The 84,907-nt window shown below is 40.7% G+C and carries 83 protein-coding genes, 1 pseudogene and 1 other annotated feature (1 of these 85 only partly in view); of the genes and pseudogenes, 75 read left to right on the top strand and 9 right to left on the bottom strand.

The window, feature by feature from the left end; translation table 11 throughout:
• Nucleotides 1-208 precede the first annotated feature (208 nt).
• Nucleotides 209-1,264 carry a sporulation integral membrane protein YtvI gene (ytvI, locus tag CSV79_RS01285; RefSeq protein WP_099687216.1) on the bottom strand — a complete coding sequence of 352 codons (1,056 nt, stop codon included), beginning with the start codon at nt 1,262-1,264 and terminating at the stop codon, nt 209-211.
• Nucleotides 1,265-1,370: 106 nt separating this feature from the next.
• The gene (locus CSV79_RS01280; protein ID WP_099687215.1) at nt 1,371-1,730 is read right to left on the bottom strand and encodes a YugN family protein; all 360 of its coding nucleotides are present in this window, start codon (nt 1,728-1,730) and stop codon (nt 1,371-1,373) included.
• A gap of 270 nt (nt 1,731-2,000) precedes the next feature.
• On the opposite strand from CSV79_RS01280, the gene CSV79_RS01275 reads away from it, so the two are divergent.
• Nucleotides 2,001-3,017, top strand: coding sequence for a CAP domain-containing protein (locus CSV79_RS01275; protein ID WP_158232440.1), 1,017 nt, complete (start codon nt 2,001-2,003; stop codon nt 3,015-3,017).
• On the opposite strand, the gene CSV79_RS01270 is transcribed toward CSV79_RS01275, so the two are convergent.
• The gene (locus CSV79_RS01270; RefSeq protein ID WP_233201332.1) at nt 3,014-3,769 is read right to left on the bottom strand and encodes an amino acid kinase family protein; all 756 of its coding nucleotides are present in this window, start codon (nt 3,767-3,769) and stop codon (nt 3,014-3,016) included. The genes CSV79_RS01275 and CSV79_RS01270 overlap by 4 nt on opposite strands.
• Before the next feature lie 86 nt (nt 3,770-3,855).
• Here CSV79_RS01270 and CSV79_RS01265 point away from each other — a divergent pair, with 86 nt between their 5' ends.
• Together CSV79_RS01265 and CSV79_RS01260 are read left to right on the top strand one after the other, a co-directional pair.
• Nucleotides 3,856-5,274, top strand: coding sequence for a Mur ligase family protein (locus CSV79_RS01265; RefSeq protein WP_158232439.1), 1,419 nt, complete (start codon nt 3,856-3,858; stop codon nt 5,272-5,274).
• 59 nt (nt 5,275-5,333) lie between these two features.
• Complete coding sequence (locus CSV79_RS01260) at nt 5,334-5,777, top strand: YlbF/YmcA family competence regulator (protein WP_099687212.1); 444 nt, start codon at nt 5,334-5,336, stop codon at nt 5,775-5,777.
• A gap of 34 nt (nt 5,778-5,811) precedes the next feature.
• Here the strand turns inward: CSV79_RS01260 and CSV79_RS01255 are convergent, their stop codons facing one another.
• Nucleotides 5,812-6,690, bottom strand: a complete 879-nt coding sequence (locus CSV79_RS01255; RefSeq protein WP_099687211.1) for a glycerophosphodiester phosphodiesterase — start codon at nt 6,688-6,690, stop codon at nt 5,812-5,814.
• Nucleotides 6,691-6,942: 252 nt separating this feature from the next.
• On the opposite strand from CSV79_RS01255, the gene CSV79_RS01250 reads away from it, so the two are divergent.
• Nucleotides 6,943-7,215: a YlbG family protein gene (locus tag CSV79_RS01250; protein ID WP_099687210.1), complete on the top strand. Its 273-nt coding sequence runs from the start codon at nt 6,943-6,945 to the stop codon at nt 7,213-7,215.
• A gap of 14 nt (nt 7,216-7,229) precedes the next feature.
• Here CSV79_RS01250 and CSV79_RS01245 read toward each other — a convergent pair whose 3' ends face one another.
• On the bottom strand, nt 7,230-7,625 hold the full coding sequence (locus CSV79_RS01245) for a DUF7147 family protein (RefSeq protein ID WP_099687209.1): 396 nt from the start codon (nt 7,623-7,625) through the stop codon (nt 7,230-7,232).
• A 70-nt stretch (nt 7,626-7,695) separates the two neighbouring features.
• Between CSV79_RS01245 and CSV79_RS01240 the strand changes: the two genes are divergently transcribed.
• The 3 genes from CSV79_RS01240 to coaD are packed head-to-tail and all read left to right on the top strand — an operon-like array spanning nt 7,696 to nt 10,176.
• The gene (locus tag CSV79_RS01240) at nt 7,696-9,138 is read left to right on the top strand and encodes a hypothetical protein (protein ID WP_099687208.1); all 1,443 of its coding nucleotides are present in this window, start codon (nt 7,696-7,698) and stop codon (nt 9,136-9,138) included.
• Nucleotides 9,135-9,692, top strand: a complete 558-nt coding sequence (gene rsmD / locus CSV79_RS01235) for a 16S rRNA (guanine(966)-N(2))-methyltransferase RsmD (protein WP_099687207.1) — start codon at nt 9,135-9,137, stop codon at nt 9,690-9,692. Before CSV79_RS01240 ends, rsmD begins: the two co-directional genes overlap by 4 nt.
• A 1-nt stretch (nt 9,693) precedes the next feature.
• Nucleotides 9,694-10,176, top strand: coding sequence for a pantetheine-phosphate adenylyltransferase (coaD, locus tag CSV79_RS01230; RefSeq protein ID WP_099687206.1), 483 nt, complete (start codon nt 9,694-9,696; stop codon nt 10,174-10,176).
• 87 nt (nt 10,177-10,263) lie between these two features.
• Here coaD and CSV79_RS01225 read toward each other — a convergent pair whose 3' ends face one another.
• Nucleotides 10,264-11,148: a hypothetical protein gene (locus tag CSV79_RS01225; protein ID WP_099687205.1), complete on the bottom strand. Its 885-nt coding sequence runs from the start codon at nt 11,146-11,148 to the stop codon at nt 10,264-10,266.
• A gap of 128 nt (nt 11,149-11,276) precedes the next feature.
• Here CSV79_RS01225 and CSV79_RS01220 point away from each other — a divergent pair, with 128 nt between their 5' ends.
• Nucleotides 11,277-12,323, top strand: coding sequence for a SepM family pheromone-processing serine protease (locus tag CSV79_RS01220; RefSeq protein WP_199171849.1), 1,047 nt, complete (start codon nt 11,277-11,279; stop codon nt 12,321-12,323).
• A 1-nt stretch (nt 12,324) separates the two neighbouring features.
• On the opposite strand, the gene CSV79_RS01215 is transcribed toward CSV79_RS01220, so the two are convergent.
• The gene (locus CSV79_RS01215) at nt 12,325-13,524 is read right to left on the bottom strand and encodes a nucleotidyltransferase (RefSeq protein ID WP_099687204.1); all 1,200 of its coding nucleotides are present in this window, start codon (nt 13,522-13,524) and stop codon (nt 12,325-12,327) included.
• A gap of 126 nt (nt 13,525-13,650) precedes the next feature.
• Here CSV79_RS01215 and CSV79_RS01210 point away from each other — a divergent pair, with 126 nt between their 5' ends.
• From CSV79_RS01210 to pyrE, 44 genes are all read left to right on the top strand, one after another.
• Complete coding sequence (locus tag CSV79_RS01210) at nt 13,651-14,181, top strand: YceD family protein (RefSeq protein WP_099687203.1); 531 nt, start codon at nt 13,651-13,653, stop codon at nt 14,179-14,181.
• A gap of 24 nt (nt 14,182-14,205) precedes the next feature.
• Complete coding sequence (gene rpmF / locus CSV79_RS01205) at nt 14,206-14,379, top strand: 50S ribosomal protein L32 (protein ID WP_099687202.1); 174 nt, start codon at nt 14,206-14,208, stop codon at nt 14,377-14,379.
• A gap of 106 nt (nt 14,380-14,485) precedes the next feature.
• Nucleotides 14,486-15,247 carry an enoyl-CoA hydratase/isomerase family protein gene (locus CSV79_RS01200; RefSeq protein WP_099687201.1) on the top strand — a complete coding sequence of 254 codons (762 nt, stop codon included), beginning with the start codon at nt 14,486-14,488 and terminating at the stop codon, nt 15,245-15,247.
• A 136-nt stretch (nt 15,248-15,383) separates the two neighbouring features.
• Entirely contained in the window at nt 15,384-15,599 is a 216-nt protein-coding gene (locus CSV79_RS01195) for an acetyl-CoA carboxylase biotin carboxyl carrier protein subunit (RefSeq protein WP_099687200.1), read from the top strand.
• Nucleotides 15,600-15,665: 66 nt separating this feature from the next.
• A complete protein-coding gene (locus tag CSV79_RS01190; protein ID WP_369824898.1) occupies nt 15,666-17,168 on the top strand; it encodes an acyl-CoA carboxylase subunit beta in 1,503 nt (500 codons plus the stop codon).
• 53 nt (nt 17,169-17,221) lie between these two features.
• Nucleotides 17,222-18,121: a ketopantoate reductase family protein gene (locus tag CSV79_RS01185; RefSeq protein WP_099687198.1), complete on the top strand. Its 900-nt coding sequence runs from the start codon at nt 17,222-17,224 to the stop codon at nt 18,119-18,121.
• Nucleotides 18,118-18,489 carry a DUF3397 family protein gene (locus CSV79_RS01180; RefSeq protein ID WP_099687197.1) on the top strand — a complete coding sequence of 124 codons (372 nt, stop codon included), beginning with the start codon at nt 18,118-18,120 and terminating at the stop codon, nt 18,487-18,489. The genes CSV79_RS01185 and CSV79_RS01180 overlap by 4 nt, the downstream gene beginning before the upstream one ends.
• A gap of 96 nt (nt 18,490-18,585) precedes the next feature.
• A complete protein-coding gene (gene bshC, locus CSV79_RS01175) occupies nt 18,586-20,202 on the top strand; it encodes a bacillithiol biosynthesis cysteine-adding enzyme BshC (protein ID WP_099687196.1) in 1,617 nt (538 codons plus the stop codon).
• Between the two features lie 486 nt (nt 20,203-20,688).
• Nucleotides 20,689-21,120 (top strand): division/cell wall cluster transcriptional repressor MraZ, encoded by a 432-nt coding sequence (gene mraZ, locus CSV79_RS01170; protein WP_099687229.1) that lies wholly within the window; start codon nt 20,689-20,691, stop codon nt 21,118-21,120.
• A 17-nt stretch (nt 21,121-21,137) separates the two neighbouring features.
• A complete protein-coding gene (rsmH, locus tag CSV79_RS01165) occupies nt 21,138-22,070 on the top strand; it encodes a 16S rRNA (cytosine(1402)-N(4))-methyltransferase RsmH (RefSeq protein ID WP_099687195.1) in 933 nt (310 codons plus the stop codon).
• Between the two features lie 17 nt (nt 22,071-22,087).
• Nucleotides 22,088-22,456 (top strand): cell division protein FtsL, encoded by a 369-nt coding sequence (gene ftsL, locus CSV79_RS01160; protein ID WP_099687194.1) that lies wholly within the window; start codon nt 22,088-22,090, stop codon nt 22,454-22,456.
• Between the two features lie 32 nt (nt 22,457-22,488).
• Nucleotides 22,489-24,678 (top strand): penicillin-binding protein, encoded by a 2,190-nt coding sequence (locus tag CSV79_RS01155; protein ID WP_233201331.1) that lies wholly within the window; start codon nt 22,489-22,491, stop codon nt 24,676-24,678.
• A gap of 74 nt (nt 24,679-24,752) precedes the next feature.
• The gene (locus CSV79_RS01150; RefSeq protein ID WP_099687228.1) at nt 24,753-26,648 is read left to right on the top strand and encodes a penicillin-binding transpeptidase domain-containing protein; all 1,896 of its coding nucleotides are present in this window, start codon (nt 24,753-24,755) and stop codon (nt 26,646-26,648) included.
• A gap of 52 nt (nt 26,649-26,700) precedes the next feature.
• On the top strand, nt 26,701-27,672 hold the full coding sequence (mraY, locus tag CSV79_RS01145; RefSeq protein ID WP_099687192.1) for a phospho-N-acetylmuramoyl-pentapeptide-transferase: 972 nt from the start codon (nt 26,701-26,703) through the stop codon (nt 27,670-27,672).
• Nucleotides 27,673-29,022: a UDP-N-acetylmuramoyl-L-alanine--D-glutamate ligase gene (gene murD / locus CSV79_RS01140; RefSeq protein ID WP_099687191.1), complete on the top strand. Its 1,350-nt coding sequence runs from the start codon at nt 27,673-27,675 to the stop codon at nt 29,020-29,022.
• Nucleotides 29,023-29,079: 57 nt separating this feature from the next.
• Nucleotides 29,080-30,168 carry a putative lipid II flippase FtsW gene (gene ftsW / locus CSV79_RS01135; protein WP_099687190.1) on the top strand — a complete coding sequence of 363 codons (1,089 nt, stop codon included), beginning with the start codon at nt 29,080-29,082 and terminating at the stop codon, nt 30,166-30,168.
• Nucleotides 30,169-30,181: 13 nt separating this feature from the next.
• Complete coding sequence (locus tag CSV79_RS01130) at nt 30,182-31,042, top strand: cell division protein FtsQ/DivIB (RefSeq protein WP_158232438.1); 861 nt, start codon at nt 30,182-30,184, stop codon at nt 31,040-31,042.
• Nucleotides 31,017-31,742 (top strand): DUF881 domain-containing protein, encoded by a 726-nt coding sequence (locus CSV79_RS01125; protein ID WP_233201330.1) that lies wholly within the window; start codon nt 31,017-31,019, stop codon nt 31,740-31,742. Before CSV79_RS01130 ends, CSV79_RS01125 begins: the two co-directional genes overlap by 26 nt.
• Nucleotides 31,743-31,773: 31 nt before the next feature.
• Nucleotides 31,774-32,493, top strand: coding sequence for a DUF881 domain-containing protein (locus CSV79_RS01120; protein ID WP_099687188.1), 720 nt, complete (start codon nt 31,774-31,776; stop codon nt 32,491-32,493).
• Nucleotides 32,494-32,497: 4 nt separating this feature from the next.
• Nucleotides 32,498-32,863, top strand: coding sequence for a small basic family protein (locus CSV79_RS01115; protein ID WP_099687187.1), 366 nt, complete (start codon nt 32,498-32,500; stop codon nt 32,861-32,863).
• Nucleotides 32,864-32,964: 101 nt separating this feature from the next.
• Entirely contained in the window at nt 32,965-34,251 is a 1,287-nt protein-coding gene (ftsA, locus tag CSV79_RS01110; RefSeq protein ID WP_099687186.1) for a cell division protein FtsA, read from the top strand.
• A gap of 48 nt (nt 34,252-34,299) precedes the next feature.
• Nucleotides 34,300-35,466: a cell division protein FtsZ gene (ftsZ, locus tag CSV79_RS01105; protein WP_099687185.1), complete on the top strand. Its 1,167-nt coding sequence runs from the start codon at nt 34,300-34,302 to the stop codon at nt 35,464-35,466.
• A gap of 339 nt (nt 35,467-35,805) precedes the next feature.
• Nucleotides 35,806-36,654, top strand: coding sequence for a sigma-E processing peptidase SpoIIGA (locus tag CSV79_RS01100; protein ID WP_099687184.1), 849 nt, complete (start codon nt 35,806-35,808; stop codon nt 36,652-36,654).
• On the top strand, nt 36,648-37,358 hold the full coding sequence (gene sigE / locus CSV79_RS01095) for an RNA polymerase sporulation sigma factor SigE (RefSeq protein ID WP_099687183.1): 711 nt from the start codon (nt 36,648-36,650) through the stop codon (nt 37,356-37,358). The genes CSV79_RS01100 and sigE overlap by 7 nt, the downstream gene beginning before the upstream one ends.
• Nucleotides 37,359-37,461: 103 nt before the next feature.
• Entirely contained in the window at nt 37,462-38,250 is a 789-nt protein-coding gene (gene sigG / locus CSV79_RS01090) for an RNA polymerase sporulation sigma factor SigG (protein ID WP_099687182.1), read from the top strand.
• 102 nt (nt 38,251-38,352) lie between these two features.
• Nucleotides 38,353-38,598 carry a PRC-barrel domain-containing protein gene (locus CSV79_RS01085; RefSeq protein ID WP_158232437.1) on the top strand — a complete coding sequence of 82 codons (246 nt, stop codon included), beginning with the start codon at nt 38,353-38,355 and terminating at the stop codon, nt 38,596-38,598.
• A 48-nt stretch (nt 38,599-38,646) separates the two neighbouring features.
• Nucleotides 38,647-39,357 carry a YggS family pyridoxal phosphate-dependent enzyme gene (locus CSV79_RS01080; protein WP_099687180.1) on the top strand — a complete coding sequence of 237 codons (711 nt, stop codon included), beginning with the start codon at nt 38,647-38,649 and terminating at the stop codon, nt 39,355-39,357.
• Nucleotides 39,354-39,821: a cell division protein SepF gene (locus CSV79_RS01075; RefSeq protein WP_099687179.1), complete on the top strand. Its 468-nt coding sequence runs from the start codon at nt 39,354-39,356 to the stop codon at nt 39,819-39,821. The genes CSV79_RS01080 and CSV79_RS01075 overlap by 4 nt, the downstream gene beginning before the upstream one ends.
• A 74-nt stretch (nt 39,822-39,895) precedes the next feature.
• Nucleotides 39,896-40,180 (top strand): YggT family protein, encoded by a 285-nt coding sequence (locus CSV79_RS01070; protein WP_199171846.1) that lies wholly within the window; start codon nt 39,896-39,898, stop codon nt 40,178-40,180.
• Nucleotides 40,181-40,255: 75 nt separating this feature from the next.
• Entirely contained in the window at nt 40,256-41,032 is a 777-nt protein-coding gene (locus CSV79_RS01065; RefSeq protein WP_099687178.1) for a YlmH family RNA-binding protein, read from the top strand.
• Nucleotides 41,033-41,134: 102 nt separating this feature from the next.
• On the top strand, nt 41,135-41,719 hold the full coding sequence (locus tag CSV79_RS01060; protein WP_099687177.1) for a DivIVA domain-containing protein: 585 nt from the start codon (nt 41,135-41,137) through the stop codon (nt 41,717-41,719).
• A 38-nt stretch (nt 41,720-41,757) separates the two neighbouring features.
• Nucleotides 41,758-41,974 (top strand) — a binding site (T-box leader).
• A 73-nt stretch (nt 41,975-42,047) separates the two neighbouring features.
• Nucleotides 42,048-44,807, top strand: coding sequence for an isoleucine--tRNA ligase (ileS, locus tag CSV79_RS01055; protein WP_099687176.1), 2,760 nt, complete (start codon nt 42,048-42,050; stop codon nt 44,805-44,807).
• A gap of 138 nt (nt 44,808-44,945) precedes the next feature.
• A complete protein-coding gene (gene lspA / locus CSV79_RS01050; protein ID WP_099687175.1) occupies nt 44,946-45,422 on the top strand; it encodes a signal peptidase II in 477 nt (158 codons plus the stop codon).
• A complete protein-coding gene (locus CSV79_RS01045) occupies nt 45,422-46,330 on the top strand; it encodes an RluA family pseudouridine synthase (protein WP_099687174.1) in 909 nt (302 codons plus the stop codon). The genes lspA and CSV79_RS01045 overlap by 1 nt, the downstream gene beginning before the upstream one ends.
• A 222-nt stretch (nt 46,331-46,552) precedes the next feature.
• Complete coding sequence (pyrR, locus tag CSV79_RS01040) at nt 46,553-47,101, top strand: bifunctional pyr operon transcriptional regulator/uracil phosphoribosyltransferase PyrR (protein ID WP_099687173.1); 549 nt, start codon at nt 46,553-46,555, stop codon at nt 47,099-47,101.
• Nucleotides 47,102-47,122: 21 nt separating this feature from the next.
• Nucleotides 47,123-48,412: a uracil-xanthine permease family protein gene (locus tag CSV79_RS01035; protein WP_099687172.1), complete on the top strand. Its 1,290-nt coding sequence runs from the start codon at nt 47,123-47,125 to the stop codon at nt 48,410-48,412.
• A gap of 51 nt (nt 48,413-48,463) precedes the next feature.
• Nucleotides 48,464-49,342, top strand: coding sequence for an aspartate carbamoyltransferase catalytic subunit (locus CSV79_RS01030; RefSeq protein WP_099687171.1), 879 nt, complete (start codon nt 48,464-48,466; stop codon nt 49,340-49,342).
• A 1-nt stretch (nt 49,343) separates the two neighbouring features.
• Complete coding sequence (locus CSV79_RS01025; protein WP_099687170.1) at nt 49,344-50,621, top strand: dihydroorotase; 1,278 nt, start codon at nt 49,344-49,346, stop codon at nt 50,619-50,621.
• Nucleotides 50,621-51,721: a carbamoyl phosphate synthase small subunit gene (locus tag CSV79_RS01020; protein WP_099687169.1), complete on the top strand. Its 1,101-nt coding sequence runs from the start codon at nt 50,621-50,623 to the stop codon at nt 51,719-51,721. The genes CSV79_RS01025 and CSV79_RS01020 overlap by 1 nt, the downstream gene beginning before the upstream one ends.
• On the top strand, nt 51,714-54,911 hold the full coding sequence (carB, locus tag CSV79_RS01015; protein ID WP_099687168.1) for a carbamoyl-phosphate synthase large subunit: 3,198 nt from the start codon (nt 51,714-51,716) through the stop codon (nt 54,909-54,911). Before CSV79_RS01020 ends, carB begins: the two co-directional genes overlap by 8 nt.
• The gene (locus CSV79_RS01010; protein ID WP_099687167.1) at nt 54,908-55,687 is read left to right on the top strand and encodes a dihydroorotate dehydrogenase electron transfer subunit; all 780 of its coding nucleotides are present in this window, start codon (nt 54,908-54,910) and stop codon (nt 55,685-55,687) included. Before carB ends, CSV79_RS01010 begins: the two co-directional genes overlap by 4 nt.
• Nucleotides 55,684-56,598, top strand: coding sequence for a dihydroorotate dehydrogenase (locus CSV79_RS01005; protein ID WP_099687166.1), 915 nt, complete (start codon nt 55,684-55,686; stop codon nt 56,596-56,598). The genes CSV79_RS01010 and CSV79_RS01005 overlap by 4 nt, the downstream gene beginning before the upstream one ends.
• Nucleotides 56,595-57,308 (top strand): orotidine-5'-phosphate decarboxylase, encoded by a 714-nt coding sequence (gene pyrF / locus CSV79_RS01000; protein WP_099687165.1) that lies wholly within the window; start codon nt 56,595-56,597, stop codon nt 57,306-57,308. Before CSV79_RS01005 ends, pyrF begins: the two co-directional genes overlap by 4 nt.
• Nucleotides 57,305-57,934 (top strand): orotate phosphoribosyltransferase, encoded by a 630-nt coding sequence (pyrE, locus tag CSV79_RS00995; protein ID WP_099687164.1) that lies wholly within the window; start codon nt 57,305-57,307, stop codon nt 57,932-57,934. The genes pyrF and pyrE overlap by 4 nt, the downstream gene beginning before the upstream one ends.
• 374 nt (nt 57,935-58,308) lie before the next feature.
• On the opposite strand, the gene CSV79_RS00990 is transcribed toward pyrE, so the two are convergent.
• Nucleotides 58,309-59,997, bottom strand: coding sequence for an Rqc2 family fibronectin-binding protein (locus tag CSV79_RS00990; protein WP_099687163.1), 1,689 nt, complete (start codon nt 59,995-59,997; stop codon nt 58,309-58,311).
• A gap of 169 nt (nt 59,998-60,166) precedes the next feature.
• On the opposite strand from CSV79_RS00990, the gene gmk reads away from it, so the two are divergent.
• From gmk to spoVM, 13 genes are all read left to right on the top strand, one after another.
• Nucleotides 60,167-60,784 (top strand): guanylate kinase, encoded by a 618-nt coding sequence (gmk, locus tag CSV79_RS00985; protein ID WP_099687162.1) that lies wholly within the window; start codon nt 60,167-60,169, stop codon nt 60,782-60,784.
• 3 nt (nt 60,785-60,787) lie between these two features.
• A complete protein-coding gene (gene rpoZ / locus CSV79_RS00980) occupies nt 60,788-61,012 on the top strand; it encodes a DNA-directed RNA polymerase subunit omega (protein WP_099687161.1) in 225 nt (74 codons plus the stop codon).
• Between the two features lie 81 nt (nt 61,013-61,093).
• A complete protein-coding gene (gene coaBC / locus CSV79_RS00975; RefSeq protein ID WP_099687160.1) occupies nt 61,094-62,311 on the top strand; it encodes a bifunctional phosphopantothenoylcysteine decarboxylase/phosphopantothenate--cysteine ligase CoaBC in 1,218 nt (405 codons plus the stop codon).
• Nucleotides 62,301-64,709: a primosomal protein N' gene (priA, locus tag CSV79_RS00970; RefSeq protein WP_099687159.1), complete on the top strand. Its 2,409-nt coding sequence runs from the start codon at nt 62,301-62,303 to the stop codon at nt 64,707-64,709. Before coaBC ends, priA begins: the two co-directional genes overlap by 11 nt.
• A 33-nt stretch (nt 64,710-64,742) precedes the next feature.
• Complete coding sequence (gene def, locus CSV79_RS00965) at nt 64,743-65,231, top strand: peptide deformylase (RefSeq protein ID WP_099687158.1); 489 nt, start codon at nt 64,743-64,745, stop codon at nt 65,229-65,231.
• Nucleotides 65,228-66,166, top strand: a complete 939-nt coding sequence (gene fmt, locus CSV79_RS00960) for a methionyl-tRNA formyltransferase (protein WP_099687157.1) — start codon at nt 65,228-65,230, stop codon at nt 66,164-66,166. Before def ends, fmt begins: the two co-directional genes overlap by 4 nt.
• A complete protein-coding gene (rsmB, locus tag CSV79_RS00955; protein WP_099687156.1) occupies nt 66,163-67,503 on the top strand; it encodes a 16S rRNA (cytosine(967)-C(5))-methyltransferase RsmB in 1,341 nt (446 codons plus the stop codon). The genes fmt and rsmB overlap by 4 nt, the downstream gene beginning before the upstream one ends.
• 28 nt (nt 67,504-67,531) lie before the next feature.
• On the top strand, nt 67,532-68,287 hold the full coding sequence (locus tag CSV79_RS00950) for a Stp1/IreP family PP2C-type Ser/Thr phosphatase (RefSeq protein ID WP_158232436.1): 756 nt from the start codon (nt 67,532-67,534) through the stop codon (nt 68,285-68,287).
• Nucleotides 68,284-70,296, top strand: a complete 2,013-nt coding sequence (pknB, locus tag CSV79_RS00945) for a Stk1 family PASTA domain-containing Ser/Thr kinase (protein ID WP_099687154.1) — start codon at nt 68,284-68,286, stop codon at nt 70,294-70,296. Before CSV79_RS00950 ends, pknB begins: the two co-directional genes overlap by 4 nt.
• A gap of 12 nt (nt 70,297-70,308) precedes the next feature.
• Nucleotides 70,309-71,190: a ribosome small subunit-dependent GTPase A gene (gene rsgA / locus CSV79_RS00940; RefSeq protein ID WP_099687153.1), complete on the top strand. Its 882-nt coding sequence runs from the start codon at nt 70,309-70,311 to the stop codon at nt 71,188-71,190.
• A 2-nt stretch (nt 71,191-71,192) separates the two neighbouring features.
• Entirely contained in the window at nt 71,193-71,861 is a 669-nt protein-coding gene (rpe, locus tag CSV79_RS00935) for a ribulose-phosphate 3-epimerase (RefSeq protein WP_099687152.1), read from the top strand.
• Nucleotides 71,858-72,511: a thiamine diphosphokinase gene (locus CSV79_RS00930; RefSeq protein ID WP_099687151.1), complete on the top strand. Its 654-nt coding sequence runs from the start codon at nt 71,858-71,860 to the stop codon at nt 72,509-72,511. Before rpe ends, CSV79_RS00930 begins: the two co-directional genes overlap by 4 nt.
• 13 nt (nt 72,512-72,524) lie before the next feature.
• Complete coding sequence (gene spoVM / locus CSV79_RS00925) at nt 72,525-72,686, top strand: stage V sporulation protein SpoVM (RefSeq protein WP_099687150.1); 162 nt, start codon at nt 72,525-72,527, stop codon at nt 72,684-72,686.
• Between the two features lie 347 nt (nt 72,687-73,033).
• Here spoVM and rpmB read toward each other — a convergent pair whose 3' ends face one another.
• Nucleotides 73,034-73,222 carry a 50S ribosomal protein L28 gene (gene rpmB, locus CSV79_RS00920; RefSeq protein WP_009765550.1) on the bottom strand — a complete coding sequence of 63 codons (189 nt, stop codon included), beginning with the start codon at nt 73,220-73,222 and terminating at the stop codon, nt 73,034-73,036.
• 174 nt (nt 73,223-73,396) lie between these two features.
• On the opposite strand from rpmB, the pseudogene CSV79_RS00915 reads away from it, so the two are divergent.
• From CSV79_RS00915 to smc, 10 genes and pseudogenes are all read left to right on the top strand, one after another.
• Nucleotides 73,397-73,659, top strand: a pseudogene (locus tag CSV79_RS00915) (Asp23/Gls24 family envelope stress response protein); the annotation flags it as partial.
• An 18-nt stretch (nt 73,660-73,677) separates the two neighbouring features.
• Entirely contained in the window at nt 73,678-75,330 is a 1,653-nt protein-coding gene (locus CSV79_RS00910) for a DAK2 domain-containing protein (RefSeq protein ID WP_099687149.1), read from the top strand.
• A gap of 246 nt (nt 75,331-75,576) precedes the next feature.
• The gene (gene recG / locus CSV79_RS00905; RefSeq protein ID WP_099687148.1) at nt 75,577-77,616 is read left to right on the top strand and encodes an ATP-dependent DNA helicase RecG; all 2,040 of its coding nucleotides are present in this window, start codon (nt 75,577-75,579) and stop codon (nt 77,614-77,616) included.
• A gap of 109 nt (nt 77,617-77,725) precedes the next feature.
• Nucleotides 77,726-78,298, top strand: a complete 573-nt coding sequence (gene fapR / locus CSV79_RS00900) for a transcription factor FapR (RefSeq protein WP_099687147.1) — start codon at nt 77,726-77,728, stop codon at nt 78,296-78,298.
• A 5-nt stretch (nt 78,299-78,303) separates the two neighbouring features.
• Nucleotides 78,304-79,296 (top strand): phosphate acyltransferase PlsX, encoded by a 993-nt coding sequence (plsX, locus tag CSV79_RS00895; RefSeq protein ID WP_099687146.1) that lies wholly within the window; start codon nt 78,304-78,306, stop codon nt 79,294-79,296.
• Complete coding sequence (fabD, locus tag CSV79_RS00890; RefSeq protein ID WP_099687145.1) at nt 79,293-80,237, top strand: ACP S-malonyltransferase; 945 nt, start codon at nt 79,293-79,295, stop codon at nt 80,235-80,237. The genes plsX and fabD overlap by 4 nt, the downstream gene beginning before the upstream one ends.
• On the top strand, nt 80,237-80,983 hold the full coding sequence (gene fabG / locus CSV79_RS00885) for a 3-oxoacyl-[acyl-carrier-protein] reductase (RefSeq protein WP_099687144.1): 747 nt from the start codon (nt 80,237-80,239) through the stop codon (nt 80,981-80,983). Before fabD ends, fabG begins: the two co-directional genes overlap by 1 nt.
• A gap of 110 nt (nt 80,984-81,093) precedes the next feature.
• Nucleotides 81,094-81,333: an acyl carrier protein gene (locus tag CSV79_RS00880; protein ID WP_029052326.1), complete on the top strand. Its 240-nt coding sequence runs from the start codon at nt 81,094-81,096 to the stop codon at nt 81,331-81,333.
• Between the two features lie 107 nt (nt 81,334-81,440).
• On the top strand, nt 81,441-82,208 hold the full coding sequence (gene rnc, locus CSV79_RS00875; RefSeq protein ID WP_099687143.1) for a ribonuclease III: 768 nt from the start codon (nt 81,441-81,443) through the stop codon (nt 82,206-82,208).
• A gap of 2 nt (nt 82,209-82,210) precedes the next feature.
• Nucleotides 82,211-84,907: the 5' portion of a chromosome segregation protein SMC gene (smc, locus tag CSV79_RS00870; protein ID WP_099687142.1), read on the top strand. It continues 858 nt past the right edge of the window; the window shows 2,697 of its 3,555 coding nt (coding positions 1-2,697); it begins with the start codon at nt 82,211-82,213; its stop codon lies beyond the right edge, outside the window.

Below are 84,907 nucleotides of genomic sequence, written 5' to 3'. Positions count from 1 at the left end.
TGTTAAAATTCATATGCACGTATCACCTTTCACTTTTACTTGTTTCTAGACAATTCAAGTATAAAAGAAATCGGTGATCACGTGTATTTTTTTATGCAAATTGTACGCATACCCCAACAAATATTATAGAACCCGTTTTCAAAGCGATATTAGGCTTTTAAATACCGAAAGGGTAAATCACATATTAGTGTGATTTACCCTTTTATAATTATATTTTGAAATCTAATTTGATAATGCCTGCCTCTCTTGCTGTGTTGAAGAGAATCACTAACATAGGGCCGATGAAAAAGCCAAGGACACCGAATAGTTTCAGTCCGATAAACATTGCAATCAATGTAGGTAACGGTGACAATCCAATTTGAGAACCCATTACTTTAGGCTCGATTGTTCGTCTAATGATTAATAGGATAATTGCCAAAATCGCAAGTTTTGTACCCATTGCTAAGTCACCGGAAACGTACTGGTAGATTGACCAAGGCGCTAAAATAATGATGGAACCTAGAATAGGAATGATGTCGATAATCCAGATGACTAAAGCCATAACTACCGCGTATTTAGGAAGGATTATAAGTAAACCGATAAATGAAACGACAAGAATAATCAAACTTACTAGAAACTGGGCTTTGATAAACCCTAAAATAACACTGTTTAATTTGCTAACCATATAGTGTACTTTTTGTGCTGTTGCTTCAGTCAGGTGACGATAAAACATCAATTTTAAGTTCGGTAATTCAAGCATAAACAAGAAGAGAGCCATCATAAACACGATAAAGCTTACGAGGAAGTTAGGTATATCGGATATTAAAGCTAAAATCCTATCGTAACTAAGAAGAGTAATTAAAGAAATACGAATCGATTCTATAATTTCATTAAATTCTTTCTCAAGCATTGTGATAATATCTTCTGGCATCCCTACTGTATATTGAAAAAGTTTACTTTGTGTATTGATCCATACGCTTGAAAGTGAATTCAAATAAGTAGGTATTTCCTTTGTGAAGTGAACAATTTTTCCGATAAGAGTAGTAACTGTGTAGAAAAAAAGAAAGAGAACCACACCGACGAAGACGATGAAATTCACAATTACAGAAACTTTTCTTTTCCAATTAAACTTCTTCTCTACTGATTTCACCAATGGATCTAAAGCGAGGGCTGTTATGAACGCTAAAATAATCGGAATCGATACAGGTAAAATAAAAAATGCAATCAATAATAAAACGATGATTGTTAGTGTAACTAATAAATTTCGTTTTGTAATAAATTTCAAAAGTTATCGTCCTCCACGTAGATACTTCACTTAGTATAACCAAATTAGTGGAGTAATAGAAGGAAAAAGCCGAAGAACAATAAGCTCTTCAGCTTTTTCACATAAATTACAAACTATATTGCTTTAACTCGTCATAAACTGCTTTAGCTGTTAACTCGCAGTCCTTAACTAAGCTAGCTGGGAAGTCTTCATCTTCTCCATACTCAACACCAAATGGATAATAGTACTTACCAAGCACAGGCTGCTTTAAGCGAACCGTTGCTTTTCTACCATCAATATCGCCCTCAACTAACTCTCCAAAAATACGTAAGTAATATGTACCTTCACGGATCACATACTTCTTATCAAAAGTTACACGCTCGTAATCCCATTGTCCATCAAGTCCAAGATTATTCTTAAGCATAACTTCTTCCATAACTTTTAGATCTGCTACAAGGCCCTTAATGCCTGTATTTTCAACATACATTCGTAAATCCCCCTTCATGTTCGTCCAGACAAATACTTATACCATTATATCATAAAACAAATCAATTTTAGTTGCAATGACAACATTGTGTCAACGCTTTCTTATGCTATGTAATAAAGGTGACTACAGTTCGCGTATTCTGTACAATAATAGAAAGAATGATTCTAGTAACAAGGAATCGAAGTATAGAAAGGAGAGGGAGAGTACATGTGGAGAGTTGGTTGGAAGATCCTTCTTCTGTTAGCTATTGTCATGGGGGTATTCTATTTTATGAATGATAATGTAAGTGAAAATGAACCACTTGAATCACCTGTTCACCACGGTTCTCCTATTGCAGTACCTGAAAAGGATCAATCTATAGGTGGCAAAGGTATGCCGAGACCAGAAGAAGGAATATCTATTTATGTTGGTCAAAAAGTGCAAAAGCTAGAGGAGGATTTCGGTAAACCATCACGTATAGAACATTCAAGTTTTCAATATGAATGGTGGGTGTATACAAAAGAACCACGTTTGATGGCAGGTGTTTTAAAAGGTAAAGTAAATCAGATTTATACAGCGGATGAGCAATTGGATGTTTCGCCATTTAGGATACGTCAGGATGTGGAAGAAATTCATCGATTTACCCCGATCGAGTCAGAGATTGATGTGGCTATCAACGAAAATATTTATACGTTTTCATTAAACAGCGAAGATATTAATAATCGGATGCTTATACCGTATCAGAACTTATATGTTCAGTTATATATCGATCAAGTGGATGGTCAGTTAGAAGGGGTTCGTTTTATTAGCCCGAGTACACTTGTGAAACACCAGCCGTATGATATGACCTACTTAGGAGAAATGATTGAAGCACCAAAGCCGTCATCAACCGTTCAAACAGAAGTCGACCGGTCCATGGAAAGACAAACTTTTGAGCTGACTAATCAGTTACGAGAAGAGCATAACGTACCCCTATTAAAAAATGATGAAAAATTGGCTACGCTGTCATGGGAGCATAGCCAAGAAATGATTTTTCAGAAGTACAGTTCACATACGCCACAATCGACAGAACTCTTTGCAGAGCGTTTGAAAATAGCAGGAATACCTAACACGAAAGCGGCTGAAAATACAGCTTTTAATTATATTGATGCAATTGAAACGGTTCATGGCTGGCTAAATTCACCAAAGCATAGAGACGTTCTATTGAATCCATCCTTTACGCATATGGGTGTCGGTGTTTATAATAAATACTACACACAGTCTTTCGTTACGCAGAATAAGACGATAGACATGATAGAAGAAGACTAAGGGAGGATCCACGTACCCTCCTCGTCAGACGCGATGCCTCGTATATGAAGAGGTATCGCATTTTTTTTTGCATGAATCGCAGCTTTTTTCTGTATGATTGGTCGTCCGCAATCTAGCAATGGTAAAAACTCATCAAATGTTAATCGGTCAAATCGTTTATATAAAGAGGTTTTGTGAGGATCAGCAGACATGACTGCAGGAACATCTTTATAAAATTCAACATGACTAGCTTGTAGGGCATCGGCTAAAGCGATGGCTGTCAAATCACTGCCACCTCTGCCTAATGTCATAAACTGACCTAACTTATTCATCCCTTGGAAGCCGGGCACGATTAGGCAAGAATGACTTTTCAGTGTTTCTAATAAATGAGAGGTATTGATTTTTTCAATCGTTGCATTACAAAAATCACCGGTTGTACGAATGCCTGTATTTTGTCCATAGATGATTGTGTTATCTATACCTGCATTAATTAATTCGGCAGACAATACGGCAGATGAAATCAACTCACCGCATGCAGCAGCTAAATCTCTTGCCTCCCCAGAGTTTGCGAAAGCATCCGTAACTTTAAGCAATTGATCGGTCGAATAGGCATCCTGACCTCTACCCATTGCAGACACAACAACGACAACCGAACGATATTTCGACAAAGCTTGCTTAATATGTTGAATGCACTTCGCCCGTTGTTGCTGATTCTGCATTGCAATCCCACCAAACTTTTGGATAATCATAGAATCCCAACTTTCTCGTGACATTCTTCTTACACCCTTCATAAGATACTTTATGCTTCGTTTCATTATATTCTGTGGTGTATAAAATGTTCGGGAAGGGGCGAGATACCTTGCTTTTATCAGAACTAATGAAAGATTGGCCATGTACAGTGTTGCAAGGCTCGATTCGACAAACAATCAATGGAATCACTGAATCGTCAACGACAGTGCAGAAGGGATATGTATTTGTCGCTAGGAAAGGTAGAGTGCAAGATGGCATGCAGTTTATTGAGGAAGCGCTCGAAAAAGGAGCGAATACAATTGTTACTGATCGAGTTCATATAGACCTTTCGTGTATACCTGAAGAAATTACAGTATTAGTGATACCGGATAGTTCGCTATTCATTTCTTACGCAAGTGCAATGATGTCAGGTAATCCAGCAGAAGAATTAACAATCATCGCTGTTACCGGAACCAATGGTAAGACTACGGTTAGTCATTTTATTGGTCAGATGCTCCGTGCAGCCGGTAAAAGCGTTGCTGTCATAGGAACGACAGGGATCTTTGTTGATGGCAAATTCCTTGCGTCAACAGAAGACTCGATGACGACGATGCCTGCAGAAAAATTGCATCCACTTTTACGTGATTGTGTTGATCGACACGTTACGCATGTTGTTCTTGAAGCTTCATCATTAGGTTTATATGCTAATCGCTTAGCACATTGTCCGATAACAATCGGTATTTTATTGAATATCGGGATTGATCATTATGAAGAACATGGCGGAAAACAACAGTATATTAATGCGAAAAAGCAGTTATTCTCATTAGCAAAAAAGATGATTGTCAATGAAGATGATTTGCTTTGCTATGAGATTAGCAAGGAGATGAACGTTCCGCCGATGTATTTTGGTAGTGATCATGTCAACGGGGAGCAAGGAGAGTTAGTAATTCATGTGCCTGGTAAACATAATAACTTGAATGCCAGAGCAGCTTGTTGTGCATTATTGCTACTCGATTATCCGTTCTGCGAAATCCAGAAATATGTCTCAGCACTACGTTTACCTACGGGGAGAATGGAAAAGTATTCCCAGGATGGCATCGACGTTTACGTGGATTATGCGCATACACCTGATGCTTTACAAGTGGTTTTGGAAGCGTTGCGTGAGGAAGGAAAGAATGTATGGAGCGTGTTCGGTTGTGGGGGAGATCGTGATCATGAGAAAAGACCACAAATGGGTGCCATAGCAGCACATTATAGTTCATATGTCATTTTGACGTCTGATAATCCGCGATCGGAAGAACCAGCGCAAATTATTTTGGACATCTTATCAGGCACAACAGGATTTGCAACTCCTATTGATGTGATAATTAATCGAAGATATGCGATTCGGTACGCGATTCGGAAGGCACAATATGGGGATATCGTTTTAGTTGCTGGAAAAGGTCATGAGCAGACCCAACATATTGGAGAAAAGATACTTCCGTTTTGTGATATGGAAGAAGTAAAACGTGCTTTTCTCGATCGAAACCATCTTGACGAAAAATCTTAATGAATAGGCGAATGACATGTTTTTTGGTATGATGGTACAGATAGGAGGTGCGGCAATTTATGATGATGACAGATGAATGGATGCGTGTCATTGATATGGCGGAAGAACTTTCCGATATGCTGCTGCGTTCTGAGGTTGTGAAAATCTATCGTGACGCTTACGACCGTGTGTATTCAGATGCTGATCTACGGAAAGAAATCTTAACGTTTACTAAAATGAAAGAACAATATGAAGACGTCCAACGTTTTGGACGTTACCATCCTGATTATAAGGTGATTATGAAGGAGATCCGTCTTCAAAAAAGAGCCTTAGATTTGCGAGAAGAAGTTGCCGCTCTACGTCTGGCAGAAAACGATGTTCAAGCGTTATTAGATGATATCGGCAGAATCATCGGACTGTCCGTTTCCGATGCGGTAAAAGTACCTGCTGGCGACGGTGTATTTACAAATAGTTCATGTGGTGGCGGATGCGGCTCAGGCGGCAGCTGCTCTTGCTCGGCATAAATCCCATAACAAAAACCCTGCAAAAATGCAGGGTTTAGTTTTGGTTACAATAAGTCAAAACCTCGTCAGGTGTACTCGTGATAAATCCGTCAATATCTAGCTTAGCTAACTTCTGCATAGTAGATGTATCTGATACTTCATAAAACACATGTATATTTAGTTGTTTCAGAAAATTGACGAAACCTTCCGAAGCGAACGGAAATACACCGAACTTTTCCGGTAAACAGAATAAATCAGCTGTTGGTTTATATAAATGACCAAAACCGCTACTATATGCAACATATGCTTTTTTGATTTCCTCGCTACCGGCGCCAAGTGCAACAGAATTTTGCGCATACAAATTAAAACGATCAATTTGTTCATCATATAAACTAGTCACAACTACTCTCTCCGCTGCATCCAGCTCTTTCAGCAAACGCCACATTTTCGAAGGAATTAAGCTTCCTTCATATGTATCAGGCGAATCACTTATAGAAATGATAATGAGCAACTGAGGAAACTTTTCCAATAGTTCACGTAAAGAAATGATTTGTGAAGAACAATCAGCTGTAGATTCATGCGATTGATCAGCGTCCATATCATATTCATCTTTTATTTCGGCAAGCGTGTAGTCTGCAATCTCAATAGAATATAATAGATCTGTGCACGGTACTAATAGAATTTCTTCATCTTTTGTAAGCTGTACATCTACTGCAAATCCATGCACACCTAAATCGGCGACATTTGTATAGGATGATAGCAAATGAACGGAAGAGTCATCAGCAATATGTACATCTGCTACTACAGCTAATTCAGAAAATTGCAGCGCTTTCTTTTCAGCCCGCGGCTCTGATTTTACAACCACTTTGGACGCTGCCCATGCAGCAACACTAGCAGCTCCCACTGTTAAAGCAACTTTTGTTTTCCTGCCCACTTTAATAACCTCCTCAGTAGCTGTTCTTACCCCACTGTCTTTTTCTCACTCCGTTTAATAAGAAGTGAATATAAATATCTAACTTAGTGTAACCTATTCATAGAAAGGTACGCAATCCTTGATGAATGATATTCGTCCGACAAAGAATGACGTTTCTAGCATATGATAATATAATACGAACATTCGATATGCAAGGTTGCAGGACTTTTCTTACATATGGTATTGTATGGAGTAAGAAAGAGGGGGAGAATTATGATTGATCGGCAAGGTGTAATTGTCTATCTCCATCATTTAAAACAAGCAAAATCACTGCGCAAATTTGGGCATGTTCATTATATTTCCAAGAGAATGAAATATGTTGTCTTGTATTGTAATATGGATGAATTAGAAGGGACTATCAGTAAATTAGAGCGTTTATCTGCTGTGAAAAAAGTATTACCTTCTGAGCGTCCTTTTGTTAGTACGGTGTATGAAAATGCTAAGCCAGACAAAGCGAAAGAGTACGATTACAAAACAGGTTTATAATCGTAACTCTTCAATTAGTGAAGTGGCGGCAATAAGTGATTTAACCGTAAAATGCCAATAATATACTGATAATATAATTCCTTCTCAGCAAATTGAGAAGAATGTTTCACTTCCACACGGACGGGTTGGATGTTTAGCGATTGCGCATGTTCCATAAATAAGTCATAACGTTTGGACGGTTTCTTCGCTGTTAGTTTAATACCTTCCCTACAAACATAAATAGGCATAAAGTTGCTATCCGCTGTAGCGGGTGTAAACGATACGGCTAGTGAAAGCTTTTCATTTTCGCCATCTTTGAATGCTAAAATATAAGACTTAAAAATTCTGTGGGTGTTTGTAGACATTAATTCGAACAGCTCATAAATGTCACTATAACCTTCCCCGAGTTCAATAAAACGTTGTTGAATCATAATCAAGGCTTCCTTTCAAGCAATTAGTAATAGTTCTTATCCATCATACCATGTGATGAGGTGTTGTACTTTGAAAGTTATAGTGAGGATTTTATTTCTATTGGCGGCAGTTAATGGTGGACTCGTTTATTTGCACTATAGTCAATCCATAAATGCAAATGATGAAAATGCGCAACCAGATAATTATCGTCAAGAAATTGAAGTCATCAATCGCGCAGATGGATTGTACATCCGTCATCACTTTTATAATTTATCTGAGGGGAGATATGAAATTATTTGGCCTAAAGGAAGCGTGGATCAAGGGTGCCTGACGGAAGAATCTGTGTCTTGTTCTCGATTGAATGAATCAGGTATCGCTTTTGACGAAGGAGAACGTAATCGGCAGTCTATAGCGTATAAGTTGCCAAAGAAAGAGCCGTTAACAGGGCGCAAATTATTTAAAAAGCCATTTGTCTTATTAAAAGATGCTAAGCCTTTAACTACTGTATTTCATATGACAGACGAACAAAATATTGGTGGAATGTGGGTGAACGGCTTAGAGCGGGTTGGAGTGGCGGATAAAGAGCGAATTTCGTATCGTCTTTATCGCGGTGTCGGTTTCGTCAATGAATTGTACTGGCAGCCACAAGCGATTCCGATTGCGTATTCATCCAATAAATTAACGGTCTACGGTGAAGGTATAAGGAAAGAGCAGATTGAACAAATGGAGGACATTCTTGAAGGTGTCGGTGGTGATCATATAAGTGTTGTTCTATCGCCACGTAATCAGCCTTTGTATACGCAACGCTTTATTGTGGAGAAGACGGAGCAAATGAATCAGGTGCTAAGGCAAGTCGCTAGAATGAGTGTGCAATCACGCTTTCGTCTTCTGGCGGACGAGCCATCTATGAACAGTATGCTGGCATCGCTCCTCTCTGACCAAGCAGTAGGGACGAAAGCAGAACAAGGCGTCTACAATCGTCTGAAAGAAGCGCTCTCAGAAGAGCAATATGAAACATTCCGTCAAAAAATCCATAATGAGATCGGACGTAAACTCTCTGCAGAGAAAATGGATAATCTTTTGTTAGGTATAACAGGTTTCGAATCGCGGTATTTTCAGAAAACGATGCATGAACGACGTTATAGCTATCCATTTTTATTATTGGATGCAAGGAGATTAGTAGTAGACGGCGATATAGTACCGAAGGCGAAGGCAGTTATACAGGATGGCAAAAGCTATTATCCGGCAGATGTATTGTTGACTAGAATGGGTTACCAAATTTCATCGAATGAACAATCGATCTATATTGAAAGTCCAAAACGTAAGTATCGGTTTTCCAAAATCCAACCATTTTATGTAATGAATGAACGGAAATTCGACTATAAAGAAAAGCCGTATAGGACGATCGATCAAACATTATTTTTTGAAGAAAATTGGTTTAAACGTATTTTCTTTGTGCTAATCGAGAAGTCCGACGAATCCATTGCAATCGAACAAATTGAACAGCTGATAAAGGAGATGGAAAAACAGTGAGAGTCATTTCTGGTACCAGAAAAGGTACGCCGCTTAAGTCTTTACCCGGAACTTCTACGAGACCTACATCGGATAAAGTAAAAGAATCTGTATTCAATAGAATCGGCCCATACTTTGATGGTGGAACGGTCGTCGAATTATTTGGAGGTAGTGGATCCATCGCAATCGAAGCGCTATCAAGAGGGATGGACCAAGCGATAGTATTTGAGAAAAATGCAAAAGCTTGTGCTATCATTAAATCTAATGTTGAAAAATGTCGACTCGATGATCAAATACATATTGAAAGAAAAGATGCCCGACAAGCTGTCGCGGTTCTACAGCAAAAAAATGTTACGATTGATTTATTATTCGTGGACCCGCCGTACGCAGCTGTAGAATATTATGATGTGATTTACGATCTTGTGAAACAAGGTTTATTGTCTGAAGTTGCGACAATTGTGTGTGAACATGAAAAAAAGGTTGTGTTACCAGAGGCGTATGAAACATATAGCCGGATAAACTCAGCGATATACGGAAATTCAGCTGTTACTATTTATGAGAAAAGAGGCTATTGATATGGCAAAAATCGCAATCGTTCCAGGAAGTTTTGATCCGGTGACAAATGGTCATTTGGATATTATACAAAGAGCGGCAAAGACCTTTCCGCAAGTACATGTGGCGGTAATGAATAATTCATCGAAAAAGCCTTTGTTTTCGGTGGAAGAGCGAATTGCACTTATACATAAAATTACATCACAATACAGTAACGTAACAATTGATTCATCGTCAGGCTTGCTAATTGACTATGCACATAAGATTAAGGCCACTGTTATCGTTCGTGGCTTACGAGCCATTTCGGATTTTGAGTATGAAATGCAAATTACGTCGATGAACCGAGTACTCGACGAAAGTATTGAAACATTTTTTGTTATGACAAAGAGTCAATATTCATTCTTAAGTTCAAGTATAGTTAAAGAGGTCGCTCGATATGGCGGAGATGTCTCGTCTCTCGTGCCTCCACATGTAAACGATGCCTTGATGAAGAAGTTTGATATGTAATAAAATCTGTAAAGTAAGTAATACTATGTAGTGGTTATGATGGACTGTTCATCATAACCACTTTTTTATCCAGAAAAAGAAATAAATTTAATACATCCATAGAAACAGTAAAGGCACGAGAACTATGTTCCAAGCTCTTCCGGCAATGTATGGTAGGATGCTTATGCTCGCACCCTTTGCGAGCGTCATGACTTGCATGTGGATGCTCAGACCGTTGATTGAGATGATGGTTGCAATTAGTAATGGATAAATCGCAGTGCCGCTGAAATATTCCGTAGCTGCTTGGACACCAGATGTCATTTCGAAGACAGCTAATAATAAGGTCTTCGTAATTTCCATATCGACAGGGAAAATAGCAGAAACTACATGGGAAAGGACATTTCCCAAAGAAGAGAAGAAAATTACAGTCGTCGCAACTAATAAAATGACAGATGAACTGTCTTTAATTGAACTTAAGAGCGGAGAGGTTTTTGAACTATGTGAAATTGATTGTTGTGGCGGTTGTATAGAATGTCCTCTCAAAATAATTAGGGATAACAAGAAGAACACTACATTCGCCAAATGAATAGCGATAAGCAGTTTCCATCCATTTGCTACACTACCTAACAATTCATTCCCTACAAATCCGATGATGAACATAGGTCCTGGTGCATGACAAGCTGCAAGCAATAGGCTACTTTCTCTCGGAGATAGTTCGCCGCTTTTCTTCATTTCACTAACCGTGACGGCTCCCACTGGAAAACCCCCAAACGAACCGAGAACATACGCTTTTATGTACCTACTCCATTGGCTTTTCTGATGACGATTCGTTGGCATTTTTAATAGCCATTGCGTCAAAATGATATAAGGCAACAAATAAGGTAATAAAGCATGGAGAAATAATTGGGCGCCAGAAACGGCTCCTTCATGCGCAACATCAGGCTGGATGATAAATAATATAATTAATGCCCAAATGACCGTCACATTAATCATAGGTCTATGTGGCGGATAGGAAAATGGCTATGCATCCGTCGCTCTCCTTCCTATTTTTTGAACTCCAATGGAATCTACCGTAATATATATGTTGTATTCGTACAGGCTATTAATGGAGGTGTGCTTTTATGAAAATGCGGAAATGGGGTATATTGGCGATTGTCCTAGTGTTGGTAGCGGTTCTCGGACTTTATCCGTTAGATATGTATATTTCGCGTCCGGGTGGTGCATACGATTTAGCGCCGCTTGTTGAAGTTGAGGGAGGAGACGAGAACAATCAAGGGACATTCAGTTTAATGACGATCGCTATTGGAAAAGCAACACCTATCACATACGCCTATTCCAACTTTACGGATAAAATGAAATTATTACCTGCCACGAAGGTTCGGAGGCATGGCGAGAGTGATGAGGAATATGCTGTACGTCAAAAGAAATTGATGACTGACTCGAAAATGCATGCAATTTCAGTAGCGTTTAACAAAACGAATTTACCAATCGAAAAGATTTTTAAAGGGGTATTTGTAGTGGGGGTATTAGCGGATGGCGCGGCTGCTGGGAAGTTACAAGTAGGTGATGTCATTCAAACAATCGATCAAAAACAGCTGGCATCAACCCAAGAATTCATTGATGAAATTGGGACGAAGCCAGCAGGACGAGAGGTCGATCTACAAGTGAAGCGCGGTAAACAAGTGATTCATATCCCTTTGCAACTCAAAGAACTTCCCGGAACTGATCATCGTGTAGGATTAGGTATTCAATTTGAAGAACAAATTACGTTGCAGACGGAACCGAAAGTAGATATTCATACAGAAGACATTGGTGGTCCGTCAGCGGGCCTCATGTTTACGCTGGAGCTGATGAATCGGTTGTTAGACGAAGATTTAACGAAAGGGTATAACATCGCAGGAACGGGCGAAATACTAGAGGATGGATCGGTTGGTCGTATTGGTGGAATTGACTTCAAAGTAATAGCCGCTGATCGTCAGGACATTGAAGTATTCTTTGCCCCTAACGACGAATTGCCTGCTGAAGTAAAGAAGAAAAACCCGCATCTAGTATCAAATTATGAAGAAGCAAAAGCGACTGCAGTGAAAATAGGCACGAGCATGAAAGTTGTACCAGTCAAAACAGTCGATGATGCTTTGCGCTATTTAAAACAGTTGCCAGAAAAATGAGTTACCGCATAATAGGTGGCATGCGGTAATCTAGACCTGGTGCTGGTGCGGACTGGATGCCGCATAGATAAATATCTGTGCTTTTATTATCTGTTCGTAACGATAGATCAGATAACGAGGCAACTCTGCTAACAAGTGGTAACGGCAATTGTTTTTTTACGCTACGTAAATACGTTCTTCCTGATTGTGACATACCGAGTAGACGAATATAAGAAGGGCTGTTAATCTCCTCACGAGTAGATTTATTGTAGCCGGTTAATATATGGACAAGCATACGCTGGATTCTTGTCCATGTGTAACGCTTAGATTTAACAGCTTGCATGAAGCCGTGAAAAGTCGCTTGTTCTTTAGCTGCTTTATACAATGAGAACTCAATACCTTCAGTTACGTCAGCAATTTCCGCTAGACGTTGTGGTTCTTCGCGAAGAATAGTGTAACGCAAAAGGGGATAGAGTAGATCCCAGCTCTGAAAACCATGTCGAGTCGTCCAGTCCTTCAGTAATTGAAAAGAGGACTCCGGCATAAATGGCTCTACGTCTGACGTTGAATGACTTTGTAATAGCTGATTCCGAATACTTGTTGCGCTTGCTATAGAATCCACGGGTAGTGAAGAATCATGATAATGACTACCTGTTCGCTCAATTGTCACAGGAATCATTGATGAATGAATTTCACGTGCCGCCTGCATATAATGAAAACCTAAAATATTATTTGGTTCCGATAAATTAGCCAATGGTAAAGTGGTATGCTGCGAGATCGCTTCATAGCCTGCACGCAATGCCCGCGGATAGCTAAGTCCTTCCTTCATCGCATCTTGTATCATTTGTTCATACACCTGTGATTGTGAATGAATCAAATCTAGGCTATTGGTAAAAGGTGCAATGGACCCTTCCTCACTGCCAAAGCAAAAATAGTCACACTGAAGTGCATCAAGAAGCTCTATCGCTCCTTTTGCAAATTGTGGCGCATGGGCAGTGGCAAAAGCATAGGGCAATTCAACGACTAGATCAGCCCCGTTCGCGAGAGCCATTTCAGCTCGTGTCCATTTATCGACAATAGCGGGTTCTCCTCTTTGCAAGAATTGTCCGCTCATGACGGCGATTATTATATCAGCGTTTGTTTGCGTTTTCGCTTGTTGTAAATGAAATAAGTGTCCATTATGGAATGGATTATATTCGACTACAATTCCGGTAGCTAGCAATGAAATCCTCCTTTGTACTTGCGTATAATGAATTATAACGTTAAGCTTATTGAAGTGACAAGAAAATATCTTGACATCCTTTATTTTAAATACTATAATCAACATTGTTGTCTTGAGGTGATAGACATGAAATGGTCCATTCATCAATTACGGAAACATAGGCAAGGCCCGCTACTGCTTGACGAAGTAGTTAATTTAGATTCCGTTAAAAAACGGCATGAAGAAATTAGGGCAATTCAGCCTGTTCGAGTAAGTGGAACATGTTCAATTGGTGAAAAAAAGTTAACATGCCAGCTTCGGCTAGAAGGTTCAATGACTCTGCCTTGTGCACGTACGTGGGAAGACGTCGCTTATCCTTTCTCTATAGAATCAATTGAGCAATTCAGTTGGGACGAAGAGACACTTCAATTAGATGATGAAATTCATCCAGTTGAAGGGGAAATAATCGATTTTACGCCTGTATTGGAAGAACTTATATTACTTGAAATCCCGTTACAAGTATTTTGCGAATTAGCAGATGACATGCAACAGGTAGAAGGTAAAGGGTGGTCCTATACAACTGATGAAGAGTTGGAAGCGCAACGGCTAGAAGCAGAAGTAACAGTGGATCCTCGCTTAGCGGGATTGGCTAATTTTTTTGAATCCGATAAAGAGTAAACACTTATAAGGAGGTGCCCCCCAATGGCAGTACCAAAGAGAAGAACTTCTAAAACGAAGAAAAATATGCGTCGAACTCATTTGAAACTTGAAGCGCCAGGTATGACTACTTGCGACAACTGTGGCGAAATGAAATTGGCACACCACGTTTGCAAATCATGCGGACACTACAAAGGAAAAGACGTTGTAGGCGAATAATTTAGATTTAGCTCAGCGTTTAGAAGACTACCTTGAGGCCATGGCTCAAGGTAGTCTTTTTTGTTTTGAGTAAAAATGGTATGCTACATAAAAAGGGGGAGTTTTTGTGTCTTATACGATCGTGATTGATCAATCGATTGCCTACTTTACAATCGAGCGACCTGCTATGCGTAATGCGGTAAACTATGAAATCATGGAAGGTTTGGAAGCGTTTCTAGAACAAATCCAAGATGATCCGCAGATTTCGTTTGCAGTCATCACAGGTGAAGGGGAGTTAGCATTTTGTTCTGGTGGAGATTTGAGTGACTTCCACGGATTCCGGACAGCGGAAGATGCGTGGCCGATGTTGAGTAGAGGAGCGAGTATTCTTTATAGAATTGCTACTTTACCGATGCCAACTATTGCTTTAGTAAACGGTACAGCTGTAGGTGGGGGCTGTGAGTTAGCTACTGCTTGTGATTATCGTTTAGTGGCAACACATGCAAAAGCAGGCTTCATTCAAGGGACGTTGGCGATTACATCGGGGTGGGGTGGTGCTACATTATTATTCGAGAAGAATGCACCGCATGATCAACTTCTTCAGTTAACTAGCAGAGCGAGCGTTCATTCAGCAATGGAGTTGAAAGATCTTGGTTGGGCTACTGATGTCTATGATGGGGATGCTCAATTAGCGCTAGATGAATTTTTAGCACCAATGCTTAAAATTCATCGCAATGTACATCGTGCCTATAAATCTATCGCGACGAGAAAGTGGAAAGCACATGATCTCGAGCAAGCAATGCAAGAAGAAGCGCGTGTTTGTTCCGTACTATGGGAAAGTGATGCCCATCATGAAGCGGTACAACGGTTTTTAACTAAAGCAAAGTAAAGTTTAGGCCCCGAATAGCATATACTATCGGGGTCTACTATGTATTTCGGTTGTAAACGGTTTCGCAAATAAGCTACACTTACTGTAATAACATTTTTATCAAAAGTAGGGCCATTACAATTTGAGGAGTGATTGTATGCAAGAAGTTAAAGCAGCGATGGCAGGTACTATTTTTTCGATAGACGTGAAAGTGGGGGACTTGGTTACAAAGGGGCAGGTCGTGATCATCTTAGAGTCAATGAAAATGGAAATCCCATTGGAAGCTGAAGTGGATGGTACGGTTACAGCGATCAATGGCCAAGAAGGTGATTTTGTAAACGAGGAAGATGTATTGGTTACAATCCAGTCGTAACGAAAGGTGGAGAGTTTCTTGACAAACAATACTACAAATACAGCATATAATAAAAAATTAGAAGAGATCACTGCGCGCGTCTTGGCGGGCGGTGCTGAAAAATATCATCGGAAATTAGAAGAACAAGGGAAGTTGTTCGTCAGAGAACGTCTACGCTTGCTGTTTGACGAGGGACAGTATGTCGAGGACGGTAAGTTCGCCAATTGTGAAGCAGACGATCTTCCTGCAGATGGTGTTGTAACGGCTACGGGTAGAGTTGGGGGTCAGACAGTATGTGTCATGGCTAATGATTCAACGGTCAAAGCGGGCTCTTGGGGTGCGCGGACAGTTGAAAAAATTATCCGTATTCAAGAAACGGCGGAAAAGCTACGGGTTCCTATACTATACTTAGTAGATTCTGCGGGTGCGCGTATAACAGATCAATTAGAAATGTTCCCGAATCGCCGAGGGGCAGGCCGTATTTTCCATAATCAAGTTCGATTATCGGGAATGATCCCGCAAGTATGTATTTTATTCGGACCGTCAGCTGCGGGTGGGGCGTATATTCCTGCATTTTGCGACATTGTGATTATGGTTGAAGGAAATGCGTCAATGTATTTAGGGTCACCAAGAATGGCTGAAAAAGTTATAGGAGAAAAAGTGACGCTTGAGGAAATGGGCGGCGCTCGTATGCATTGTACAGTCAGTGGTTGTGGAGATGTTCTAGTAGAGAATGAAGAGCAAGCAATCGTTGAAGCGCGTCGCTATTTATCTTACTTCCCAGCGAATCACGAAACGCTGAGTAAGCCTACGAAAGCTCAGGACGCTAAAGAAGGTCGCTCATTGGAAGAAATTATCCCGGAGAATCAAAACGCACCGTTTGATATGTATGAAGCGATCGAACAATTGGTTGATGAAAATAGCTTGTTTGAAATAAAAAAACTATTTGCAGCAGAAGTCATCACAACACTTGCTCGTATTGATGGTCGACCAGTCGGTATTATTGCGAATCAACCAAAAGTAAAAGGTGGCGTTCTATTCGTTGATTCAGCGGATAAAGTGACGAAGTTTATCACTCTTTGTGATGCATTTTCCATTCCGTTGTTATTTTTAGCGGACGTACCTGGATTCATGATTGGAACGACAGTAGAACGACAAGGAATCATTCGCCATGGTGCGAAACTGATTATGGCGATGAGCTCTGCTACGGTCCCAAAAGTTTCTGTAATCGTCCGTAAGGCATATGGGGCGGGGTTATACGCGATGGCGGGACCTGCATTTGAACCGGATGTCTGTATCGCTCTTCCGACGGCTCAAATCGCTGTCATGGGTCCTGAAGCGGCTGTCAATGCGGTCTACTCTAATAAAATAGAAGCGATTACCGATCCTAAAGAGAAAATAGCGTTTATTAAAGAAAAACATGAAGAGTATAAACAGGAAATTGATATTTACAAAATGGCATCTGAGTTAATCATTGATGAAATTGTGGCACCACATAATCTTCGTAGTGTACTAGCTACTAGATTCGCATACTATGAAACGAAAGAAATCAAGAAAACTTCGAGAAAACATCCCGTCTATCCTGTATAATAGAATCAATCAAGAGACGCCTTTGATGGGTCTCTTTTTTAAGGAGGAAAATTATGCAGTTTGTAGTTGTAGGTGGGGGCGCGATAGGCTTGCTGATTGGTTCTTATCTAGCAGAACATCAAGCGGATGTAATATTTTGGGTGCGGCGGGAAAAACAAGTTAGGCAATTACGAAGTCGCTTGACAAGACAAGGTGATACGGTTCCTGAACATAATGTCCATGTACAGGCAGTCGTCAATCCGGAAGAATTACCGACTGATGCACTATGGATCATTGCAGTGAAATATGATGCTTTACATAAGGTTTTACAAACGATTAGCGCATTGCCAAAACAACCAGACTTACTATTTATTCAAAATGGTATCGGTCATTTATCGATTATTGATCAATACAGACTTGGTCATGTATCATTTGCTACGGTTGAACACGGTGCGCAGCGTGTAAATGAACACACCGTCCGTCATAATGGAGTCGGTCCAATCATCATTGCTACGAATGAAAAAATAGCACCGACAATCGAATGGTTACAAGCAATCGAATCGGACAAATTCCCGATTCAGACACAAGGCGACGCGGAAAAACTTCTTCTAAGAAAAGTGCTGATTAATTGCGCAATCAATCCACTGACGGCAATATTACAAGTGAGGAATGGACAATTGCTTGATAATCCCCCAATTCATATGTTGTTCTGTCAGTTATGTGAGGAGTTGCTTCGCAATTTTCCGGAAGTTGAAGATGTTCTTGTTTATGATGATATTGCGGAGGTTTGCCGTAAGACATCGTTTAATCAATCTTCCATGTTGGTAGATCGATTAAAAGGGAATACGATGGAAATCGAAACAATCATCACTGCAGTATTGCGAAAAATCAATCAAAGGGGAGGGCATGCTCCAGTTTTGCAACTGCTTGAGAATATGTTACTAGGTATAAATGGGGGTGAAAATAGCGAATGATGGTGACGATACTTAGCGGATTATTATTATTTCCGTTTCTAATTTTAATTTTATTATTGATCATTGCAAAAAAAATCCGTATTAAAAAGTCTAAACGATTTGGCTGGGCGGTAGATGTAACTACTCCTTTTTTCGTGATTACCGTCTTAATTCTACTTCGTGCCATTTGGGATCAGTGGTTTGTATTTTATATAGTAGCTTTATTTTGTATAGTAGCCATTATTCTAGCAACTATTGAACGTTCTAAAGCGAAAGAATTCCGCATCATTCTTGTATTACGGAAGGCGTGGAGAGCGTATTTTCTACTTATGGCATGCGCTTATTTCTTATTAATCCTAATCGGTATCACGCTGCAGATCATACGGTAACTTCGAGCAATCTGAAGCCTTGTAAGCGTATCAATTCAACCTGTCTAAATGAGATGATATACTTGCGGTAGTATTCGACATAAAGGAGTTTGTTAGATGGAACTTGACATAATTGAATTGTCTAGAAAGAATAGATTAATGCAAGCCTATACACATGATCCGCATTTTTTTCATAGCTTTTTTGATTATGAAGTGACAACTGCAGGGTACGAAAAACGAGCGGAAGAACTGGCAATGCGTATATTTCAAAGGGAAGAAGTGTCCTCTGTTATCGAACGATATATGCAACCATTCGGAATCTCTGAACTAGCTGCGCAGCATATAAAAGAACTTTCTTCCGATGCTTTAGTTGTCATAGGTGGACAGCAGGCAGGTGTTTTAACTGGTCCTTTATATTCCGTTCATAAAGCGATTTCTGTCATTTTATTAGCTCGTCAACAAAGAGATTTGCTTGGCAAACCTGTGGTTCCGGTGTTTTGGATTGCTGGAGAAGATCACGATATTAATGAAATCAATCATACATATACCGCGGAACATGGAAAAGCAATGAAACGCCAATATAAGCAACCGATCGTTTTGAAAACGATGGCTTCAGATGCGGTCTATGACCAAAAAGAAATGGCTGCTTATATTCGGCAGATTTTCAAAAGTTATGGTGAGACACCTTACACGCAAAAGTTATTGCGTGGTGTGTTGCAATCCGCTGAAGAACAGCAAACGTATACGGGTTTCTTCACGTCACTCATCAATCAGTTATTTGCAAAACATGGCTTGCTGTTAATAGATGCTGCATATAAGCCGTTACGTCAATTAGAATCAGCGTATTTCTCGCAGATGATTGAGAATGCTCCAACTATGGCGTTAAGTATTTATACTACAGAACAACAATTGCATTCGATGGGATATAATAAGCCCATTGAATCTGAAGAACAAGATGCTAATCTGTTTTATGTACACGATACGGGTAGAGTGTTGTTAAAAAGAAGTGGCGGTAAGTTTGTCAATGAACAGTCCGGGTTGTCGTTTACAGAGCAAGAAATGCACAAGATTGCAGTCGAACAACCGTGGCTGTTAAGTAATAACGTTGCAACAAGACCTATCATGCAAGACTTAGTATTTCCTGTACTAGCATTCGTCGGTGGCCCAGGCGAAATCGCGTATTGGTCATTATTAAGACAGGCTTTTCACATTATGGGGATTAAGATGCCCGTAATCGTACCTAGATTATCGATTACGCTAATGACAAGGCAAGCGCAAGAAGCAATGAAGCGCACCGAGTTAACGATTAATCAAGTGTTTGCTCACCGAGTACCCGAGTTTCAAGAAAAATGGTTGAATGAGCAACGGGATGAAATGTTTACTCAAATGCTAACAGAAACCAAAAAACAACTCGAAGCACAGTATGCAAAAATTCAAAGGCACTTGGAGTCAACAGATCCCGCCATGTTGCCATTGCTAGAAAAAAATCTTCAGTTCCATACAAGTCAATTTGACTATTTGAAAAAAAAGAAAGAGCAATCGACTTTATTGAAGAACCATGTTCAAAATACGAGATACAATACGCTAAATGAACAACTGTTTCCAAACGGATCCTTACAGGAACGCCTATATTCACCGTACTTCTTCATCAACCAATTTGGTGAAGACTTCATCGACGAATTACTAAAACAACCTTACAGCTTCGACGGATCACATCAGTTGGTTTATTTGTAGGCGTAGAAGATTCAATTTTATCATTTGAACTTTAAAAGTAAAGGGCAGTCAATGAATCACTTGGATGCTACAATGTGTACTCAAACTACTTATAGTCTACTTTTAGGATTGAATCGAAAGAAGAGGCACGCCCTCAGAAAAAGTGTCCCCTTCTGAAGCGTAAATCCCGAACTGCTCACGAAGTATCTTTTTTTATATTTTTATTCACCGAACTCCCACTAATCCAAGTGGGAGTTTTTTGATGGTTTAAGTTAAAAAATGTCTTTTAGTGATACGAAAGACATCTTTCTGCGTAAGACTTTTTAAATACGTTAAAAAAGTCTGAAAAACGTTTGGTATCATGAATAAATTAAGCGGAATTGCTCGAAATTATAGAGAAAGAAGTACTATTGACACATTTTGAGAAATAAGCAAAGAAAAATGGTCTAGTGGGTGGAGGAAAGTGGGGGGATGTGGTACATTATTTCATACAGTGGGGTGAATGATATGTTCATGGGTGAGTATCAACATTCAATTGATATGAAGGGCCGGCTCATTGTTCCTTCAAAATTTCGGGAACTATTGGCAGATGGCTTTATTTTGACCCGTGGATTGGATAATTGTTTATTTGGATACCCGCTGAATGAATGGCAAAAGCTTGAAGAGAAATTGAAAGCGTTGCCGGTCACAAAACGAGATTCAAGAGCATTCACTCGATTTTTTTTCTCAGGAGCTACGGAAGCGAATCTCGATAAGCAGGGGAGAGTAAATATTCCTGCTAATTTGCTTGAGTTCGCGAAGATTGAGAAGGATTGTATCATTATTGGTGTATCTAGCCGTATTGAGATTTGGTCTGCGGAACTTTGGGCAGCATACTACGAGGAATCAGAGGAATCGTTTAATGACATTGCAGAAAACCTTATTGATTTTGATTTTTGAAAGCAGGCGATGTAATTTTGTTTAACCATACAACAGTTTTATTGCATGAGGCCGTTACAGGCTTAGATGTAAAAGAAGATGGCATTTACGTAGACTGCACACTTGGTGGAGCCGGTCATAGTGAAGAAATCGTCAAACTTCTTTCGTCCAATGGAAAATTAATCTGCTTTGATCAAGACATGACAGCTATTGAAGCGGCGCAGAACAAACTAGAAAAGTACGCGGCACAAGTATATTTTGTTCACGCGAACTTTAAACAATTGAAAAGTGAATTAGTGAAGTTAGGTATTACAGAAGTGGACGGCATCCTATATGATCTAGGAGTTTCTTCACCGCAATTGGATACACCAGAAAGAGGTTTTAGTTATAACCATGACGCTCCACTTGATATGCGGATGGATACAACAGCGCCATTAACGGCATATGAAGTAGTTAACGATTGGTCATACGCTGATCTTGTGAGAATTTTCTTCCGTTATGGTGAAGAGAAGTTTTCTAAACAGATTGCTCGAAAAATTGAGCAAGCACGCGAGGAACAGCCTATACGTACGACAGGGGAGTTAGTAGAACTCATCAAGATGGGTATTCCAGCGGCTGCAAGGAGAACCGGTGGCCATCCAGCGAAGCGTATCTTCCAAGCAATTCGTATTGCAGTGAATGATGAACTCGGTGCAGCCGAGCAATCATTAACGGATGCGATTACTTTACTGCGTGCAAAAGGCAGAATCAGTGTTATCACTTTCCACTCGTTAGAAGATCGCTTATGTAAGACGATTTTTAAAGAAGCGACGTCGATGCCGGAGTTACCACCAAACTTACCAATCATACCTGAAGGAATGGAACCAGATTTAAAACTTATTACGAGAAAACCAATCATTCCATCCGATGCAGAAATAGAGCATAATAAACGAGCTAGATCAGCAAAACTACGGATTGTTGAGAAAAAGTAGAAAAGGGGATGCCAATCATGGGATTAGAACAACGTAAACTATACACTTCATTTACACCAGAGATCGTTCAACCGACTGAAACAGAGCAACCAGCCGTTCGTCGTATAAAAAAACGTTTTTCCAAAGGTGAAAAGATATTGTTCACTTTATTTGTAGCATTTACAATTGGATCTTCTACTATACTTTTACAGACGCATTCTGAATTAAACGCTGTAAATAAAGAAGTACAATTGATGAATTTTGAAATCGAAGAAACTACAAAACAAAATACGGAATTGTCTATCCAAGTGAGTGATAAATCAACACACGAGCGCATTTGGAAAAAAGCACAACAGAGTGGCCTGAATCTTAACGAAAGTAATGTCAAGGTCGTGCCTGGACGATGAAGAAGTTTCGCTTTCAGTGGGGAGCCTTTCTAATGTTTGTAGTATTCGGAGGGCTCTTTTTTGTATTATTCGGCAGAATTCTTTTTATTCAGCTGACAGGCCAAGTGGATGGAAAAGAACTTGCGAAAATTGCTGCTAGTCAATACGAAAAGAAAGCGGAGTTGTATGCGAATCGTGGGGCAATTGTCGATCGTAATGATCAAGCGATAGCATCAGACACGTTGAGCTACCACTTAGTCGCTGTATTGAATGAAAAAGCTAGTAAAAATAGCAAGAAAAAATATCATGTTGTGGATTATAAAGCTACTGCAAAGGTATTGGCAAAGTATATCCCACTACAAGAAAAAGAAATTTACGATAAAATGAAAAATGCTAAACCGGGTACATGGCAAATCGAATTTGGTCGTGCGGGTAAAGATTTAAGCCGTGAGACGGTATTGAAAATGAATGAAGAACTCGATAGTAAAAAATTATCGGGTATTTTGTTTGTAGAAGGTAAGAAACGTTTTTATCCGAATGGCCGCTTTGCATCATATTTAGTTGGATTTGCTCAAAAGGTAGAAACGGAAGATAACAAAATCGTAACAAAAGGTAAGATGGGGCTTGAAAAGACGTATGACGAGCAATTGAAAGGCGTTAACGGCAAGGTAAACTATTTATCCGATGGGTGGGGATATATACTGCCGACTGCGAGTAAGCAAGTGGTAGCGCCTAAAGATGGTCACACTATCAAATTGACCATTGATAAAACGATTGAAAACTTTGTTGAAGAAGCGATGGATCGAGTAGAGGAAGAGTACGAACCGGCAAAAATGCTAGTGCTTGTATCTAATCCGAAGACTGGTGAAATTTTAGCTATGAGTCAACGACCAACATTCGATCCGATGACTAGAGAAGGGTTGACAGAGAACTGGTTAAATGATGCGGTGGAACAAACGATTGAACCAGGTTCACCGATGAAAATGTTCACACTTGCTGCTGCGATGGAAGAAGACAAATGGGATCCAAATGCATATTTTAAATCTGGATCTTATAAAATTTATGATCAGACGATTCGAGATGTCAATCAAGTCGGGTGGGGAACAATCACCTTTCTCGAAGGAATACAACGTTCGTCTAACGTAGCCATGGCTTATTTACTAGAAAGAATAGGCGACCGAAAGTTTATTGAATACATTCATGATTTTGGCTTCGGAAAAACTGTAGGTATTGATTTGCCGAAGGAAGCGAGTGGTGTTGTCTTAGATAATTATGCAGCTGAACGATTAACTACATCATACGGTCAAGGTTCTACCGTGACACCGTTACAAATGATTCAAGCAGCATCAGCAATTGCAAACAATGGTGTCATGATGAAGCCTTATGTTATTGATCAAATAATAGATCCAAATACAAATAAAGTATTAGAAAATCATGAACCAGAAGAAAGCGGAAAACCTATCTCGGAAGAAACAGCGAAAAAAGTACGTGAAATCTTAGCTACTACTGTGACTTCAAAACATGGTACCGCACAAAAATATTATCTTCCCAATTATGAAGTAGGAGGGAAAACAGGTACAGCAGAAATTCCGAAAAAAGTAGGCAAGGGTTATATGTCCGGTTTCGGAAATTATTTATACTCATTCCTAGGAATGGCACCAATTGATGATCCACAATTATTGATCTATGTAACGGTTCAACAACCGAAATTAAAAGCAGGTGAGGTAGGTTCAGATCCTGTTTCAAAAGTTTTTAATCCGATTATGGAAAACAGTTTAAAGTATTTAAATATCGCGCCTGCCGATGAAGCAGAGGCGCCCGTAGTGATTATTGGAGACTATGTCGGCGAAGATGCAGAAACGGTTACGGAAATGATTAAACAAGATGGTCTTGAGTCTGTCATCATCGGTGAAGGTGGGCTTGTCACTGAACAACTCCCTGTAGCGGATGCCAAACTTGTTGAAAATGCAATCGTACTATTGAAAACGGAAGGTGAAACGACGCTTCCTGACTTCAAAGGTTGGTCTAAAAAAATGGTGCTAACATTTAAACACCTTTCGAAGCTTGATATTCGTATCAATGGAGAAGGATATGTCACAGGGCAAAGTGTAACTGAAGGAACAAAGGTAAGTGCAACGGATCCAATCGTTATTGAGATGCGTACACCGGAAGAACAATACAATGAGCAGAAATCTAGAGCGCAACAACTAGAAGAGGATGAAGTGCAAATTATTGGCGGCTAATGAATAGGGTGCATAGTGAATACATACCTTAGTAGAAAAACAAAGGTAGTGAGTCATTGCGGTCTTTCATTGATATGCAGTCGAAGAAGCGTTTACGAGCAACTTTCATCATATTCTTCATCAGTATGTTGCTCGTTGTCGGCAAATTATTCCATGTGCAAATCATTAAACATGAGTGGTTAAAAGAAAAAGCGAAAGAAAATTGGGATCGTGAAATTCCTTTTGGGGCTATGCGTGGTGATATTATGGATCGTAACGGCCAGTTAGTAGTCGGGAATAAATTAGCACCTACGCTTTATTTCATGCCATCTCAAAACCCAGACATATCAAGTTCGATACCTGCTATTGCTAAAATTCTTAACATTTCTCCAGAACTATTGGAAGAAAAAATGAAGAAAAAAGAATACATGGTGAAACTGGCACCTGAAGCCAAAAATATCACGAAAGAACAAGCAGATGAAATTACGAAACTACAAGTAGCAGGTCTTTATGTAGGCGTTGATTTTGTCAGGAATTATCCATATGATGAATTGCTAGCGCGATTGATTGGCTTTACTGGATATGATGGAAAAGGGCTAGCTGGTATTGAGTATGCATATGACGAGATTCTAAGTGGTGTAGGTGATAAAATCAGATTGTTTACAGATGCAAAAGGAATTCCTTTGCCTCATGTTGAAGATGGTTTTGAACATGGAAAGGAAGGGTCTTCCCTTCTGTTAACAATCGATTTAAAGATGCAGCAAATCGTGGAACGTGAACTCATCCAAGCGATGGAGAAGTACGACGCTAAGCAAGCGCTAGCTATTATTATGAATCCGAAAACTGGAGAGTTACTATCACTCGCATCTGTACCAGGTTTTGATCCGAAAGATTACCAATCGGCGGACTCTACAATTTATAATAGGAACTTACCTGTTTGGATGACTTATGAACCGGGCTCTACGTTCAAAATTGTCACATTAGCTGCTAGTTTGGAAGAGAAAGTCATAAACTTAGAGAATGAAGGCTTTTATGATCCAGGCTATACAATGGTCGCAAATGCACGTTTGCGTTGTTGGAAGCGTGAAGGACATAAAGATCAAACCTTCCTTGAAGTGGTGGAGAATTCTTGTAACCCAGGTTTTATAACGATGGGTCAGCGCTTAGGTAGTGAAAAGTTGGATCGTTATATTCGTTCCTTTGGTTTTGGTGCTTCGACTGAATCAGGTATCGCAGGTGAAGCAAAAGGGATTTTGTTTACAAAAGAAGCTTTCGGACCTGTAGAGCAAGCGACTACTGCGTTTGGTCAAGGAATTTCAGTTACACCCATTCAACAAGTTCAAGCGGTAGCTGCTGCCATCAATGGAGGCAATCTTTACAAACCGTATATCGTAAAAGAGATAAAAGATTCCGAAGGTAAGACGCTGCAACAATTCAAACCAGAATTAAAAAGACGAGTCATCAGTGAAGAGACATCTAAACAAGTACGACATGCGTTAGAATCCGTAGTGGCCAATGGGTCGGGGCGAAACGCATTTTCGGATGGATTGCGAATTGGTGGGAAAACAGGAACTGCTCAAAAGGTTGTTGATGGGCGCTATAAAGACGGTGATTATATCGTATCATTTATTGGGTTCGCACCAGCCGATGAACCTGAATTATTAGTCTATGTAGCAGTGGATAGTCCGAAAAACTCTATTCAATTTGGTGGTGTCATTGCAGCACCTATTGTTGGACGAATTATTGAAGAAACAGCTTCCATTGCAAAAATCGAAAGAAGAAAAGAACAACTTGAGAAGGAATATAGATGGGGCGATGCGATTACATTTCGTTCGCCAGATTTACTCGGCATGAGCGAAAAGGAATTACTCGCTCAAAATTACACGTTCAACATGCAGTGGCATGGTAAAGGTAAAAAAGTCATTCGTCAATTGCCTGCCCCACATACATTAATGACCGTGGAAGATACCATTCACCTGTATTCTGAATAGCACCCACAGTGCATTTGCTGTGAAGGAATTGAAAGTAGAAGGAGAACATATCATGACACTCGGTACGACAGTCACCACAATCGCTGTAGCATTCTTTGTTTCAGCGATTGTCGGGGTGATCATCATCCCATTACTTAGAAGGTTGAAATTTGGTCAAAGTATAAGAGAAGAAGGCCCGGAAGCGCATAAGAAAAAAGCGGGTACTCCTACAATGGGCGGGCTGATCTTCCTTATATCCATATTGGTTTCAACACTTACCTTATCTTACATAAATGATACGCTGACAACCCATACGATTGTACTATTAATCGTTCTACTAGGATTTGGTTTCATTGGCTTTTTAGATGATTTTATAATCATCATTGCAAAACGTAACTTAGGATTAACTTCATTGCAGAAACTAATAGGGCAAATCATCATCGCCATTGTTGCTTTCTTTTTACTAAAGTTAGGTCCATTTGAAACAGTGGTTACTATACCATTTACAGATCTAGGTATGGATCTCGGCGTATTTTATGTGGCATTCTTAATATTTTGGCTCGTAGGCTTTTCAAATGCGGTCAATTTAACAGATGGATTGGATGGACTGGTTGGCGGCACTTCGACAATTGCCTTTGCAACGTTTGGTGTTTTCGCTTTAATCTATGAGCAAAATGATATTGCACTGTTTGCATTTGTTGTAGCTGGTTCGATGCTTGGATTTTTATTATTTAATATCAAACCAGCTAAAGTGTTCATGGGAGATACTGGCTCACTAGCGCTTGGTGGAGCGCTAGCTATGTTATCGGTGTTGATCAAACAAGAGTTGTTATTGCTTGTGATCGGTATTATCTTTGTAGTTGAAACACTTTCTGTCATTATTCAAGTTATCAGTTTTAAACTTACGGGAAAGCGTGTCTTTAAAATGAGTCCGATTCATCATCATTTCGAATTATCAGGTTGGTCAGAATGGAAAGTCGTTATCGTATTTTGGGGAGTTGCCTTATTGGCTGCCCTTGTACCGGTCTTTTTGGAGGTCATGTAAATGAAGAATACAGAGCAATTTATAGGGAAGCGAATACTCGTAGTTGGTTTAGCAAAAAGTGGAGTTGCCGCAGCGGGACTACTTCATCGTCTAGGTGCGGAAGTAGTGGTCAATGATGCGAAACCTATTGAAGGCAATGAAGAAGCTGCAACGCTTCAGGTGCTAGGCATTGAAGTGATTGGCGGAGGTCATCCAAGCGATTTGTTAGAACGTGGATTTGACGTTATAGTTAAAAATCCAGGAATTCCTTATAGTAATCCATTGATCATGCAAGCGGTAGAACGGGAGCTTCGTATTTGGACGGAAGTTGAACTGGCGTGGCTAATTAGCGAAGCGCCGATTATTGCCATTACAGGTTCAAATGGTAAAACAACTACGACTACACTGCTATATCACATGCTGAATATAGGTAAGAAAAAACCTTTGATTGCGGGTAATATAGGAACAGTCGCTTGTACAGTAGCCGAAAAAGCAATGTCCGACGAAGTCATAGTGCTTGAAGCGTCGTCGTTTCAATTAGCGGGGACGGAGAACTTTAAACCGAAGATTGCTATTTTCACGAATCTATACGAAGCACATCTTGATTATCATGGAACTACTAATGAGTATTTAGATGCTAAATTACAAGTAGCTCGCAATCAATCAGCAGAAGATTATTTGATTTATAATAATGATCAAGAAGTCGTTAAAACGTCTGTGGCCACTATGAATTCTCGAAAAGTCCCTTTTTCGGTAAACGGCAAAATGGTTGAGGGGATTTCAGCAGACGAAGAGTGGATTTACTGGTTAGGAGAACCATTCATTTCGACGAGGAAGATTAAATTGCCAGGTCGTCATAACTTGGAGAATATATTGGCGGCAACTGCTGCTGCTATTCTTAAGGGATGTGAAAAGACTGCTATTGAAAATGTCTTGAGTTCATTTACAGGTGTGCGACATCGAATGCAATTTGTGCGAGAGTTTAATGGACGCACCATCTATAATGATTCGAAAGCTACGAATACATTAGCTACCAAAAGTGCAATAACTTCATTCAAACAACCGATTATTCTTATTGCAGGTGGGTTAGAACGCGGGCACTCATTCGAAGAGTTGCGACCGTATATGAAAAATATACGAACCGTCGTAGCGATTGGAGAGACTGCCGAGCGTTTTGCCGAGTTTGCTGAATCATGTGGAGTTGCACAATCATTGCTGGCCACTACGATGGAGGATGCCGTGAAAGTAGCGTATGAGTCAAGTAGCGAAGATGATGTGATCTTATTATCACCAAGTTGTGCGAGTTGGGATCAATATCCAAGTTTTGAAATCCGTGGAGATCAATTTATTCATGCAGTAATGAAATTGTAAATAGTTTGTAAAACTTGAAGCGTATAATGGGGAAATGACTGATTAATTTACGGAAGGATGCGAACGCTGGAAAGAACATATCGTGCGGTCTTTTTGATATCTGCGTTGCTGTTGTCGCTGGTTGGATTGGTTTTTGTTCAATCAGCAGGATCTTATTGGGGTGAAGTTCATTATCAGAGTTCATCTCCCTTCATTGTCAAGCAAGCGGTTTATATGGTTATTTCATTGACGATAGCGTATGTGCTTTACAGAAGCCCCCTAACGTCTCATCCAACATTCTGGACGTATTGTTATATTGGTTCTATTTTGATGTTGGTGGCGGTATTGATACCGGGAATTGGGGTTGTTCGAAATGGTTCCCAAAGCTGGATCGCGCTTGGTCCAATTAGTTTGCAACCGGCCGAGTTCGTAAAGGTAGCATTACTTGGGAAATTGGCGAGTGGTATGAAAAGGGATAAGAAAAAGTCATGGCAATGGCAACATTTTATATTGATATTATTGCCAGCAGCACTAATTATGTTGCAACCAGATTTAGGTTCAGCCGTCATCATGATAGTTTCTGCTTTTGTCATTCTTTTTTTGGCGGGTTATCCGTTGTCATTCTTTATCTTTCTTTTTGTCTCGGGCCTCATAGCATTTATCGGTTTGATCTTGGCTGCACCTTACCGTTTGGATCGTATTAAGTCCTATATTGATCCTTGGAATGATCCGCTAGGTACAGGATTCCAAAGTATTCAATCTTTATTTGCTATCGCGCCCGGTGGATTATTCGGACATGGTCTTGGGAATAGTAGACAAAAGTTTTTGTATTTACCTGAGCCACAAAATGATTTTATTTTTTCTATCATTGCTGAAGAAATTGGTTTTATCGGTGCGGCAGCGATTGTTTTACTATTTGTATTGTTGTTAGCATCGGCTTTTGGAATTGCCATTCGTTTAACGAATTGGAATTCATTTTTGATTGTTTCAGGTATGATCTCCATGATTATATTTCAAACATTTTTAAATATGGGTGTTGTGTCAGGTTTGTTACCCGTGACTGGTGTTACGTTGCCATTCATTAGTTATGGTGGTTCCTCGTTACTGACCACGTGGTTAGCGGTTGGAACTATTTTACATTTCTCGAAAGGGAAAAAGACGGGATAGGAGGAGAACGCAGGTGGATAAAGTGATTGATATTGAAGATCGGATTCCGTCCTTGCGCAAGAAACGAAAAAGAAAAGCGAATAAAAAGTTTCTTTTGCTTGTAGCAATCTTCTTGCTCGTTCTTCTTGCGTTGCTGTACTTCCAATCGCCATTAAGTGACGTTCACGACATTTCTATTAATCATACGACCTTGAATGATAGTGAGTCTTATAAAAATCAGAGTGGATTATACACCGGACAATCATTTTGGAGTTTTCGTACAAGAGATATCGAAAAGAATTTATTAAAAATCACTGGTGTGAAAGAAGTGTCGGTAAGTAGGGAGTATTGGAACGATGTGTCGATTAAGGTTACAGAATGGAAGCCGGTTGCGTATATAGAGAATAAAACGCAATTTGACTTGTTGTTAGAAAATGGAGAACGGATGGAAACAAAAGATCCAGAAGCGCTTTTACACGCTCCTATACTTTCTGGATTTACAGAGTCTGCTGTTATTGAACGAATGATTCAGCAACTTCAAGAAATGGACAACTCTGTATTCCAGTTAATATCAGAGCTTCGTTATAAAGGCGACGATAAAATAGAAGCGTTTATGAATGATGGTTATGAAGTACATGCTGCAATCCTTAGCTTTGCAGATAAAATGTCGTATTATCCAGACATCATCGCTCAATTGCCGAAAGAAGAAAAAGGCATATTGGATATAGAAATCGGCGTGTACTTCAAAACGTATACAGACTATTATAAAGAACCTGAACAACAGCTCCTAAAGGAAGACGGACCAGTAGGGAAACCTGTAGAGGTTGAAGAAAGACCGATAGAAATCGAAGTGGGACAGGAGGGAGAAAGTGAACAAGAATCGGAAGGCAACTAGAGAAAAACGCGGTAAGCAATTACTATTTTCGGTCGTCTTTCTTGTCCTCGGTTTCATGTTAGCGTTTTCCTATCGGACAGTTGGTAGTCATATGCAAGAACTAGATGAAGTGCAAACCGATTTATTTTTACAAGAAGAGCAGTATCGGGGAGACTTAATCACACAACAAGAACGCAATAAAGAGTTAACGAACGAATTGCTTGAAAAACAGCGGAAGATTCAAGAGTTTGAGGAGAACTTTTCTAACCAAGAAGAAAATCATGCTGTTCTTGTAGAAAAAGCGCGAGATTTGCGATTGTTGCTTGGTGTGATGCCAGCTACTGGAGCAGGAGTGAAAGTGACACTCGAAGACGCTGACTACGATCCATCTGTCCAAAACCCAAATGATTATATCGTCCATGAAAGTCATGTGTTGCGCGTCATCAATGAATTGAAAATTGCGGGTGCTCAAGGCCTTTCGATCAATGGACAGCGTATCAATTCGAATTCATACATAAAGTGTACAGGCCCTGTAATTATGATCGACGGTAGAACCTTTCCAGCACCTTTTATAATAGAAGCAGTAGGTGACCCGAATGTATTGGTCCCTGCTATGCAATTAAAAGGTAGCGTGATTGACGGATTGGTACGAGATAATATTGTCGTAACGTTGGAAGAAATGAAAGAAATAAAATTATCGGCGATTCGTGACGAAGTTTGATGAATAGTTTGATGAATAGAGGGGGGGTAGTGTGAAAGAAAAAATAAACTGGAAGTTCACATTGATTCTATGTATAGTTGGTTTTGTATTAGCTTTACAATATAATTCTTTAAATACAGAACCAGCTCGTGATACACGTGATCTGTGGGCTATCCGAAAAGAATTGTCTAAAGAAAAGAAAATCCACTCTGAATTATTAGAGGAAATTCGTGAAGTTGACCAAACGCTTTCATCCTATACAGCGTTGACGAATGAAAGCACGGAAGAGGTTTTACAGCATACGCTGGACAAGTTATATACACAAGCGGGCTTTATGCCGACCACGGGTCCAGGATTTGTAATTGAAGTTGCTCCCTCGCCAGAGAGTATCGCGTTCGGTTACGAACTGAAGCCAGTTTCTACAGAGCTATTGTCTTGGTTTATCAATGTGGTCAATCAGCATCAAGGGAATGAGTTAGAGATTGACGGTAAACGTTTTACGACACTCAGTTGGATACGTGATATTAACGGGAAGCTAACAGTGAGTGGAGAAGTTGTTTCTACACCTCCTTTTAAAATTAAAATTGTGTCCGCTACACTTGAAGACAGTGTAAAGTTGTATAATCATTTGTTGTCAACAACGATACAAGATGAATTTTATCTGGATGACTTCATTTTGACCATTAGTAAACCGACCGAGAATGTTGCATTACAAGGCTGGACGGGTGGTTTTGAAAATCGATATTTAAAAGAACAAACAAAGGAGCAATGACAATATGTGGCTACCCTTACTTGGGCTACTCCTTGGCATTTCACTAGGTTTGCTCTCGGATATACAGATACCGCAAGAATATAATAACTACTTAACTGTTGCGATTCTTGCTGCATTTGATACACTATTTGGTGGAATCAGAGCCTATCTTCAACAAGTATATGATGATCGCATATTTGTCTCAGGATTTTTCTTTAATATCCTTCTAGCTGCAGCACTTGCGTTCTTAGGTGTACATTTAGGCGTTGATCTATATTTAGCTGCAGTCTTCGCATTTGGTGTGAGATTGTTCCAAAATATTGCGGTAATCCGTCGAATTTTACTTGCGAAACGGACCTCAAACAACAAAAAAACTAATGCAAATACGTAATATTTACAATTTAATAGAAGAGGGTGTTGAAAATATTTAGACAAAGCGTGCATAATACAATAGAATGGAAGTTACTAGTTTAATTAAGGAGGTGTCAATAATTGAGTCAGTCAACTAAGTATGTATCACTAGATATAGGGTCATCCACAATTAAAGTGTTAATTGGAGAGATGGATAATAACTCCTTGCATGTAATTGGTGTAGGGAATGTGCAATCGGCAGGTATTCGTAAAGGAACAATTATTGATATTGATGCCACCGTTCAATCGATTCGCAAAGCGATCGAACAGGCTGAGCGAATGACAGGTTTGAAAATTGAGGAGGTAGTACTCGGCATCCCTGCAAATGGTGTGCAGTTCCAAAATGTTAAAGGTGTAGTCGCTGTAAACTCAGAAAATCGAGAAATTACGGATGACGATTTGGAAAGAGTCATGAAGTCTTCACAAGTGATGAATGTGCCGCAAGAAAGAGAATTTGTCAATTTAGTGCCTAAGCAATTTATTGTAGATGATTATGACGAAATCACAGACCCTCGTGGTATGATGGGTGTAAGATTGGAAATGGATGCAACGTTAATTACGACATCTAAAACTCAACTACATAACATTTTACGATGTGTAGAAAAGGCAGGACTTCAAATTCGCGAAATTTATTTGCAACCATTGGCTGCAGGTACATTCGCATTATCTGAAGATGAAATGTATCATGGCACGGCATTTATTGATATCGGCGGTGGTTCTACTACAGTTTCCGTGTTCGCGGAAAATCGTCTAATCAATACATCTGTACTACCAGTTGGTGGAGATCATATCACGAAGGATTTATCTATCGTATTGAAGACTCCAACTGAACAAGCAAGAATGATTAAACATCAACACGGACATGCCTATTATGAGGAAGCTTCGGATGAAGAGTTGTTTGAAGTGCCTGTAGTCGGGTCAGATGCGAAAGACCAATATAGTCAACGCTTTATCTCTGACATCATCGGTTCACGTTTGGAAGAGTTATTTGAACTGATTTTAGAAGACCTATATGCGGCTGGTATCCGTGATTTACCTGGTGGGATTGTCATTACAGGTGGAACTGCTAAGCTTGACGGGATGTTACAATTAGCTCGTGAAGTGTTCAAGACAAGAGTTCGACTATACACGCCAGAATATATAGGTGTCAGAGAGCCGATGTACTCCACTGCGGTCGGCTTGATTCGTTATGCATACATGGAAGACGTGTTCTTCGGATATGAAGAAGGACAAGCAAGTCTGCCGCAATCAAATGAATCAACTTATGAAGTTTCTGAACCAGCGCCTAAAGCTGTAAAACCTAAAAAAGAAAAAGGCGAAGGATTCATGAAAAAAGCTAAGAAAATGTTCGACAATTTCTTCGAATAAAAGTACTTACCACATGGCAATTGTAGCTAAATTAGAGGAGGAAAACCAATGCTTGAATTTGATATGAACATAGATTCACTAGCAGTTATTAAAGTAATTGGAGTAGGTGGCGGTGGAAACAACGCTGTAAACCGTATGATCGAACATGGAGTGCAAGGTGTTGAATTTATTGCGGTAAACACAGATGCTCAAGCATTGCAGCTTTCATCAGCTGAAGTGAAATTGCAGATTGGTGAAAAATTAACTAGAGGATTAGGCGCTGGCGCAAATCCTGAAGTTGGTAAAAAAGCAGCAGAAGAAAGTAAAGAACAAATTGAAGAAGCGTTACGCGGGGCAGATATGGTCTTCGTTACAGCTGGAATGGGTGGAGGAACAGGTACGGGTGCAGCACCTGTCATCGCTCAAATCGCTAAAGATATTGGCGCGTTAACAGTAGGTGTTGTAACACGTCCATTCACTTTCGAAGGTAGAAAAAGATCAACATCAGCAGCCGGTGGTATCGCAGCGATGAAAGAAGCTATTGATACGCTAATCGTCATTCCAAATGACAAATTACTTGAAATCGTTGACAAAAATACACCAATGCTTGAAGCCTTTAGAGAAGCTGACAATGTATTGCGTCAAGGTGTTCAAGGTATCTCCGATTTGATCGCAGTACCTGGTTTGATCAACTTGGACTTTGCAGACGTTAAGACAATCATGTACAACAAAGGTTCTGCATTGATGGGAATCGGTATGTCGACTGGAGAAAACAGAGCAGCAGAAGCAGCGAAAAAAGCGATATCAAGTCCATTGCTTGAAACGTCAATCGACGGAGCAAAAGGTGTCTTGATGAACATAACAGGCGGTTCAAACCTCAGCTTGTTTGAAGTACAAGAAGCAGCTGACATCGTAGCAACAGCATCTGACGAAAACGTTAACATGATCTTCGGTTCAGTGATTAACGATGACTTGAAAGATGAAATCATCGTTACAGTCATCGCCACTGGATTCACCGAAGAGCAACTAGCACCAGGCAGACCAAGCAGGGGCCCTGGTGTTGCAGGTAATGTACGTCAACGTGAAAGCAGACCGATACAACAACAAGCACCAGCACAAAGCAGATACGAAGAGCCACGTTACGAGCAACCGGAACCAAGACAACCACAAACTTATCAACACGATGAGCAACTTGATATCCCAACGTTCTTGCGTAATCGTCAACGTCGTAAATAAGAATCAAACTAAAGCTTTCCAGTAAGAGATCAACATCTCTTACTGGAAAGCTTTTTTATTTCATTTAGAGTGAGAGTAAAATCTGATCGGGATCGAGGTTAAAAGGAAATGGGGTAGTATCACGTTTCTTTGTGATCTAGTCGGACGCGATCAGATGAGCCTGCAGTGAGCCAACTTACCTAAGTACGTGCGCACCTAACGCCCCTCGGAAAGCGTAAATCTTGTACTACCCACTGTGTTCCTATTTCAAACTTTGTCGAAGGTATTGCGTTAAACCGTGCAAAGGTTGACAGGTTTTTCAGGACAGCCGTGATAATCTGTTCGTAAGGAGGCCGGCATATGTATGGAGAACTGATGATAGGAATCAATATGCTCTTTAATTACGCCATCCTGTCATTCACTAATAAAGTAGGAAATCATCAATCGAGCAGAAGGAGGTTGTGGGGCGCTTCATTTATCGGAGCCTTCTTTGTTACGTTGTTCCCATACTCGATGCTAGCCATCATCTTTACTTTTTTAGGAATGACGTATATAGCCTTTGGACAAACAATCGCGAATTGGAAAAGCTCTATTCTGGCTGTGTTAATAGCCTCCTTTTTTGCAGGAGGAATGCTAACGCTTGTTTACACAAATGTATCAATTGTCAAAAGTAACGTATTTTTATTATTCGCTATTGGTCTCACCTATCTCTCGCTTTACGTAGTAAAGGTGAAATGGTTGGATACGCGTACAATGTCGAAGTTAATCAGTTACACATTGGAATCTGTGGTGAAGATTTGGGGACGATCAATCCCGATAAAGGTATTTATTGATACGGGTAATCACTGTGTAGAACCACTGTCTGGTGCTGCGGTTCATTTCGTTGGATTAGAAGCAGTGAAAGAGCAGTTACCGAGCGATTTTGTAGCAGCTTTAGAAAATTGGAAATCAGGAAATTCGCCTAATTTATCGCAATTTCCTACACCGTATCAAAAAGATTTGCGCCTCATTCGATTGCAAACCGTGCAAGGTGCGTCATGGGCTGTTGGAATAAAGTTTGAAAGTTGGTTGGTTGACGAACAGTCGTTACCTGTTGGATATATCGTCTTGACGAAAGAACAGCATAATTATCCGCAAGGTGCTTCGGCTATTTTGCAAGTGAGTGCAATGGAAGTCATGAAAGAAGAGAGGAGAACGGCTACATGTTAACTGAAATGAAAAAATGGGTTTCTTATTTAGCGAGTTTCTTCAGAAGAAAAAACGGGACATTTTATATTGGTGGACATGAATCTCTTCCAAGACCTCTGGATAAAGAACAAGAAGCGATCACGATTCAAGCGTTAATGAATGGTGATCCCGATGCTCGCGACACACTAATTGAAAAGAATTTACGGTTAGTTGTTTACATCGCTAGACGCTTTGACAATACGAATACGAATATCGAGGATTTAATCAGCATCGGTACAATTGGATTAATCAAAGCGATAGAAACGTTTAAAGCGGATAAGAATATTAAGCTAGCTACGTACGCTTCACGTTGTATTGAAAACGAAATTCTGATGCATTTACGTAAAACTAGCCGTATGCGTTCCGAGATTTCATTTGACGAACCATTGAACTCAGATGCAGATGGTAATGAGTTGCTTCTATCTGATATTTTAGGGACAGATGAAGATATTATTACAGATGATGTAGAAAAGAAATTAGAAAGACAATATATGATTGATGCCATTTCGGGATTGGATGAAAGAGAGCGCTACATTATGGAGCAACGCTTTGGTTTGATGGGAACGGTTGAAATGACGCAGAAAGAAGTAGCGGATCTGCTAGGTATTTCACAGTCGTATATATCCAGATTAGAAAAGAAAATAATCTCAGATCTCCGTGATCGATTGAACCAACCAATTTCATAAATTTATTTAGCGGCAGAAATTGGCGATTTATGAAACCGCATATTCTAAAGAGTTGAGGACAAACTACGTTTACACTCACCTATAGAATGCGGAGGAAAAGCCAATGGTACGTTCCAGAGTAGAAATTTGTGGAGTCAATACGTCCGAGCTGCCATTATTGACGAGCGAAGTGATGAAGGAAACTTTCATCCGTTTGCAAAGCGGCGACGAATTTGCCAGAGATGAATTGGTGTTTGCGAATTTGCGTCTTGTACTAAGTTTAGTTCAGCGTTTTAACTATCGTGGTGAACAAGCTGACGATTTATTCCAAGTAGGTTGCATAGGTTTGTTGAAAGCTATAGACAATTTTGATTTGAAACATAATGTTCGATTTTCCACCTATGCTGTACCGATGATTATCGGAGAAATCAAACGCCACCTGCGAGATCATCATGCTGTTCGTGTATCCAGGTCATTACGTGATATCGCTTATAAAGCAATCCGAGCTAAAGAACAATATGTCAATGAACATCAACGCGAGCCGCGCATCTCGGACTTAGAAAAACTGACTGGCATCCCAGAGGAAGATATTCTTTTTGCACTGGATGCGATACAAGACCCTATGTCGCTTCATGAACCGATGAATAGCGATGGAGGAGACCCAATCTACATGATGGACCAACTACACGATCAACGTGTCTCTGAAGACCGCTGGATGAACTACGTATCCATCAAAGAAAGTGTGGAAGAATTAAATGAACGTCAGCAACTGATCGTCTCTAAACGATTTTATCTAGGGCAGACTCAAACGGAAATCGCCAAAGAACTAGGTATATCCCAAGCCCAAATTTCCAGAATCGAAAAACATGCTATGGAAAAAATTCGTTTAGGAATCGAGCAAAAGAATAATTAGGTGTATTGTAAGCTACCACTACACAAAACCGTGTTCGTGGTAGCTTTTTTTGCGTTCTCAATAAAACACCCTCTGCATAGTATGAAAGAAGGAGGGGAAACTATGCGTTTTTCCAGCTTACAGAAAAAAGAAGTGATTGAATTGAAAAAAGGATCCTTCCTTGGGTTCGTCCAGGATGCGACGATCGACATCGACAAAGGAAGAATTGAAAAACTTCATATTGGTGAAATCGAACGGTCTTTTTTCTCAGAAAGCAAATCAAAAGGTGTACGAAAGGTCGGTTATCAAGATGTTATGACTATTGGTAAAGATATCATACTCATCCAGAATAAACAGTCAAATGAATGACTTATCGTTGATATCTAGTGCTTTGCTTGTTACAATGAAGCAAAGTAAATGAAAAGTAGTGATATTGTGAATCAACTTGAACAACGGTTAGCCACTATACAACAACAAATTAAAGATGCTTGCGAAAAAGTTCATCGCAGTTCTGAAGAAGTCGCGTTGATTGCGGTAACGAAACAAGTATCAGCAGCTAGAGCACAAGCATTACTCGATATAGGTGTCAAAGATTTAGGTGAAAATCGCTTGGAAGGTTTACTTGAAAAGCAAGATGTAATTAAAGATACAGCAAACTGGCATTTTATCGGGAACTTGCAAACTCGTAAAGTAAAAGAACTAATTGGACGCATCGATTGTCTCCATTCTTTAGATCGTCTGAGCCTTGCGAAAGAAGTAAATAAACGTGCTGCGAAGCCGTTAGATTGCTTTGTACAAGTCAATGTATCAGGTGAAGAATCAAAGTCTGGAATTACACCGCAAGAAGCGGACGCGTTCTTTGAACAATTAGCAGCTTATGAAAATGTTCATGTCGTCGGTTTGATGACAATGGCGCCAAATACGGAAGATGAATCGATAATACGACATGTTTTCCGTTCATTGCGAGAAGTACGCGATCAAATCTCAGCTAAAAACCTGTCTTATGCACCTTGTACGCAATTATCAATGGGGATGTCAAATGATTTCGAGATTGCAATTGAAGAAGGTGCGACGCATATACGCATCGGAACCGCATTAGCCGGAACAGAAAGAGAGGAAACTGAATGAGCCTCAAAAAACGATTTGAAAAAATGTTTTGGGTGGAAGACGATGAAGTTGTTAAAGAGCCGCCAGTAAAACAGAAACGAGTCAGTCAGCCACCAGCTCGCAAAGAAGTAAAGAGAGCGAATGGCAAAAAACACGCAGGCACTCCTAATCCTAATTTCAAACCACAACCAGCTACACCGATAATCAGTTTGCAAAGTATACAAAAGTCATCTAAAGTGATTTTAGTAGAACCACATTCTTATGCGGAAGCACAGGAAATTGCAGAGCATTTAAAAAACAAACGTTCTGTTGTGGTGAACTTACAAAGGATTGAACGGGATCAAGGATTTCGTATTATCGACTTCTTAAGTGGTACCGTCTATGCGCTCGGTGGTGACATTCAACGAGTGGGCACTGATATATTTATTTGTGCACCAGAAAACGTAGAAGTGGCAGGGTCGATTACAGAATATCAACCCGAATAAAAAAAGGTTTCGTCTACCTGAAACTTCTACATAAGTAGAAGTCGGACAATTTTGAATGAGGTGTACATGCTATTATGGATGCAATATTATTTAATATCGTTTTATTTATTAGGAATGCGGTTCAACTATATTCCTTTCTTTTGATTATATATATTTTGATGTCTTGGGTACCGTCCACTAAAGAAACAAAATTCGGACAGTTTCTGGCGAAGGTTACTGAACCTTATTTAGGATTTTTCCGAAAGTTTATTCCGCCTCTAGGAATGATTGATATTTCCCCAATCGCAGCATTGTTTGCTTTGCAATTAATCAATCGTGGAATCGTCCAGCTTTATTTCATGATAAGAGGACTATTGTAAAACAAGTATGCTTTCAACTGAAAACGGAAATCCTCACAAGGGTGGGGATTTTTTTGTATAAGGAGAATATGTATAATGGAATCGATTTTCCAGCATTTTCGTAAAGAAGAACGACCATTTATAGAAAAAGTGAATAGTTGGGTGAAAGAAGTAGAGGATACGTATGCGCCTAAATTGACAGAGTTTTTGGATCCGCGTCAGCGATTTATTACGGAGTCCATCATTAGAAATTCAGACTTAATGATGACGGCAGCAGGAGGGTTTTCGGATCCAGAGCGTCAGCGTGTCTTAATTTATCCAGACTACTACACGCCTACAACAGATGAATTTCAAATTAGCTTGTATCAAGTTCAATACCCGCAGAAATTTGTCACGATGAAACATTCGCAACTACTTGGTTCTTTGATGGCAGTCGGAATCGACCGTTCGCGCTTTGGTGATATTCGTCTAAGTGAAGTAGCAGTGCAATTTGCGGTTTCGACGGAAGTATCCGAATATATCCATGTGAACTTCACGCAAGTGGGTAAAGTGAAGGTTTCCGTCCAGCCGGTGCTAGATGTGAAGGACGTCATAGTGATTGAAGAAGAATGGACAGAAGAAATGCATATTATTAGTTCACTTCGGATTGATGCGGTTGTTGCATCATTAACGAATAGTTCACGAGCGAAAGCTTCATCTCTTATAAAAGGTGAGAAAGTGAAAGTGAACTGGGCGATGATAGATCAGCAAGCATTTGAAGTGGAAGTGGCGGATGTGCTATCAATCAGAGGTTTCGGACGGTATAAAATTTTGAGTATTGAAGGACGCACAAAAAAAGACAAAATTCGCGTGATGATTGGTGCGTTAGTCTGACAGGGAAAACCTTGATAAAATCCCAGAAGTAGTGTTTAATCAAGTAGTATAGACAATAATGATCTTCCTGAGATGGATTAGACTGAAAGGAGAAAGCATTTTATGGCTTTAACCCCTACGGATATACATAACAAAACGTTCACCACGAAATTTCGTGGTTATGATGAAAACGAGGTCAATGAATTCTTACAACAACTTATGAAAGACTTTGAGAATGTTATAAAGAAGAATGAAGAATTAGAAAATGTCATTGCGGATAAGGATTCGAAAATTGCACACTTTAAAACAATCGAGGAAACGATGCAACAATCTATTCTAATTGCGCAAAGTGCGGCTGAAGATGTGCGGAAAAATGCAATTCAGGAATCGAAATTAATCGTTAAAGAATCAGAAAAGAATGCAGACAGGCTCGTTAATGATGCTCTAGCTCAAGCGAGAAAAATTGCGCTAGAAGTTGAAGTCTTGAAAAAGCAATCTAAAATTTTCAAAAGTCGCTTTAAAATGATGGTTGAAGCACAACTCGATATGATCAACACGGAAGATTGGGATGACCTGTTGAAATATGAACTAGATACATCAAGCGTTGAAAAGGTTGCCGAGAAAGAATTGGACGCGCCTTTAGTTTCTTTAGACGACTTGAAAGAAATAGAAGAAACGAATACAGTGAAAGAAATGAAAGAAGCTTGACAAGTACAAGCGAGATTTTTATACTTACAATACTTAATAAATAAGCGTTGAAAGAGAGAGTACTTTCTGACTTTGCCTATAGCGAGCTAGGGGTGGTGGAAGCCTGGTGGTGAATTAGAGACGAAAATCACTCTTGAGCTGGATTATGGATATGTACATTCTCCCGGTTACACTGCCGTTATCAGTGGCTAAGCGGCAATTGTCTAGGATGATTGCAAGTAGGGTGGTACCGCGAGAATAGTCCTCGTCCCTTTTTGGGATGGGGATTTTTTTGTTTTTTTAGAAAACCCTACAATGTTTCAAGCAACTATTTTGAGGAGGAATTGAAATGGAATATAAAGATACACTGCTAATGCCGAAAACAGATTTTCCTATGCGAGGGAATCTACCGAATAACGAACCTAAAATACAAGAAAAATGGAACGAGAAAAATATTTATCAGCAAGTTCAGGAACGTACGAAAGGAAGACCATTTTTCGTACTTCATGACGGACCACCATATGCCAACGGTGACTTGCATATGGGACACGCGCTCAATAAAGTATTAAAAGACTTTATCGTTCGTTACAAATCAATGTCAGGATTCCATGCACCGTATGTTCCGGGCTGGGATACGCACGGTTTACCAATTGAGCAAGCACTTGTTAATAAAGGTGTCGATCGTAAGAAAATGAGCTTGGCGGAGTTTCGTGAAAAGTGTGAAGAATATGCGCTTCAACAAATCGATAATCAGCGCACACAGTTCAGACGTTTAGGTGTACGTGGTGATTGGGATAATCCATATATTACATTAAAGCCCGCATTTGAATCCCGCCAAATTCAAGTATTTGGTGAGATGGCAAAAAAAGGCTATATCTATAAAGGATTAAAACCAGTATATTGGTCTCCGTCTAGTGAATCTGCCCTCGCAGAAGCAGAAATCGAGTATCATGATAAGAAATCTCCATCGATTTATGTTAGTTTCCCGATTCGTGATGGTAAAGGTGTACTAGCTACAGATGTGAAAATTCTTATTTGGACGACAACGCCTTGGACAATTCCGGCGAACCTTGGAATCTCTGTGCATCCGGAATTTACGTATGTAGTAGTAAACGCTAAAGGTGAAAAATTACTAGTGGCAAAAGACTTAGTAGAGTTTTTAGCAAAAGAGCTAGAGTGGGAAGAATATATGGTCGAACAAGAAGTGCTTGGAGCTGATCTAGACCGTGTCGTCGCACAACACCCATTCTATGATCGCGATTCACTTGTTATGCTTGGAGAGCACGTTACAGCCGACGCAGGTACTGGCTGTGTTCACACAGCACCTGGACACGGGGAAGACGACTTCTACGTAAGTAAGACATATGGTATCGATGCACTATCACCAATTAATGACCGTGGTGTGATGACAGAAGAAGCTCCTTACTTTACTGGTATGTTCTATGAAGATGCAAACAAAGCAGTCACTGAAAAGTTGGATGAAGTGGGTGCACTTAAAAAGCTCAGCTTCTTTACACACTCGTATCCGCATGACTGGCGTACGAAAAAGCCGGTAATTTACCGTGCAACGGCTCAATGGTTTGCTTCGATTGAACTATTCAGAAGTGATCTATTAGAAGCTATCCGTAAGACGGAGTTCACACCATCATGGGGTGAAACACGCTTGTTCAATATGGTTCGTGACCGTGGTGATTGGTGTATTTCTCGTCAACGTGTATGGGGAGTTCCAATTCCGGTATTTTATGCGGAAAACGGAGAAGCAATATTGACAGATGAAACAATCAGTCACGTAGCAGAACTATTCCGTGAGAACGGCTCGAATATTTGGTTCGAACGATCAGCCAAAGAATTATTGCCTGAAGGATTCACACATGAAGGCAGCCCGAATGGTGAGTTCACGAAAGAAACGGATATTATGGATGTTTGGTTTGACTCTGGTACAACACATCAAGGTGTGTTAGATGAGCGTGATGATCTTGTCTATCCAGCGGACCTCTACCTAGAAGGCTCTGACCAATATCGTGGCTGGTTCAACTCTTCGTTAACAACAAGTGTTGCGATTAATGGAATTGCACCATATAAAGGAATTCTAAGTCATGGTTTCACATTAGATAAAAATGGCCGTAAAATGAGTAAATCACTTGGTAATGTCATTGTGCCTTCAAAAGTAATCAATCAATTAGGTGCAGATATTGTGCGTCTATGGGTATCATCGGTAGATTATACAGCGGACGTTCGTGTATCTGACTCAAACTTCAAGCAGGTTTCTGAAGTATACCGTAAGATTCGTAATACGCTTCGTTTCTTACATGGTAACGTGGCGGACTTTGATCCTTCAATAAACCGTGTAGCGTTTGAAGACATGCGTCCGGTTGACCAGTATGTCTATGTGAAGCTACAAGATTTGATTGAAGAAGTGCGTCAAGCGTATGACAATTATGAATTCGCCACTGTCTACCATGCGGTGAATAACTTCTGTACAGGTGTACTCAGTTCGTTCTACTTGGATATCGCGAAAGACGTAGTGTATATCGAAGGTGTTAATCATCCGCATCGTCGTGCGATGCAGTCTGTTATGTACGATACATTAATCACATTAGTAAAATTAACGACACCAATTCTGCCACATACTGCAGATGAAATGTGGGAATGTTTACAAGTCAAGGAAGCAGATAGCGTCCAATTAACAGATATGCCAGAAGCAGATCAAAAAGGTGAAGCGGCAGAAAAGCTTCGCGAACGCTTTGATCATTTGATGGATATTCGCAATGATGTCTTGAAAGCGTTAGAAGAAGCACGAAATGCAAAAGTTATCGGTAAATCTTTGGAAGCAAAAGTAACGATTGTCTTGCCTGAAGACCAACAAGGAATTCTAGAAGCATCTGATATCGATTTTGCGCAATTCTTCATCGTATCAGCGTTTGAAGAAAGTAAAAATGCAGAACTTCCAAACGCGCTGAAATTGGATTGTGCAACTGTGTTAGTTGAATCAGCTAAAGGCGAAAAGTGTGAACGTTGCTGGACGATCTCCACAACTGTAGGAGAAGATGGATCGCATCCTGCACTTTGTACACGATGCGCAACTGTTGTGAAAGAACACTATGCGTAAGCAATTTTGATGTCACAACCATCATCATTCATTCGTGGATGATGATGGTTTTTACATTTACGTAGCGTTGTTAAATGTAATACTACTTACGATTTGTGGTAAACTTAAGTAGAAAATCGCTGGACGGAGGTACACGTAGTGATCGCTTATTATGCAATTGCCGCGCTGATCATTGGACTAGATCAGCTAACAAAGTGGCTAGTAGTGAAAAACATGGAACTAGGTGAACATATTTCAATAATGGATCCTTATGTAAGCTTGCTATCGCACCGTAACCGCGGGGCTGCATGGGGAATGCTCGAAGGGAAGATGTGGCTTTTCTATATCGTAACCGTTGTAGTAGTTGCTGCTATACTTTACTTTTTTCATACAGAAGGAAAAAAAGACCGATTACTAGGTATCAGTTTAATGTTATTGCTTGGCGGAGCGATTGGTAACTTTATCGATCGTTTATTGAAAGGGGAAGTTGTAGATTTCATCAGTGTTCTAATTCCAATAATCCGCTATGATTTTCCGATATTTAACATTGCAGATGCCGCACTGACAATTGCCGTCATACTCATCTTATTGCATGTAGTACTCGATGAGAAAAAGAAAAAGAAAAAGGTGTCATAATGGAAAGAATTGAATTTGAAATTACAGAAGAACTAGCAGGTAACAGAATCGACAAAGCACTCGCTACGTTACAACCAGATTGGTCTCGTACGCAAATCCAGCAATGGGTGAAAGATGAACATATTCAAGTAAACAAAAGTTCCGTCAAACCAAATGTTAAGGTGAAGCTAGGCGATATAATCTCGGTAATGGAGCCAGAACCTGAAGCATACGACATTGTCGCAGAAAATCTTAATTTAGAAATTGTTTATGAAGATGCAGATGTACTGGTCGTCAACAAACCGGTTGGAATGGTCGTTCACCCTTCACCTGGTCATCTAAATGGAACGCTCGTTAATGGATTAATGTATCAAGTAAAAGATCTGTCAGGTATTAATGGCGTCATGAGACCGGGTATCGTACACCGAATCGATAAAGATACTTCAGGTTTATTGATGGTAGCTAAAAATGATAAAGCGCATGTATCGTTAGTGAATCAACTAGTGGAAAAGTCAGTAACACGTGTTTATACGGCGCTCGTTCACGGTCATATACCGCATGACAATGGAACGATTGATGCACCAATCGGTAGAGATAAGCGTGACCGCCAGAAAATGGCTGTTGTAGATGACGGGAAACATGCAGTTACTCATTTCAAAGTACTCGAACGTTTTGGAGAGTATACATTAGTAGAATGTAGATTAGAAACGGGAAGAACGCACCAAATCCGTGTTCATATGAAGTATATTAGTTACCCGTTAGTTGGAGATCCGAAATATGGACCTAGAAAAACGATTGACTTTGGCGGTCAAGTACTGCATGCAGGAACAGTTGGTTTCCAACACCCAGTGTCAGATGAATATATGGAATTTATAGCTTCGTTACCTGAAAATTATAAACAATTGCTAAATGACTTGCGTCGACAATAAGCGTTGACAAACAGTAGTTGCTAGCAGTATACTCGTGTAAGTAATTGAATAGCGATACCTTTAAAGTCAGTCCTGTGAGGCTGGGAAGGTTGCACGGAATTACATGATGCCTTACTGCGGTTAGGATCAATGTATGCTTTTTTCTGCACGTCTGCCCACCAGTCAACTCTGACTGGTGGGCTTTTTTGACTAACTATAAGAATTGAAAGGGGAACCATGAATATGGCTGAGAAAGCAGCGATACTAGATGATCAAGCCATCACGAGGGCTGTTACACGTATAGCCCATGAAATTATTGAGAAAAATAGGGGCATTGATGATTGTATATTGGTAGGCATCAAAACAAGAGGTGCTATTTTAGCAAAACGCTTAGCTGAGAGGATTGAAATAATTGAAGGAAAGCCTATTAAAACGGGTGAACTAGATATCACGCTGTATCGTGACGATCTGCAAGTAAAGAATAATCTAGAGGAAGCATTAGTACAGCAAGTCGACATCGCACATGATGTCGCCAATCAAAAAGTGATTTTAGTGGATGATGTACTGTATACAGGAAGAACGGTTCGTGCGGCTTTAGACGCGGTAATGGATCTTGGAAGACCATCATCGATTCAACTCGCGGTTCTGGTGGATAGAGGGCATCGTGAATTACCGATTCGCCCAGATTTCGTAGGTAAAAACATTCCAACGTCAAGTGAAGAGCGAGTCGTTGTCAGTATGGTCGAAACAGATGGAACAGATGGCGTGACAATCCATACACGCACACTATAAGTAGCTCGGAGGAAACGACAGATGAGTCAAAAAGTATTAGATGTACATGAAAAACCGCAACCAGTCCGTTGGTTAGCGCTAAGTCTCCAGCATATGTTCGCGATGTTCGGTGCAACTATTTTAGTGCCACAACTTGTTGGGTTAAGTCCGGCCATCGCATTATTGACGAGTGGAATCGCAACGATCGTATTTATAATCGTCACGAAGTTTCAAGTGCCAGCGTATTTAGGATCGTCTTTCGCCTTTATCATCCCGATACAGATGGCCACTCAAACAGGCGGTATCGGCAGTGCGATGATTGGAAGTATGTTTGTCGCTTTAGTCTATGCGATTATTTCGCTTCTAATTTATAAAACAGGCTTTCACTGGGTTATGAAAATTTTACCACCAATTGTTGTAGGGCCAGTCATTATGGTCATCGGATTAGCAATTGCACCAACAGCAATTAGCATGGCTAGTACGATTACTGTAGGAAATGAAACAGTCTACAGCGGCTTACACTTTTCAGCTGCATTGGTGACGTTAGGAGCTGCAGTATTTTGTTTAATGTTCTTTAAAGGAATTATTAGCTTAATGCCAGTATTGATCGGAATTATTGTTGGTTACACATATTCAGCCTTTATTGGAATCCTTGATTTCAGTAAAGTAGTGGAAGCGAAATGGTTTGCTGTTCCGGAGATGCTTATTCCTGGTATCGATTATCCGTTTGTTGTGACACCAACTCTGTTAATCATTATGGTACCCATTGCGATTGTTACGATTGCAGAACATATTGGACATCAGTTAGTACTTGGAAAAGTCGTAGATCGAAACTACATCCATAATCCAGGTCTCCATAGATCATTGCTTGGAGATGGACTGGGAACATTAATCAGTGGTTTAGTTGGTGGTCCACCAAAAACTACATATGGAGAGAATATTGGAGTTCTTGCGATCACACGGGTGTATAGTGTGTATGTCATTTTAGGTGCTGCAGTATTTGCGATTATGTTCTCGTTCTTAGGAAAATTTATGGCGATTATCGCAACGATACCTTCTGCTGTACTGGGCGGCATATCGATTCTTTTATTTGGAATTATCGCTTCTTCCGGAATGCGGATGTTGATAGACCATAAAATTGATTTTGATAATCAACGGAACTTAGTCATTGCCTCGATTATCTTAGTCATTGGAATCGGTGGAGCAACTATTAAATTTAGCCCGACATTTGAAGTGGGCGGTATGGCATTGGCAGCGATCGTTGGTGTGCTATTGAATTTAGTTCTACCAGGAAAAAAAGATTCCACGATGTTGGATGAAGAAGAGAGCTAATACTAGATAAGTTGCAGTAAGAACCTGCATTTCGTGAAGGGGGAATATCTGATGGAACATTTAGTTTCAATGAAAGATCTAACTGTGGAAGAAATCATGCTCATACTTGAGCGAGCCGCTAATTTTAAGCGGCTAGGCTTCCGTGAACTTCCGGGAACTTATACCGTATGCAACTTGTTTTTCGAGCCAAGTACACGAACGAAGACAAGTTTTGAAATGGCGGAAAGAAAAGTAGGAGCGGAAGTTATCCCGTTTGAAACTAGTTTTTCAAGTACCTTAAAAGGTGAAACTTTATATGATACGATTAGGACGTTAGAAGCAATCGGATTAGATGCATTAGTCATCCGTCATCCAGCTGACGGTTTCTATAAAGAACTAGTCGATCGTACGAATGTGGCTATCATCAACGCGGGAGACGGTTCTGGTCAACACCCGACACAATCGCTGTTGGATATCTTCACGATTCAGGAAGAGTTCGGTAGTTTTGAAGGATTGAAAGTCCTTATTGCAGGAGATATTGCACACAGTCGTGTAGCGCGTTCCAATGCGGAAGCATTACGTAAACTCGGTGCGGAAGTTACATTCCTTTGTCCGCCGGAGTGGGCAGGAGAGTTTGACAGTGTGGACAACTGGGATGAAGTGATTGAAATGAGTGATGTCGTTATGCTTCTCCGTGTACAACATGAGCGTCACAACACGGAAATGGCTTATACGAAAGACGCGTACCACGAACAATATGGGTTAACAGTAGAACGTGCAGCTAGAATGAAAAAAGAAGCAATCATCATGCATCCAGCACCTGTAAATCGAGATGTGGAAATTGCGGACTGTTTAATCGAAAGTCCACAATCACGTATTTTTAAACAAGTCGAAAATGGCGTCTATATTCGAGCCGCTATTTTGGAAATAATATTAAAGGGGCGGAAGTAATATGAAAATGTTAATTCAAAATGTACACATGCTAAACGAAGAGGGCGCGATGATTGAAACAGACGTACTACTTTCTGAAGGTACTATTGCAGAAATCGGTAGTCAATTGGCGGCAGCTGGCTGTGAAATCGTAGATGGGAAAGGCTTATTACTATCCCCAGGCTTCATCGATGTACACGTCCACTTAAGAGAGCCCGGCGGAGAGCATAAAGAAACAATAGCTACTGGAACACATGCAGCAGCAAAAGGCGGCTATACAACCATTTGTTCTATGCCAAATACTCGTCCAGTACCTGATACGAAAGAAAACTTAGGAAAGATCAATCAGTTGATTGAAGAAAACTCAAGAATTCGCGTGTTACCATATGCATCCATCACAATTAGAGAAGCTGGGAAAGAGCGTACGAACTTAGCAGAACTAAAAGAACATGGAGCATTCGCGTTCACCGATGACGGTGTAGGTGTGCAAGAAGCGGGCATGATGTATGAAGCGATGCAAGATGCAGCGGCTATTAATATGCCAATCGTTGCGCATTGTGAAGATAATACGTTGATCTACGGCGGAGCAATGCATGAAGGATCACGTAATAAAGAACTTGGTTTGCCGGGCATTCCTTCAATCGCTGAGTCAGTACATATTGCGAGAGATATTTTATTAGCGGAAGCTGCGGGTGCGCATTATCACGTATGCCACGTTAGTACAAAAGAATCTGTTCGCACCATTCGTGATGCAAAAAAAGCAGGAATTCATGTGACGGCTGAAGTGAGTCCACACCATTTATTGCTAGAAGAAAACGATGTACCTGGAGACGACGCGGACTGGAAGATGAATCCACCACTTCGTTCAAAAGAAGATCGTGAAGCATTGCGTGAAGGATTATTAGACGGCACACTTGATTGTATCGCTACGGACCACGCACCACATACGGCAGATGAAAAGGCAGTCGGTATCGCAAAAGCACCATTTGGGATTACAGGGTTCGAAACGGCGTTCCCTCTTTTGTATACAAATTTCGTTAAACCAGGACACTGGACACTAAAGCAATTACTTGATTGGATGACAGTAAAGCCGGCAGAAGTATTCAACTTACCATATGGTAAAATTGAAGTAGGCGCAGTAGCAGATTTAGTTTTAATTAATCTTGAAAAAGAACAGAAAATCGATCGTACGACATTTGTATCAAAGGGCAAGAACACACCATTTGACGGCTGGGATTGCGCTGGATGGCCTGTAATGACAATTTTCGGTGGAAACATCGTCTGGAAGGATGGTCAATAATGACAAAAAGATATTTAGTACTAGAAGACGGATCCATTTTTGAAGGAAAAGCTTTCGGAGCAGAAAGTGCTTCAGTAGGAGAAGCGGTATTTGCAACAGGCATGACGGGTTATCAGGAAACTATTTCTAACCCTTCAGGTTGTGGACAAATTGTAGTCATGACATATCCATTGATCGGCAACTATGGTATTAACCGTGACGATTATGAATCCATCGACCTTGCGATTAATGGTTTAGTCGTTAGAGAGTTAACGGAAGAGCCTTCTAACTTCCGTAGCGGTATGTCGTTAGGTGATTTACTTACATTAAAAGGTATTCCGGGTATTCAGGAAATCGATACGCGTAAATTGACTCGTCTATTGCGTGATAAAGGTGCTCTTAAAGGTAAGCTAACGGCTGCTGGAGAAGATATCGATGTCGAAGCAACACTTGCAGAAGTGCAAGGTTATGAACTGCCAACTGACTTGGTAGCTAAAGTTTCTACTAAACGACCTTACCCGAGCCCGGGTTTAGGAAAGCGCGTAGTTGTTATTGATTACGGCATCAAACACGGCATTTTACGTGAACTGAATAAAAAAGATTGTGATGTAATCGTAGTGCCTCATGATACTTCAGCAAAAGAAATCCTAGCATTGTTCCCAGACGGCATTCTATTGTCAAACGGTCCAGGAAATCCTGAAGACGTAGAAGGTGCGGTCGAGACGATTAAAGAATTGCTAGGCAAAAAGCCGATCTTCGGTATCGGACTTGGACATCAGCTATTTGCACTCGCTTGTGGCGCAAAGACAGCAAAAATGAAAAACAGCCACATCGGTGGAAACTATCCTGTCAAAGATTTGAATACGAATCGTACTGACCTAACTTCACAAAGTCATGGCTATGAAGTACTTGAAGATTCATTAGCTGGAACAGGTCTTGAAGTAACACATAAAGCATTGAATGATAACTGTGTTGAAGGTTTACGCAGCGTGCAGTATGAAGCATTTACTGTACAGTTCCACCCAGAAGCATCTCCTGGGCCACAAGATGCAAGCTATTTGTTTGACCGTTTTATTCAATTGATGACTGCAAGCAACCGAAAGGGGAATATTCATGCCTAAACGTACAGATATTAAATCCATTCTCGTCATCGGCTCAGGCCCGATTGTTATCGGACAAGCCGCAGAATTTGACTACGCAGGTACACAAGCGTGTCTATCTCTAAAAGAAGAAGGTTACCGTGTAATTCTGATTAACTCTAATCCAGCAACCATTATGACGGATACGGAAATTGCAGATAAAGTCTACATTGAACCAATCACATTAGAATTCGTTAGTCGCATTATCCGTAAAGAACGTCCTGACGCTCTTCTACCTACACTAGGTGGACAAACGGGCTTAAATATGGCGATTGAACTTCAAAATTCTGGAATTTTGGATGAGTTAGAAATCGAAATTCTTGGTACGAAATTAGATGCAATCCATAAAGCAGAGGATCGTGATTTATTCCGTAACTTAATGAATGAAATGGGAGAACCTGTTCCTGAAAGTGATATTATCCATAATATTGATGAAGCGTATGCATTCGTTAAAGAAATAGGTTATCCAGTAATTGTACGTCCGGCATTTACACTTGGCGGCACAGGCGGAGGAATCTGTCATAACGATGAAGACTTGGAAGAAATCGTAGCAAGTGGTTTGAAATACAGCCCAGTTACACAATGTTTGCTTGAAAAGTCTATTGCAGGCTTTAAAGAAATTGAATATGAGGTAATGCGTGACTCAGCAGACAATGCAATTGTTGTATGTAATATGGAAAATGTCGATGCTGTCGGTATTCACACAGGTGACTCTATCGTTGCAGCGCCATGCCAGACGTTAACAGACCGTGAAAACCAAATGCTACGTAATGTATCTTTACGTATCATTCGTGAGTTGAAAATTGAAGGTGGTTGTAATGTACAGTTAGCACTTGATCCACATAGCTTTGATTACTATATCATTGAAGTAAATCCACGGGTAAGTCGTTCATCTGCATTAGCTTCAAAAGCTACTGGCTATCCAATTGCGAAATTAGCTGCGAAAATTGCTGTCGGTTTAACGCTTGACGAAATGATGAACCCGGTAACGGGCAATACGTATGCATGTTTCGAACCGACACTTGACTATGTAGTTACGAAGATTCCACGCTGGCCATTCGATAAATTCGAATCTGCTAAACGTAATCTAGGAACACAAATGAAAGCGACAGGCGAAGTAATGGCAATGGGCCGTACATTTGAAGAGTCGATTCAAAAAGCTATTCGATCACTAGAAACAGGTCAATTCGATTTGTCACTTCCAGGTGGAGCGGAAATGACAGACGAATGGATCGAAAAGCGTATTCGAAAAGCTGGAGATGAGCGTTTATTCTTCATCGGTGAAGCGTTACGTCGTGGTGTGACGATTGAAACACTACATGAGTGGAGTGCAATCGACTTATTCTTCTTACGCAAGTTCGAAAACATCGTGCGTTATGAAGAACTATTGAAAAATAACCCATACGATTATGACGTAGCTTATAAAGCGAAGCGTCTAGGTTTTGCAGATGTAACGATGGCAAAATTTTGGAACACAACTGAACGTGAAATATATAGCTGGAGAAAAGAGCAAGAATTAATTCCAGTTTATAAAAAAGTAGATACATGTGCAGGTGAGTATGAATCCGATACACCATATTTCTATGGTACGTATGAAGAGGAAAACGAATCTGTTAAAACAGATAAAAAGAGTGTGGTTGTTCTAGGTTCAGGTCCAATCCGTATCGGACAAGGCGTAGAGTTTGACTATGCGACAGTACACTGTGTTTGGGCGATCCAAGAAGCTGGTTATGAAGCGATTATCATCAATAATAACCCAGAGACTGTTTCTACAGACTTCTCCATCTCTGACAAGCTATATTTTGAACCGTTAACGATTGAAGATGTTATGCACATCATCGACCTAGAGCAACCCGAAGGCGTGATCGTTCAATTCGGTGGTCAAACAGCAATTAACTTGGCTGATGAATTAGAAGCACGGGGCGTTAAAATTCTAGGAACATCACTTGAAGATATTGACCGTGCAGAAAACCGCGATAAGTTTGAAAGTGCACTTCGCGATATCGGTGTGCCACAACCACTTGGTAAAACAGCTTTATCTGTTCCAGAGGCAGTTGTAATCGCTACTGAAATTGGTTACCCGGTTCTCGTTCGTCCTTCTTACGTATTAGGCGGTCGTGCGATGGAAATCGTTTATCACGAACAAGAGTTGTTGCAATATATGGAGAATGCAGTAAAAGCTAGTCCAGAGCACCCCGTTCTAATTGACCGTTACTTAACAGGTACGGAAATTGAAGTGGATGCGATCTGTGACGGTGAAACGGTATTAATTCCTGGAATCATGGAACATATCGAGCGTGCAGGCGTTCACTCGGGAGACTCAATTGCAGTTTATCCGCCACAAAATCTTTCCCAGTCTATGATAGAAACGATTACGGATTACACGAAGCGTTTAGCTCTAGGCTTGAAAATTCGTGGTCTGATGAATATTCAGTTCGTAATTTCAGAAGGACAAGTGTATGTAATCGAAGTGAATCCACGTTCAAGCCGTACCGTACCGTTCTTGAGTAAAATTACGAACATTCCAATGGCGAATGTAGCCACTCAGGCAATTCTAGGTAAATCGATTGCTGAGCAAGGCTATGTGGACGGACTTGCAGATGCACCAGCAGGCGTTTACGTTAAAGTACCTGTCTTCTCATTTGCTAAGCTACGTCGTGTTGACATTACACTAGGGCCTGAAATGAAATCAACAGGTGAAGTTATGGGTAAAGACAGCACGTTAGAAAAAGCTTTATATAAAGGCTTAGTTGCGGCTGGTATGGAAGTAAAAGAATATGGTTCGGTATTAATGACTGTTTCTGATAAAGATAAAGAAGAAATCATCGATATCGCAAAACGTTTTGTTGAAATCGGCTATCGTATTCTAGCGACAGAAGGTACAGCGAAAGCACTGGAATCAGCAAATATAGAAGTGAAAACTGTAGGAAAGATTGGAACGGAAGGTACAACATTGATCGATGTCATCCAAAAAGGCCAAGCGCAGTTAGTGATCAATACACTAACTAAAGGAAAACAGCCTGCTCGTGACGGTTTCAGAATCCGACGTGAGTCAGTAGAAAATGGTGTTCCTGCGTTCACGTCTATTGATACAGCGAATGCAATGCTTTCTGTTATCGAATCTATGACATTCCAGACAGACGCAATGCCTAAGCCACAGGTGATTGAATGATCATCCAAGATTTAATGACCATCGGATCACAGCAGCAAATTGCCAAGAATATTTTTGAAATGAAACTTACTGGAAAGCTGGTCGGAGAAATTTCTTCTCCAGGCCAGTTTGTCCATATCCGTGTATCGGATTCGTTCGAACCTTTACTTAGACGTCCGATTTCTATCGCGAATATTAATAAAGAAAAAAATGAAATGACGATTATTTATCGCACAGAAGGACACGGTACACAGTTGCTGTCTCAGAAGCGTGAAGGAGATATTGTTAACGTATTAGGGCCTTTAGGAAACGGATTCCCAGTCGAGGAAACTTCAGCGGGTCAAACTGCAGTATTGATCGGTGGGGGAATTGGTGTACCACCACTATATGAATTGTCTAAGCAATTAACAGCTAAAGGCGTCAACTGTATCCATATACTTGGGTTCCAGTCAGATGATGTAGTCTTTTATGAAGAAGAATTTGCTGCGCTTGGCGATACACATATCGCAACAGTAGACGGTAGTAACGGAACAGCAGGTTTCGTTACGAATATCATGAGTGAACTAACCGATGAATTCGAAACATTCTACAGCTGTGGTCCAATGCCAATGCTCAGTGCAGTGCAAAAAGCGTATGTGCATAAAAAAGGATTTTTATCATTTGAACAACGTATGGGCTGCGGAATCGGAGCTTGTTTCGCTTGTGTCTGCCATACAAATGAAAATGCAACGGATAAAGCGTATGTCAAAGTATGCTCAGACGGTCCAGTATTTCCGGCAGGGGTGGTACAGATATGAATAGATTAGCGATTACATTGCCAGGATTACAGCTGAAGAATCCAATTATGCCTGCTTCTGGCTGTTTCGGTTTCGGGAAAGAGTACGGGAATCTGTACGATTTATCACAGCTTGGCGCGATTATGATCAAAGCGACAACACTTGAGACTCGTTACGGCAATCCCACACCACGAGTGGCGGAAACGTCTTCTGGTATGTTGAATGCTATTGGACTACAAAATCCAGGATTACAAGGTGTTTTGCAAAATGAATTACCATGGCTTGAAAAATTCGATGTTCCAATCATTGCGAACGTAGCAGGTTCTGAAACAGAGGATTACGTTGAAGTAGCCAAGGAAATTTCGAAAGCACCGAATGTACATGCGTTAGAATTAAATATTTCTTGCCCAAATGTTAAATGTGGCGGGATTACATTTGGTACAGATCCAGCAGTTGCGAAAGAACTAACAGCAGCAGTTAAAGCCGTGTCTTCTGTACCCGTTTACGTTAAGCTATCACCAAACGTAGCAGATATTAAATCAATGGCCATCGCAGTAGAAGCTGGCGGTGCAGATGGTATCACGATGATTAATACATTGATCGGTATGCGTCTGGATGAAAAAACAGGTAAACCAGTCATTGCGAACAAGACTGGTGGCTTGTCAGGTCCAGCCGTTAAGCCAGTAGCGATCCGAATGGTATATGAAGTAAGTCAAGTCGTCAATATTCCAATCATTGGAATGGGTGGCGTTACATGTGTGCAAGACGTTATCGACTTTATGTCAGCAGGTGCGAGTGCTGTCGCTGTAGGAACAGCGAACTTCGTTGATCCGTTTGTCTGTCCGACAATTATCGAGCAACTACCTGGTAAACTCGATGAACTTAAAATTGACCATATTTCAGAATTGATCGGAAGGAGTCATCGCGTATGAATAACTCCCCAATAATCGCGTTAGATTTTAATACAGCAGAAAAAACTTTCACATTCCTAAAAACATTGGATCAATCTGTCAATGTTAAAGTGGGAATGGAATTGTATTATAAAGAAGGACCTGCAATGATTGCTCGTCTAAAAGAAGAAGGATACTCGATCTTCCTAGATCTAAAATTGCATGATATTCCAAATACAGTAAAATCAGCAATGCATGTCTTGGCTTCATTAGAAGTCGATATGGTGAATGTCCATGCGGCTGGGGGCAAGACGATGATGGAAGCTGCACTCGAGGGTTTGGAGACAGGTACACCAGCTGGGAAAAAGCGACCGGCACTCATCGCAGTGACACAACTGACTTCCACAGATGACCGCCAAGTACGGGAAGAACAATTGATCAACGTACCTCTTCACGAGTCAGTAGAACATTATGCGAAACTCGCTAAATCTGCTCATTTGGACGGTGTTGTTTGTTCTGTACAGGAAGCCAAAATCATTGAAGAAGTATGCGGTAAAGACTTTTTCAAAGTAACGCCAGGCATCCGCTTAGCTTCAGGTGATGTTCACGATCAAAAACGAGTGGCAACACCAGCAAAAGCGTGGCAAGAAGGTTCAACGCATATTGTCGTAGGACGTGCGATTACAGGTGCAGAAAATCCACGTGAAGCCTATGAAAAAGTCAATACATTGTGGAAGGGGATTACTTCATGACAAGACAAAAAGAAGTAGCACAAATCCTATTAAATGTAGGAGCCGTTGCACTAAATCCGAAAGATCCATTTACATGGGCTTCCGGTATTAAATCACCAATCTACTGTGATAACCGTTTAACAATGGCGGATCCAGTAGGTCGTAAAGAAATCGCAGAAGGATTAGCTGAGTTAATTCGAATTCATTATCCAGATGCAACAGTTATTGCAGGTACAGCAACAGCGGGTATTCCGCATGCAGCATGGGTAGCAGATATTCTGAAGTTGCCTATGATCTATATCCGTTCTTCTGCAAAAGCGCATGGTAAGAGCCGTCAAATCGAAGGTAAAGTCGAACAAGGTGCAAAAGCAGTGATTATTGAAGACTTGATCTCAACAGGTGGTAGTAGCTTGAATGCAGCAAACGCATTGCTAGCAGAAAACGTAGAAGTGAGTGGAATCGTCTCGATCTTTACATACGAGCTTCAAAAAGCAGATGAGAAGTTCGCTGAGGCTAATCTTTCATACCACAGTCTTACTAATTTCGCAGCGTTGGCAGAAGTGGCAAAAGAACAAGGTGCGATTGAAGAAGATTCAATGAATGAATTAACTGAGTGGCACACGAAACTGAAGCAAGGCACACTATAAGAAAAAGGTTCCCGTCATATTGACAGGAACCTTTTTTCGTGCTGTAGAAATGAAGAGAAGGGGGTAGTGGAAGGATGCCGTTTCACTGCGTTCCGGGCGGACGCGTCTGGAGGGCCCGCGGTGAGCCGACCTTCGCTTCGCTCTTTGGTCGTCTCTCCTGTCGAGCTGATCCTCCCAGAGTCGCCGCCCTACACTACGCTTCACTAGTGCATTTTCCTGAAGTTAACGAGTGGGATGTTCATCAATTACTTAGTGTCTGTTTTTGAACTTAGAAAGGTAAAGAAACGACAATAAATCACTTACCAACTACAATGAGTTCTTAAATTACTTGTAATCTTAGCGTAAATCCCGAACCGCTTACTAAGTCTCATTTATTACTTCCGAAGTTTACGCACCAAATCTTCATCTGGTGTGACGAAGATGGTCTTTTGTTCGAAGTAGATTACGAAGCCTGGTTTGGCACCGGAAGGCTTTTTCACGTGGCGAATTTGTGTGTAGTCTACGGGTACAGCCGAAGACTCCCGAGCTTTGCTGAAATAAGCAGATAATGTAGCTGCTTCTTCGATTGTTTGTGCATCTGGATCGATGTCGTGGATGACGACGTGAGAACCTGGTATGTCTTTCGTATGCAACCACAAATGATCTCGTGCGGCTAATTTAAACGTCAAATAATCATTTTGCTTATTATTCTTTCCTACAGAAATCGGAATTCCAGACGATGACACAAAAGCTTCGGGTGAAGGTTTTTTTGGTTTGATCTTCTTTTTGCTTTTACGTGCACGCATAAATCCAAGCTCGACCAATTCTTCACGTATTTCTTCTATATCAATTGGAGAAGCTTGGTAGACCTGCTGGCGTACCATTTCGAAGTATTCAATATCATCTTTCGTTTTATCAAGTTGTTCTGCAATCCGAATAAGTGCTGTCTTTGCTTTTGAATAACGAGAGAAATAGCGTTGTGCGTTGTCTATTGGCGTTTTTCTAGGGTCGAGTGGAATCGTGACTGTTGTACCTTGCTCGTAATAATTTTCCACTGTTACTTCTTTATCACCTTTATGCAACAGATAGCTATTCGCTGTCAATAATTCCCCGTACAGTTTTAATGTATCTAAGTCTTGTGCAGTTTGTTGTTCTTTTTCTAACTTTTTCGTTTTGTTTTCCAGTTTGGAAATTTCATTGGACAGCCAACGTTCCAAATCGATTGCCTGAGATTTCACTCGTTCACGTTCGGCTCTTGCAAAATAAACTTTATCAAGAAGATCACCTAAAGTCGCAAACGATTGAGTTGTTCCTTCTGCATGTGTCAGCTCTACTGCTGAGAAAAGCGTCTTTCGATCGTTCTCCACAACTGTAGGCTCCATCATTTCGGCAGTAAAACTATTTAAAAATGACTTCCAACTATTAAATGAAGGTGTAGAATTTTGTTGTAGACGATAAAGTAATTCAGTAGCTGTCAGTGAAGAAAAACCAGCGAACTGGCGAACGATATCTTTTGGCTCTTGTAAATTATCCAAGAAGGTCATAAATTCTTCTTCGGTTGTGTTAAATGGATCCAACTTATCTTGCGGTGGCGCTGGTTTATAGGGTTGCCCAGGCAAGATTGTGCGATAACTATTCACGGAAGGTGGCAAATGCTTCATACTATCAATAATCAAATTACGAGAAGCATCTAGTAAAATTAAGTTACTATGTCGTCCCATAATTTCTACAACGAGTTGTCGCTCGATCTGATCACCCAACTCGTTGCGTGCTTGTACATGAATATTCACAACACGATCCGTCTCATGTTGCTTGATTGAAGTAATCATTCCGCCTTCGAGTTGCTTTCTTAGCACCATACAAAACAATGGTGGCTCTGCCGGATTTGTTAGCACTTCATTTGTTAGTTGCATTCTTGAATAAGAAGGGTGTAGCGACACTAATAATTTATGATTTTTATTATTTGCTCGTACATGAAAAATCACTTCTTGTGCGTTCGGTTGGTGGATCTTTGAAATCCGACCTGACTTTAGTTGTTGTAATTCGCTTACAATCGCTTTTGTAAATAAACCATCAAATGCCATACGGATTCCTCTTTCATTTCGTTTTGTTCCATTTTAGCACTCATCGCGTGATTATGGTATAATATCAACAGATTGCACACATGGGCCTAACTAGTTAGACGATGCATGTTATCATATGAACTAAGGCTAGGCATGAAGTGTAAATGAATACATAACAAAGAGGGATTATATGTACAAACATCGAGGACTCCTAATTGTCCTTTCAGGCCCATCCGGCGTTGGAAAAGGAACTGTTCGTAAAGAACTCTTCTCAAGCCCAGGCACAAATTATGAATACTCTATCTCCATGACCACAAGAAACCCACGTGAAGGCGAAGTAGACGGCGTAGATTACTTCTTCCGATCAAGGGAAGTATTCGAAGAAATGATACAAGAAGGAAAACTTCTTGAATACGCAGAATATGTAGGGAACTACTATGGCACACCGCTTGACTACGTTAACGCAACACTTGACGCAGGTCGCGACGTGTTCCTCGAAATTGAAGTGGTCGGTGCTGCACAAGTTCGTGAAAAAGTACCGAATGGCTTGTTCATCTTTTTAGCACCTCCAAGCTTAAGTCACTTAGAAAGTCGTTTGATCGGAAGAGGTACAGAAGCATCCGATATCATTGCCGACCGTGTACTAAAGGCAAGAGAAGAACTAGAAATGATGCACTTGTACGATTATGTAGTAGAGAACGACGAGGTCTCTAAAGCATGTGAACGTGTCAATGCGATTGTTACGGCTGAGCATTGCCGCAGAGAACGTGTGGAAAAGAGATACTTACAAATGTTGGAGGGAGAATAAACTATGTTATACCCATCAGTTGACTCATTAAAAGGCAAGGTAGATTCTAAATATACATTGGTGACACTAGCTGCCAAGCGGGCACGTGAACTACAAGAAAAGCGTAACGAATTATTACATTCTTATCGTTCGGTAAAGAGTGTAGGCAGAGCACTTGAAGAAGTCTCAGCTGGCGTCTTAATTAACCAAGTAGCGGATGCAAACATTATTTATGAAGACGAAGTTTGATTTGAAATAAAAAACAACTCCCTTGGAATTCAACCGTTCTTAGGGAGTTTGTTATTTTTTGAAAGGAAGAGAGTGGAGAGTATGTTAAACAATAAAAATATTTTACTATGTGTGACAGGCGGAATTGCTGTCTACAAAGCAGTGGCCTTAGTCAGTAAATTATCTCAAGCTGGCGCTAATGTTAAGGTGGTCATGACAGATTCTGCTAAAGAATTTGTTCAGCCATTGTCATTCCAAGTGATGTCTAGAAACGATGTCTATTTCGATACGTTTGACGAAAAAGATTCCCGCGTGATTGCGCATATTGATCTTGCAGATTGGGCAGATTTAGTCGTTGTTGCACCTGCCACAGCTAATGTTATTGGAAAACTAGCGAATGGTATTGCGGATGATATGGTTACGACTATTTTGCTGGCAACTGAGGCTGATGTCTGGATTGCACCAGCCATGAATGTACATATGTATGCCCATCCTGCTGTTGTAAGAAATATTGCGCAGCTACATGAGGATGGCTATCGATTTATTGAACCATCGGAAGGCTTTTTGGCTTGCGGCTATGTAGGTAAAGGACGTTTGGAAGAGCCCGAGAGAATTACAGCGCTTATTGGTCAACATTTCAGTAAAACAGCTGAACAACCTCTAAAGGGGAAAAAAGTAGTTATTACAGCGGGACCGACAAGGGAACGTATTGACCCGGTTCGCTATGTCTCTAACTTTTCGAGTGGGAAAATGGGCTACGCGATGGCGGCTGCAGCACAGCAACTTGGTGCAGATGCGGTATTGATTTCGGGACCTGTAGATTTACCTGTACCATCAGGTGTACAAGTCATCTATGTAGAAAGCGCCGCGCAAATGTATGATGCGGTGCTCAATGAATACGATGATGCATCAATCGTTGTGAAGTCGGCGGCTGTTGCTGATTATCGTCCGAAATTGATATATGATCAGAAAATGAAGAAAAAAGCCGGCGATGATGTGTTGGAGTTGGAGCGTACGACAGATATTTTAAAATCTCTTGGCGATCGCAAACAGCAGCAACTATTGATCGGATTTGCGGCTGAAACGACAGATGTAATTACTTATGGAAAAAAGAAGTTGGAATCTAAAAACTTAGACTACATCATCGTTAATGATGTAACCGATCCAGGTGGCGGCTTTGGCAGTGACACGAATGTCGTCACGTTGCTTTCTAGAGAAGGAGAAGCGACACCGTTTAACGCTATGGCGAAAGATCAATTAGCGATTTGTTTGTTTGAAACGATTATTCAACAAGAAAGCGATAAGCTACATGATCGCTGAAGTTATTGTAGATGTAGCAGCTTACCCAATTGATCGTCCATTTGATTATGCGGTGCCTGTACAATGGGAACGTGTTTTAGAGCCAGGTGTACGTGTCAAGGTACCATTCGGTCCGCGTAAGGTTGTGGGCTATGTAACTGGACTTAAAATGGAAAGTGAATTGGATCCTAGCAAGATCAAATCGATAGTTGAGATTATAGATTTGGAGCCTGTTTTATCTAAGGAATTATTAGCGTTATCAAAATGGATGGCAGCCGATACAATTGCTTATGAAATAGATGCGCTACAAGTGATGTTGCCGGCAGCAATGCGTGCTAAATATGAAAAAGTTATGCATGTAATCAAACCAGAATTACTTGATGATTCAATTCGAGAATTTCTCGGGAATCGACAGCAGGTGACGTTGAAAACGCTACAAGATGCCGATCTATTGAATGAGGCAAAAAGCTATAGTGAAAAAGGTATCGTTCAAATAGATACAGCAATTCAGCAGAAGACAAAGATCAAGAAAGTGCGAATGATTCATATTCCAGACATAGAGAGTTTGGAAATTGCATTTTCCAAGACTCATCCAAATGCGAAAAAACAAGCGGAATTACTACGCTGGTTAATGAAACACCCTTCTAGTTCAATGAAAGCTAGTGAAATATTGAATCAATCAGATGTGAAAGCAAATGTCTTGAAATCTTTGGTAGATAAACAAGTGATCGAACAGTCGCAAGTAGAAGTGTATCGTGAACTTGATGCGCCTAAAATGCGGGATAGCGGTAAACCTAAACAACTGACAGAAGAGCAACAGATTGCTTTGTCAGCGATTGAGCAGTCAAGTGACCTAGTACAACAAGAAACCTTTCTCCTGCACGGAATTACCGGAAGTGGGAAGACGGAAGTATATTTACAGGCGATTGATCATGTGTTGAAAAAAGGTAAGGAAGCTATTGTCTTAGTACCAGAAATTTCATTGACACCACAAATGACTGCACGCTTTAAAGGTCGATTCGGTGAATTGGTGGCAGTGTTGCATAGTGGATTATCATCAGGTGAAAAATATGATGAATGGCGCAGAATCCATCGCGGAGAAGTGAAGGTGGCGATTGGTGCACGTTCAGCTGTTTTTGCACCTTTTACTAATTTAGGTCTACTTATTTTGGATGAAGAGCATGAATCCACTTATAAGCAAGAAGAATCACCAAGATATCATGCCAGGGATGTAGCGATTTGGCGAGCGGAATATTATCACTGTCCGGTTATATTAGGCAGTGCGACGCCAGCACTAGAATCTTATGCACGAGCCACAAAAGATGTCTATACATTATTGACGTTAACTGAGCGAGCGAAGCAGCAAGCACTACCTAGCGTGGAAGTTGTGGATATGCGAGAAGAATTAAAAACGGGAAATCGTTCGATGTTTTCCGTAGCACTTGCTGAAGCAATGAGGGATCGGCTCGCTCGTAAAGAGCAAATCGTTTTACTGCTGAATAAACGGGGATTTTCTAGTTTCGTCCTTTGTCGGGATTGTGGAACGGTAGTAGAATGTCCGAATTGTGATATTTCATTGACTTACCACCGATCAACAGAAAGTTTAAAATGTCATTATTGTGGATATGAACAGCATGTGCCAGTAGAATGTCCTGAGTGTGAAAGTGAGCATATACGTTTTTTTGGAACGGGTACACAAAAAGCACAAGAAGAATTATTCAAGCTGTTACCTGAAGCTCGTGTGATTCGAATGGATGTAGATACGACCAATACGAAAGGTGCTCATGAGCGCTTATTGCATGATTTTGGGGAAGGCAAAGCAGATATTTTGCTTGGTACCCAAATGATAGCGAAAGGCCTAGATTTTCCACGTATTACACTAGTCGGTGTACTAGCGGCGGACACATCACTTCATATAGCAGACTTTCGTGCAGCAGAGAAGACTTTTCAGTTGCTGACGCAAGTGAGCGGTCGAGCAGGCCGTGACCAATTACCAGGAGAAGTAGTCATCCAGACATATGATCCGGAGCACTATGCGATTGAGCTATCTAAAACGCAAGACTATGTGCCATTTTATGAATTAGAGATGGATAGAAGAAGGCAACTTGGCTATCCTCCATACTATTATGTAACGGTCGTGCAATTCAGTCATGAAGACGTTTTGAAAGCAGCTGATTATGCGCATAAAGGAACAAGTTTTATAGCAGAGCGCTTGTCCCCGCATTCAGTCATCATCGGTCCAACCGCCGCGGCAATCAGTCGTCTCAATAATAGATATCGCTATCAATGTTTGATAAAATACAAACAAGAACCTACGCTCGTTCCAGTCTTGCAACAGTTACTAAAACACTATAAAACAAACTGGGCAAAAGATGGATTAGTGATGTCCATTAACCGAGAGCCGACTGCAATCTTTTAAAGTTAGACGAACCAAAAGAAATGAGGAATTAATTTGACGGTATTAAAAATAGTGAAGCATCCTTCTCCCATTCTGACAACACCTTGTAAAGAGGTCACTGTATTTGATAAAAAGTTGGGTAAACTACTGGATGATATGCATGATACGATGATGGAAAATGACGGTGTAGGTATTGCTGCACCTCAAATTGGTAAGTCCATCAGAGTAGCCATTGTGGACTTTGATGAAGATCAAGATGTCATTGAAATGATTAACCCTGTAGTAACCGCTACGGGTGGTTCAGAAATCGAAGTAGAAGGTTGTCTTAGCTTTCCAGGTTTATTCGGTGAAGTAGAGCGACCTTTTTATGTTCGTATTGAAGCGCAAGAACGTGATGGAAGGTTGTATGAGCTTGAAGCGGAAGGCTATGAGGCGCGTGCAATCTTACATGAAATCGATCATTTGAACGGTGTTTTATTCGATAAGAAAATTCAGCGAGTAGTAGATCCTTCTGAATTTGAAGAGGAGGACGATGAAGAGTGACTAAAATCATTTTTATGGGCACACCACAATTTTCAGTTTCAGTTTTGACGATGTTATTTGATGAAGGATATGATCTATTAGCAGTCGTTACACAACCGGATCGTCCAGTTGGCAGAAAAAGAGTATTAACTCCGCCACCAGTAAAAGAAGAAGCTGTTCGTTTAGGTTTACCGGTGATTCAACCTGAAAAGTTGACGGGTTCCACTGAGTTACAAGAAATTATCGATTTACAGCCAGACTTAATTGTAACGGCTGCATTTGGTCAATTACTTCCAAAAGAATTATTAGATACACCTAGACTTGGCTGCATTAATGTTCATGCTTCTTTACTGCCAAAGTATCGTGGAGGCGCACCGATCCATCAAGCAGTGATGGATGGAGAAACAGAAACAGGCGTAACGATTATGTATATGGCGGAAAAGCTAGATGCAGGAGATATTATTTCACAAGTGGTATCGCCCATCGAAGAAGCGGATGATACTGGTAGCATGTTTATGAAATTATCTGTTGCTGGCACAACTTTATTGAAAGAAACGTTACCAGCAATTATTGATGGAACAAATGAACGAATAATTCAAGACGAAGCACTTGTAACATTTGCTAGAAATATTTCTAGAGAGCAAGAACGTATTGATTGGACATGTTCAGCACGTGCAATTTACAACCAAGTAAGAGGATTACATCCATGGCCGGTTGCTTATACTAAATTTGCCGGTGACCAAGTGAAAGTTTGGTGGGGTAAAGAAGAACATCAAGCATCCGATGCGCAACCAGGACAAATTATTGGACTCGAAAAAGATCGAATCATTGTACAAACAGGCGACGGTGCATTTGCGATCACTGATTTACAACCAGCAGGAAAAAAACGAATGACTGCCAGCGTATTCTTAAATGGAATCGGATCGAAATGGCAAGTGGGAGAACAATTTGAATGACACATTATAAAAAGAAAATTTGGCGTGGCAATGTACGAGATGCAGCCCTATCGATATTGATGGATATTGAAAATGAGCAAGCCTTTAGTAATTTATTACTTCATAAAACGATTGAACTATATGATCTCCCCCAAAAAGACCGTGCATTATTAACGGAATTGACGTATGGAACATTACAGCATCAAATGACACTAGACTATTATTTAACACCGTTTGTTCGTGGGAAATTACAGCCGTGGGTCCGTCAGTTATTACGTATGTCTGTGTATCAAATCATTTTCTTAACTAAAATTCCTGAACATGCAGTTGTGAATGAAGCAGTGAAAATTGCCAATAAACGTGGTCATAAAGGTGTTTCCTCTATGGTGAACGGAATATTACGCTCCATTTTACGCGAAGGTGTACCTGGTCTGGATGAAATTGAAGATCCGATTACACGCTTGTCAATCGAGACAAGTCATCCAGAATGGTTGATTAAACGTTGGATTGAACAGTATGGGATGGAAGAAGCTACAGCGATTGCGGTAGTTAATAATATGCCACCTGTAACGACCGCGAGAATCAATTCAACAAAAACAAATAGAGGCGAAGTAATCGGCTTACTTAAGAAAGAAGGCGTACTCGCTTCACCAGGTAACTTGACTGCTCATAGTATTCAAGTCGAGTCAGGCAGTTTAGCGTCTACAGAAGCTTATAAACAAGGCTTGCTTACCGTGCAAGATGAAAGTTCAATGTTGCCGGCATTAGCTCTACAAGTAGAACCGGGTATGAAAGTGCTCGATATGTGTGCAGCACCAGGTGGTAAAACGACGCATATTGCAGAGCGCATGAAGAACGACGGAGAAATCCAAGCGCATGATCTACATCCTCATAAATTGCGTTTGATCGAACAAAATGCACAGCGTCTCGGATTAACTTCTATTCATACGACTAGCGGAGACAGTAGAGAATTGTTGAAAACATATGAACCGCAATCTTTTGACCGCGTATTAGTGGATGCACCGTGCAGTGGATTAGGTGTTATTCGGAGAAAGCCGGAAATTAAATATAAAAAGACAGTACAAGATATAAAAAACCTCTCCGTAATTCAAAAAGATTTGCTGACAGTAGGGAGTCAATTAGTAAAAAAAGACGGTCTGTTAGTATATAGTACATGTACGATTGAACGAACAGAAAATCAGGAAATCGTAGAATGGTTTTTACAGCAACATGGGGAATTCGAATTAGTACCTCTACAGATTATCGATCAAGTCCATCCTAGTGACTATGTACAGATTTTACCTCATCAGTACGAAAGTGATGGTTTCTTTGTGGCGGCTTTACGTAGAAAAAACTAACCTGAGTGATAGGAATGGAGGTTGGCTTATGGAGTATGAAATCCGCTCAGACACGGGACGGAAACGGGCGGTAAACGAAGATGAAGCGGCCGTATTTGTTCATCCTGAATACGATGCAGTACTCGCTATCATCGCAGATGGAATGGGTGGTCATAAAGGTGGAGACTTTGCTAGCGCCACGGCTGTTCAAATGATTGGCGAACAATTTATGTGTGCTATTGATGTAGGGACAGAGCAGGATTGGTCGGATCTACTGTATGATGCGGTTGTAGATGTTAATTTGTTTTTATATACGACAGCTCAGCAAGACGAATCATATAAAGGGATGGGCACGACGCTTGATATCGCGCTCATCCTAAATCAACAATGTATAGTATTTCACGTTGGAGATAGTCGTATTTATCAAGTAACAGGTAAAGCTATACGACAAATCACGAAAGATCATTCATTTGTTAATGTGCTGATCGATAGTGGTGAAATTACGGAACAAGAAGCAGAAGTGCATCCGCAGCGAAACTGGATCATGAAAGCGGTTGGTTCTGAAAAATCGATTGTACCTGATCTTTGCAAGATTTCTTTGCCTTCAGCATCTTATCTATTGCTTTGTACAGATGGATTAAGTAATAAAATTGAAAAAGAAGTTATGTTGGATATCATCCTACGTGACGCGTCATTAGCTCATAAAGCTGATGCTTTTGTTGACTTGGCAAATGAACGTGGTGGCGAAGATAATATTACGGTGATTTTATTGGAAGTGCCTGAAATCGAGGTGGTTCCTTCATGATCGGTAAACGTATAGGTAAGCGCTATGAAATCATCCGCGTCATTGGTGACGGAGGTATGTCGAGAGTCTATTTGGCGCATGACATCATTCTAGATCGAGATGTAGCAATTAAAGTATTGCACTATGATTTTGCAAATGAAGAGGATTTGAAGAAGCGCTTTCAACGTGAAGCACTTTCCGCCACTAGTTTGACTCATCCTCATATTGTGAATATTTTTGATGTCGGCCAAGAAGACGAGCACCATTATTTAGTCATGGAATACATAGCCGGCAAGACGTTGAAAGAATATATTCATACCCATGGGGCTCTATCTTCGGAACATGCCGTATCCATTATGCAACAATTGGTATCTGCTATTTCTCACGCACATCATAATGGCATTGTTCATCGTGATATTAAGCCGCAAAACGTTTTGATGAACGGTGAAGATGATGTGAAAATTACAGATTTCGGTATAGCTATGGCACTCGATTCTACCGTGCATACGAAAACAAATTCAGTGATTGGGACTGTTCACTATTTGTCTCCTGAACAAGCGCGTGGCGGTATGGCAACGAAACGTTCGGACATTTATTCGTTAGGTATTGTTTTTTATGAATTGCTGACAGGCCAACTGCCATTTTCTGCAGAAACAGCTGTAGCGATTGCATTAAAACATTTGCAAGAAGAAACACCTGCTGTACGCGAGCAGTTTCCTGAAATCCCACAAAGTGTAGAAAACGTCATTCTAAAAGCGACAGCAAAAGATGCGAATTATCGATACGCAACGACGGATGAAATGCACGAAGATCTGTTGACTGTATTTTCGCCAGAACGTCTAAATGAAGAAAAATTTGCCTTACCGTTTGATGATGATCGAACAGTAGCTATTCCTGTTGTTAAGGATGTACCAGCATTCGAAAATGCAGAAGATACGATTAAAATTGCTCCTTCAGCTATGGACGCTAGTCCCATGCCGAAGAAGAAAAAATGGCCTTTCGTCGTGGCAGGTAGTTTAATCTTGATTGCGACACTTGCTGTGTTACTCATTATGATGTTACAACCAAAGGAAGTTATCGTGCCTGAAGTAGTAGGCGTAGAAGAACTTGCAGCAACTGAAATACTTGAGAAGAAAGGATTCGTCATTGATGAAAGGTTCGAAGAGACATCTGACGAATACCTTGCTGGACAGGTTACAAAGACCGTACCTGAAGCAGGTAAAAAACGTAAAGAAGGAGACGGCATTAAAATATTCGTCAGTACAGGTAAAGACAAAATGAAGCTGAATGACTATACCGGCCGTAACTTTGAAGCAACAAAACGTTTCTTGCAAGGGTATGGATTTAAACCGATTGAATCTGTGGAAGTCTATTCAGATGAACCAAAAGGAACAATTATTGATCAACAACCAGAATCAGATAAAATGGTCATACCTGAAGAAACCGATCTAATCTTTACGGTTAGTAAAGGTAAGGAATTGCAGTCACTGGTGGATTTACGTGGAATGTCTACCAAGCAATTGGAGGATTACGCTGATAGTGAAGGATTCATCATTCATATCGTTGGCGAAGAAGAATCGGATAAAGTAGAAAAAGGGCATGTCATTTCCCAAAAGCCTTCTACAGGTACTAAAATGGAGAAGGGTGGACGGGTGGACGTTGTTGTATCTAAGGGTCCTCCTGCAAAACCTATCAAACTGCTAGTGAAAATGATCACGATACCTTATGAAGTTGTCGTAGAAAAACAACAAGAAGATGATGATTCAGAGCTAGACCCAGAACTTGATCCAGAATCAGATATGAATTCTGAAAAAGAGTTAGAGCCAGAACGTGATCCGCAAAAAATACAAATTTACATTCAGGATCGTAATCACACGATGAATGATCCGTATGATGAGTTTGAGATTACAGAAGATACGCTGCGTAAAATTACAATTGAGCTTGAAGAAGGAGAGCGCGGTGGGTATAAGATTTTACGTGATAAAAAGGTTATTGAAGAAGATAAGTTTAACTATAAAGATTTAGAGTAAAGGAGGAGTTCGATGGCGGAAGGCCAAATTAGAAAAGCAATTAGTGGTTTCTATTACGTAGAGCTCAATGGAGAATTGATTCAATGTAAGAGTCGTGGGGTTTTTCGTTTAAAAAAAATCAACCCGCTAGTAGGGGATATGGTAACGTATGTAACCGATGGTGAAAACGATGCGACGATTACAGATGTTCATCCGCGGAAAAGTGAATTAGTTAGACCGCCAATCGCTAATGTGGATCAAGTCCTTCTCGTGTTTTCTGTTGTAGAACCGGATATGAGTTTACGCTTGCTTGATCGTTTCTTGACGGTCATTGAATCCCATGGACTAGAACCGATTATTTATGTTTCCAAAGAGGATTTAGCAAATCGGCAGATATTAGAGGCTAACGAAATAAACCTCGCGTATTATCAAAAAATAGGCTATACCATATTACGTAATGTAGGTAATAATGAGCCTTTATTAGAAGTGTTGCGACCGTATTTTAATAACAAAACAACGGTATTAGCAGGTCAATCGGGGGTTGGAAAATCGACGTTGCTAAATACGATTCTTCCAGAATTACAATTGAAAACCGGTGTAATCTCTGATGCGCTAGGACGTGGAAAGCATACAACACGTCATGTAGAACTACTTGAGGTGGCCGGTGGATTAGTAGCTGACACACCAGGTTTTAGTTCATTGGATTTTGAACATATTGAGAAAGAAGAGTTACGAGATTATTTTGTGGAGATCACAGAAGCTGGTGAAGGCTGTAAATTTAGAGGTTGTCTGCATGTGAAAGAGCCTGGCTGTGCTGTTAAAGCGCAAGTGGAAGAGGGAGTTATCTCTGAAGGGCGTTATAAGAACTACTTGCTATTTTTGCAAGAAATTATGGATCGAAAGCCGAGGTATTAATGATGATAAAAATCGCACCGTCTATATTAGCAGCAGATTTTTCAAAGCTAGGCGAAGAAGTGAAGGAAGTAGAAAGAGCAGGAGCCGAGCTCATTCATATTGATGTAATGGATGGTCATTTTGTTCCAAATATTACGATGGGTCCTATCGTGGTAGAAGCGTTACGTCCGTTAACAACATTACCGCTCGATGTTCATTTAATGATTGAAAATCCGGATGCGTATATCGAAAGCTTCGCGAAAGCAGGAGCGGATTATATTACTGTTCACGTGGAAGCATGCCGTCACTTGCACAGAACGTTACAATTGATCAAATCAACGGGGGCAAAGCCAGGAGTCGTTTTGAACCCGCATACGCCTGTTGAACATATTATGCATGTTCTTGAAGATGTTGAAATCGTGCTATTCATGACGGTCAATCCAGGATTCGGTGGTCAATCATTCATTGAATCAGTCATTCCAAAAGTAAAACAACTGTCAGATCTCATAGCAGAACGCGGATTGTCGATTGAAATTGAAATTGACGGTGGAATTAACGAAGAAACGATTAAGCCTTGTGTGGAAGCAGGTGCGACTATATTTGTTGCTGGATCTGCTATCTATAATAAAAAAGACCGTGCAAAAGCATTACAAGCGATTAAATCTGCTGGTGAGAGTGTGATGATAAAATGAAATACGCCATCGTTTGCGCAGCTGGACCTATTGAGGAAGTAGTAGATTTATCTGAATACGATCAAGAGGATACGGTTTATATTGGTGTCGATCGAGGGGCGTTGTATTTATTAGAAAAAGGTATCGTACCGCAAGAAGCGGTAGGTGATTTTGATTCGGTAACGGAAGAGCAATTTGAAAAAATAAAAACGTCCGTGAAGAATGTGCAACGTGTGAATGAAGAAAAAGATGAAACGGACACGGAGCTAGCTGTCAAGCGTGCATTAACGTATGAGCCTGATTATATTGTTTTAACAGGTGTGACAGGTGGTCGTTTGGACCATTTGCAATCAGCGCTTCATTTATTGTACCGAATTCAATCGGACAATCGTAAAGTAAAGTTTAAAATTCATAATACAACGAATGATATTCGCGTTATGTTACCCGGTGTCAGACGTGTGAAGAAAGATGAACGCTATCCATATACTTCATTTTTCTCTTTCGGTCCTGAAGTTACTGGATTGACGTTGACGGGTTTTAAATACGAGACGGTCAATGAACGATTGGAAATTGGCATGACTAAATTTACGAGTAACGAAACGGTCGCGGATGTTTGTACTATCTCTTTCCGTACGGGCATATGCTTAATGGTAAGGAGTTCAGATTCCTGAAAGGAGTGGGGATTTGCGAGTATATACATTCACGCTGCCGAAGTTCGTCAGCAATATTGTGAGAAAGTGCGCTGTCGTGTTCCAAAAAGACGGCCGTACCAAAGCGCCCGTTGCAGCCAATGCGAAAGCCAGTAAGTCGAAGAAACGCAAAAAAGAAAAAACACAAGGCGCCTAAGTAGGTGCTTTGTGTTTTTTTCTTTTGTTACAAGCAAAAAGCTCCTTTATGGCAAGTCCTCCAACGTCTGTCGAGGCTACCGGGCGCTTTCAGCATTAGATTCATCCAGCTTCAGGTGGCAACCGCTCGGGTCACTTCAGACTTAAAGATAAAGGCAAAGACCGCCTTTATTTTTAAGTCTTCCAGTGCCTGTCGCGGCTATACGCCACCTTCAGCATTTGATTTTCCATCCAGCTTCAAGCGCCAGCCTCTCGGAACGTTTCGGCCTCGCCAGAAAGGCAAAAAGCGCCTTTATGGCAAGTCCTCCAACGTCTGTCGAGGCTACCGGGCGCTTTCAGCATTAGATATTATACTCGTTGTACTTTGCCTGATTTTAGAGCTCTTGCGGATACCCAAACGCGCTTAGGTTTTCCGTCAACTAAGATTCTAACTTTTTGAAGGTTTGCTCCCCAAGTACGTTTGCTTGAGTTCAAAGCGTGTGAACGAGTGTTTCCAGAACGAGCTTTACGTCCAGTAATAACACATTGTTTAGCCATTTTAGTTCCTCCTCGTGAATTATTTAGCGATTCACGTTACAATTCGCATACCATAGTACTTTATCACAAGGAAAGATTCGATGCAACATTTATTTCTCAGTCTTTCAAGGTTTTTTCCTTTACACTATTTTCATCATCAACAATGCTTCCTTTCTCAATGAATTTACGTATAATGTAGGTATGGCTTCACAACGCCGGATTCGTGACGGACTAACGGAAATACTGCGAAAAGAAAACTTTGCATATGGTGTGTTTGTACGCAAAGAAAGTGATGCGTTTCATATTGATATGTATGTGATTATCAGTTATGGTACGAAAATCATATAGGTAGCTTATCAATTACAATCCAACGTACAATATACAGTGAAGAAAATGTTAGGTCTCACGGGTAGTTCGGTAAATATTTTGTTCAGGGAGTTCGTGTTACGAACGTTTAGAAGGAGGCCCTTTGATTAATGAGTTCAATAAATGGATTGCAATTTGCGAAGATGGTGGAAATGGGTTCGCATCATCTTCATCAAAATGCGGATTATGTGGATTCTTTGAATGTTTTCCCGGTGCCAGATGGTGATACGGGAACGAATATGAATTTATCTATGACATCTGGTGCCAAAGAAACAACGCTTCACGCACAAGATCATATCGGTTTGACTGCACAAGCTTTCTCTAAAGGTTTGTTAATGGGTGCGCGTGGTAATTCAGGTGTAATTTTATCCCAACTGTTTCGTGGATTTAGCAAGCGGATCGAGAGTGAAGTGCAAGTTTCTGTTCATCAATTTGCTGAAGCGCTTCAATACGGTGTAGAAACCGCTTATAAAGCAGTAATGAAGCCAGTAGAAGGAACGATATTAACGGTCGCTAAGGATGCGGCTGCAGCGGCAGTTTCGCATATTGGAGAAGCAAAAGATCTAACAGAGTTAATGGAAATCATTGTAGAGGAAGCACAAGCTTCTTTGAAAAGAACGCCAGATTTATTGCCCGTTTTAAAAGAAGTGGGCGTAGTAGATAGTGGTGGTCAAGGTCTTGTGTATGTCTATGAAGGGTTTTTGGCTTGCTTAAAAGGTGTAGATTTGCCGAAGAAGACGGTCAGGCATTCCATGGATGATCTAGTCAACACAGAACATCATCGTAGCGTACAAGGTTTTATGAATACGGAAGATATCGTATTTGGCTATTGCACGGAATTTATGGTGAAATTGGATTCGGACAAGCTTTTAGACATGCCGTTCGACGAAGTGAAGTTTCGTCAAGAGTTAAGTGATCTGGGGGATTCATTGCTTGTCATTTCGGATGAAGAAGTGGTGAAAGTACATATTCACACAGAAGCGCCTGGAGATGCGTTATCGTATGCACAGAAGTACGGCGCACTGACTAAGATGAAAATAGAAAATATGCGTGAGCAACATAGCGAGATTATGGATCGTGAATCAACTACTGTAGCACCTAAGCAGCATAAGTATGCGATTGTGACGGTCTCAATGGGATCGGGTATTGCAGAACTCTTAAAGAGTATTGGGGCTTCGGCGGTCATCGAGGGCGGTCAAACAATGAATCCGTCTACAGAAGATATCGTTAAAATAATTCAAGAAATTGGTGCAGAGAAAGTTTTGATCTTGCCGAATAATAAAAATATTATTATGGCAGCTGAACAAGCGGCTGAAGTTTTAGAAATTGAAGCGGTGGTTGTGCCCACTAAATCCGTACCTGAAGGATTAGCTGCGATACTTGCATTTAATCCTGAAGCGACAGTTAAAAAGAATGCCCAAGTTATGCAGGAAGCAGCTTCTTTAATAAAAACAGGACAAGTCACCAATGCGGTGAGAGATACGTCGATTGATGGTGTGTCAATTCGTAAAGATGATTTTATGGGGATCGCAGAGGGGAAAATTACTAGTTCAGATTCTTCATTACAAGACGTGACTAAAAATTTAGTTTCGTCAATGATTGGTGAAGAAGATGAAATTGTTACGATTATTTACGGAGAAGACGTGACGGAAGACGAAGCACAAGAAATTAGTGTATATATTGAACAGCAGTTTGATCACGTTGATGTAGAACTATACGCTGGTAAACAACCGTTGTATCCATATATTCTTTCTGTCGAATAACATAAAAATTTGCCCCCTCACGAATTAAATTTGTGAGGGGATTTTTACGTAGAAAGAATTGGAGAGTGGGAAGTATGCCGTTTCACGGTAAGCGTCCACCTCAGCAGCTTCAATCCCGAACCACTTCTTAAGTAATCTTCGTTGTCCTTGTAAAAGGGGCAACGTTTTTATTTTTCAGCTTTTTCGTGGTAAACTAAAAAGAAGAACATTCGTTTTCCACAGTAGATTAGGAAGGAGGAGTTTGAGTTGGAAAACATTCTGCAAAATAGCGTCGGAACAGTGAAAGGAATTGGTAAAGCGACTACAGAACAGTTTGAGAAATTGGGCATTCTAACGATTGAAGACTTGCTTTATACATTCCCTTATCGACATGAAGATTTCAGAATGAGAGATTTGACGGAAACACCCCATAATGAACGCGTCACTGTCGAAGGACGTGTGGAATCGGAACCAGTTGTGTTTTATTCAGGGAAGAATCGTTCGCGTCTACAAGTGCGTTTATTAGTCGGTCATCATTTGGTAAAAGCCGTATTTTTTAATCAACATTATTTAAAGGATCGCTTAGTGCCAAGCATGCAGGTCAATGTTTCTGGAACATGGGATAGAGGGCGCCAAGCGATTACGGTCAATCGATTACATACAGGAGAACAAGTGGATTTCGAGCCTGTCTATAGCTTAAAAGGTGTCATGCATCAAAAAACGTTCAGACGTTATATGCGTAATGTGCTCGATGCAGTATTGGAAACAATCCACGAGACACTTCCTATTGCTATGTTAGAAGAGTATAGACTTCCGACTGTGGGGGCTGCACTGGAAATGATTCATTTTCCAACGAAACTAGCGGACGTCAAACAAGCTAGACGACGCTTCGCGTATGAAGAATTATTACTCTTCCAACTAAAGATTCAAGGGATGAAGAAAATTCGTAAAGAGCAGGAGCATGGAGTTATTATTCAGTATGATTTAGAGTTACTAAAAAAGTTTATTGCTTCTTTACCATTTGAATTGACTAATGCACAAAAAAGAGTCGTAAATGAGCTGTGCGCTGAATTAAAGGCCCCCCTTCGAATGAACCGACTATTGCAAGGGGATGTCGGATCTGGAAAAACCGCAGTAGCGGCAACTGCATTATATGCAGCGGTGACGGCGGGTTTCCAAGGAGCTTTGATGGCGCCTACAGAGATTTTAGCTGAGCAACATGCGGAACTTCTGGCAGACTGGTTTGAGCCATTTGGTGTGACAGTCGCATTTTTGGCTGGGTCTACAAAAGCGAAAGCGCGTAGGGAGTTGCTTGAAAAGTTGGAGCAAGGCGATATTGACATACTGATTGGTACACATGCACTTATTCAACCTGAGGTACAATTTCACAAGCTTGGTTTCGTCGTAACAGATGAACAGCACAGGTTTGGCGTGGAGCAACGGCGTGTGTTACGTGATAAAGGATTAAGCCCTGACGTCCTATTCATGACGGCAACCCCCATTCCACGAACGCTCGCGATTACCGTTTTTGGCGAAATGGATGTTTCGATTCTTGACGAATTACCAGCAGGAAGAAAAGAAATTGAAACAAATTGGCTAAAAGAAGAATCCGTTCTTCCAGTTCTGCAGAAAATGGAGAAAGAATTATGTGCGGGACGGCAGGCATATGTTATTTGTCCGTTAATCGAGGAGTCGGATACGCTTGATGTACAAAATGCAGTGGAAGTCCACGCCGAGCTTAGCAATTATTTTTCTGGTCGTTATACAGTAGGATTAATGCATGGTCGTTTACATTCCACCGAAAAAGACCAAGTCATGCGAGCATTCAGTGAGGGCGAATTAAATATTTTAGTTTCTACAACTGTAGTTGAAGTTGGGGTGAATGTACCAAACGCAACATTTATGTTAATTTATGATGCGACGAGATTCGGATTAGCACAATTGCATCAATTGCGCGGGCGAGTCGGACGTGGTTCTGATCAATCCTATTGTGTATTGCTTGCCGATCCGAAGTCAGAAGAAGGGAAAATGCGTATGCAGTCTATGACAGAAACGAATGATGGCTTTATTCTAGCTGAAAAAGATTTAGAACTTCGTGGAGCGGGAGATATTTTTGGTAAGCGGCAAAGTGGAATGCCAGAATTCAAAGTGGCGGACTTAGTACATGATATTAAAGTATTGACGACTGCGCGTGATGACGCGGAACGTTTATTGAATTCCACACAATTTTGGCAAGACAATGAGTATGCGGTACTTCGCAAACGTCTTGAACAGTCTGGTGCATTAACTGAAAAAAGAATTGACTAAATAGATTGCTAGTAGCTCTAATGGGAATTTAGTGAACCTCTTGCAATCTGTTTTAGCTCTTTATATACTAAGTGTTATGACCAAGTGCTAATCTGAAGGGGTGTAACAAATGAAAACTCCTAAGAAGGAGAGGCAGCGATTACTAATCAGCTTACTTGATGAGGATCCTTTTTTAACAGATGAAGACATTGCTGCTCATTTTTCAGTGAGTGTTCAAACAGTCAGACTTGACCGGCTGGAGTGCCGAATTCCTGAACTAAGAGAGCGGCTTAAATCAGTGGCTTCACAGCATATGCAGAAAACAGTAAAATCGCTGCAGGCAGAAGAAATATTTGGTGAGATCATTGATGTGGAACTTGACGATAAAGCGTTATCAATATTTGATGTAACGAGTGACCATGTATTTATGCGTAATGGGATTGCACGAGGACATCATTTATTCGCTCAAGCTAATTCGCTTGCTGTAGCAGTTTTGGACGATGATTTGGCTTTAACGGTTCGTTCTACTCTTCATTTTGCGAAACCAGTTAGAGCGGGGGATCGTGTAATTGCGCGGGCTGTCGTTCGGCAAGAGACGTTAAAAAATAAAAGTACGGTAGTTGATGTCATCTCTAAAGTGGAAAATGAAACCGTTTTTTCTGGCGAGTTTTTGATGTACCGTACGACAAAAAAAGGCAGGTAGTACTTATGATTATTGCAGTAGACGCAATGGGTGGAGACAATGCACCTGGAGAGATTATTAAAGGCGCATTACAAAGTCTGCATGCATTTGATGACGTCACAATACATATATTCGGTGATGAAGAGAAAATGGCTCCCTATTTAGAAAGTCATCCACGTTTGAAAGTCGTTCATTGTTCTGAAGTTATTGATCCAGACGATGAGCCGGTACGAGCCATTCGTAAAAAGAAAGACGCTTCAATGGTTCGCATGGCGCAAGCAGTGAAAGATGGCGAGGCACACGCTTGCGTATCGGCTGGAAACACTGGTGCCTTGATGTCAGCGGGTCTATTTATCGTCGGCCGTTTGGAAGGTATTCAGAGACCCGCGCTAGCACCGACATTACCAACCATTGATGGAAGTGGATTTGTGCTCTTAGATGTGGGCGCAAATTCAGACAGTAAGCCTTCACAGTTGGCACAGTTTGCAGTCATGGGGAGTGTCTATGCTGAAAAAGTTCGCGGAATTGAAAAGCCGCGCGTGGGATTGTTGAATATCGGCACCGAAGAAGGTAAAGGAAATGAATTGACTAAAGCTGCTTATGAAGCGTTACAAGCGGCTCCTGTTCACTTTATCGGTAATGTGGAATCTCGTGACCTGCTAAACGGCGTAGCGGATGTAGTAGTAACGGATGGTTTTACTGGAAACATGGTCTTGAAAACGATTGAAGGTACTGCACTTAACGTATTCACAATGATCAAGGACGTATTTATGTCTTCCTTGAAAACGAAAATTGCTGCAGGTCTAGTGAAAGATGATTTAAAAGGCTTAAAGAAAAAAATGGATTACTCGGAGTATGGCGGCGCGGGTTTATTTGGATTGAATCATCCGGTGATTAAAGCGCATGGCTCTTCAAATGCCAATGCTCTGTTCAATGCCGTTCGACAAGCTAGAACCATGGTACAATATCGTGTATGCGAAACGATCAAAGAAACCATTAGAGAGGAAGAGGAATCTTGAGTAAACTAGCATTTGTTTTCCCTGGACAAGGCTCACAAGCAGTAGGAATGGGTAAAGAGTTCACAGAAAAGGACGAGGCATGTAAACACTTCATGCAACAGGCAGATGAGGCACTTGGTTTTGAGCTAAGTAAATTTATGCTTGAAGGTCCTCAAGATGAGTTAACATTGACTTACAATGCACAGCCAGCGTTATTGACAGTTGGAGCAATGATTGCATCGAGACTAGAAAGAGAAGGTATTATACCTGATTATTCGGCGGGACATAGTCTTGGGGAATATACGGCATTAGTAGAATCGAAAGTGCTTTCATTTAAAGATGCTGTCGTTGCAGTTCATAAAAGAGGTCTCTATATGAATGAGGCTGTACCTGCTGGAAAAGGGGCTATGGCTGCTATTTTAGGAATGGATCGCGATGTGCTCGAATCGATTACTCAAAACATTACGGAATCAGGGGATCCGGTTCAACCAGCAAACTTGAACTGTCCTGGACAAATTGTTATATCGGGAGCAAAAGCCGGTGTTGATAAAGCGTGTATTGCGCTAAAAGAAGCTGGTGCAAAACGCGCTCTTCCTTTAAATGTAAGTGGACCATTCCACTCAGTCTTAATGCAACCAGCTGCAGGTGAACTTGAAAAAACGTTAGCTGCTATTGAGATGAAAGATGCGGAAATTCCAGTAATTGCGAACGTCACGGCAGATGTAGTGACAGAACAGCAAGAAATAAAAAAATTGCTTGTCGAACAGCTTTACTCACCAGTACGTTGGGAAGAGTCAGTAGAAAAGCTTCTTGAACTTGGCGTGACACGTTTTGTTGAATGTGGTCCTGGAAAAGTATTGAGCGGACTTATTCGTAAAATTGATCGCACGGCAACAGTTTATCCAGTGTATGATGAAGAGTCGTTGCAGAAGTTGTTAGAAGAAGCTAAGGAGTGGTCATGATGGGAAGATTTGATGGGAAAACAGCGGTAGTAACTGGGGCTTCTAGAGGGATTGGACGCGCAATTGCATTACACTTAGCAACTGAAGGTGCTAAAGTCGTTGTCAATTATAGCGGTAGCCAAGCAAAAGCCGAAGAGGTTGTTGAAGAAATTCAAGCCGCTGGAGGAGAAGCATTTGTATTTCAGGCGAACGTCTCCGATGCGGATCAAGTGAAAGCGATGATGGATGAAACAATCAAACAATTTGGTACAATCGATTTTCTTATCAATAACGCAGGGATCACACGTGATAACTTATTAATGCGTATGAAAGAAGATGAGTGGGATGATGTGTTGTCTATTAATTTAAAAGGTGTCTTTCTTTGTACGAAAGCAGTCACGCGTCAAATGATGCGTCAACGTGCAGGAAGAATCGTCAACTTAGCTTCTGTAGTTGGTGTAGTAGGGAACGCTGGACAGGCGAACTATGTGGCAGCTAAAGCAGGTGTCATCGGCTTGACAAAAACAACTGCGAAAGAATTAGCAGCACGTAATATTTTAGTGAACGCAGTTGCTCCCGGCTTTATCACGACTGATATGACGGAGGAACTAGGACAAGAGATGAAAGAACAATTGCTGTCTACTATTCCTTTAGGTACACTTGGTAGTGCGGAAGATATTGCCGGCACTGTAGCGTTCCTTCTCTCTGATGAAGCGAAATATATTACCGGTCAAACGATTAATGTGGATGGCGGTATGGTGATGTAAATGAATTTCTTCTGAACAAGTGTTATTCTAAGGTTGCACAATGAGGCGTGAAACCACTATAATTCAGTAGAAGCCGAAATGGCTTGTAGCCTTGAGAGGAGGTGACTATGTTGTCAACAGTACTTGAGCGTGTAACTAAAGTAGTTGTCGACCGTCTTGGTGTCGATGAGAGCGAAGTAAAACCTGAAGCTTCTTTCCGTGAGGATCTAGGAGCTGATTCACTAGATGTAGTAGAGCTTGTTATGGAATTTGAAGATGAGTTCGAAACAGAAATTTCTGATGATGATGCAGAGAAAATTGCAACTGTCGGAGACGCAGTAACATACATTACAGAAAAAGTTGGCGAATAACCTTTTCGGTGAGACACTTTCTCCTTTCATCTGAAAGGAAGGGGGCGTCTCTTTTCGCTTTACCATGAAATGTAAACAAAGATTATAGATGAGAGGCAGAATAGTTTATGAAAAATAAAAGACCTACTAAAGAAATAGCGTCCCATCCTACATTGCCACATACTGTTCGAGAAAAGTTTAAAGTTCTTCAAAAACAATTAGATGTGCAATTTCATGATGAAAGATTATTGTTTAATGCATTTACCCATTCTTCCTATGTTAATGAACATCGACGGAAGAAGTTTTCTGATAATGAAAGACTAGAGTTTCTAGGAGATGCTGTATTAGAACTAGGTGTATCCAAATTTCTATTCCGTACTGAACCTTCAAAAAGTGAAGGTGAACTAACAAAGCTTCGAGCGGCGATTGTATGTGAGCCATCCCTCGTAAAGTTTTCCAATGAGTTGCACTTTGGTGATTTTATCTTATTGGGTAAGGGAGAAGAATTGACCGGTGGTAGAATGCGTCCAGCACTGCTCGCAGATGTTTTTGAAGCCTATATTGGTGCACTTTATCTCGACCAAGGAATGGAAGTAGTCGAAGAATTTCTAAACCGAATCGTTTTTCCAAAAATCAGTGTCGGTGCTTTTTCGCATGTGACAGATTATAAAAGTCGTTTGCAAGAATTAGTGCAGCAAAAGAATAATGGACCTCTTCAATATGAAGTGGTTGAGGAAAAAGGTCCTGCACATGCGAAAAAGTTTGTTACCGTAGTTAATCTCAATGATCAGCCACTCGGTAAGGGAATTGGAAAGTCTAAAAAAGAGGCCGAACAGGAAGCTGCACGTCGAGCAATCGAACAGTTACAGTCGCAGACAACTGAAGGGGAGAACTAATTGTGTTTTTGAAGAGGCTAGAGATTACAGGTTTTAAGTCTTTCGCTGAGAAAATTCTTATCGATTTTGTGCCAGGCGTGACAGCCATTGTCGGTCCGAACGGCAGCGGAAAAAGCAATATTATTGACGCGATTCGTTGGGTACTTGGAGAGCAATCTGCTAAATCACTACGTGGTAGTAAAATGGAGGATGTTATTTTCGCCGGAAGTGATTCCCGAAAGGCTGTTAATTTTGCAGAAGTCACTCTAATTTTAGATAATACGCAAGGGTTGTTTCCTTTAGATTATACGGAAATTAGTGTCAGTAGACGTGTGTTCCGATCTGGAGAAAGCGCGTATTTATTGAACGGGCAGTCTTGTAGGTTAAAAGATATTACAACTATGTTCATGGACTCTGGTTTAGGAAAAGAAGCATTTTCGATTATTTCCCAAGGTAGAGTGGATGAGATTTTGAATAGCCGTGCAGAAGAACGAAGAAATGTTTTTGATGAAGCGGCTGGTGTATTGAAATATAAAACACATAAGCTACAAGCGGAACATAAGCTTTTTGAAACTACGGATAATTTAGATCGTGTCTTAGATATTTTAAAAGAAATTGATGACCGTCTGGAGCCTTTGAAAAAGGAAGCGTCCACAGCGCGTCAAGCAGCCAAGTTGCAATCAGAATTGCGGGAAGCAGATGTCCGTTTACTTCATCATGATGCAATTATGTTCCAACAACAAATCTTGGAAAAGACCACAGCAGTCACTACTGATGAAGATAAAAAGTTAACATTGGATGCCCAGTTAACGAATCAGGAGCAGGCACTAGAAAAAGATAAAATCACGCTACGACAAATAGAATCGCAGCTGGATGAGTTACAAAATGAGCTAATAAATAAAACATCTGAAGCGGAAAAGTGGGAAGGCAGACGATTATTATCCCTTGAAAAGAGCCGTAATACAACTCAACAGTTAGCGCGTATTCAAGAAGAATTACAGTCAGCAGAGAAATTGAGACAAGTGACTGGGGAAAAGTTGCAAGCGTTGCAAGTGAAGCAGCAACAAGTAAAAGAAGAGTTATTGTATACATCAAACGAAATTAAACAAGTAACGGGTATGCTGAGCAGTTCCGTGAAAGAAACAGAACAGCAAATCGAACACTTGAAATCCATCTATATTGAAAAGTTGAATGAAGAAGCGACTCTACGAAGTGAAGTGAAACATGTTGAAGAACGATTGCTAGGAGAAAAATCTTCAACAGAAAAAATTACAATTCAAACAGCTTTGCTATTAGAGCGTATGGAACAGCTAACCAAAGAACAACAAGAGAAAAAACAACAAAAGTCGGTTGTCGAACAACAAATAAATGATGTGGAAAAGTCAGTTGCTAAATGTGGTACGGAGTTAAAAGAAGCGGAGCAAAGACTATCCACGCAACAGCAATTTCTACAGCAAGCTTTGCGTAAGCAATCGGAGATGCAAGGTAGAATACGTGCGCTTGAAAGTCTGGAGAAAGATTTCTCTGGCTTTTATTCGGGTGTCAAAGAAGTGTTACATGCAAGGCAACGTCTTCAAGGAATAGAAGGCGCGGTAGTAGAGTTGATTTCTACAGAGCCGAAGTATACGAAGGCTATCGAAACAGCGCTTGGTGGAGCAATGCAACATATCATTACAGCAACTGAACGAGATGCGAGACAGGCGATTGGTTATTTGAAGTCTAAGAATTTCGGACGTGCAACCTTTTTGCCGCTAGATATTTTGAAGCCTCGTGAACTGCCGATGAATAGCATACAATTGGTCAACCGCCAGCCTGGTTTTATTGGAACAGCATTTGATTTAATTCAAACGTCTACTGCATATGAAGCAGTTGCTAAAAATTTATTGGGACAAACGATTGTTGCAAGCGATCTAAAAGAGGCTGCCGTTATAGCGAAAGCAATAGGTCACCGCTATCGAATTGTCACATTGGATGGAGATATAATAAATGCTGGTGGTTCTTTAACTGGGGGTGGGGCTAAAGGACAGTCGACTCTTTTCTCACGTAAAGCGGAACTAGAAACGATTACGGTTCATTTGCGTGGGATGGAGGAATCGATTCAGCAAGCGAATGGACAACTAGCGAAGACGCGAGATCAAGTAGGCACCCTGCTGTATCAACGAGATCAATGGCAACGTAAAATGGAAGAACTTCAACAGAAGAAATCTATTGTCCACTCTTCATTACAAGAAACGGAAATGGAGATTCGTTCCGTTAAAATGGAAATATCGACTATTGAAATCGGTCGAACAGATACAGCGACTGCAGCAAAGGAATTGAAAGATAAAAAAGAATGGCTATCTAGCCGTCATAAGAGAACGAAACAGGAGTTAAGCGAAACGTTAGAGACATTGGAAAGTTTGGAGCGATTAGTTGAGAATCGTCGTGAAGAACAAGAGGCTTTGCAACAAAAACTAGCTGCATTACAGCAAAGTAGTGCCGTGTTAAAGGAACAAAATACGTATCATGCGAACGCGATTAAAGAAACAACCAACTCGTTGGACGAGTTGGCGCAATCTATTACACGATTGCGAGAAGAACAACAATATGTAGGGAATCAAGTGGTCGGTAAAGAGTTATCACCTGAAGAAATTGATCGCCAAATGAAACAATCCCAAGTGGAAAAACAGCAATTGGAAAAGACGATTGAACAAAGTAGAACGAAGCGATTGCAACATGCC

Source organism: Sporosarcina sp. P13, assembly GCF_002743055.1.
Taxonomy (GTDB): domain Bacteria; phylum Bacillota; class Bacilli; order Bacillales_A; family Planococcaceae; genus Sporosarcina.
Note: the sequence above shows the minus strand (reverse complement) of the source record. Positions and strands in the feature narration are given on the sequence as shown.

Coding starts and splice junctions, on each gene's coding strand:
- CSV79_RS01280 (WP_099687215.1), bottom strand. CDS start 1,730: ATGTATGTTGAAAATACAGGCATTAAGGGCCTTGTAGCAGATCTAAAA.
- CSV79_RS01275 (WP_158232440.1), top strand. CDS start 2,001: ATGAATGATAATGTAAGTGAAAATGAACCACTTGAATCACCTGTTCAC.
- CSV79_RS01270 (WP_233201332.1), bottom strand. CDS start 3,769: ATGTCACGAGAAAGTTGGGATTCTATGATTATCCAAAAGTTTGGTGGG.
- CSV79_RS01260 (WP_099687212.1), top strand. CDS start 5,334: ATGATGATGACAGATGAATGGATGCGTGTCATTGATATGGCGGAAGAA.
- CSV79_RS01250 (WP_099687210.1), top strand. CDS start 6,943: ATGATTGATCGGCAAGGTGTAATTGTCTATCTCCATCATTTAAAACAA.
- CSV79_RS01245 (WP_099687209.1), bottom strand. CDS start 7,625: ATGATTCAACAACGTTTTATTGAACTCGGGGAAGGTTATAGTGACATT.
- coaD (WP_099687206.1), top strand. CDS start 9,694: ATGGCAAAAATCGCAATCGTTCCAGGAAGTTTTGATCCGGTGACAAAT.
- CSV79_RS01225 (WP_099687205.1), bottom strand. CDS start 11,148: ATGATTAATGTGACGGTCATTTGGGCATTAATTATATTATTTATCATC.
- CSV79_RS01220 (WP_199171849.1), top strand. CDS start 11,277: ATGAAAATGCGGAAATGGGGTATATTGGCGATTGTCCTAGTGTTGGTA.
- CSV79_RS01210 (WP_099687203.1), top strand. CDS start 13,651: ATGAAATGGTCCATTCATCAATTACGGAAACATAGGCAAGGCCCGCTA.
- rpmF (WP_099687202.1), top strand. CDS start 14,206: ATGGCAGTACCAAAGAGAAGAACTTCTAAAACGAAGAAAAATATGCGT.
- CSV79_RS01195 (WP_099687200.1), top strand. CDS start 15,384: ATGCAAGAAGTTAAAGCAGCGATGGCAGGTACTATTTTTTCGATAGAC.
- CSV79_RS01185 (WP_099687198.1), top strand. CDS start 17,222: ATGCAGTTTGTAGTTGTAGGTGGGGGCGCGATAGGCTTGCTGATTGGT.
- CSV79_RS01180 (WP_099687197.1), top strand. CDS start 18,118: ATGATGGTGACGATACTTAGCGGATTATTATTATTTCCGTTTCTAATT.
- bshC (WP_099687196.1), top strand. CDS start 18,586: ATGGAACTTGACATAATTGAATTGTCTAGAAAGAATAGATTAATGCAA.
- mraZ (WP_099687229.1), top strand. CDS start 20,689: ATGTTCATGGGTGAGTATCAACATTCAATTGATATGAAGGGCCGGCTC.
- ftsL (WP_099687194.1), top strand. CDS start 22,088: ATGGGATTAGAACAACGTAAACTATACACTTCATTTACACCAGAGATC.
- CSV79_RS01155 (WP_233201331.1), top strand. CDS start 22,489: ATGTTTGTAGTATTCGGAGGGCTCTTTTTTGTATTATTCGGCAGAATT.
- CSV79_RS01150 (WP_099687228.1), top strand. CDS start 24,753: ATGCAGTCGAAGAAGCGTTTACGAGCAACTTTCATCATATTCTTCATC.
- mraY (WP_099687192.1), top strand. CDS start 26,701: ATGACACTCGGTACGACAGTCACCACAATCGCTGTAGCATTCTTTGTT.
- murD (WP_099687191.1), top strand. CDS start 27,673: ATGAAGAATACAGAGCAATTTATAGGGAAGCGAATACTCGTAGTTGGT.
- ftsW (WP_099687190.1), top strand. CDS start 29,080: ATGCGAACGCTGGAAAGAACATATCGTGCGGTCTTTTTGATATCTGCG.
- CSV79_RS01115 (WP_099687187.1), top strand. CDS start 32,498: ATGTGGCTACCCTTACTTGGGCTACTCCTTGGCATTTCACTAGGTTTG.
- ftsZ (WP_099687185.1), top strand. CDS start 34,300: ATGCTTGAATTTGATATGAACATAGATTCACTAGCAGTTATTAAAGTA.
- CSV79_RS01100 (WP_099687184.1), top strand. CDS start 35,806: ATGTATGGAGAACTGATGATAGGAATCAATATGCTCTTTAATTACGCC.
- sigE (WP_099687183.1), top strand. CDS start 36,648: ATGTTAACTGAAATGAAAAAATGGGTTTCTTATTTAGCGAGTTTCTTC.
- sigG (WP_099687182.1), top strand. CDS start 37,462: ATGGTACGTTCCAGAGTAGAAATTTGTGGAGTCAATACGTCCGAGCTG.
- CSV79_RS01085 (WP_158232437.1), top strand. CDS start 38,353: ATGCGTTTTTCCAGCTTACAGAAAAAAGAAGTGATTGAATTGAAAAAA.
- CSV79_RS01080 (WP_099687180.1), top strand. CDS start 38,647: ATGAAAAGTAGTGATATTGTGAATCAACTTGAACAACGGTTAGCCACT.
- CSV79_RS01075 (WP_099687179.1), top strand. CDS start 39,354: ATGAGCCTCAAAAAACGATTTGAAAAAATGTTTTGGGTGGAAGACGAT.
- CSV79_RS01070 (WP_199171846.1), top strand. CDS start 39,896: ATGGATGCAATATTATTTAATATCGTTTTATTTATTAGGAATGCGGTT.
- CSV79_RS01065 (WP_099687178.1), top strand. CDS start 40,256: ATGGAATCGATTTTCCAGCATTTTCGTAAAGAAGAACGACCATTTATA.
- CSV79_RS01060 (WP_099687177.1), top strand. CDS start 41,135: ATGGCTTTAACCCCTACGGATATACATAACAAAACGTTCACCACGAAA.
- ileS (WP_099687176.1), top strand. CDS start 42,048: ATGGAATATAAAGATACACTGCTAATGCCGAAAACAGATTTTCCTATG.
- CSV79_RS01045 (WP_099687174.1), top strand. CDS start 45,422: ATGGAAAGAATTGAATTTGAAATTACAGAAGAACTAGCAGGTAACAGA.
- pyrR (WP_099687173.1), top strand. CDS start 46,553: ATGGCTGAGAAAGCAGCGATACTAGATGATCAAGCCATCACGAGGGCT.
- CSV79_RS01035 (WP_099687172.1), top strand. CDS start 47,123: ATGAGTCAAAAAGTATTAGATGTACATGAAAAACCGCAACCAGTCCGT.
- CSV79_RS01030 (WP_099687171.1), top strand. CDS start 48,464: ATGGAACATTTAGTTTCAATGAAAGATCTAACTGTGGAAGAAATCATG.
- CSV79_RS01025 (WP_099687170.1), top strand. CDS start 49,344: ATGAAAATGTTAATTCAAAATGTACACATGCTAAACGAAGAGGGCGCG.
- CSV79_RS01020 (WP_099687169.1), top strand. CDS start 50,621: ATGACAAAAAGATATTTAGTACTAGAAGACGGATCCATTTTTGAAGGA.
- carB (WP_099687168.1), top strand. CDS start 51,714: ATGCCTAAACGTACAGATATTAAATCCATTCTCGTCATCGGCTCAGGC.
- CSV79_RS01010 (WP_099687167.1), top strand. CDS start 54,908: ATGATCATCCAAGATTTAATGACCATCGGATCACAGCAGCAAATTGCC.
- CSV79_RS01005 (WP_099687166.1), top strand. CDS start 55,684: ATGAATAGATTAGCGATTACATTGCCAGGATTACAGCTGAAGAATCCA.
- pyrF (WP_099687165.1), top strand. CDS start 56,595: ATGAATAACTCCCCAATAATCGCGTTAGATTTTAATACAGCAGAAAAA.
- pyrE (WP_099687164.1), top strand. CDS start 57,305: ATGACAAGACAAAAAGAAGTAGCACAAATCCTATTAAATGTAGGAGCC.
- CSV79_RS00990 (WP_099687163.1), bottom strand. CDS start 59,997: ATGGCATTTGATGGTTTATTTACAAAAGCGATTGTAAGCGAATTACAA.
- gmk (WP_099687162.1), top strand. CDS start 60,167: ATGTACAAACATCGAGGACTCCTAATTGTCCTTTCAGGCCCATCCGGC.
- rpoZ (WP_099687161.1), top strand. CDS start 60,788: ATGTTATACCCATCAGTTGACTCATTAAAAGGCAAGGTAGATTCTAAA.
- coaBC (WP_099687160.1), top strand. CDS start 61,094: ATGTTAAACAATAAAAATATTTTACTATGTGTGACAGGCGGAATTGCT.
- priA (WP_099687159.1), top strand. CDS start 62,301: ATGATCGCTGAAGTTATTGTAGATGTAGCAGCTTACCCAATTGATCGT.
- rsmB (WP_099687156.1), top strand. CDS start 66,163: ATGACACATTATAAAAAGAAAATTTGGCGTGGCAATGTACGAGATGCA.
- CSV79_RS00950 (WP_158232436.1), top strand. CDS start 67,532: ATGGAGTATGAAATCCGCTCAGACACGGGACGGAAACGGGCGGTAAAC.
- pknB (WP_099687154.1), top strand. CDS start 68,284: ATGATCGGTAAACGTATAGGTAAGCGCTATGAAATCATCCGCGTCATT.
- rsgA (WP_099687153.1), top strand. CDS start 70,309: ATGGCGGAAGGCCAAATTAGAAAAGCAATTAGTGGTTTCTATTACGTA.
- rpe (WP_099687152.1), top strand. CDS start 71,193: ATGATAAAAATCGCACCGTCTATATTAGCAGCAGATTTTTCAAAGCTA.
- CSV79_RS00930 (WP_099687151.1), top strand. CDS start 71,858: ATGAAATACGCCATCGTTTGCGCAGCTGGACCTATTGAGGAAGTAGTA.
- rpmB (WP_009765550.1), bottom strand. CDS start 73,222: ATGGCTAAACAATGTGTTATTACTGGACGTAAAGCTCGTTCTGGAAAC.
- CSV79_RS00910 (WP_099687149.1), top strand. CDS start 73,678: ATGAGTTCAATAAATGGATTGCAATTTGCGAAGATGGTGGAAATGGGT.
- fapR (WP_099687147.1), top strand. CDS start 77,726: ATGAAAACTCCTAAGAAGGAGAGGCAGCGATTACTAATCAGCTTACTT.
- plsX (WP_099687146.1), top strand. CDS start 78,304: ATGATTATTGCAGTAGACGCAATGGGTGGAGACAATGCACCTGGAGAG.
- fabG (WP_099687144.1), top strand. CDS start 80,237: ATGGGAAGATTTGATGGGAAAACAGCGGTAGTAACTGGGGCTTCTAGA.
- rnc (WP_099687143.1), top strand. CDS start 81,441: ATGAAAAATAAAAGACCTACTAAAGAAATAGCGTCCCATCCTACATTG.